The 111,514-nt window shown below is 71.7% G+C and carries 103 protein-coding genes and 1 tRNA gene (1 of these 104 cut by a window edge); 43 read left to right on the plus strand and 61 right to left on the minus strand.

The features are described 5' to 3' along the window. Positions 1–318 precede the first annotated feature (318 nt). Entirely contained in the window at positions 319–1,521 is a 1,203-nt protein-coding gene (locus ADL34_RS16940) for an amino acid deaminase/aldolase (protein ID WP_062672091.1), read from the plus strand. Between the two features lie 17 nt (positions 1,522–1,538). On the opposite strand, the gene ADL34_RS16945 is transcribed toward ADL34_RS16940, so the two are convergent. The 3 genes from ADL34_RS16945 to ADL34_RS16955 are packed head-to-tail and all read right to left on the minus strand — an operon-like array spanning position 1,539 to position 5,058. Then, positions 1,539–2,321, minus strand: coding sequence for a 3-oxoacyl-ACP reductase (locus tag ADL34_RS16945; RefSeq protein WP_062672093.1), 783 nt, complete (start codon positions 2,319–2,321; stop codon positions 1,539–1,541). Continuing rightward, positions 2,318–3,691 (minus strand): aldehyde dehydrogenase family protein, encoded by a 1,374-nt coding sequence (locus ADL34_RS16950; RefSeq protein ID WP_062672095.1) that lies wholly within the window; start codon positions 3,689–3,691, stop codon positions 2,318–2,320. Before ADL34_RS16950 ends, ADL34_RS16945 begins: the two co-directional genes overlap by 4 nt. An 8-nt stretch (positions 3,692–3,699) precedes the next feature. Beyond that, entirely contained in the window at positions 3,700–5,058 is a 1,359-nt protein-coding gene (locus ADL34_RS16955; protein ID WP_062672097.1) for a glutamine synthetase family protein, read from the minus strand. 86 nt (positions 5,059–5,144) lie between these two features. On the opposite strand from ADL34_RS16955, the gene ADL34_RS16960 reads away from it, so the two are divergent. The 3 genes from ADL34_RS16960 to ADL34_RS16970 all read left to right on the plus strand — a co-directional run bounded on the left by ADL34_RS16960 (position 5,145) and on the right by ADL34_RS16970 (position 8,231). Beyond that, on the plus strand, positions 5,145–5,891 hold the full coding sequence (locus ADL34_RS16960; RefSeq protein ID WP_062672099.1) for a FadR/GntR family transcriptional regulator: 747 nt from the start codon (positions 5,145–5,147) through the stop codon (positions 5,889–5,891). A 189-nt stretch (positions 5,892–6,080) separates the two neighbouring features. Further along, positions 6,081–7,526, plus strand: a complete 1,446-nt coding sequence (eat, locus tag ADL34_RS16965; RefSeq protein WP_062672104.1) for an ethanolamine permease — start codon at positions 6,081–6,083, stop codon at positions 7,524–7,526. Between the two features lie 33 nt (positions 7,527–7,559). Then, positions 7,560–8,231: a gamma-glutamyl-gamma-aminobutyrate hydrolase family protein gene (locus tag ADL34_RS16970; protein WP_199835588.1), complete on the plus strand. Its 672-nt coding sequence runs from the start codon at positions 7,560–7,562 to the stop codon at positions 8,229–8,231. Positions 8,232–8,365: 134 nt separating this feature from the next. On the opposite strand, the gene ADL34_RS16975 is transcribed toward ADL34_RS16970, so the two are convergent. After that, positions 8,366–9,289: a LysR family transcriptional regulator gene (locus tag ADL34_RS16975; protein WP_062672108.1), complete on the minus strand. Its 924-nt coding sequence runs from the start codon at positions 9,287–9,289 to the stop codon at positions 8,366–8,368. A 70-nt stretch (positions 9,290–9,359) separates the two neighbouring features. Between ADL34_RS16975 and ADL34_RS16980 the strand changes: the two genes are divergently transcribed. Then, a complete protein-coding gene (locus ADL34_RS16980; protein ID WP_062672111.1) occupies positions 9,360–10,487 on the plus strand; it encodes a TDT family transporter in 1,128 nt (375 codons plus the stop codon). On the opposite strand, the gene ADL34_RS16985 is transcribed toward ADL34_RS16980, so the two are convergent. The 4 genes from ADL34_RS16985 to ADL34_RS17000 all read right to left on the minus strand — a co-directional run bounded on the left by ADL34_RS16985 (position 10,399) and on the right by ADL34_RS17000 (position 15,114). Continuing rightward, entirely contained in the window at positions 10,399–11,118 is a 720-nt protein-coding gene (locus ADL34_RS16985) for a helical backbone metal receptor (RefSeq protein WP_062672113.1), read from the minus strand. The genes ADL34_RS16980 and ADL34_RS16985 overlap by 89 nt on opposite strands. Beyond that, the gene (locus tag ADL34_RS16990) at positions 11,118–11,687 is read right to left on the minus strand and encodes a helix-turn-helix domain-containing protein (RefSeq protein WP_062672114.1); all 570 of its coding nucleotides are present in this window, start codon (positions 11,685–11,687) and stop codon (positions 11,118–11,120) included. The genes ADL34_RS16985 and ADL34_RS16990 overlap by 1 nt, the downstream gene beginning before the upstream one ends. Positions 11,688–12,218: 531 nt before the next feature. Beyond that, on the minus strand, positions 12,219–14,045 hold the full coding sequence (locus ADL34_RS16995) for an ABC transporter permease/substrate binding protein (RefSeq protein WP_062672116.1): 1,827 nt from the start codon (positions 14,043–14,045) through the stop codon (positions 12,219–12,221). Next, entirely contained in the window at positions 14,038–15,114 is a 1,077-nt protein-coding gene (locus ADL34_RS17000) for a quaternary amine ABC transporter ATP-binding protein (RefSeq protein ID WP_062672118.1), read from the minus strand. The genes ADL34_RS16995 and ADL34_RS17000 overlap by 8 nt, the downstream gene beginning before the upstream one ends. Positions 15,115–15,307: 193 nt before the next feature. Here ADL34_RS17000 and ADL34_RS17005 point away from each other — a divergent pair, with 193 nt between their 5' ends. From ADL34_RS17005 to ADL34_RS17020, 4 genes are all read left to right on the plus strand, one after another. After that, on the plus strand, positions 15,308–16,228 hold the full coding sequence (locus ADL34_RS17005) for a 5'-3' exonuclease (protein ID WP_420718771.1): 921 nt from the start codon (positions 15,308–15,310) through the stop codon (positions 16,226–16,228). Between the two features lie 179 nt (positions 16,229–16,407). After that, entirely contained in the window at positions 16,408–17,253 is an 846-nt protein-coding gene (locus tag ADL34_RS17010) for a siderophore-interacting protein (protein ID WP_062672122.1), read from the plus strand. A 636-nt stretch (positions 17,254–17,889) separates the two neighbouring features. After that, positions 17,890–18,828, plus strand: coding sequence for a terpene synthase family protein (locus tag ADL34_RS17015; protein ID WP_159038931.1), 939 nt, complete (start codon positions 17,890–17,892; stop codon positions 18,826–18,828). A gap of 21 nt (positions 18,829–18,849) precedes the next feature. Next, the gene (locus tag ADL34_RS17020; RefSeq protein ID WP_079034374.1) at positions 18,850–19,794 is read left to right on the plus strand and encodes an RluA family pseudouridine synthase; all 945 of its coding nucleotides are present in this window, start codon (positions 18,850–18,852) and stop codon (positions 19,792–19,794) included. 17 nt (positions 19,795–19,811) lie between these two features. Here the strand turns inward: ADL34_RS17020 and ADL34_RS17025 are convergent, their stop codons facing one another. The 5 genes from ADL34_RS17025 to ADL34_RS17045 all read right to left on the minus strand — a co-directional run bounded on the left by ADL34_RS17025 (position 19,812) and on the right by ADL34_RS17045 (position 24,380). Further along, a complete protein-coding gene (locus tag ADL34_RS17025) occupies positions 19,812–21,242 on the minus strand; it encodes a cytochrome P450 (protein WP_062672127.1) in 1,431 nt (476 codons plus the stop codon). A gap of 136 nt (positions 21,243–21,378) precedes the next feature. Then, on the minus strand, positions 21,379–21,999 hold the full coding sequence (locus tag ADL34_RS17030; protein WP_062672129.1) for a GTP-binding protein: 621 nt from the start codon (positions 21,997–21,999) through the stop codon (positions 21,379–21,381). Further along, complete coding sequence (locus ADL34_RS17035) at positions 21,980–22,381, minus strand: DUF742 domain-containing protein (RefSeq protein WP_062672132.1); 402 nt, start codon at positions 22,379–22,381, stop codon at positions 21,980–21,982. The genes ADL34_RS17030 and ADL34_RS17035 overlap by 20 nt, the downstream gene beginning before the upstream one ends. Beyond that, the gene (locus ADL34_RS17040; RefSeq protein WP_062672133.1) at positions 22,378–22,785 is read right to left on the minus strand and encodes a roadblock/LC7 domain-containing protein; all 408 of its coding nucleotides are present in this window, start codon (positions 22,783–22,785) and stop codon (positions 22,378–22,380) included. The genes ADL34_RS17035 and ADL34_RS17040 overlap by 4 nt, the downstream gene beginning before the upstream one ends. Beyond that, complete coding sequence (locus tag ADL34_RS17045; RefSeq protein WP_079034375.1) at positions 22,782–24,380, minus strand: sensor histidine kinase; 1,599 nt, start codon at positions 24,378–24,380, stop codon at positions 22,782–22,784. Before ADL34_RS17045 ends, ADL34_RS17040 begins: the two co-directional genes overlap by 4 nt. Before the next feature lie 562 nt (positions 24,381–24,942). On the opposite strand from ADL34_RS17045, the gene helR reads away from it, so the two are divergent. After that, positions 24,943–27,126, plus strand: coding sequence for an RNA polymerase recycling motor ATPase HelR (gene helR, locus ADL34_RS17050; protein WP_062672137.1), 2,184 nt, complete (start codon positions 24,943–24,945; stop codon positions 27,124–27,126). A gap of 64 nt (positions 27,127–27,190) precedes the next feature. Here helR and ADL34_RS17055 read toward each other — a convergent pair whose 3' ends face one another. The 11 genes from ADL34_RS17055 to ADL34_RS17105 all read right to left on the minus strand — a co-directional run bounded on the left by ADL34_RS17055 (position 27,191) and on the right by ADL34_RS17105 (position 38,644). After that, on the minus strand, positions 27,191–30,043 hold the full coding sequence (locus ADL34_RS17055) for a DEAD/DEAH box helicase (protein WP_062672139.1): 2,853 nt from the start codon (positions 30,041–30,043) through the stop codon (positions 27,191–27,193). 130 nt (positions 30,044–30,173) lie between these two features. Beyond that, entirely contained in the window at positions 30,174–31,127 is a 954-nt protein-coding gene (tatC, locus tag ADL34_RS17060; protein ID WP_062672141.1) for a twin-arginine translocase subunit TatC, read from the minus strand. 47 nt (positions 31,128–31,174) lie between these two features. Beyond that, a complete protein-coding gene (gene tatA, locus ADL34_RS17065) occupies positions 31,175–31,468 on the minus strand; it encodes a Sec-independent protein translocase subunit TatA (RefSeq protein ID WP_062672143.1) in 294 nt (97 codons plus the stop codon). A gap of 257 nt (positions 31,469–31,725) precedes the next feature. Continuing rightward, a complete protein-coding gene (locus tag ADL34_RS17070) occupies positions 31,726–31,920 on the minus strand; it encodes a hypothetical protein (protein ID WP_062672145.1) in 195 nt (64 codons plus the stop codon). A gap of 19 nt (positions 31,921–31,939) precedes the next feature. Then, positions 31,940–32,230 carry a hypothetical protein gene (locus ADL34_RS17075; protein ID WP_079034376.1) on the minus strand — a complete coding sequence of 97 codons (291 nt, stop codon included), beginning with the start codon at positions 32,228–32,230 and terminating at the stop codon, positions 31,940–31,942. A 67-nt stretch (positions 32,231–32,297) separates the two neighbouring features. Then, positions 32,298–33,314 (minus strand): helix-turn-helix transcriptional regulator, encoded by a 1,017-nt coding sequence (locus ADL34_RS17080; protein WP_062672148.1) that lies wholly within the window; start codon positions 33,312–33,314, stop codon positions 32,298–32,300. Positions 33,315–33,333: 19 nt separating this feature from the next. After that, positions 33,334–34,287, minus strand: coding sequence for a helix-turn-helix transcriptional regulator (locus tag ADL34_RS17085; protein WP_062672150.1), 954 nt, complete (start codon positions 34,285–34,287; stop codon positions 33,334–33,336). A gap of 156 nt (positions 34,288–34,443) precedes the next feature. After that, complete coding sequence (locus ADL34_RS17090; protein ID WP_062672153.1) at positions 34,444–34,815, minus strand: FKBP-type peptidyl-prolyl cis-trans isomerase; 372 nt, start codon at positions 34,813–34,815, stop codon at positions 34,444–34,446. 65 nt (positions 34,816–34,880) lie between these two features. Then, entirely contained in the window at positions 34,881–35,882 is a 1,002-nt protein-coding gene (locus ADL34_RS17095) for an FKBP-type peptidyl-prolyl cis-trans isomerase (RefSeq protein ID WP_062672155.1), read from the minus strand. Between the two features lie 131 nt (positions 35,883–36,013). Beyond that, on the minus strand, positions 36,014–37,375 hold the full coding sequence (pafA, locus tag ADL34_RS17100; protein WP_062672158.1) for a Pup--protein ligase: 1,362 nt from the start codon (positions 37,373–37,375) through the stop codon (positions 36,014–36,016). A gap of 9 nt (positions 37,376–37,384) precedes the next feature. Then, positions 37,385–38,644 (minus strand): MFS transporter, encoded by a 1,260-nt coding sequence (locus ADL34_RS17105; protein ID WP_062672160.1) that lies wholly within the window; start codon positions 38,642–38,644, stop codon positions 37,385–37,387. A 100-nt stretch (positions 38,645–38,744) separates the two neighbouring features. Between ADL34_RS17105 and ADL34_RS17110 the strand changes: the two genes are divergently transcribed. Then, positions 38,745–39,761, plus strand: a complete 1,017-nt coding sequence (locus ADL34_RS17110) for a LacI family DNA-binding transcriptional regulator (RefSeq protein ID WP_062672162.1) — start codon at positions 38,745–38,747, stop codon at positions 39,759–39,761. A gap of 74 nt (positions 39,762–39,835) precedes the next feature. Here ADL34_RS17110 and prcA read toward each other — a convergent pair whose 3' ends face one another. The 6 genes from prcA to arc form a co-directional block, all read right to left on the minus strand. Then, on the minus strand, positions 39,836–40,600 hold the full coding sequence (gene prcA / locus ADL34_RS17115; RefSeq protein WP_062672164.1) for a proteasome subunit alpha: 765 nt from the start codon (positions 40,598–40,600) through the stop codon (positions 39,836–39,838). A 60-nt stretch (positions 40,601–40,660) separates the two neighbouring features. After that, on the minus strand, positions 40,661–41,506 hold the full coding sequence (prcB, locus tag ADL34_RS17120) for a proteasome subunit beta (RefSeq protein ID WP_062672166.1): 846 nt from the start codon (positions 41,504–41,506) through the stop codon (positions 40,661–40,663). Then, positions 41,458–42,060: an endonuclease VII domain-containing protein gene (locus ADL34_RS17125; protein WP_062672168.1), complete on the minus strand. Its 603-nt coding sequence runs from the start codon at positions 42,058–42,060 to the stop codon at positions 41,458–41,460. The genes prcB and ADL34_RS17125 overlap by 49 nt, the downstream gene beginning before the upstream one ends. Before the next feature lie 51 nt (positions 42,061–42,111). Then, a complete protein-coding gene (locus ADL34_RS17130; protein WP_062672178.1) occupies positions 42,112–42,330 on the minus strand; it encodes a ubiquitin-like protein Pup in 219 nt (72 codons plus the stop codon). A 199-nt stretch (positions 42,331–42,529) separates the two neighbouring features. Next, the gene (gene dop / locus ADL34_RS17135; protein WP_079034377.1) at positions 42,530–44,041 is read right to left on the minus strand and encodes a depupylase/deamidase Dop; all 1,512 of its coding nucleotides are present in this window, start codon (positions 44,039–44,041) and stop codon (positions 42,530–42,532) included. Between the two features lie 241 nt (positions 44,042–44,282). Further along, entirely contained in the window at positions 44,283–46,049 is a 1,767-nt protein-coding gene (arc, locus tag ADL34_RS17140) for a proteasome ATPase (RefSeq protein ID WP_062672172.1), read from the minus strand. A gap of 245 nt (positions 46,050–46,294) precedes the next feature. Between arc and ADL34_RS17145 the strand changes: the two genes are divergently transcribed. Then, positions 46,295–46,600: a ferredoxin gene (locus tag ADL34_RS17145; RefSeq protein ID WP_062672174.1), complete on the plus strand. Its 306-nt coding sequence runs from the start codon at positions 46,295–46,297 to the stop codon at positions 46,598–46,600. A gap of 57 nt (positions 46,601–46,657) precedes the next feature. Here the strand turns inward: ADL34_RS17145 and ADL34_RS17150 are convergent, their stop codons facing one another. The 3 genes from ADL34_RS17150 to ADL34_RS17160 all read right to left on the minus strand — a co-directional run bounded on the left by ADL34_RS17150 (position 46,658) and on the right by ADL34_RS17160 (position 49,847). Then, the gene (locus tag ADL34_RS17150; RefSeq protein WP_062672176.1) at positions 46,658–47,236 is read right to left on the minus strand and encodes a hypothetical protein; all 579 of its coding nucleotides are present in this window, start codon (positions 47,234–47,236) and stop codon (positions 46,658–46,660) included. A gap of 214 nt (positions 47,237–47,450) precedes the next feature. Beyond that, positions 47,451–48,353 (minus strand): tRNA (adenine-N1)-methyltransferase, encoded by a 903-nt coding sequence (locus tag ADL34_RS17155; RefSeq protein ID WP_062670901.1) that lies wholly within the window; start codon positions 48,351–48,353, stop codon positions 47,451–47,453. 51 nt (positions 48,354–48,404) lie between these two features. Beyond that, a complete protein-coding gene (locus ADL34_RS17160) occupies positions 48,405–49,847 on the minus strand; it encodes a site-2 protease family protein (RefSeq protein ID WP_062670899.1) in 1,443 nt (480 codons plus the stop codon). A 171-nt stretch (positions 49,848–50,018) separates the two neighbouring features. Between ADL34_RS17160 and ADL34_RS17165 the strand changes: the two genes are divergently transcribed. Together ADL34_RS17165 and ADL34_RS17170 are read left to right on the plus strand one after the other, a co-directional pair. After that, positions 50,019–51,038: a RecB family exonuclease gene (locus tag ADL34_RS17165; RefSeq protein WP_107115696.1), complete on the plus strand. Its 1,020-nt coding sequence runs from the start codon at positions 50,019–50,021 to the stop codon at positions 51,036–51,038. A 14-nt stretch (positions 51,039–51,052) separates the two neighbouring features. After that, the gene (locus tag ADL34_RS17170; protein ID WP_062670896.1) at positions 51,053–51,724 is read left to right on the plus strand and encodes a response regulator; all 672 of its coding nucleotides are present in this window, start codon (positions 51,053–51,055) and stop codon (positions 51,722–51,724) included. Positions 51,725–51,809: 85 nt separating this feature from the next. Here ADL34_RS17170 and ADL34_RS17175 read toward each other — a convergent pair whose 3' ends face one another. From ADL34_RS17175 to metH, 4 genes are all read right to left on the minus strand, one after another. Then, on the minus strand, positions 51,810–53,393 hold the full coding sequence (locus ADL34_RS17175; protein ID WP_062670894.1) for an ABC transporter substrate-binding protein: 1,584 nt from the start codon (positions 53,391–53,393) through the stop codon (positions 51,810–51,812). 91 nt (positions 53,394–53,484) lie between these two features. Then, a complete protein-coding gene (locus ADL34_RS17180) occupies positions 53,485–55,089 on the minus strand; it encodes an ABC transporter substrate-binding protein (RefSeq protein ID WP_062670892.1) in 1,605 nt (534 codons plus the stop codon). A 458-nt stretch (positions 55,090–55,547) separates the two neighbouring features. Further along, positions 55,548–56,243, minus strand: a complete 696-nt coding sequence (locus ADL34_RS17185; protein ID WP_062670890.1) for an HAD family hydrolase — start codon at positions 56,241–56,243, stop codon at positions 55,548–55,550. A gap of 146 nt (positions 56,244–56,389) precedes the next feature. After that, complete coding sequence (metH, locus tag ADL34_RS17190) at positions 56,390–59,911, minus strand: methionine synthase (protein ID WP_062670888.1); 3,522 nt, start codon at positions 59,909–59,911, stop codon at positions 56,390–56,392. Between the two features lie 296 nt (positions 59,912–60,207). On the opposite strand from metH, the gene ADL34_RS17195 reads away from it, so the two are divergent. From ADL34_RS17195 to ADL34_RS17220, 6 genes are all read left to right on the plus strand, one after another. After that, on the plus strand, positions 60,208–60,972 hold the full coding sequence (locus ADL34_RS17195; RefSeq protein ID WP_062670886.1) for an IclR family transcriptional regulator: 765 nt from the start codon (positions 60,208–60,210) through the stop codon (positions 60,970–60,972). A gap of 397 nt (positions 60,973–61,369) precedes the next feature. Next, entirely contained in the window at positions 61,370–62,164 is a 795-nt protein-coding gene (locus ADL34_RS17200) for an MIP/aquaporin family protein (RefSeq protein WP_062670884.1), read from the plus strand. Positions 62,165–62,259: 95 nt separating this feature from the next. Continuing rightward, the gene (gene glpK, locus ADL34_RS17205; RefSeq protein WP_062670882.1) at positions 62,260–63,804 is read left to right on the plus strand and encodes a glycerol kinase GlpK; all 1,545 of its coding nucleotides are present in this window, start codon (positions 62,260–62,262) and stop codon (positions 63,802–63,804) included. A 48-nt stretch (positions 63,805–63,852) separates the two neighbouring features. Further along, a complete protein-coding gene (locus ADL34_RS17210) occupies positions 63,853–65,469 on the plus strand; it encodes a glycerol-3-phosphate dehydrogenase/oxidase (RefSeq protein WP_062670880.1) in 1,617 nt (538 codons plus the stop codon). A gap of 271 nt (positions 65,470–65,740) precedes the next feature. Continuing rightward, positions 65,741–66,412 (plus strand): FadR/GntR family transcriptional regulator, encoded by a 672-nt coding sequence (locus ADL34_RS17215; protein WP_062670878.1) that lies wholly within the window; start codon positions 65,741–65,743, stop codon positions 66,410–66,412. 205 nt (positions 66,413–66,617) lie between these two features. Then, on the plus strand, positions 66,618–67,637 hold the full coding sequence (locus tag ADL34_RS17220; RefSeq protein ID WP_062670877.1) for a PAC2 family protein: 1,020 nt from the start codon (positions 66,618–66,620) through the stop codon (positions 67,635–67,637). 80 nt (positions 67,638–67,717) lie between these two features. Here the strand turns inward: ADL34_RS17220 and mshC are convergent, their stop codons facing one another. From mshC to ADL34_RS17240, 4 genes are all read right to left on the minus strand, one after another. Beyond that, positions 67,718–68,947, minus strand: coding sequence for a cysteine--1-D-myo-inosityl 2-amino-2-deoxy-alpha-D-glucopyranoside ligase (mshC, locus tag ADL34_RS17225; RefSeq protein WP_062670875.1), 1,230 nt, complete (start codon positions 68,945–68,947; stop codon positions 67,718–67,720). Between the two features lie 111 nt (positions 68,948–69,058). Further along, positions 69,059–69,877 carry an SCO1664 family protein gene (locus ADL34_RS17230; RefSeq protein WP_062670873.1) on the minus strand — a complete coding sequence of 273 codons (819 nt, stop codon included), beginning with the start codon at positions 69,875–69,877 and terminating at the stop codon, positions 69,059–69,061. Beyond that, positions 69,841–70,431 (minus strand): DUF3090 domain-containing protein, encoded by a 591-nt coding sequence (locus tag ADL34_RS17235; protein ID WP_062670871.1) that lies wholly within the window; start codon positions 70,429–70,431, stop codon positions 69,841–69,843. The genes ADL34_RS17230 and ADL34_RS17235 overlap by 37 nt, the downstream gene beginning before the upstream one ends. Before the next feature lie 99 nt (positions 70,432–70,530). Beyond that, entirely contained in the window at positions 70,531–71,217 is a 687-nt protein-coding gene (locus tag ADL34_RS17240) for a histidine phosphatase family protein (protein WP_062670869.1), read from the minus strand. Between the two features lie 62 nt (positions 71,218–71,279). On the opposite strand from ADL34_RS17240, the gene corA reads away from it, so the two are divergent. Then, positions 71,280–72,281, plus strand: coding sequence for a magnesium/cobalt transporter CorA (gene corA / locus ADL34_RS17245; protein ID WP_062670867.1), 1,002 nt, complete (start codon positions 71,280–71,282; stop codon positions 72,279–72,281). Between the two features lie 18 nt (positions 72,282–72,299). Here the strand turns inward: corA and ADL34_RS17250 are convergent, their stop codons facing one another. Next, a complete protein-coding gene (locus ADL34_RS17250) occupies positions 72,300–73,088 on the minus strand; it encodes a hypothetical protein (protein WP_062670866.1) in 789 nt (262 codons plus the stop codon). 244 nt (positions 73,089–73,332) lie between these two features. After that, positions 73,333–74,388, minus strand: a complete 1,056-nt coding sequence (locus tag ADL34_RS17255; RefSeq protein WP_062670864.1) for an LLM class F420-dependent oxidoreductase — start codon at positions 74,386–74,388, stop codon at positions 73,333–73,335. Positions 74,389–74,563: 175 nt separating this feature from the next. On the opposite strand from ADL34_RS17255, the gene ADL34_RS17260 reads away from it, so the two are divergent. Together ADL34_RS17260 and ADL34_RS17265 are read left to right on the plus strand one after the other, a co-directional pair. Then, positions 74,564–75,547: an aldo/keto reductase gene (locus ADL34_RS17260; RefSeq protein WP_062670863.1), complete on the plus strand. Its 984-nt coding sequence runs from the start codon at positions 74,564–74,566 to the stop codon at positions 75,545–75,547. Then, positions 75,544–77,715 carry a helix-hairpin-helix domain-containing protein gene (locus ADL34_RS17265; RefSeq protein WP_062670860.1) on the plus strand — a complete coding sequence of 724 codons (2,172 nt, stop codon included), beginning with the start codon at positions 75,544–75,546 and terminating at the stop codon, positions 77,713–77,715. Before ADL34_RS17260 ends, ADL34_RS17265 begins: the two co-directional genes overlap by 4 nt. 78 nt (positions 77,716–77,793) lie before the next feature. Here the strand turns inward: ADL34_RS17265 and ADL34_RS17270 are convergent, their stop codons facing one another. After that, complete coding sequence (locus tag ADL34_RS17270; protein WP_062670858.1) at positions 77,794–78,504, minus strand: hypothetical protein; 711 nt, start codon at positions 78,502–78,504, stop codon at positions 77,794–77,796. 47 nt (positions 78,505–78,551) lie between these two features. Here ADL34_RS17270 and ADL34_RS17275 point away from each other — a divergent pair, with 47 nt between their 5' ends. After that, positions 78,552–78,740 (plus strand): DUF5703 family protein, encoded by a 189-nt coding sequence (locus ADL34_RS17275; RefSeq protein ID WP_005485166.1) that lies wholly within the window; start codon positions 78,552–78,554, stop codon positions 78,738–78,740. A gap of 82 nt (positions 78,741–78,822) precedes the next feature. On the opposite strand, the gene ADL34_RS37110 is transcribed toward ADL34_RS17275, so the two are convergent. From ADL34_RS37110 to ADL34_RS17290, 3 genes are all read right to left on the minus strand, one after another. Beyond that, positions 78,823–79,668 carry a chaplin gene (locus ADL34_RS37110; RefSeq protein ID WP_062670856.1) on the minus strand — a complete coding sequence of 282 codons (846 nt, stop codon included), beginning with the start codon at positions 79,666–79,668 and terminating at the stop codon, positions 78,823–78,825. A gap of 144 nt (positions 79,669–79,812) precedes the next feature. Then, entirely contained in the window at positions 79,813–80,046 is a 234-nt protein-coding gene (gene chpH / locus ADL34_RS17285; protein ID WP_062670854.1) for a chaplin ChpH, read from the minus strand. A gap of 128 nt (positions 80,047–80,174) precedes the next feature. Next, a complete protein-coding gene (locus ADL34_RS17290; RefSeq protein WP_062670852.1) occupies positions 80,175–81,500 on the minus strand; it encodes a M20/M25/M40 family metallo-hydrolase in 1,326 nt (441 codons plus the stop codon). A gap of 188 nt (positions 81,501–81,688) precedes the next feature. Here ADL34_RS17290 and ADL34_RS17295 point away from each other — a divergent pair. Next, positions 81,689–81,773, plus strand: a tRNA-Leu gene (locus tag ADL34_RS17295). 88 nt (positions 81,774–81,861) lie between these two features. Further along, positions 81,862–82,272 (plus strand): YchJ family protein, encoded by a 411-nt coding sequence (locus ADL34_RS17300; RefSeq protein ID WP_062670928.1) that lies wholly within the window; start codon positions 81,862–81,864, stop codon positions 82,270–82,272. Between the two features lie 6 nt (positions 82,273–82,278). Here ADL34_RS17300 and ADL34_RS17305 read toward each other — a convergent pair whose 3' ends face one another. Further along, entirely contained in the window at positions 82,279–82,980 is a 702-nt protein-coding gene (locus ADL34_RS17305) for a FadR/GntR family transcriptional regulator (protein WP_062670850.1), read from the minus strand. Between the two features lie 134 nt (positions 82,981–83,114). Between ADL34_RS17305 and ADL34_RS17310 the strand changes: the two genes are divergently transcribed. The 3 genes from ADL34_RS17310 (at position 83,115) to ADL34_RS17320 (ending at position 86,443) form a co-directional block, all read left to right on the plus strand. Beyond that, positions 83,115–83,633: a gluconokinase gene (locus tag ADL34_RS17310; RefSeq protein WP_062670848.1), complete on the plus strand. Its 519-nt coding sequence runs from the start codon at positions 83,115–83,117 to the stop codon at positions 83,631–83,633. 37 nt (positions 83,634–83,670) lie between these two features. Then, complete coding sequence (locus ADL34_RS17315; protein WP_062670846.1) at positions 83,671–85,068, plus strand: GntP family permease; 1,398 nt, start codon at positions 83,671–83,673, stop codon at positions 85,066–85,068. A 268-nt stretch (positions 85,069–85,336) separates the two neighbouring features. Then, positions 85,337–86,443 carry a hypothetical protein gene (locus ADL34_RS17320; protein WP_159038932.1) on the plus strand — a complete coding sequence of 369 codons (1,107 nt, stop codon included), beginning with the start codon at positions 85,337–85,339 and terminating at the stop codon, positions 86,441–86,443. Here the strand turns inward: ADL34_RS17320 and ADL34_RS17325 are convergent. The 4 genes from ADL34_RS17325 to ADL34_RS17340 all read right to left on the minus strand — a co-directional run bounded on the left by ADL34_RS17325 (position 86,429) and on the right by ADL34_RS17340 (position 90,448). Beyond that, positions 86,429–87,052: a cytochrome b/b6 domain-containing protein gene (locus ADL34_RS17325; RefSeq protein ID WP_062670843.1), complete on the minus strand. Its 624-nt coding sequence runs from the start codon at positions 87,050–87,052 to the stop codon at positions 86,429–86,431. The genes ADL34_RS17320 and ADL34_RS17325 overlap by 15 nt on opposite strands. Next, a complete protein-coding gene (locus ADL34_RS17330) occupies positions 87,036–87,782 on the minus strand; it encodes a molybdopterin-dependent oxidoreductase (protein WP_062670841.1) in 747 nt (248 codons plus the stop codon). Before ADL34_RS17330 ends, ADL34_RS17325 begins: the two co-directional genes overlap by 17 nt. Positions 87,783–87,873: 91 nt before the next feature. Then, positions 87,874–89,421 (minus strand): APC family permease, encoded by a 1,548-nt coding sequence (locus tag ADL34_RS17335; protein ID WP_062670839.1) that lies wholly within the window; start codon positions 89,419–89,421, stop codon positions 87,874–87,876. Between the two features lie 76 nt (positions 89,422–89,497). Then, positions 89,498–90,448, minus strand: a complete 951-nt coding sequence (locus ADL34_RS17340) for a hypothetical protein (RefSeq protein WP_062670837.1) — start codon at positions 90,446–90,448, stop codon at positions 89,498–89,500. A gap of 309 nt (positions 90,449–90,757) precedes the next feature. Between ADL34_RS17340 and ADL34_RS17345 the strand changes: the two genes are divergently transcribed. Genes ADL34_RS17345 through ADL34_RS17360 form a run of 4 tightly spaced genes read left to right on the plus strand, consistent with a single transcriptional unit; the run spans position 90,758 to position 93,008 of the window. Continuing rightward, entirely contained in the window at positions 90,758–91,660 is a 903-nt protein-coding gene (locus ADL34_RS17345) for a DMT family transporter (RefSeq protein WP_062670836.1), read from the plus strand. Between the two features lie 58 nt (positions 91,661–91,718). Then, positions 91,719–92,234, plus strand: coding sequence for an NUDIX hydrolase (locus ADL34_RS17350; RefSeq protein WP_062670834.1), 516 nt, complete (start codon positions 91,719–91,721; stop codon positions 92,232–92,234). 55 nt (positions 92,235–92,289) lie between these two features. Next, the gene (locus ADL34_RS17355) at positions 92,290–92,682 is read left to right on the plus strand and encodes a YidH family protein (protein WP_062670832.1); all 393 of its coding nucleotides are present in this window, start codon (positions 92,290–92,292) and stop codon (positions 92,680–92,682) included. Further along, complete coding sequence (locus ADL34_RS17360; protein WP_062670830.1) at positions 92,679–93,008, plus strand: DUF202 domain-containing protein; 330 nt, start codon at positions 92,679–92,681, stop codon at positions 93,006–93,008. Before ADL34_RS17355 ends, ADL34_RS17360 begins: the two co-directional genes overlap by 4 nt. Positions 93,009–93,110: 102 nt before the next feature. Here the strand turns inward: ADL34_RS17360 and ADL34_RS17365 are convergent, their stop codons facing one another. Next, on the minus strand, positions 93,111–94,085 hold the full coding sequence (locus ADL34_RS17365) for an NADP-dependent oxidoreductase (protein WP_062670828.1): 975 nt from the start codon (positions 94,083–94,085) through the stop codon (positions 93,111–93,113). A gap of 121 nt (positions 94,086–94,206) precedes the next feature. Here ADL34_RS17365 and ADL34_RS17370 point away from each other — a divergent pair, with 121 nt between their 5' ends. The 3 genes from ADL34_RS17370 to ADL34_RS17380 all read left to right on the plus strand — a co-directional run bounded on the left by ADL34_RS17370 (position 94,207) and on the right by ADL34_RS17380 (position 96,923). Then, positions 94,207–94,503, plus strand: a complete 297-nt coding sequence (locus tag ADL34_RS17370) for a hypothetical protein (protein ID WP_062670826.1) — start codon at positions 94,207–94,209, stop codon at positions 94,501–94,503. Positions 94,504–94,668: 165 nt separating this feature from the next. Continuing rightward, positions 94,669–95,703 carry a phosphotransferase family protein gene (locus ADL34_RS17375; RefSeq protein ID WP_062670823.1) on the plus strand — a complete coding sequence of 345 codons (1,035 nt, stop codon included), beginning with the start codon at positions 94,669–94,671 and terminating at the stop codon, positions 95,701–95,703. 5 nt (positions 95,704–95,708) lie between these two features. Then, on the plus strand, positions 95,709–96,923 hold the full coding sequence (locus ADL34_RS17380) for an acyl-CoA dehydrogenase family protein (RefSeq protein WP_062670821.1): 1,215 nt from the start codon (positions 95,709–95,711) through the stop codon (positions 96,921–96,923). 54 nt (positions 96,924–96,977) lie between these two features. Here ADL34_RS17380 and ADL34_RS17385 read toward each other — a convergent pair whose 3' ends face one another. Genes ADL34_RS17385 through ADL34_RS17395 form a run of 3 tightly spaced genes read right to left on the minus strand, consistent with a single transcriptional unit; the run spans position 96,978 to position 100,044 of the window. Beyond that, the gene (locus tag ADL34_RS17385; RefSeq protein WP_062670819.1) at positions 96,978–97,571 is read right to left on the minus strand and encodes a TetR/AcrR family transcriptional regulator; all 594 of its coding nucleotides are present in this window, start codon (positions 97,569–97,571) and stop codon (positions 96,978–96,980) included. A gap of 38 nt (positions 97,572–97,609) precedes the next feature. Next, positions 97,610–99,274, minus strand: coding sequence for a class I adenylate-forming enzyme family protein (locus ADL34_RS17390; RefSeq protein ID WP_062670817.1), 1,665 nt, complete (start codon positions 99,272–99,274; stop codon positions 97,610–97,612). After that, positions 99,271–100,044 (minus strand): SDR family oxidoreductase, encoded by a 774-nt coding sequence (locus tag ADL34_RS17395; RefSeq protein ID WP_062670815.1) that lies wholly within the window; start codon positions 100,042–100,044, stop codon positions 99,271–99,273. The genes ADL34_RS17390 and ADL34_RS17395 overlap by 4 nt, the downstream gene beginning before the upstream one ends. 125 nt (positions 100,045–100,169) lie before the next feature. Here ADL34_RS17395 and ADL34_RS17400 point away from each other — a divergent pair, with 125 nt between their 5' ends. Next, positions 100,170–101,408 (plus strand): exo-beta-N-acetylmuramidase NamZ domain-containing protein, encoded by a 1,239-nt coding sequence (locus tag ADL34_RS17400; RefSeq protein WP_062670813.1) that lies wholly within the window; start codon positions 100,170–100,172, stop codon positions 101,406–101,408. A gap of 44 nt (positions 101,409–101,452) precedes the next feature. On the opposite strand, the gene ADL34_RS17405 is transcribed toward ADL34_RS17400, so the two are convergent. Next, positions 101,453–104,251 carry a penicillin acylase family protein gene (locus ADL34_RS17405; RefSeq protein ID WP_062670811.1) on the minus strand — a complete coding sequence of 933 codons (2,799 nt, stop codon included), beginning with the start codon at positions 104,249–104,251 and terminating at the stop codon, positions 101,453–101,455. A gap of 233 nt (positions 104,252–104,484) precedes the next feature. Here ADL34_RS17405 and ADL34_RS17410 point away from each other — a divergent pair, with 233 nt between their 5' ends. Both ADL34_RS17410 and ADL34_RS17415 read left to right on the plus strand, forming a co-directional pair. Further along, on the plus strand, positions 104,485–105,090 hold the full coding sequence (locus ADL34_RS17410) for a hypothetical protein (RefSeq protein WP_062670809.1): 606 nt from the start codon (positions 104,485–104,487) through the stop codon (positions 105,088–105,090). Positions 105,091–105,217: 127 nt separating this feature from the next. After that, entirely contained in the window at positions 105,218–105,946 is a 729-nt protein-coding gene (locus ADL34_RS17415) for a 3-keto-5-aminohexanoate cleavage protein (RefSeq protein WP_062670808.1), read from the plus strand. A gap of 7 nt (positions 105,947–105,953) precedes the next feature. Here the strand turns inward: ADL34_RS17415 and soxR are convergent, their stop codons facing one another. Continuing rightward, complete coding sequence (gene soxR / locus ADL34_RS17420; protein ID WP_062670806.1) at positions 105,954–106,445, minus strand: redox-sensitive transcriptional activator SoxR; 492 nt, start codon at positions 106,443–106,445, stop codon at positions 105,954–105,956. 119 nt (positions 106,446–106,564) lie between these two features. On the opposite strand from soxR, the gene ADL34_RS17425 reads away from it, so the two are divergent. Further along, a complete protein-coding gene (locus tag ADL34_RS17425; RefSeq protein WP_062670804.1) occupies positions 106,565–107,026 on the plus strand; it encodes a MaoC family dehydratase in 462 nt (153 codons plus the stop codon). A 36-nt stretch (positions 107,027–107,062) separates the two neighbouring features. Here the strand turns inward: ADL34_RS17425 and ADL34_RS17430 are convergent, their stop codons facing one another. The 3 genes from ADL34_RS17430 to ADL34_RS17440 all read right to left on the minus strand — a co-directional run bounded on the left by ADL34_RS17430 (position 107,063) and on the right by ADL34_RS17440 (position 109,296). Then, a complete protein-coding gene (locus tag ADL34_RS17430; RefSeq protein WP_062670802.1) occupies positions 107,063–107,686 on the minus strand; it encodes a TetR/AcrR family transcriptional regulator in 624 nt (207 codons plus the stop codon). Positions 107,687–107,772: 86 nt separating this feature from the next. Next, the gene (locus tag ADL34_RS17435; protein ID WP_062670800.1) at positions 107,773–108,021 is read right to left on the minus strand and encodes a YiaA/YiaB family inner membrane protein; all 249 of its coding nucleotides are present in this window, start codon (positions 108,019–108,021) and stop codon (positions 107,773–107,775) included. 123 nt (positions 108,022–108,144) lie between these two features. Continuing rightward, positions 108,145–109,296, minus strand: coding sequence for an acyl-CoA dehydrogenase family protein (locus ADL34_RS17440; protein ID WP_062670798.1), 1,152 nt, complete (start codon positions 109,294–109,296; stop codon positions 108,145–108,147). Positions 109,297–109,362: 66 nt separating this feature from the next. Here ADL34_RS17440 and ADL34_RS17445 point away from each other — a divergent pair, with 66 nt between their 5' ends. The 3 genes from ADL34_RS17445 to ADL34_RS17455 all read left to right on the plus strand — a co-directional run. Further along, on the plus strand, positions 109,363–110,004 hold the full coding sequence (locus ADL34_RS17445) for a TetR/AcrR family transcriptional regulator (RefSeq protein ID WP_062670796.1): 642 nt from the start codon (positions 109,363–109,365) through the stop codon (positions 110,002–110,004). A gap of 53 nt (positions 110,005–110,057) precedes the next feature. Then, on the plus strand, positions 110,058–110,768 hold the full coding sequence (locus ADL34_RS17450; RefSeq protein ID WP_062670794.1) for an ArsR/SmtB family transcription factor: 711 nt from the start codon (positions 110,058–110,060) through the stop codon (positions 110,766–110,768). Positions 110,769–110,857: 89 nt separating this feature from the next. Then, a protein-coding gene (locus tag ADL34_RS17455) for a DMT family transporter (RefSeq protein WP_062670792.1) crosses the window boundary here: on the plus strand, positions 110,858–111,514 show its 5' portion. The gene runs 294 nt beyond the window's last position; only the first 657 of its 951 coding nucleotides appear in the window; its start codon is at positions 110,858–110,860; the stop codon falls past the right edge of the window.

Here is a 111,514-nt window from a genome sequence, read left to right on the forward strand (position 1 = left end):
GTGGCGGGGCGCGGTGGGATGGGGGCGCGGCGCGCTTCCGTGCTCATGCACCCCCCGTTTCCTCGTGTCCGGGCCCGTCCTCGTCCACGGGCCGCCGTCCCCGGTGCCGGTGCGCCCGGTGGACCGTCCCGACCAGGCACGCATACCCGCACCCGGGGAGCGTCATCCCGGCGCGGCGCGCGACCGGTGGCGTTCCCCTTGCGTGCGCGTCACTCTACGGGTTGATGCCGGGCGAGAGGGAACCAGTCCGCGACCCCGTGTGCATCTGCCCGGAACGTCCCCCTACCCTGCGGTAATCCAGTCTGGCAGGCTTCGTTCATGACTGCGCGCGCCGCCGACCGGGCCCGTTACGACCGGGCCACCGCCCATCTCGACGCCCCTCTCGCGATCGTGGACCTGGACGCCTTCGACGCCAACGCGGACGACATGCTCCGCCGGGCCGGCGGCAAGCCGATCCGGGTCGCGAGCAAGTCCGTGCGCTGCCGGGCGCTGCTCGAACGCGTCCTCGCGAAGGAGGGCTTCGCGGGTGTCATGTCGTTCACCCTCGCCGAGTCCCTGTGGCTGGCGCGGTCCGGTTTCGACGACGTCCTGCTGGCCTATCCGTCCGCGGACCGGGCCCGCTTCGCCGAGCTCACGAGTGATCCCAAGCTGGCGGCGGCCGTCACGGTGATGATCGACGATCCGGCGCAGCTGCGGCTGATCGACGAGTCCCGCGCGGGCGGCCGTGAAGTGGTGCGGGTGTGCCTGGAGTTGGACACCTCGCTGCGGCTGTTCGGCGGCCGGATGCGGGTCGGTGCCCGCAGGTCGCCGCTGCACTCCCCCTCCCAGGTCGCCGACATGGCCCGTGCGGTGGCCCGCCGGCCGGGCTTCGAGGTGGTCGGGATCATGGCCTACGAGGGGCATGTCGCCGGCGTCGGGGACTCCGTGCCCGGGCGCCCGCTGCGTTCGCGTGCCGTGCGGCTGATGCAGGCCGCGGCCCGCCGGGAGCTGGCCGAGCGGCGGGCCGCGGTGGTACGGGCCGTCCGGGCCGTGGTGCCGGAGCTTGCGTTCGTCAACGGCGGCGGGACGGGCAGCGTGCAGTTCACGGCAGCCGAGGAGTGCGTCACCGAGATCGGCGCCGGTTCGGGGCTGTACGTGCCGCGGCTGTTCGACAACTACACGTCGTTCAGCGGACGTCCGGCCGCGCTGTTCGCGCAGCCGGTGGTGCGCCGGCCGGGCGTCGGCGTGGTGACCGTGCTCGGCGGCGGCTACCCCGCGTCGGGCGTGGCCGGCACGGACCGGCTGCCGGTGCCGTATCTGCCCGAGGGCCTGCGGTACGACCCGCAGGAGGGGCCCGGCGAGGTGCAGACCCCGCTGCTCGGCTCCCCGGCCGACGACCTGCTGATCGGCGACAAGGTGTGGTTCCGGCATGCCAAGGCCGGGGAGCTGTGCGAGCGGTTCGACGCGCTGCATCTCGTCCGGGGCGACACCGTGACGGAGACGGTGCCGACGTACCGGGGCGAGGGCCACACGTTCCTGTAGCCGGGCGGGGCGCGCGGCTACAGCGGCGTGACGTACGCCCCGGAGATCCCGCCGTCGACCAGGAAGTCGGTGGCGTTCACGAAGGACGAGTCGTCGCTGGCCAGGAACGCGACGGCGGCGGCGATCTCGTCGGCCTCGGCGAACCGGCCGACCGGGATGTGGACGAGGCGCCGGGCGGCCCGCTCGGGGTCCTTGGCGAACAGCTCCTGGAGCAGTGGGGTGTTGACCGGGCCCGGGCACAGGGCGTTGACCCGGATGCCGTCCCGGGCGAACTGCACGCCCAGCTCCCGGGACATGGCGAGGACGCCGCCCTTGGAGGCCGTGTAGGAGATCTGGGAGGTGGCGGCGCCCATCCGGGCGACGAAGGACGCCGTGTTGATGATGGAGCCCCTGCCCTGCCGCCGCATGTAGGGGAGGGCGGCCTTGCAGCACAGGTAGACGGAGGTCAGGTTGACCTCCTGGACCCTCTTCCACGCCTCCAGGCCGGTCTCCAGGATGGAGTCGTCGTCGGGCGGTGAGATGCCGGCGTTGTTGAAGGCGATGTCGACGCTGCCGTAGGTGTCGTACGCGGTCTTGAACAGCGCCTCGACCTGCTCGGCGTCGGTGACGTCGACCTTCACGAACGTCCCGCCGACCTCCTCGGCGGCGGCCTTGCCGCGCTGCTCGTCGACGTCGCCGCAGACGACGTGAGCCCCTTCGGAGGCGAGCCGGCGGGCGGCGGCGAGGCCGATGCCGCTGCCGGCTCCGGTGATGACGGCCGTACGGCCGACGAGGCGACGGCACACGATTGCTTCGGTCACTGTGCGGGGCCCTCCGTGCTGATGAAGACGTTCTTGGTCTCGGTGAAGGCGGTCAGGGCGTCCGGTCCCAGTTCACGGCCGATGCCTGACTGCTTGAATCCGCCGAACGGGGTCCAGTAGCGGACGCTGGAGTGGGAGTTGACGGACAGGTTCCCGGCGCGGACGGCCTGCGCGACGCGCAGGGCGCGGCCGACGTCGCGGGTCCAGAGGGAGCCGGACAGGCCGTAGGGGGTGCCGTTGGCGAGGCGGATCGCGTCCTGTTCGTCGGTGAAGGGCAGCAGGACGGCGACGGGTCCGAAGATCTCCTCGCAGGCGGCGGCCGAGTCGGGGCTCTCCCCGGTGAGGACCGTGGGCGGGAACCAGAAGCCCGGGCCCTCGGGCGCGCTGCCGCGCAGGGCCGGGGCGCCGTCCGGCACGAAGCCGCGCACGCGGTCGAGGTGCTGCCGGGAGATCAGCGGGCCCATCTGGGTCTTCTCGTCGGCCGGGTCGCCCACCACCACGGCGGCCAGCGCCTCGGCGAGATGGTCGCGGACCTCGTCGTAGACGGACTCCTGGACCAGGACGCGGGTGCGGGCGCAGCAGTCCTGACCGGAGTTGTCGAGGAAGGAGAAGGGGTCGACGGCCGTCTTCAGGTCCGCGTCGGCGAAGACGATGTTGGGGCTCTTGCCGCCGAGTTCGAGGGTGACGGGTGTGACCTGCTCGGCGCAGAGGGCCGCGACGCGCGTCCCGGTCCGGGTGGAGCCGGTGAAGACGATCTTGGCGACTCCGGGGTGCCGGACCAGGGCGTCTCCCGTGATGTCGCCGCGGCCGGGCAGGACCTGGAAGAGGTGCTCGGGGAGCCCTGCCTCCAGGGCGAGTTCGGCGAGGCGGAGCGCGGTGAGCGGGGTGGTCTCGGCGGGCTTGAGGATGACGGCGTTGCCGGCGGCGAGGGCCGGGGCGCTGCCCCAGGCGGCGATCGGCAGGGGGAAGTTCCAGGGCGCGATCACGCCGACGACGCCGAGCGGTTCGAGGATCGTGACGTTCAGGCCGCCGGGCACCGGGATCTGCCGGCCGGTGAGCCGCTCCACTCCCCCGGCCGCGTAGTCGAGCAGGTCACGGACGTTGCCGGCCTCCCAGCGGGCGTTGCCGATGAGGTGGCCGGCCTCGCGGACCTCCAGGCGGGCCAGCTCTTCCAGGTGCTCGTCGACGGTGACCGCGAAGCGGCGCAGCAGCCGGGCGCGGTCCGCGGGGGGCAGGGCGGCCCAGATGCGCTGTGCCCGGGTGGCGTGGGTGACGGCCGCGTCGACGTCGGCCGGGCTCGCCCCGGAGACGGCGGCGACGACCTCCTCGGTCGCGGGGTTCAGTACTTCCAGAAGGTGCTCGGAAGACAAGAAGGGCCTCACATGCGTTCGAAGGAGCGGCGCAGCTCCCAGTCGGTCACCGCGGCGTCGAAGGCGTCGAGTTCGACGCGCGCCATGTTGCGGTAGTGGGCGACGACCTCGTCGCCGAAGGCGGCCTTGGCGATCGGGCTGTTCTCCCAGAGTTCGGCGGCCTCGCGCAGCGTGGTGGGGACGTGCTCGTAGTCGGCGGTGTAGGCGTTGCCGGGGCAGGGCTCGGGCAGTTCCAGCTTCTGCTCGATGCCGTACAGGCCGGCGGCGACGAGTCCGGCGACGGCGAGGTGCGGGTTGACGTCGCCGCCGGGGAGCCGGTTCTCGAAGCGCAGCGAGCGGCCGTGGCCGACGACGCGCAGGGCGCAGGTGCGGTTGTCGCGGCCCCAGGCGACGGCGGTCGGCGCGAAGGAGCCCGCCGCGAACCGCTTGTAGGAGTTGATGTTGGGTGCGTACAGCAGCGAGAAGTCGCGCAGGGCGGCGAGCTGGCCGGCCAGGAAATGCCGCATGACCTCGGACATGCCGTCGGGCCCGGCCATGACGCTCTCGCCGTCGGTGTCGGCGAGCGAGAGGTGGATGTGGCAGGAGTTGCCCTCGCGCTCGTTGTACTTGGCCATGAAGGTGATCGAGACGCCCTCCTGGGCGGCGATCTCCTTGGTGCCCGTCTTGTAGACGGCGTGCTGGTCGCAGGTGACCAGGGCGTCGTCGTACCGGAAGACGATCTCGTGCTGGCCGGGGTTGCACTCGCCCTTCGCCGACTCCACGGTGAGCCCGGCGGCGGCCATCTCGTTGCGGATGCGGCGCAGCAGGGGCTCGATGCGGCCGGTGCCCAGCACCGAGTAGTCGATGTTGTACTGGTTGGCCGGGGTCAGGCCCCGGTAGCCGGCGTCCCAGGCCTGCTCGTAGGTGTCCTTGAAGACGATGAACTCCAGCTCGGTGCCGACGTTCGCCGTGTAGCCGTGCTCGGCGAGGCGGTCCAGCTGGCGGCGCAGGATCTGGCGGGGCGCGGCGGCCACGGGTGAGCCGTCCTCCCACGCGAGGTCGGCGATCAGCATGGCGGTGCCGGCGTTCCAGGGGACGCGGCGCAGGGTGCTGAGGTCGGGGTGCATGGCGAAGTCGCCGTAGCCGCGGTCCCAGGAGGACATGGCGTAGCCGTCGACGGTGTTCATCTCGGTGTCGACGGCGAGCAGGTAGTTGCAGCCCTCGGTGCCGTGGTGCAGGACCTCGTCGAGGAAGAAGCGGGCGGCGAACCGCTTGCCCTGGAGCCGGCCTTGCATGTCGGGGAAGGCCAGGACGACAGTGTCGATCTCACCGCCGGCGACGAGGGCGCGCAGCTCCTCGACGCTCAGCGGGGGTGTGCGGTCTGCCACGGGAGAGCCTCCGTTCGGCTACTTCGGTCAGCCGGGAGCCATAAGGTATTGCGCAGGACCATTGATTGGGAAGGGGGTCCGGTGACATGTCGCGGACGGACACGGGGCACGGGGCGCCCGGGGCCGCCGACCGGCTGACGTCGGTCCTGCGGCCGGTGCGGGCCGGGAACGGCTTCGAGGAGGCCCTTGAGCAGATTCTCCAGGTCGTCCGGCTGGGTCTGGTGCCGGGTGGTCAGCGGCTGCCGGCGGAGCGGGAGCTGGCCGAGCGGCTGGGGATCAGCCGGGTCACGCTGCGCGAGGTGCTGAAGGTCCTCCAGGACCAGGGCCTGGTCGAGTCGCGACGCGGCCGCTACGGCGGCACCTTCGTGCTGCCCCGCACCGAGACGCCCGGCGAGGAGGAGCTGCGGCGGCGGCTGAAGGACGTCGACGTGGAGGACGCGCTGCGCTTCCGTGAGGTCCTGGAGGTGGGCGCGGCCGGGCTGTGCGCCACGCACGGGCTGGACGAGAAGCAGGCGGACCGGCTGCGCGAGGCGCTGGCCCGTACGCACGACGCGCCGCTGGGCGAGTACCGGCGGCTGGACACGCTGCTGCATCTGACGCTGGCCGAGCTGTCCGGCTCGCCCACGCTGACCACGCAGTACGCGGCCGTCCGTGCGAGCGTCAACGAGCTGCTGGACTGCATCCCGCTGCTGGTGCGCAACCTGGAGCACTCGCAGCGTCAGCACACCGCGCTGGTGGAGGCCGTGATCGAGGGCGACGCCGAGGGGGCGCGGGAGATCATGCGCGAGCACTGCGCGGGCACGGCGGCGCTGCTGCGCGGCTTCCTCGGCTGAGCGGCGCGGAGACGGGGGGCGTGGCCGGGGGCGGCCGGGGAAGGTTTTACGGGCGATTAACGCACGGGGCTTGCCTTCCCCGGACGGCGACCGCAAAGGTATGCATCCATTCCATTGCGCCGGAGCCCGGTCGTCGACCCCACCGTGCCCGGAACAGCCCGTGCCCGTCGCCCCGTGGGGAGTGCGCACATGTCCCAGGAATCCACCGACACCCCGTCCGCCGCGGAGGCGGACGACTATCTCAGCCGCAGAGCGCTGCGCCGCGGCAGCGCCGGCTGGGTGCTGCTGACCGGACTCGGCGTCGCCTACGTCGTCTCCGGTGACTACTCCGGCTGGAACTTCGGCCTGGCCGAGGGCGGCTTCGGCGGTCTGGCGATCGCCATGGTGCTCATGGGCGCGATGTACGCGTGCATGGTGTTCGCGCTCGCCGAGCTCTCCTCGATCCTGCCGACGGCCGGCGGCGGCTACGGCTTCGCCCGCCGGGCGCTCGGCCCGTGGGGCGGCTTCCTCACCGGTACGGCCATCCTCATCGAGTACGTCCTGGCGCCCGCCGCCATCGTCATCTTCATCGGCGACTACGTCGAGTCGCTGGGCCTGTTCGGCCTGGAGTCGGGCTGGCCGCTGTACCTGGTGTGCTTCGCGATCTTCCTCGGCATCCATCTGTGGGGCGTCGGCGAGGCGCTGCGGTTCAGCTTCGTCGTCACCGGCATCGCGGTCGCGGCCCTGGTCGTGTTCGCCCTGTCGGCGCTGCCCGAGTTCTCCTTCGGCACGCTGGACGACATCCCGGTGGACACGTCCGCGGCCGGGTCGAGTTCCTGGCTGCCGTTCGGTCTGCTCGGGATCTGGGCGGCGTTCCCGTTCGGCATGTGGTTCTTCCTGGGCGTGGAGGGCGTGCCGCTGGCCGCGGAGGAGACGAAGGAGCCGGCCCGGACGCTGCCGCGGGCGATCCGCTGGTCGATGGGCGTGCTGGTGGTCCTGGCCGTGGTGACCTTCTTCGCGGCGGCCGGGGCGCGCGGCTCGTCCGCGATCCAGGACGCGGGCAACCCGCTGGTCGAGGCCCTCCAGCCGGACGGCGAGGCGACAGTGCTGAGCCGGATCGTCAACTACGCGGGCCTGGCCGGGCTGGTGGCGTCCTTCTTCTCCCTGATCTACGCGGGCTCCCGCCAGCTCTTCGCACTGTCCCGCGCGGGATACCTGCCCCGCTTCCTGTCCCTGACCAGCCGCCGCAAGGCGCCGTACCTGGGCCTGATCGTGCCCGGCAGCATCGGTTTCCTGCTGGCGGCGGCGTCCGGCAACGGCGCCCGGATGCTGAACATCGCCGTCTTCGGCGCGACGATCTCCTACGCGCTGATGTCGCTGTCGCACATCGTGCTGCGCCGCCGCGAGCCGGAGCTGCCGCGGCCGTACCGGACGCCGGGCGGGATCCTGACCTCCTCGGTGGCGCTGGTCCTCGCGTGCGCGGCCCTGGTGGCGACCTTCCTCGTGGACGTGACGGCCGCGTTCATCGCGCTCGCGGTGTACGCCGTGGCCGTGGCCTACTTCGGTCTGTACAGCCGCAAGCACCTGGTGGCGAAGGCGCCGGAGGAGGAGTTCGCGGCGCTGGCGGCGGCCGAGGCAGAGTTGACACGGGACTGAGCACAGCGGGAAGGAGCGGTCGTGAGCAGGCCGTTGATCGGGGTCAGCACCTATCTGGAGGCGGGGGCGCGCTGGGGCGTGTGGGAGCTGGAGGCGGCCCTGCTGCCGGTGGGCTACCCGCGGCTGGTGCAGCGGGCGGGCGGCCTGGCCGCGATGCTGCCGCCCGACGACCCGGAGCACGCGGCGGCCGCCGTGGCCCGCCTCGACGGGCTGGTCGTCGCGGGCGGCCCGGACGTCGACCCGGTCCGCTACGGCGCCGAGCGCGACCCCCGCACGGGGGCGCCGGCGCCGGACCGGGACGTCTGGGAGCTGGCCCTGATCGACGCTGCCCTGGCGGCTGGGGTCCCGCTGCTCGGGATCTGCCGGGGCATGCAGCTGCTGAACGTCGCCCTCGGCGGGACGCTCGTCCAGCACCTCGACGGGCACGCGGAGGTCGTGGGCGTCTTCGGCGGCCACCCCGTCAAGCCGGTGCCGGGCACGCTGTACGCCGCCGCGGTCCCGGAGGAGACGACGGTCCCCACCTACCACCACCAGGCCGTCGACCGCCTCGGCAGGAACCTGATCCCCTCGGCCCACGCGGCCGACGGCACGGTGGAGGCGGTGGAACTCCCGTCCCCCGCCTGGGTCCTGGGCGTCCAGTGGCACCCGGAGATGGGTGACGACGTACGGGTGATGCGGGCCCTGGTGGAGGCGGCGGGCGGCTGATGCGGGGCCCCGCCCTCTCACATGGCTGATGCGGGGCCCCGCACCCTCACAGCCGGAGCAGCCCCGGGCCCGCGTCACCGAGGGCCGGCCCCGTTCGGCGGCGAGCCGCACGTCGCCGGTCGGCCGGCGGAGCCTCAGCCCCGTGTCAGTGACAGCAGGTCCCGGGCCGGGCCCACCGGGCGGTGGCCCGTCGGCCAGACGGCTCGGAGGTCGCGGGCCAGGGAGACGCCGGAGAGGGGGATGCCGACCAGGCGGCGCATGGACAGTTCCTCCCCGACCGCGAGTTCACTGAGGACCGCGGGGCCGGCGCCGCTGACGGCGGCGGCCTTGACCGCCGTCGTGGAGGACAGTTCGATCAGTGGCCGGGCCAGGCCGCCCAGCGCCGCGTCCAGGACCTGCCGGGTGCCGGAGCCCTTCTCGCGCAGGATCAGCGGGGTCGCCGCCAGCTCCGCCCCGTCCAGCGGCCGTCGCCGCCGCGACCAGGCGTGTCCCGGCGCGGCCACCACGATCAGGTTGTCGTGGGCGATGACCACCGAGTCCAGCCCGGTCGGCACGGTCAGCCCCTCGACGAACCCCAGGTCCGCCTCGTCGGCCAGCAGCCGTTCCGCGACGGCCGCCGAGTTCCCGGCGTGCAGGGAGACCGCCGTGTCCGGCCGCTGGGCGCGCAGGGCGAGCAGCCACCCCGGCAGCAGGTACTCGGCGATGGTCATGCTCGCCGCGACCCTCAGCCGCGAGTCCCGCCGTACGCGCAGGGCCTGCGCCCCGGCGTCGAAGGCCTCGGCCGCCTCCACGACCCGCCGCGCCCAGTCCGTCACGAGCGCCCCGGCGTCGGTCAGCCGCGAGCCGCGCGGCGACCGGTCCACGAGCGCGACCCCCAACTGGCGTTCCATGGAGCGGATCCGGCTGCTCGCCGCCGGCTGCGTGATGCCCAGCTCCCGCGCCGCCCCGCCCAGGCTGCCCAGCCGCGCCACGGCCAGCAGCAGCTCCATCGCGCCCAGATCGGGGACGCGGTGCGCCACGGACCCGGCGCGGTACGTCTCCCCCGCCTGCTCGCTCATAAGGTCAGTTTATGTCGCCATAGGCAGAGACTCCCTGGTGGGCGACGGCGGACGCCCCGACGCTGGGACCATGGTCACCGCCGTCCGTCACCTCGGACCCCACTGGTACGCCGCCGTCATGGGCACCGCCGCCGTCGCCACCGCGGGCGCGGCGCTGCCCGTGCCCCGCGTCCCGGGCCTGCGCACCGTCTGCGCGGCCGTCTGGGCGCTGTCGCTGCTGCTGCTCCTCGTCCTCCTCGCGGCCCGCGCCCTGCACTGGGCCCACCACCGCGACCAGGCCCGCGCCCATCTCCTCGACCCGGCCGTGGCCCCGTTCTACGGCTGCCTGTCGATGGCCCTGCTCGCCGTCGGCGGCGGTGCCCTCACCGCCGGAAGCGCCTGGATCGGCGAGACGGCCGCGCTCGCCCTGGACGCCGTCCTGTTCACCGCCGGTACGGCGACCGGGCTGACGGCGGCCGTCGCCGTCCCCTACCTGATGGCCGTACGGCACCGGGCCGAGGCGGCGCAGGCGACGCCCGTGTGGCTGCTGCCGCTGGTCGCGCCGATGGTGGCGGCGGCGGCCGGCCCGCTCCTCGTGCCGCATCTGCCGCCGGGCCAGGCCCGTCAGACGCTGCTGCTGGGCTGCGTGGCGATGTTCGGGCTGAGCCTGCTCGCCACCTTGCTGATGCTGCCGCTGGTGTTCGCCCGGCTGATCACGGGCGGTCCGCTGCCGCTCGCGCTGACGCCGTCGCTGTTCCTGGTGCTGGGCCCGCTCGGGCAGTCGACGACCGCCGTCGGCGCGTTCGCGGACGCGGCCCCGGGCGCCCTGCCCGCCCCGTACGACGAGGGCTTCGGTGTGTTCGCCGTCCTCTACGGCGTGCCCGTGATGGGTTTCGCGCTGCTGTGGCTGGGGCTGGCCGCCGCGCACGTCGTCCGGGCCCGGCGGCACGGCATGGGCTTCGCGATGACCTGGTGGGCGTTCACCTTCCCGGTCGGCACCTGTGTGACGGGCGCGGCGGCCCTCGCCCGGCACACCGGACTGTTCGTCTACGACGGGCTCGCCGTGGGCCTGTACGCCCTGCTGGTCGCCGCCTGGGCCGTCGCCTTCGCGCACACCGCGCGCGGGCTGCTCAGTGGAACGCTGCTCGCAGCGCCCCGGACAGCACCCGTGGCGCCTCGGCCAGTGACGGTCCGTACCACGTCAGGTGCCGTCCGCTGACGAGGGCGCAGGGCAGCGGGACGAACGCCTCGGGTCCGTCGGCTGCGGTGAAGCGGTACGGCTCGTCGGGGAGGACGACGACGTCGGGGGCCGCCGCCCGCAGGTCGTCCAACGGGACGCGCGGGTAGCGGTCCGGGTCGCCGGCGTACAGGTGGTCGACGCCGAGGCGGGCGAGGACGTCCCCGGCGAAGGTGTCGCGGCCCAGCACCATCCAGGGCCGCCGCCACACCGGCACGACGGCCGTCACCCGGCGCGGGAGCCGGGGCGGGGACTTCCAGGCGGCCTCCGCCTCGTCCAGCCACCGCGGGCGGGTCCGCACCCCGCACGCGTCCAGCACCCGCGTCAGCTCGCGGAAGGACGCGGGCACGTCCCGCACCTCGGTCAGCAGGACGTGGACGCCCGCGGCGCGCAGCGCGTCGAGGTCGGCGGCGCGGTTCTCCTCCTCGTTGGCGACGACCAGGTCGGGCGCGAGGGCGGTGATCCGGTCGAGCGCAGGGTTCTTGGTGCCGCCGACCCGGGTGACGTCCAGCTCGTGGGGGTGGGTGCACCAGTCGGTGGCGCCGACGAGGACGCCGGGCGCCGACACGGCGACGGCCTCCGTCAGCGACGGCACCAGGGAGACGACGCGCATCAGCGGCGCGGCCGGTCCCGGACCGCCTCGATGTGCTCGGCCACCGCGACGACGACGATCCGGGTCTCCGGCACGGTCGCCCGCCAGCGGTGGCGCACCCCGCCGGTCAGGTACAGGGTGTCGCCGCGGCCCAGGCGGTAGGCGCGGCCCTCGGCCTCGATCTCCACGGCGCCGTCGGCGACGTACAGCAACTGGTCGTTGCGGTGCTGGAGTTCCCGTCCGGCGTCATGGTCGCCGGTGTACTCGGAGGCGTGCATCTGGTGGTGCCCGCGCACCAGGGACCGGGTCCGCGGCTCGGGTGCGAGATCGGTGGTGTCGGCGCGGACCACGTCGACGCTGCACGCCGGGTCGGCGGCGGCGAGGAGTTCCACGGCGGTCGTGCGCAGCGCGTCGGCGACCTTTTCCAGGGAGCTCTGGCTGGGCCGTGCGCGGTCGTTCTCGACCTGGCTCAGGAAGGGCACGGACAGGCCGCTGCGCTCGGCCACGACGGCGAGCGTCAGGTTCAGGGCACGACGGCGGCGGCGCACCGCTGCGCCCACCCGGAGGGGCTGTTCTTTGTGGTCGCCCATCGCTTCGGCTCCCTCCTTCGCTCGCCGGTCCGTCCACCTGGCGCCGGTCGTCCGGCGCGCACCTTCTGCTGGGTTCTCTGCACCCTACGCAGGTTCGGCAAACCGTTTCATGCGGCCGTCACATCGACGCCACATCGGGGGGAGCGCGACCCGCCGGATCGCGCCAGCACCACCGGCCGCCGGACCGGTCACGGACCCGGGCGCGCGCCCCGGCCCCCGCCCGGCGCACAGGTGCCGCTGCCTTGTTCAATGCGCCCGCCGCCCCGGGTGTTCCCGGGGCGCCGACAACCGACGGCCCAGCTCCCGGGGCCGGGCGATGCCGCGTGCCCGACGCCGAAGTCGGGCCGCCGCCCCGGCGGTTCACGGCCCCGGCCCGGCACGCGCGGTCGCCCTGCGTGGTTGGCCGGAACCTTTCCGTAGGGGCGGCACCGCTCCGGAGACGGAGAAACCCCGAGGGGTGGGCGCGCCGTACGGAGGGGAAGAACGTACGGCGTGACCCACCCCTCGGGGGCGGCGGTCGGGTCCGTCAGGTCACCCGGCCGCCTGGCTCTTGTGCTCCGAACCGGCGACCGGGGCCCACTTGTCGACCAGCCCGGGGTTGCGGTCCAGCCAGGCGCGCACGGCGTCCTGCTCCTTGCCCTTGCCGGCCTTGGTGATCTCCGACTCCAGGCCGGTGAGCTGCTTCTCCGTCATGGAGAAGTCCTTCAGCCACGCTCCGACCTCGGGGTTGTCGTCGGCGAAGCCCTTGCGGGCGAGGGTGTGCACGTCGTCGCCCGAGCCCCAGGCACCCTTGGGGTCCTCGAGCTTTTTCAGGTCGTAGTCGCTGTACGCCCAGTGCGGCGACCAGAGCGTGACGACGATGGGCTCCTTCTTGGCGTAGGCCCGCTTGAGCTCGGCGAGCATCGCGGGCGTGGAGCCGTCCACGACGTCGTACGAACCCTCCAGGCCGTACTCCTTGAGGACCTTGTCCTTGAGCAGGCCCATCATCCCGGCGCTCGGCTCGATGCCGACGATCTTGCCCTTGAAGTCGCCGGACTTGTTCTTCAGGTCCGCCAGCGACTTCACGTCCTTCATGTACGAGGGGACGGACAGCTCCAGCGAGGTCGGGCCGTACCAGGAGCCCAGGTCGTCGAGCTTGTCGCCGTACTTCTTCCAGTACTCCTCGTGCGTGACGGGCAGCCAGGAGTCGGTCTGGAAGTCGATCTGCCCGGTGGCGAGGCCGGTGTAGAGCGGACCGGCGGCGTACTGGGTGGTCGTGACGTCGAAGCCGCGCCGCTCCAGCAGCTCCTTCCACAGGAACGTGGAGGCGATGCCCTCGTCCCACGGGATGTAGCCGAGCTTGATCTTCTGGCCCTCGCCGATGTTCGTGGCGGACGCCTCGGCGGTGCCGGAGGACGGGCGGAAGGCGCCCATGCCGCCCGCGACGAGGGCCAGTACGGCGACGCCGGCGACCGCGACGACCGGGCGCGGCCGGTGGTTCCACACCATGCGGGTGCCGGCCGCGCGGGCCTTGGCGGCGCTGCGGCGGCCGAGCGGGGAGATCTGCGTGCCGAGCGCGCCGGTGATGCGGTCGAGGTAGATGGCGAGGACGACGATGCCGACGCCCGCCTCGAAGCCGAAGCCGATGTCGAGCTGGCCGATGGCCTCGTTGACCGCGCCGCCGAGGCCGCCGGTGCCGACCATGCCGGCGATGACGACCATCGACAGGCTCAGCATGATGACCTGGTTGATGCCCGCCATGATCGTGGGCAGGGCCAGCGGCAGCTGGACGCGCAGCAGGGTGTCGCGCGGTGTGGTGCCGAAGGCCTCGGCGGCCTCCACCAGCTCGCCGTCGACCTGGCGGATGCCCAGCTCGGTCATGCGGACGCCGGGGGCGAGCGCGAAGATCAGGGTGGCGATGACACCGGCGGCGGTGCCCAGCCCGAAGAACAGGATGGCCGGGATGAGCAGCACCATCGACGGCATCGTCTGGAGGAGGTCCAGGACGGGCCGCAGCACCGCGCTGACCGTCTTGGAGCGGGCCGCCCAGATGCCCAGCGGGACCGAGATCACCAGGGCGATGACGGTCGCGACCAGTACCAGGGCCAGCGTGGACATCGCCCGGTCCCACAGGTCGAGCGAGTCGATCAGGGCGAACCCGGCGAATGCGAGTACGCCCGCGACCAGGCCGCGCAGCCACCACGCCAGCACGGCGAGAATGCCCGCGAGCAGCAGGGGCTCGGGGGCGGTCAGGACAGTGTTCACACCGTCGTACATGCCTTCGACGACGGCCTTGACGGCGTCGAAGAGCCAGCCCATGTGGGCGACGAGCCAGTCGACACCGGAGTCGACCCAGTCGCCGAGACGCAGCCTAGGCACGAGCGGTCACCTTCCCCTCGGGGTTGTCGCAGGGCGAGGGATCGGCGCTCTCGTCGCCGAGGAAGCCGATGAGCCGGCGGCGCGGTACGACGCCGACGACCCGGCCGGCCTCGTCCACGACCGAGACGCGGTGCGTCAGCCGGGTGCTGATCGCGCACAGCTCGGCGAACGTCGTGTCGGGGGTCGCGGTCTCGCACGCGCACAGCGGGGCGTCCGCGGTGACGGCGGTGTCCATGAGCGCGCTCGCGGTGAGCACGCGGGAGCGGTCGACGTCCTGGATGAAGGAGGCCACGTAGTCGTTCGCGGGGCGCAGCAGGATGTCCTCGGCGGTGCCGGTCTGGACGATGCGGCCGTCGCGCATGACGGCGATGCGGTCGCCGAGCCGCATGGCCTCGTTGAGGTCGTGGGTGATGAAGACGATCGTCTTCTTCAGGGTCTTCTGGAGCTGGAGCAGCTGGTCCTGCATGTCACGGCGGATCAGCGGGTCGAGCGCGCTGAAGGACTCGTCCATGAGGAGCAGGTCGGCGTCGGTGGCGAGGGCGCGGGCGAGGCCCACGCGCTGCTGCATGCCGCCGGACAGCTCGTCGGGCCAGGACTTCTCCCAGCCGCCCAGACCGCACAGCTCCAGCGCCTCGGCGGCGCGCTTCTCCCGCTCGGCGCGGGGTACCCCCTGCACGGCCAGGCCGTAGGCGGCGTTCTCCAGGACGCTGCGGTGCGGGAAGAGAGCGAAGTGCTGGAACACCATGCTGATCTTGTGGGCGCGGACGTCGCGCAGCTCGCGGTCGCCGAGCGCCGTCAGGTCCTGCCCGTCGAAGCGGACGTGGCCCGCGGTCGGTTCCAGCAGCCCGTTCAGCATGCGCAGCAAGGTGGACTTGCCGGAGCCGGACAGGCCCATGACGACGAAGATCTGGCCGGGTTCGACGGTGAAGGAGGCGTCGATCACGGCGGCGGTGGTGCCGTCCGCGCGCAGCCCCTCCCGGTCGGCTCCTTCGCGGAGCCGTTCGACAGCCTCGTCCGGTCGTCTGCCGAACACCTTGTACAGATGGTCGGCCTCAAGCCTGGATGACACGGGTACCTCTCGTCTCGACGGCAGATGAACGCAGCGGCCTGCGCAACAGTTGCGCAGGGAGCGCTCCGGGGCCGCCCCTGCCCTGGTTCGGCGACCACAAACGCACAAGTGGCCCAGCACACAGAGCCGCCACGTTGCGTGCCCGGACACTCACGGACGGCCCGCTGTCGGTGCCGTGCGGCATGATGCGTGCGTGACCGGACGACTGATGCTCCTCGACACCGCCTCGCTGTACTTCCGCGCCTACTTCGGCGTCCCGGACTCCGTGAAGGCCCCCGACGGCACCCCGGTGAACGCCGTGCGCGGGCTGCTCGACTTCATCGACCGCCTCGTCAAGGACCACCGCCCGGACGAGCTGGTGGCCTGCATGGACGCCGACTGGCGGCCGCAGTGGCGGGTCGACCTGATCCCCTCCTACAAGGCGCACCGCGTCGCCGAGGAGCGCGAGGCGGGCCCCGACGAGGAGGAGGTCCCCGACACGCTGTCGCCGCAGGTGCCGGTGATCGAGGCGGTCCTGGACGCGCTCGGCATCGCGCGCGTCGGCGTCGCGGGGTACGAGGCGGACGACGTGATCGGCACGTTCACCGGCCGCGCGAAGGGCCCGGTCGACATCGTCACCGGCGACCGCGACCTGTACCAGCTGGTGGACGACGCGCGCGGCGTGCGCGTGCTGTACCCGCTGAAGGGCGTCGGCACCCTGCAGGTCACCGACGAGGCGTGGCTGCGGGAGAAGTACGGCGTCGACGGCCGGGGGTACGCGGACCTGGCGCTGCTGCGGGGCGACCCGAGCGACGGCCTGCCCGGCGTGCCCGGGATCGGCGAGAAGACGGCGGCGAAGCTGCTCCCGGAGTTCGGCGACCTGGCCGGGATCATGGCGGCGGTCGACGACCCGAAGGCGAGGCTGACCCCGTCGCAGCGCAGGCGGCTGGACGAGTCCCGGCCGTACGTGGAGGTCGCGCCGACGGTGGTGCGGGTCGCGGCCGACGTCCCGCTGCCGGACGTCGAGGTCGCCGTGCCGCGCGCCCCGCGCGACGCGGAGGCGCTGGAGGCACTGGGGGCGCGCTGGGGGCTCGGCGGCTCGTTGCAGCGGCTGCTCACGACGCTGGCCGGATGAGCCGGGCGACGGGCGACGGGCGAGGCCTGACCGTACGCATGGGACGGCCGCTACGGGGGCATTCGTCCCTCACTTCGCCGTTTCGCCGTCCGCGGTTGAACACCACGGCACGGATGCCCCATACACCCCGACCGAGGTGCTAACTTAGGTAAACCTAAGCTCACACGAGGGAGGCCGTCATGGCAGAACGCCCTGCCCGCAAGCCGCGGAAGGTCCGCTCCGCGCAGGTCGTCCGGACCGAACGGCTGACCCCGCACATGCAGCGCGTGGTGCTCGGAGGCGCCGGCCTCGCCGACTTCTCGGCGGACACCTGCACGGACCACTACGTCAAGATCCTCTTCTCCCCCGAGGGCGTCTCCTACCTCGAGCCCTTCGACCTGGAGCGCATCCGCGAGGACCTGCCGCGCGAGCAGTGGCCGGTCACCCGGACGTACACCGTGCGGTCCTGGGACCCCGAACACCATGAGCTGACGCTGGACTTCGTCATCCACGGCGACGAGGGCCTCGCGGGCCCCTGGGCGATGCGCGCCCAGCCCGGTGAGACGGTGCGGTTCATGGGCCCCGGCGGCGCGTACGCCCCCGCCCCGGACGCCGACTGGCATCTGCTCGCAGGCGACGAGAGCTCCCTGCCCGCCATCGCCCGCGCCCTGGAGTCGCTGCCCGACGGCGCCGCCGCCCACGCCTTCGTGGAGGTCGCCGGCCCCGAGGAGGAGCAGAAGATCGACTCGGACGTCGAGGTCGTCTGGCTGCACCGCGGCTCCCGCCCGGTCGGCGAGGCCCTGCTGGACGCCGTACGGTCCTTCGCCTTCCCCGAGGGCCGTGTGCACGCCTTCGTCCATGGCGAGGCCCACTTCGTGAAGGAACTGCGCCACCTGCTCCGCGTGGAGCGGAGCGTCCCGCGCGAGGACCTGTCGATCTCCGGCTACTGGCGCCTCGGCCACAACGAGGACGGCTGGCAGGCGTCGAAGCGGGACTGGAACGCCCGGATCGAGGCGGAACAGGAGGGTGCCGCGCCGGCGGCGTAGCCCGGCGGCGGCAGCGCGCACCTCGAACCGCGGACACGTCCCACGCGCCGGAGCGCACGCCCTGTTCGGCGGCCGGAAACCGTCGCATGGTGCGAAGCAGGGTTCCCGTGAGCCCCGGGAACAGCTCCACCAGTTTGAACAGTTGACGAAACGCACGGTGGCGAAGGAAGGTGGGGGTGATCCACGCCCGCGTCGCCGACGCCGCGGTCGTGGCGTGGTGACCACCGATCACCTGCACCGTCCGGCGGTCACCTCGGAGGTCTCGGCTGACGGCACCACCCTGCACGCGATCGACGATGCCCCGCAGGGCCGGTTCCGTCCGCGGGCCTCATCCGTGCACGAGTCAGCCACACCGCGGCAGCAGCGTAGGGAAGCACAGCGCGTAGTTCCTGGACTTGGTCGACTCCGCCACTCGGAGGGCGTCGTGAAGGGCACCGTCCCCGCCTGGTCGCCGTGGGCTCCGTCCCGCGACGGCGCCCGGGGGCCGTGGGCGAACCGCCCGCGCAGGGACCGACCTTGTCCGCGGACCCCTGATTCCGGGAGAGGCTCATGCCCCAGAACGTCGCCATAAACTTACCCATTCCGTCCCGGTTGAACCCCGGTCTGGCAGCCGCCAGGGAGCGACATCTGGAGTGGATGCGCCGCCATGGACTCGTGGTGGGCCACACCGCCGCCGGCCGCTATCTCTTCTCGGCGGTGGCGGACCTGGCCGCCTACAGCTACCCGGACGCCGTCGGCGAGGACCTCGACCTGGCCTTCGACACGATGGGCTGGTTCTTCCTGTTCGACGACCTCTTCGACGTACCCGAGGGATGCGAGGCCGACGAGGCCGTCGCCGTCTGCCAGCACCTCATCGCGCTCCTCAGCGGAGGCCCGCGGCCACGCCCCGACGGCGAGCCACCCCTGGTCACGGCCTTCGCGGACATCTGGCGCCGCACCGGGGCGGGCATGTCCGAGGAATGGCGGCAGCGGGCCGCGCACAACTGGGTCGACTACCTGGTGGGCAACCTGACCGAGGAGATCGACCGGCGCACCTGGGTGCCCCAGGACTTCGCCACCCGGATGCGGATAGGGCACCGCACCCTGGGCCTGATCCCCTCGCTCGACCTCGCCGAACGGGTCGGGCACTACGAGATCCCGCCGCTCATCTGGCACAGCAGCCACCTGGACGCGATGCGCCGGGCGGCCGTCGACGCCGTCAAGCTCATCAACGAGGTCATGTCCCTGGAGAACGACGACGCTCGCGGGGACCCGAACCTGGTGCACTGCCTGATGCGGCAGCGCGACTGCTCCCGGCAGGAGGCCATCCCGATGGCCGTCGCCCTCGTCCACTCCTCGGTCGCCCGGCTCCACGAACACGCCCGGACGATCCCGCTGTTCGCCTCCCGGCTGGGGCTCACGGGCGCCCAGTCCGAGAAGCTGCACCGCTATGCGACGGCCATGCTCACATGGATACGCGGCAGCTACGACTGGAGCCGGAGCAACGGCCGTTACTCCCCCCGCACGGCCGACGCCCTGAGCCCCGACGAGTCGGGTCAGCTCCACCCCACGAACCTCGCGCCGGTGTCGCGGTAGCGCCTCGTAGGCTGGGCGGCGATGAGACGCCGTACGCCGCCCCCGCCCTCTCCCCTGCCCCAGCTGCACGGGGTGGACCCGGTGCGCGTGCGGCTGCCCGCCGCGGGCGGGTGGGCGACCGTCCGGGACCATCTCGTGGAGCGCCTCGCCGCCGGGGAGGCCGTCATCGACGGCATGCTGGACGCGGGACGGATCGTGGACGCCGACGGACGCCCGGTCGCACGCGACACCGCGTACACCCCCGGGATGTACGTCTGGTTCCACCGGGAACTCGCCGACGAGGAGCGGGTGCCCTTCCCGATCGAGGTCGTCCATCGGGACGAGCACGTGGTGATCGCCGACAAGCCGCACTTCCTGGCCACGACGCCCCGCGGCAGCCACGTCGCCGAGACGGCGCTCGCCCGGCTGCGGCGGGACCTCGGGGTACCGGCGCTCAGCCCGGCGCACCGGCTGGACCGGCTGACGGCGGGGCTCGTGCTGTTCACGGTCCGGCCCGAGGAGCGCGGCGCCTACCAGTCGCTGTTCCGCGACCGGCAGGTGACGAAGGAGTACGAGGCGGTGGCCCCGTACGACCCCGGGCTGGACCTGCCCCGCACCGTGCGCAGCCGCATCGTGAAGGAGCGCGGGGTGCTTGCCGCCCAGGAAGTTGCGGGCGAGCCCAACGCGGTCAGCCGTGTCGAGCTGGTGGAGCACCGTGACGGGCGCGCCCGCTACCGTCTCCTCCCCCGCACCGGCCAGACCCATCAGCTGCGCGTGCACATGAACGCCCTCGGGGTGCCGATCCTGGGCGACCCGCTGTACCCGGTGGTGACCGGCCCGGTCGCGCCCGGCGACTTCCGGCGCCCGCTCCAGCTGCTGGCGCGGACGCTGGAGTTCACCGACCCGATCACCGGGCGCCGGCACCGGTTCGTCAGCTCGCGTGTCCTTCGGTCCTGGTCGTCGTACGACGACTGGGCCGCCGGCTGACCCGGCGTCCCGCGGGGTCATTCGCCCCGCCACCAGCGCAGGAAGCGCCCCAGCAGACCTGGGCGGGCGGCCGGCTCGGGGGGCGCGGCCGGTGCCGGCGCCGGGGCGGCGGCGGGCGCCGGGATCCTCGGCTGCCGTTCCGGGGTGCCGACCTGCCAGGTGCTGACACGGGGCGAGGCGAGCGGGTGCGCGGGCCGCGCCATCACGTCCTGCTGCGGCTTCGGCGCGAACTTCACCGGCAGCTCCACCAGATGCCGGTTCGAGATGGACGACCACCAGCGCAGCTCGTCCTCGGGGCAGGCGAGCTGCACGTCCGGCAGCCGGGTCAGAAGCGCGTCGACGCCGACGTCGGCGATGGCGCGGCCGATGTCCTGGCCCGGGCACTCGTGCGGGCCGCCGCCGAAGGCGAGATGGGACCGGTTGCCCTGCATGTGGGCGGAGAGGTCGGGCCGGACCCGGGGGTCGACGTTGCCCGGCGCGATCCCCATGATGAGGGCGTCGCCCTTGCTGATGTGCTCCCCGCCCAGCTCCGTGTCGTGCTTGGCGACGTACGGAAGGACGGTGCTGAACGGCGGCTCGTCCCAGAGGGACTGCTCGACCGCCTCGGGGACCGTCATCTGCCCGCCCTTGAGCTGCGCGCGGAACCGCGGGTCGGTGAGCACCACCCGCAGTACGTTGGCGATCAGGTTCGCGGTCGCCTCGTAGGCGGCGACCAGGATGATCCGCAGATGCTGGCTGACCTCGTCGTCGGTCAGCCGCGCCGGGTGGCCGATCAGATGGCTGGTGAAGTCGTCCGCGGGCTCGGCGCGCCGGCGGGCGGTCAGCCGCATGAGCACGTCCATCAGGTACGCGTTGCTGGCGATGGCCGTCTCGCTGCCCTTGGGCATGTCACGGGCGGCCTGCACGATCCGGTCGTTGTACTCGTCGGGCATGCCGAGGATCTCGCACATCACCATCATCGGCAGGTGCTCGGCGAACTGGCTGACCAGGTCGGCGCCCCCGGCCTCGCAGAACTGGTTCACCAGGTGCTGCGTGGCACGGTTGATGTACCGGCGGATCCCGCGGTGGTCGATGGTGGAGATGGCGCCGGTGACCGCGCCCCGCAGCCGCAGGTGCTCGTCGCCCTCGGCGTGGACGCAGATGGGCTGCCAGGCGAAGTGCGGCATCATCGGATGGTCGGGCTTGACCGTGCCGTCCTGCAGGGCCGACCACAGCCGGGTGTCGCGGCAGAACTGCGAGGGGCTGCGCACCATGTGCAGGTTCTCCGCGTGGCCGAGCACCACCCACACGGGCACGTCGTCGTGCAGCAGCACCGGGGCCACGGGCCCGTGTTCCGCGCGGAGCTTCTCGTACACGGCTCCCAGGTCCTCCGCCTCGGGCCCGTACAGCCGGCGCAGCCCGCCGGGGCCGATGCCGTGCGCGGGGCAGCCCGGGGGCGGGGTGGCCATGGGATCGTCCATACCGGTCGGGAAAAGGGATTCAGACGTCACGATGGGGGCTCCGAAACGAGGTTGTCCGGTTGCGGGAGGTATCGGGAGGGAGGGCCCGGTCGGCACCGGCGGCGCGGCTCGACCGGTGTGTGGCTCACACAGGCGTCTTCGCCGTCGCCAGCGCGTGCAGGAAGTGCATGAGGGTCATCAGGACGTCCCGGCTGGAGGCCCGCCGGCGGACGTCGCACTCGACGATGGGGATCTCCTCGGCCAGGTCGAGGGCCGTGCGCAGCTCGGAGACGGCGTAACGGGGGGCGTCCGGGAAGGTGTTGACGGCCACGACGAACGGCACGCCACGTTCCTCGAGCCGCCCTATGACGTCGAAGCTGACCTCCAGGCGGCGGGTGTCGGCCAGGACGACCGCGCCCAGCGCGCCTTCGAACAGCCCGTTCCACAGGAACCAGAAGCGTTCCTGGCCGGGGGTGCCGAACAGGTACAGCACGAGCTGTTCCGTGATGCTGATGCGGCCGAAGTCCATGGCGACGGTGGTCGCCGTCTTGGTGTCCGAGCCGTAGTTGTCGTCGACGCCGATACCGGCCTGCGTCATGGTCTCCTCGGTGGTCAGCGGTTTGATCTCGCTGACCGACCCGACCATGGTCGTCTTGCCGACGCCGAAGCCACCCACGATCACGATCTTGACCGCGGCCTCGGCCGTGTGCGGCAGTTGGTCCTCGGTCCGTGGACCAGGGACGACGTCAGAGCTTTTGAAGTCCATGCATCACCGCTTCGAGGATCGATCGGTCAGCGACGGCCTGGCGCACGATCGGAGCGCGGGCGGTCACCAGCCCGGCCGTGAGCATGTCGGTGAGGACGACCGTCATCATGCTGAACGGCAGGTTGAGATAGGCCGAGAGCTCGGCCACGGACAGGGGGGCCGTACACAGCCGGAGCAGTGCCGACTGTTCGGGAGTGGCCGAGGGCGGGGGGTCGGCGCGCGCCACGATCAGCGTGACGAGGTCGAGGTCCCCGTCCCGCTCGCCGCCGTCCGGGCCGGCCACGACGAACAGCCGTTCCGGGTTCTTCTGCTTCCCCGCGGGGGCGGGCGGTGGCGGTAAGTGCTCGTGGGGTTCTCGCCGCTGGCGTTTCGGAGGCGTCATACGGTCTGCCCGTTCCGCCGGGGCGGACTGGTGAGATGGGCGCCGATGCGGGCCACGAGGTCGGACATGCGGTTGCTCATCAGGCCGGGCTCGGCGAACGTGTCGGAGAGGACCGCGAGATAGGCGTTGGCGCCGGCGGCCATCAGATAGAAGTAGCCGCCGTTGATCTCGATCAGGACCATCTTCATCTTGCCGTCGCTCTTCGGGATCTCCTGCGCGACCGCGCTGGCCAGGCTCTGCAGGCCGGCGCAGGCCGCCGCGACCCGGTCTGCGGTGTCGGGTTCACCGCCGTAGCGGGCGATGCGCAGACCGTCGGCGGACAGCACGACGATCATCTGGATGCCTGGTACGCCGTCGTAGAGCTCCTTGAGCATCCAGTCGAAGTTGGCACGCTGCTGGATCACTTGAGGTCCCCCTCGTCATCGGCCTCGGGGCGGGCCGGTTGGGTTCGCGGTTGGAGTGTGAGCGGGTCCGGCTTGTCCTTGAGTCCGTTCCAGAACGCCTCGACCCAGGCGCCGGGCACGGGCTCGTCCTCCGCCGGCGCGGCGGGCTCGGGCTCGGGTGCGCGGGACGTCGACCAGATCGTCGGACGGCCCTCCCGTTCCGCCTGCTCGATGGCCGCCTGCTCGGCGATCCGCTTGCTGAGCGGGGTCTTCACCCGGCTGCGGCGCTGGGGCAGCCCGTTCGGGGTCCACTCCGTGACGACGGGGACGTCGTCCTCCATGGAGACCGCCGCGGGGATCTTGGGGCTGGTGGGGCGGCGCTTCTTGGGAGCGCGCTTGGGGCCTTCGAGCACGTCGGGGCCCTCCGCCTTGGGGGCGGCGCCGGCGCCGATGCCGTGGGCGAGACCGGGGGCCGGCTCGGTGGTCATCATGTCGCGCGGCACGACGAGGACGGCGCGGACACCGCCGTACGCCGACGAGCGCAGCGAGACCTGCATGTTGTACGCCGTGCACAGGCGTCCGACGACGGCCAGGCCGAGACGCGGGGACTCGCCGAGGTCCTGGAGGTCGGTGCCCTGCTTGGCCCGTTCGAGCATGCCCTCGACCCGGGCGCGGGCCTCCTCGCTGAGGCTGACGCCGGCGTCCTCGATCTCGATGGCGACGCCGGTCTGCACCTCGGTGGCGGTGACGTGCACCTTGGTCTGCGGCGGCGAGTAGCGCGTGGCGTTGTCGAGGAGTTCGGCGGCGGCGTGGATGACGGGCTCGACGGAGATGCCGGCGATGTTGACCTTGGCGATCGAGTCCAGGCTGATGCGCCGGTACTCGAGGATGCGCGACATGGCGCCGCGCAGCACGCTGTACAGCGGGACGGGGTCGGGCCACTGGCGCCCGGGACGGCCGCCGCCGAGCACGGAGATGGAGTCGGCGAGGCGGCCGATCAGCATGGTGCCGTGGTCGATGCGCAGGAGGTCGTCGAAGACCTCGGGGTTGCGCCCGTGGTCCTCCTCCATCTCCCGCAGTTCCACGGCCTGCTGGTGGACGATCGACTGGACGCGGCGGGCGATGCTGACGAAGGAGCGCTGCGCGGAGTCGCGGAGGGCTTCCTCATGGTCGACGAGGTCGATCATCTGGCGGACGAACTCGATCTGCACGGGGGGCAGTTCCGCGTACGACGGGTCGATCTCCGCCAGATCCCGCATCACCTCGTACGGTGAGGCGCCGCACCGCAGCCGGTGGATGGCGGCCGGCGTGATCTCCGTGGCGAGGCGGACCATCTCCTCCTCGTGGGCGGCGACCCGGCGTTCCAGATACGCGGTGTGACGGGCGTGCTCGACCTGTGCGTCCCGCAGGGCGCGGCCGCGGCGCACCGCCTCGGCCGCGCAGGCCAGTACGAGCATGAGGGCCACGACACCGCACACGCCGACGGCCGTCCGGGCCGGTTCCGCCACCACGGCGACGGCGGCTCCGGTGGCCGCGGCCATCGCTATGGCCGGCAGCAGAAGCACGCGCGCGTAAGGGAGTTCACGCCGACGGGGCGGGGATTGAACGCTCACCATGTGGGCCCTCTGAAAGAAATCGGGTGGGTGTACGGGGGGCTTGCAGGGGGGTACGTCATGGGTATGTCGGACTTTCCCGAGCTATAGGGAACAAGCGCACGAATACACCTCAACTCGGTGCGCTGCGGGCGAGCTTAGTCCGACCGGATCATCGCCGTGTCATATTCAGCAAGCGCCTGAAATGGCCCGTGCGACAGGAGTACCCTCGGCTCTTTTGCACGCTGGGGATGCATTCGAACACGGAACGTCATGCCGTGCGGACGTGCGAACGCCACTCACCGTGACGAGTGAGAGAGGCCGTTCCCGGGCGACGGAAGCGACCGAGAGGCAGGCGGGGCGGGCGAGGCCCGCCGGGCGGATGTGGCACGCGAGACGAACCGAACACGCGCCTGAGTCAAAAAGGGCGAGAAACACGAAAGGCAAGGAGTCACGCACTCCCTGCCACTCTCAACTTATAGCGCACAGGGGGCCTTGCGGCAAGGCCCCCTCGATGGCGCACAATCTCCGGTCTGACCAGGAGAGACCCCGTCCTGGCCCCTCGGCCTCTGATCGGAGACCCCGCTTGCACCCTCTGCGCACCACCGCGTTCGCCCTCGACGACCGTCGACGGGCCAAGGCCGACCCCGCCCTGATCGCCGACGACGACCGGCACTTCGCCGCCATCGCCCGCTGCCTCGAGGAGACGACGGCCGACCTCACCGAGCGGCTCGCCGCCGAACGCAGGGCGGAGGGCGGCCTGGGCAGGCAGGCCATGGACCGGGACACCGAGATCCACCGCCTCACCGCCCGGCTGCGCACCCTGCGCCGCTTCGGCCTGGACCTGTGCCTGGGCCGGATGGTCTTCGCGGACGACCCGCGGCCCGTGTACGTGGGACGGCTCGGCCTGACCGACAGCACGGGCCGCCGGCTGCTGGTCGACTGGCGCTCCCCCGCCGCCGAGCCCTTCTTCGGCGCCACCCACGCCCGCCCGATGGGCCTGGCCAGCCGCCGCCGCTACCGGTGGACCGACGGCCGGATCAGCGACTACTGGGACGAGGTGTTCACCCCGGAGGGCCTGTCGGGGCACGCCGCGCTCGACGACCAGTCCGCGTTCGTCGCGAGCCTCGCCGGGAACCGCTCGGCCCGGATGCGGGACGTGCTCGGCACCCTCCAGGCCGACCAGGACGCCATCATCCGTGCCGGGTCCCGGGGCGCGCTCGTCGTCGACGGCGGACCGGGCACCGGCAAGACCGTGGTCGCCCTGCACCGCTCGGCCTACCTCCTGCACGCCGACCCGCGCCTCGGGCACCGCAGGGGCGGCGTGCTGTTCGTCGGCCCGCACCGGCCCTACCTGGCGTACGTCTCCGACGTGCTCCCCAGCCTCGGCGAGGACGGCGTGCAGACCTGCGTACTGCGCGACCTCGTCGCCGAGGGCGCCACGGCCGGCGTGGAGACGGACCCGGGGGTGGCCCGGCTGAAGTCGTCCGCGGACCTGGTGCGGGCCATCGAGAAGGCCGTGCGCTTCTACGAGGAACCGCCCGCCGAGGGCATGACGGTGACGACCCCCTGGTCCGCGATCCGGCTGACCGCCGCCGACTGGGCGGCGGCGTTCGACGCGGCGGAGCCCGGCACCCCGCACAACGAGGCCCGCGACCAGGTCTGGGAGGAACTGCTCACCCTCCTCGCCGACCGGCACGAGGAGGACACCTCGGGCGACGACACGGAGATCCCCCCGCAGTTGCTGCGCCGAGCGCTGGAGCGGCACAGGGAGCTGCGCACGGCCTTCGACCGGGCCTGGCCGCTCCTGGAGGCCGCCGACCTGGTCGGCGACCTGTGGACGGTGCCCGCGTATCTGCGCCTGTGCGCCCCGTGGCTCGCCCCGGACGAGGTACGGCTGCTCCAGCGCGAGCGGCCGGACGCCTGGACGGTGTCCGACCTTCCGTTCCTGGACGCGGCCCGGCAGCGGCTCGGCGACCCGGAGGCGGCCCGGCGCCGGCAGCGGCACGCACGGACGCTGGCCGCGCAGCGTGAGCGGATGACGCGGGTCGTGGACAACCTCATCGACGCCGTCGCGGACTCGGGCGCCGACGGTGACGACGGCGAGGGCCTGGTACGGATGCTGCGCGGTCAGGACGCGCAGGTCAGCCTGGTCGACGAGACGGAGTTCGACGAACCCGACCCGGATCTGCTGGCCGGCCCGTTCGCGCACATCGTCATCGACGAGGCGCAGGAACTCACCGACGCCGAGTGGCAGATGCTGCTGCAACGCTGCCCGTCCCGGAGCTTCACCATCGTCGGTGACCGCGCCCAGGCCCGGCACGGCTTCCCCGAGTCCTGGCGGGAACGCCTGGAGCGGGTCGGTGTGGACCGGGTCGAGGAGGCGTCCCTGACCGTCAACTACCGCACCCCGCGGGAGATCATGGCGGAGGCGGAGCCGGTGATCCGGGCCGTGCTGCCGGACGCGAACGTGCCGACGTCCATCCGCAGCGCAGGGCTCCCCGTCGGGCACGGCCCCGTCTCGGACCTGGACGCGGTCGTGGACGCCTGGCTGGCGGGGAACGCCGACGGGATCGCCTGTGTCATCGGCGCCCCCGGCTTCCCGTCGACGGACCGGGTGCGGTCCCTTCCGCCGGAGCTGACGAAGGGGCTGGAGTTCGACCTCGTCGTGCTGGTCTCGCCCGAGCGTTTCGGCGAGGGCGTCGAGGCCGCCGTGGACCACTACGTGTCGATGACCCGGGCCACCCGGCAACTCGTCGTCCTGCGGTGACCGCGGGTGGCCGGCCCGGTCCGGGGGTCGTGCCCCGGACCGGCGCGGCCCCGGTCCCGTCCGCTCAGCCCACCGACGAGTAGGCGACGACGCCCCGGAGCAGCCCGTCCACGGCCTTGCGCGCGTTCTTGGCCACGGTCGAGCCCTCCACGGGGGAGGCCGCCGCGATCTGCCCGAGCACGTCGATCACCTGCTTGCACCAGCGCACGAAGTCCCCGGCCGGCATCTCCGCCTCCCGCAGCACCTCGTCCAGGCCCTTGCCGTTGGCCCACATGTAGGCGGCCCAGGCGAAGCCGAGGTCGGGTTCGCGCTGGCCGACGCCCTCGCTCTGGGTGATCCGGAAGTCCTCCTCCAGGGCGTCCAGGCGCCCCCAGATCCGGACCATCTCGCCGAGCGCGGCCTTTGCCTTCCCGGACGGCAGCTTGGGAGCCATCGCGTCGTCCCCGACGCGGGACTCGTACACCAGCGCCGAGACGCACGCGGCCAGTTCGGCCGGGTCCAAGCCCTCCCACACCCGCTCGCGCAGGCATTCGCTGGCCAGCAGGTCGAGTTCGCCGTACAGCCGGGCGAGCCGTCTGCCGTCGTCGGTGACCTCGTCACCCCGCAGGTAGTCCATCTCGGTGAGCAGGGCGACGATCCGGTCGAAGGTGCGCGCGATGGTGTTCGTGCGGCCCTCGATACGGCGTTCCAGCTGGGAGGTGTCGCGCAGCAGCCGGTGGTAGCGCTCGGCCCAGCGGGCGTGGTCCTCGCGGTCCTGGCAGCCGTGGCACGGGTGCGCGCGGATCGCCTTGCGCAGCCGGGCGATCTCCCGGTCGTCGGCGGCCTGCGAGCGCTGCTTGCGGTGGCGCTCCGGCGCGATGTGCCCCGCCTTGGTGCGCAGCGCGGACGCCAGGTCCCTGCGCGACTGCGGGGAGCGAGGGTTGAAGGACTTCGGGATGCGCATCCGCTCCAGCGCCTCCACGGGCACCGGGAAGTCGATGGACGCCAGCCGCTTGACCTGCCGTTCGGCGGTGAGGACCAGAGGGCGCGGACCGTCGTGGTGGTCGAAGCCGCGGTGCCCGTTGGACCGGCCGGCCGGCAGACCGGGGTCCAGCACGAGGGCGAGGCCCGCGTACTTGCCCGTCGGCACGTGGATGACGTCTCCCGGCTTGAGCCGCTCCAGGGCGACCGCGGACTCCGCGCGGCGCTGCGCCGCTCCCTGCCGGGCCAACTCGGTCTCGCGGTCCTTGAGTTCGCGGCGCAGCCGCGCGTACTCATCGAAGTCGCCGAGGTGGCAGGTCATGGACGCCTTGTAGCCGGAGAGCCCCTCCTCGTTGCGCTGCACCTGCCGGGAGATGCCGACGACCGACTTGTCGGCCTGGAACTGGGCGAACGACGTCTCCAGCAGCTCGCGCGAGCGGTGCCGGCCGAACTGCTCGACCAGGTTGACCGCCATGTTGTACGACGGCTTGAAGCTGGAGCGCAGCGGATAGGTGCGGGTGCCGGCGAGTCCCGCGAGGTGCTCGGGGCTCATGCCGCGCTGCCACAGCACCACGGCGTGCCCCTCGACATCGATGCCGCGGCGGCCCGCACGACCGGTGAGCTGGGTGTATTCACCGGGGGTGATGTCGGCGTGCTGCTCGCCGTTCCACTTGACGAGCTTCTCCAGGACCACCGAGCGGGCCGGCATGTTGATGCCGAGGGCGAGGGTCTCGGTGGCGAAGACGGCCTTGACGAGGCCGCGGACGAACAGCTCCTCGACGACCTCCTTGAACGTCGGGAGCATCCCGGCGTGGTGGGCGGCTATACCGCGCTCCAGGCCCTCCAGCCACTCGTAGTAGCCGAGGACGTGCAGGTCCTCGGTCGGGATGGCGGCGGTGCGCTCCTCGACCAGGGCGCGCACCCGCTCCCGGGCCTCGTCGTCGTTGAGCCGCAGCCCCGCGTACAGGCACTGCTGGACGGCGGCCTCGCAGGCGGCGCGGCTGAAGATGAACGTGATGGCGGGCAGCAGACCCTCGGCGTCGAGCCGTTCGATGACTTCGGGGCGGCCCGGGGTCCACACGCGGGAGCGCTGGCGGCGCTCGCGCTCGCGGTCGGCCTCCCGCATGGCACGGCCGCGTCTGCGGTCCTGGTAGGAGGGCCGGGTGGCCTCCATGCGCGCCAGCCGGGTCAGGTCGGGGTTGACGGCCTTGCGGTGGCCCTCGCCCTCCTCGAACAGGTCGTACATCCGGCGTCCGGCGAGGACGTGCTGGAACAGCGGCACGGGCCGGTGCTCGGAGACGATCACCTCGGTGTCGCCGCGGACGGTGTCGAGCCAGTCGCCGAACTCCTCGGCGTTGGAGACGGTCGCCGACAGCGAGACCAGGGTGACCGACTCGGGGAGGTGGATGATCACTTCCTCCCAGACGGCGCCGCGGAAGCGGTCGGAGAGGTAGTGCACCTCGTCCATGACGACGTAGCCGAGGCCGAGGAGGGTCTGCGACCCGGCGTACAGCATGTTCCGCAGGACCTCGGTCGTCATCACGACGATCGGGGCGTTGGAGTTGATGCTGTTGTCACCGGTGAGCAGACCGACCTTGTCGTCCCCGTAGCGGCGGCACAGGTCGGCGTACTTCTGGTTGGACAGCGCCTTGATGGGCGTCGTGTAGAAGCACTTCTTCCCCTGCAGCAGGGCGAGGTGCACGGCGAACTCGCCGACGATCGTCTTGCCCGAGCCGGTGGGCGCGGCCACCAGGACGCCCTTGCCCTCCTCCAGGGCCTGGCACGCCTCGATCTGGAAGGGGTCGAGGCCGAAGTCGTACATCTCGCGGAAGGAGGCGAGCGCGGTGGCCTGCTCGGCAGCGCGCCTGCGTGCTGCCGCGTACCGCTCGGCCGGTGAGAGATCCTCTGTCATCGTGCTTTCGAGCGTACCGGGCGCCACTGACAACGGGACGATCATTATCCGGATCAGCGGCCGGATCGGGATCAGCGCCCGGCGCCCCGGCGTCCGTCCGGCGCATGACCGCGGAGCGCGAGCGGCCGGGTACGCCCCGTGGGCGCCCCGGCCGTGTGCACGTGCCGTCCGGCGGTCAGGTCACGTCGTCGTAGCCGTTGATCCTGTCCCTCTCCGCGGTGGCCTGCTCCGGCAGGGCGCGGCTCGCCGTCACCGGCACGGCCTCGTCGATGTCTTCGGGAGTGAGGTCCAGGTCCGATGCCTCGTCGTCGCCGGGGCCTTCCGCCTCACGGCGAGCGCGGCGCTTGTCGTTGAGGAGTGCGATGGCCGTCGCGGCGAAGTACAGGATCCAGATCGGGCCCGCGAGCGCCAGCATGGAGATCGGGTCCGTGCTGGGCGTGGCGATCGCCGCGAAGAGCGTGATGCCCAGAACCATGCCGCGCCACCAGCCGGCCATCTTCTTGCCGGACAGCACGCCGCCGAAGTTCAGCATCACCAGCAGCAGCGGCAGCTCGAACGAGAGGCCGAAGACGACGATCATCCGCATGATCAGCTGCAGCAGGTCGTCGAGGGGGAGCTGATTGTCGCTGCCGATGATCGAGAACTCGAGCATCACCGACGCCATCTTGGGCAGCGACCAGTACGCGAAGTAGGCGCCCATGAGGAACAGGGGGAAGCCCGCCCCCACGAAGGCGAGACTGTACTTCTTCTCGTGCCGGTGCAGGCCCGGCGCGATGAATCCCCAGAGCTGGTAGAGCCACACGGGAGCGGCCAGCACCAGACCCGACGACAGGGACACCGTCAGAGCCAGCGTGAACGGACTCAGCAGGCCGTTCTGCACGATGCGTGCGCACTGGGTCTCATTGGGGTTCTTGGCCAGTTCGGCGAAGCTGTAGTCGCATCCCACCGCCTGGAGGATGGGATCCGTGAAGAACTGGATGGTGTCCTTGTAGAAGAAGGCTGCCACCACCGTCGTGACAAGGATCGCCAACAGGCTCTTGACGAGCCGGTTGCGGAGCTCGCGAAGGTGCTCCGCGAGCGGCATCCGCCCCTCGGGGTCCTTCTCCTGTTTGCGGGCAGACTTCAGCAACCCACGTTCCCATCTCGTGCGGCGGGCCGGAGGTCACCGGCCCTGCGTCAGCGCTGCGTGGTGTCCGTCGACTCGTTGACCGGGCGCGAGCTGTTCACGTCGCCGGGGGAAGCCTGGATGACGCGCTGGGCGGGGGGCTGCTGCTGGTCGCCGGTGGTGTTGTTCGGCGGGTCGGCGGGGGCGGCGGACTTGTCGTCGTCCTTCATCGCCTTGGCCTCGCTCTTGAGGATGCGGGCCGACTTGCCGAGGGAGCGGGCCATGTCCGGAAGCTTCTTCGCACCGAACAACAGGATGATGACGACGAGGATCAGGATGATCTCGGTGGGGCCGAGCCTACCCATAGCTGTATACCTTCTTCACCGAGGCGACATGGTCCGAATACCCGGCCGGTCGGACATACATCCGACCACCGTGCTGCCAGCGATCGTAACGCTCAGGGGTGAACGCAGGACAATCCCTGTGCATACTCCCAGTCGCGTGCCCGCGCCTCGCTCCCGGGCCGCAAGTGTGCAGCGTACCTGCCACCCACAGCCGCTCGACAGGGCGAAGGGGTGCAAAACGCACACGGTCCGGTACTCACACCGATTCCTTGAGCGCCCTACAGGGAGTCCGCTGCCCGGGCCACACCGGCCGACGCCCGCTCCAGGTCCTCCGCCGCCCTGTTGATACGGCGGGCCGACTCCGTCACCTGACGGCCCAGGCGCTGCGCCTCCACGAACACCCGCACGGCGAGCACACCGAGAACGGCGAGACCCACGAAACCCACAGCTACCGCGAACATCGGCCAGAACATGAGCCGAGCCTAGACCGTCCTAGGGGGTGTGCAGCCGCAGGGTGCTGACGCCGCCGCCCGTCAGCAGCTCGACGATCCGCTCCCCCGCCGGCTTGCGGACCCCGGCCCCGCACGCGGGGCACGTGAACGAGTAGAACGTCGTACGACTGCTGGCGCCGATGACGAGTCTGAGGGCCTGCGCGGCGAGTTCGAACCGGCCCCGGCAGTCCGGGCAGCCCGCCCGGAACAGCACCGGGGTCACGCTTCTCATCCCGGCAAAGGCGGATGCCACCGTCACTGCCCGCACCCCGGACGTCGCCGACTCGCTCAAAGTCCCGCTCCCGCCTGTCGCCTGCTGCCGTGCCGCCGGCCCGGCCGGCCGCCGGACCGCCTCGCCCTCACTGTCCGTCGTGCGCCGCGTGCGCCGCGCCGGCGCCCCGCATCTCCATCCCGTCGTACGCCGCCAGCGCCTCGCGGGCCGCCCGCCGGGCACTGTCGGCCAGCTCGGGCGGCGACACGATCCGCCCGTCCCGGCCGAGCCGCAGCGCCAGCCGCCGCAGGGACGTCGGGTCGGGCGTACGCAAGGTGATACGCAGCCCGCCGTCGGGAAGCTCATCGGCGCTGTCGTGCGGGTAGTACTCGGCGACCCAGCGGCCGCCCGGACCGACCTCGACCACGACCTCCGGGTCCTCCGCCGCGGGCTGCACCAGCCCCTCGGAGAGGTCCCGCAGCTCCACCTCCGGCGGCGCGGACGGCTCGTCGAGGATCTTGATCTCGGCCACCCGGTCCAGCCGGAAGGTGCGCCGCGCCTCGGAGCGCCGGCACCACGCCTCCACATAGGTGTGGCCCACGCTGACCAGCCGGATCGGGTCGATCTCCCGCTCGGTCACCTCGTCCCGGGCCGGCGAGTAGTACCGGATCCACAGCCGGCGCCGCTCGGAGATCGCCCGGTCGACGTCCGCGAAGACCCCGCCCTCCGACTCGAACGTCACCGACAGCCGGGCGCTGGACACGGCCGCCTCACCGGCCGCCGTCTCCACCTTCGCGGTGGCCCGCAGCAGCGCCTGCCGGTCGCTCTCGCGCAGCCCCGGCAGCGTGGCCACCGCGCGGGCCGCCACCAGCAGCGCGGTCGCCTCGTCGGCGGCCAGCCGCAGCGGCTCGGCGACGTCGTCGGGGTTGTGCCACCAGATACGCTCGCCGTCGGTGTCGATGTCGAGCAGATCACCGCCCCGGAAACTCGTACCGCACATGGGCAGCACGTCGAGGTCGGAGACCAGCTCGTCCTCGGAGATGCCGAACGCACGGGCGACGTCCTCGACGCGCGCGCCGGGCCGCTCTCTCAGATAGGTCACGAGGGAGAGCATCCGCCGCGTCTGGTCGATGGCGCTCGTGGGCCTGACCGGTTTGCCTGCCACTGTCTTGCTCCGCTCCCCCTCAGCCCTTGGCCACGGCACGCAGCCGGTCCACCACGTCGGCCCGCAGCTCGGCCGGCTCGACCACCACCACGTCCGGCCCGAACTCCACCAGCCAGGCATCCAGGCCGTGGCCGTACGGAATCTCCAACTCGTCCCAGCCGTCCCCGAGTTCCCGAACCGAGGTGGCCTTCGCCCGAAGGGGGTACCCGGCGCCCGTGCGCAGCCGGATCAGCGCGGACCGGTCGGCGATCTCCCCCGCCCAGCTCGCCACGGTCTCGCGCACGGTCACGACGTCCGGCACCTCTGCGGTGAACCGGCCGCCGCGGCTGCGCACCTTGCCGGTGATCCGGGACAGCCGGAACACCCGCTCGGCACCCCGGTCGCGGTCCCAGCCCGCCAGGTACCAGTGGCCACGCCAGCACTCCAGCGCCCACGGCTCCACATGCCGGGGCTCGGGGCGGGCGGCGGTGGCCTTGCGGTACTCGAACATGACCGGCCGCCGGTCCCGGCAGGCCAGCATCAGCGGCTCGAACGCCGCCTCGTGCACCGGGATACGGGGCTCCAGGGCGCTGTGCGGCTCGTACGGGTCGACGTCCTCCGGCAGACCGGCCGCGCGCAGCTTCTGCAGGGCACCGCTGGCCGCGCCCGCGAGCCGGGCCTGCTGCCACACCTTCGCGGCCAGCCCGAGCGCGGCGGCCTCCTCGGCGTCCAGGGTGATCGGCGGCAACCGGTTGCTGTCACGGCGGGCCAGGTAGCCGACCTCGCCGTCCAGGTTCTCCACGGTCTCGATGACCAGGCCGAGCTCGCGCAGATCATCCTTGTCGCGCTCGAACATCCGGTTGAAGGAGTCGTCGGAGCCCGCTTCCAGGTAGGCCTCGATGGACTCACGCAGCTCGCGCTTGCTCAGCGGCCGCCGCGTCCCGAGCAGACACAGCGCCAGATTCATGAGCCGCTCTGCCTTGGCAATGGCCATCGACGCCCTTCGCCTTCCCTATGGTGCTTACGACCGATGACCGTACCGCCCCGCGGGGGCCCGGCAAAAGCCGAGGGCCCATGCCCGGACAGGCATGGACCCCAGGTAGTCGGCTTCGGTCGCCCACCGATCACGGTCGGCGACCGGACGCGACGGTCAGACGCCGAGCAGGTCGACCACGAAGATCAGCGTCTCGCCGGGCTTGATCGCCGGCGTCGGGCTCTGGTTGCCGTAGGCCAGGTGCGTCGGGATCGTCAGCTGACGGCGGCCACCGACTTTCATGCCCTGCACGCCCTTGTCCCAGCCCTTGATGACCCGGCCACCACCCAGCGGGAAGCGGAACGGCGTGCCACGGTTCCAGCTGGCGTCGAACTCCTCGCCCGTGCTGAAGGCCACACCCACATAGTGGACGGTGACGGTCTGACCCGCCTCCGCGACCGGACCGTCGCCCTCCCAGATGTCCTTGATCTCGAGGTCCGCCGGGGGCTCGCCGCCCGGGAAGTCGATCTCGGGCTTGTCGATGCTCACGTCTTACGCTCCATGCTTTTCGTGGAAAGACAACGCGGTCAGTCTTTCATTCACCCGGGATGCGGTCACATCTTGGCGAGGATGTCGACGCTGAACACCAGCGTGGCGTTCTTCGCGATGCCGCTGCCCTGCGGCGGCTGGTCGCCGTACCCCAGCTCCGGCGGGATGGCGATGAGGACACGGCTGCCGACCTTCTTGCCGGCCAGCCCCTGCGACCAGCCCTTGACGACCTGCGCCAGCGGGAACGACACGAGCTGCTTCGCCGCGTACGACGAGTCGAACTCCTTGCCCGTGTCCCACTGCACACCCTTGTACTGCACCAGGACGGTGTTCTCCGCGGCGACCTCGTCGCCGTCACCCTCCAGGATGTAGTTCGACACGAGCTTCTTCGGCGGGTCCGTCTTCGGGACCTCGATGGAGGGCGCCTTGCCGTCGGTGTTGGTGCCCACCTTCGGCAGGTCCGCGTCGTCCTGGGCGACCTTCGTGCCCTTCGCGGAACTCGACGCGTTGAACGAGTCCTCGATGTCCACCACGAACACCAGGGTGTCGGTGCCCTTGATCCCCGCCTGCTCGTTGCCCTCCTTGCCGTAGCCCCAGGTGGGCGGCACGGCCATCTCGACCCGGCTGCCGACCTTCTTGCCCGTCAGCGCGTACCGCCAGCCGTCGATGATGCGGCCCTGCGACAGCTGGATCAGCAGCGGCGTCTTCCGGTCGTAGGAGTTGTCGAAGACCTTGGCCGTCGCCCAGATCTGCCCCAGGTAGTTCGCCTGCAGGTAGTCGTTCTCCGCGACCGTCTTGCCGTTGCCCGCGACGACCGTACGCACCGCCAGGTCCTTCGACGGCTCCCCCTCGCCCTTGGCGACCGTCGGCTTCTCACCGAACTTCGTGCCCGCGGTGATCGCCGGCAGCGGACCGTCCACGATCTTCGGCGACGGCGCGGCCGACTGCTCCGGCGCGGACGGCGACACGCTGTCACTCGCCTCGCCCCCCGAGTCCTTGTCGTCACCGCAAGCGGCGAGCGTGACCATTCCTGCGGGCACGGCGATGAGAAGTGAGCGTCGGCGCACGGTGGGGGCCTCATAATCAGTCGATCTTGTGGACAGGCGTGCGCGCAACTCTACGGCGTGAGAAGGGCGCCGTACGGGTAACGTACGGCGCCCGTGTTGCGTTCCGGCGGCCCGTCCGGACCACCGACGCCTCACATTCCGGCGATCAGCTTCTCCACCCGGTCGTCCACCGAACGGAACGGGTCCTTGCACAACACCGTGCGCTGCGCCTGGTCGTTCAGCTTCAGATGCACCCAGTCGACCGTGAAGTCCCGGCGCTGCTCCTGCGCCCGGCGGATGAAGTCACCGCGCAACCGCGCCCGAGTGGTCTGCGGAGGCACCGACTTGCCCTCGAAGATCTTCAAGTCGTTGCAGATCCGGGTCGCTTGCCCCTTCTTCTCCAGCAGGTAGTACAACCCGCGCCGCCGGTGGATGTCGTGGTACGCGAGGTCTATCTGCGCGACCCGCGGATGCGACATCGTCATGTTGTGCTTGGCCCGGTACCGCTCGATGAGCTTGTACTTCATGACCCAGTCGATCTCGGTGCCGATGCGGTCGAGATCCTCCGCCTCGATCGCGTCCAGCGTCCGGCCCCACAGCTCCAGGACCTGCTCGACCGTACCCGTGCGAATACCGCGGCGCTCGCAGAAGTCCACGGCCTTCTCGTAGTACTCGCGCTGCACCTCCAGCGCCGAGGCCTCCCGGCCACTGGCCAGACGCACCTTGCGCCGGCCCGTGATGTCATGACTGACCTCGCGGATCGCCCGGATCGGGTTCTCCAGGGTCAGGTCCCGCATCACCGTGCCCGCCTCGATCATGCGCAGCACCAGATCGGTCGCGCCGACCTTCAGCAGCATCGTCGTCTCGGACATGTTCGAGTCGCCCACGATGACATGCAGACGCCGGTAACGCTCCGCGTCCGCGTGCGGCTCGTCGCGCGTGTTGATGATCGGCCGGGAACGCGTCGTCGCCGACGACACGCCCTCCCAGATGTGCTCCGCCCGCTGACTCACGCAGTACACCGCACCACGCGGCGTCTGCAGCACCTTGCCCGCGCCGCACAGCAGCTGCCGGGTCACCAGGAACGGGATGAGGATGTCCGCGAGCCGGGAGAACTCGCCATGGCGTGCCACCAGATAGTTCTCATGGCAGCCGTACGAGTTTCCGGCCGAGTCCGTGTTGTTCTTGAAGAGGTAGACGTCGCCTGCGATTCCCTCCTCGTGCAGGCGTCGTTCCGCGTCTACCAGGAGTCCTTCGAGAATGCGCTCGCCGGCCTTGTCGTGGGTGACCAGCTCGGTCACGTTGTCACACTCGGGTGTCGCGTATTCCGGATGTGAGCCCACGTCGAGATAGAGGCGGGCGCCGTTTCGCAGAAAGACATTGCTGCTACGGCCCCATGACACGACACGGCGGAAGAGGTACCGCGCCACCTCGTCGGGAGACAGGCGGCGCTGTCCCCTGAACGTACACGTGACGCCGTACTCGTTCTCCAGCCCGAAAATGCGGCGGTCCATGACTGAACATTACGCCCGATCCCCTGAGCTGAAACGGGGTTCGACAGCACGGTTCGGATCATTTTCCGATGAAGCCGCAACGACCGCACCCCGTCCGGGAGCTGCGAGGACCCGCCCCGTGGCCACCAGAACCAGCAACGACACGGCCCCCGCCGCACCCGGCACCGCGAACCCCCACAGCGCCCCACCCGCCTCCACCACCGGCCCGGCCACACCCGTACCCACCGACGCACCCACCGTGAACGTCGTCACCAGCCACGAGAACGCCTCCGTCACCGTGCCCCGCGGAGCATGCCGGTCCACCAGCACGAACGCGCACGCGATCGCCGGCGCCAGGAACACCCCCGCCAGCACCGCCAGCGCCGTCATCGCCACCACACCCGGCATCAGCATCAACGGCAGATAACACACCGCCAGGAACGCCACCAGCGTCCGCAACCGCCGCGCCGGCTCACCGCCCCACTGCCGCGCCCCGTACGCCACACCGCCCAGCAGCGCGCCCAGCCCGAGACCCGCCATCAGCCAGCCGTACACCACATCCCCGCCGTGGTCGTCCGCGTACGACACCGCCGCCACCGCGATCGACCCCATCGCCATACCGACGAACAGGAACGCCCCCAGCAGCGCCAGCAGCCCCGGCGACCGCAGCGCCCCCAGCCAGTGCGCCTCACGCGGCTCCGAACGCCACGCACGCGACGGCGGCGACACCACCACCGACAGCGCGCCCAGCACCCCGATCACGTTCAGCAGCACCAGAGCGGCCTGCGCCGACCACAGCGACGCCCCCAGCGTCAGCAGCAGCGGACCGAGCGTGAACATCACCTCCTGCGCCACCGCGTCCATCGCGTACGCCGTGTGCACCTGCCCCTCCCCCGGCAGCACCGACGCCCACAGGGCCCGCAGACCACCCTCCAGCGGCGGAGTGAACAGCCCCGCCAGCACCACCGCCGCGTACGCCGCCCCCAGCGCCTCGATGCCCACGAAGGCGAACACCGCCGTCGCGACCGCCGACGCGACAGCGGCCGGCAGCTGCACCCGCGGCTGCCCGAACAGGTCCACCAGCCGCCCCAGCACCGGCTGACCCACCGCGTTGGCCACGCCGTACGCCGCCGCCAGCCCCCCCGCCAGGCTGTACGAGCCGCCCTCCGCGCGCACGAACAGCACGATGGCGAGCGCCGCCACCGCGTTCGGCAGCCGCCCCACCAGCGTGCCCACCAGCAGCCGGGCGGCGTGCCTCGCCCTCAGGACCTCCAGATAAGCCCCGGTCATCGGCCGCACCGCCCTCCACCCCGCAAGTTTTACGTATAACGTCCCTTGTCATACGTACCATGTGCGCTGTTCGCAGTCCAGACGAAAGAGCAGGCCCACCGTGGCAACAGGCAGCACCCGCCCCACCAGCCGGGACGTCGCCCAGGCCGCGGGAGTCTCCCAGGCAGCCGTCTCACTCGTCCTCGGCGACAAATGGCGCGGCCGCGTCTCCGCCACCACCGCCGAACGCGTCCGCGAAGCCGCCCGCCGCCTCGGCTACCGGCCCAACCTCGCCGCCCGCAACCTCCGCCTCGGCCGCACCCGCACCGTACTCCTCGTCGTCCCCGCCCTCACCACCGAATTCTTCGCCGGCGTCTACACCGGCGCCGCCCGCATCGCCGCACAACACGGCTTCGGCGTCGTCCTCTACCCCTCCCCCGAAGGCATCGGCCCCGCCCGCGACCCCTTCGCCTCCGCCCAAGCCGCCCTCGACGGCGTCATCGCCTCCTCCATGGCCGCCGACGCCCTCACCACCATCCGCGGCGACCAACTCCCCCTCGTCATGCTCGACAGCGACCCCACCGGCAGCCACGGCGCCGCCACCGTCAACCTCGACATCGCCGACGGCGTCCGCCAGATCACCGACCACCTCCTCGGCCTCGGCCACCGTCACTACCTGCACCTCGCCGCCGACATCCCCTCCTGGACCTTCGACGTCCGCGCCCGCGAACTCACCACCCGCCTCACCGCCACACCCGGCACCACCCTGCGCACCACACACGCCCCCATCGCCATCGACGCCGCCCGCACCGCCACCACCGACGCCCTCACCACGGCACACCCCCACCCCACCGCCATCATCTGCGACGACGACAAACTCGCCGCAGGCGCCTACAAAGCCATCCGCCGCCTCGGACTGCGCGTCCCCGACGACATCTCCGTCACCGGCCTCGACGACCTCGCCCTCGCCACCGCCATCGACCCCGAACTCACCACCGTCCGCCTCGACGCCGAACTCTTCGGCGAACGCGGCATGCAAGCCCTCCTCGCCGTCCTCGACGGCCGCACACCGCAACAGGGCGACATCCCCGTCCAACTCGTCGTCCGCGGCTCCACAGCACCCCCCAGACCCTCCTGACCCGCCCCCGGGAACGCCGAAGCCCCGGCCGCACAGCGACCGGGGCACACGAGCAGGGTGCGACGAAGAGCGGACTACTCCTCCGAACCGCCGGACGACTCCTCCGCGTCATCCGCGCTCTCCGCCTCCGTCGCCGCACCACCGGCCTCCAGCAACCGACCCAGCTGACGGCCCACGATCCGCTTGAACTTCCGCGACTGAGGACGCGTACGGTCCAGCACCGCCACCTCCAGCCGCTCCGTCGGAATCTCCCGCTGCGAACCGTTCGACTCCCGCGACAACGCCTGCACGGCCAGCTGCAACGCCTCCGCCAGACTCATCCCGTCCTGATGCCGCTGATCCAGATAGCTGCTGATCAACTCGGCGTTGCCACCGACCGCCACCGAACCGTGCTCATCCACGATCGAACCGTCATGCGGCAACCGATAGATCTGGTCACCCTCCGGAGTCTCACCGACCTCCGCGACCACCAGCTCCACCTCGTACGGCTTCTCCGCCGCCGAGGAGAAGATCGTGCCCAGCGTCTGCGCGTACACGTTCGCCAGACCCCGCGCCGTCACATCGTCACGGTCATAGGTGTAACCCCGCAGATCGGCATACCGCACCCCACCGATCCGCAGATTCTCGTACTCGTTGTACTTCCCGGCGGCCGCGAAACCGATCCGGTCATAGATCTCACTGAACTTGTGCAGCGCACGGGACGGGTTCTCACCGACGAACACAATGCCATCGGCATACTGCAGCACGACAAGGCTGCGACCACGCGCGATGCCCTTCCGGGCATACTCCGCCCGGTCCGCCATCGCCTGCTGGGGTGACACATAGAACGGCGTCGACACCGGTTATCCGTCCCTTTCTGTCGAAGTCACACGATCACCTGGAAACAACCGGCCACGCCGCTACAGCAGCGAAGCCCGCGGACCGTCGGGCTGCTCCAGACGCCGCTCCAGAATGGAACGCGCGATCTCGGAGGACTCCTCCTCGCCGAGCCGACGGAAACCATCCTCGGTGATCACCGTGACGATCGGATAGATCCGGCGCGCGACATCCGGACCACCCGTCGCCGAGTCGTCGTCAGCCGCGTCGTACAGGGCCTGCACCACCAGCGTCGTGGCCTCGGCCTCACTCAGATCCTCACGGAACAGCTTCTTCATCGCGCCCCGCGCGAAGATCGAACCCGAACCCGTGGCCGCGTAACCGTGCTCCTCCGAACGCCCGCCCGTGACGTCGTACGAGAAGATCCGGCCCCGCTCACGATCCACGTCGTACCCCGCGAACAGCGGCACCACGGCCAGACCCTGCATCGCCATGCCCAGATTCGACCGGATCATCGTCGACAGCCGGTTCGCCTTGCCCTCCAGCGACAGCTGCGCGCCCTCGACCTTCTCGAAGTGCTCCAGCTCCAGCTGGAACAGCTTCACCATCTCCACGGCCAGACCCGCCGTGCCGGCGATCCCCACCGCCGAGTACTCGTCGGCCGGGAACACCTTCTCGATGTCCCGCTGCGCGATGACATTGCCCATCGTGGCCCGCCGGTCACCGGCGAGGACCACACCGCCCGGGAACGTCACGGCGACGATCGTGGTGCCGTGCGGCGCCTCGATCACGCCCTGCGTGGGCGGCAGTTGACGCTTGCCGGGCAGCAGCTCGGGCTGGTGCTCGGCGAGAAAGTCCATGAACGAGGACGACCCAGGCGTCAGGAAGGCAGCTGGTAGACGCCCGGTGCTACGAGTGTTGGCTTCCACGCGATTCCTTCCACGTAAGCAGCAGCCCGCCTCATGACGTCGGGCCGATCCTTGAACTGCCCCAGCGCGGCATTGCAGCTGAAGCACAGTACGCCACGGACCCTACCCGTCTCATGGCAGTGATCCACATGCTCGGGCAAAGCCGCCAAACAGATGCAGCAGACGCCCCCTTGGGAGACGACCAGCCCCTCGCGCTCGGCCTCCGTGATCCCGTACGCACGTTTCAGATGGCCCTGACGGCCCTGGACGGCTCTGCAGGCCTTGCATCGTGTCGCCAGGCTGTCGGAAGCCGTGGCGTTGCGGTGCCACTCGCTGTGCGGCTTGACCTCGCCGCACTGCCTGCACAACTTGTGTCCGGCCGGTACGGCCACCTTCTCCCGGACGGACTTGCCGATGGCCTCGCGGCGGCGCCGGTAGCGCGCGGCGCTGTATTCCGCCACGCACTCCCGGCAGCGCACCTGAAGGCCGTCCCGCCGATTCCTGTCCCGCGCGAAGGCCGTGAGGGGCAGGTCCCGTTTGCAGCCCGTGCATTCCTTGACGTCCGGCCCTGTCACCCGACTCCCCCGCTTCCCTTCCTTTCGAAGGAAAAATCGACCTAGGACCCTTTACTCGCCACCCTTTTGCACGAAGCTTCGAACGAAATCCTCGGCATTTTCCTCAAGTACGTCGTCGATCTCGTCCAGAACCGAGTCGACGTCGTCGCTCAGCTTTTCCTGGCGCTCCTTGAGGTCTTCCGCGGCCTGTGTGTCCGCGGACTGCTCCTCGACCTCTTCGGTGGAGCGCGTGGCCTTCTGCTGTCCGCCGCCAGTGTCCTTGGTTGCCATATCCCTCACCCCGCTCAGTTCGCCCGACATGGTCGACAGGTCGGCTTTCCTGCCGATCGGTGATGATCAGACCCTACAAGCCGGGTCCGACATCGGCCCCGCAGTTTCCTCAACGTACGGGGGCCATCTCGATGATTCCCGGCCGCCGGGTGTTCCACCCTGCCGGGCCGGTGTGGAACCGGCCCGGCCCGTGTACCCCTCAGTGGCCCGACAGGATCCTGACCAGGTCTTCCGCGGTGCGGCAGCGGTCCAGGAGCTCCTTGACGTGATTTCGCGTTCCGCGAAGTGGTTCGAGGGTTGGGACGCGCTGGAGGGAGTCGCGTCCGGGGAGGTCGAAGATGACCGAGTCCCAGGAGGCCGCGGCGACGTCGTCGGCGTACTGCTCCAGGCAGCGGCCGCGGAAGTAGGCGCGGGTGTCCTCGGGGGGCGTGGTCTTGGCCTGCTGGACGGTCTCCTCGTCCAGCAGGCGCTTGATGCGGCCGCGCTCGGCGAGGCGGTTGTAGAGGCCCTTGTCGGGCCGTACGTCGGCGTACTGGAGGTCGAGGAGGTGGAGCTTGGCGGCGTCCCAGTCGAGGCCGTCGCGGCGCCGGTAGCCCTCCATGAGTTCGCGTTTGGCGACCCAGTCGAGTTCGCCGGCGAGGCTCATGGGGTTGTTCTCGAGCCGGTTGAGGGTGTCCTCCCAGCGGGTGAGGACGTCCTTGGTCTGTTCGTCGGCGTCGGCTCCGTAGCGTTCCTCGATGTATTTGCGGGACAGCTCGTAGTACTCCATCTGGAGCTGTACCGCGGTGAGGGTGCGGCCGCTGCGCAGGGTGATGAGGCGTTGCAGTGTGGGGTCGTGGGAGACCTGGTGGAGGGTGCGGACGGGCTGGTCCACGGCGAGGTCGACGGCGATGAAGCCGTCTTCGATCATGGACAGGACGAGAGCGGTGGTGCCGAGTTTGAGGTAGGTCGAGATCTCGGAGAGGTTGGCGTCGCCGATGATGACGTGGAGGCGGCGGTATTTCTCGGCGTCGGCGTGGGGCTCGTCGCGGGTGTTGATGATGGGCCGTTTGAGTGTCGTCTCGAGTCCGACTTCGACTTCGAAGTAGTCGGCGCGCTGGCTGATCTGGAAGCCGTGTTCGTGGCCGTCCTGGCCGATGCCGACGCGTCCGGCGCCGGTGACGACCTGGCGGGAGACGAAGAAGGGCGTGAGGTGGCGCACGATGTCCGAGAAGGGGGTTTCCCGCTTCATCAGGTAGTTCTCGTGTGTGCCGTAGGAGGCGCCCTTGTTGTCGGTGTTGTTCTTGTAGAGGTGGATGGGTTGGGCGCCGGGCAGCTGGGCGGCTCGTTCGGCGGCTTCGGCCATGATGCGTTCGCCGGCTTTGTCCCAGAGGACGGCGTCGCGGGGGTTGGTGACCTCGGGTGAGCTGTATTCGGGGTGTGCGTGGTCGACGTAGAGCCGTGCGCCGTTGGTGAGGATGACGTTGGCGAGGCCGATGTCCTCGTCGGTGAGCTGGCTGGAGTCGGCGGCTTCGCGGGCGAGGTCGAAGCCTCGCGCGTCGCGCAGCGGGTTCTCCTCCTCGAAGTCCCAGCGGGCCCGGCGGGCCCGGTGCATCGCCGCCGCGTAGGCGTTGACGATCTGGGATGAGGTGAGCATGGCATTGGCGTTGGGGTGGCCGGGGACGGAGATTCCGTACTCGGTCTCGATGCCCATTACTCGCCGTACGGTCATGCGGCCCTCCTTGCCCGGCGGCGCCCTCGGTCGTGGTCGCCGCGCAGATACCGCTGGCGCTCGGTGGCGTGTGCGGTGCCCGTCCCCGCACTGCGCGACTCTGCGGTATGGAAGAGCCTAGAACGCCTTTGCGCTGGTGGGGAGATCATTTGCGTCATTGCGTCGGTCGCGTTCGGTCCGGCGTGGCCGGAAAAGCAGGCGGCTGCGGGTTCCCGGTGGGAGCCCGCAGCCGCCCTGCCTTTTACAGGTACTGACCGGTGTTCGCCACCGTGTCGATGGAGCGTCCGGTGTCGGCGCCCTGCTTTCCGGTGATGAGGGTGCGGATGTAGACGATCCGTTCGCCCTTCTTTCCGGAGATGCGGGCCCAGTCGTCCGGGTTGGTGGTGTTGGGCAGGTCCTCGTTCTCCTTGAACTCGTCCACGCAGGCCTGGAGGAGGTGGGAGACGCGGAGGCCCTTCTGGTTGTGCTCGAGGAAGTCCTTGATCGCCATCTTCTTGGCGCGTCCGACGATGTTCTCGATCATGGCGCCGGAGTTGAAGTCCTTGAAGTAGAGGACTTCCTTGTCGCCGTTGGCGTAGGTGACTTCCAGGAAGCGGTTTTCCTCGGATTCGGCGTACATGTGCTCGACGGCGGTCTGGATCATGCTCTGGACCGTCATCGACTTGTCGCCGCTGTGCTCTCCGAGGTCTTCGGAGTGGAGGGGGAGGCGTTCGGTGAGGTACTTGCCGAAGATGTCCTTGGCGGCCTCGGCGTCGGGACGCTCGATTTTGATCTTCACGTCGAGCCGGCCGGGGCGCAGGATGGCGGGGTCGATCATGTCCTCGCGGTTGGAGGCGCCGATGACGACCACGTTCTGCAGGCCCTCGACGCCGTCGATCTCGGCGAGGAGCTGGGGGACGATGGTGTTCTCCACGTCCGAGCTGACGCCGGATCCGCGGGTGCGGAAGAGGGATTCCATCTCGTCGAAGAAGACGATGACGGGTGTGCCTTCGGATGCCTTTTCCCGGGCGCGCTGGAAGACGAGGCGGATCTGCCGCTCGGTCTCGCCGACGTACTTGTTGAGGAGCTCGGGTCCCTTGATGTTGAGGAAGAAACTCTTGCCGGCGGCCTGGCCGGTGACTTCGGCGACCTTCTTGGCCAGCGAGTTGGCGACGGCCTTGGCGATGAGTGTCTTTCCGCATCCGGGGGGTCCGTAGAGCAGGACGCCCTTGGGCGGGCGCAGTTCGTGCTCCTTGAACAGGTCCGGGTAGAGGTAGGGCAGTTCGACGGCGTCGCGGATGGCCTCGATCTGGCCGCCCAGGCCGCCGATCTGTTCGTATCCGATGTCGGGGACTTCTTCGAGGACGAGTTCTTCGACCTCGCTCTTGGGGACGATCTCGTAGACGTAGCCGGATCGGGGTTCGAGCAGGAGGGCGTCGCCGGGGCGGATGTTGACGCCGCGCAGGGGTTCGGCGAGGCGTACGACGCGCTCTTCGTCGGTGTGCCCGAGGACGAGTGCGCGTTCGCCGTCCTCGAGGATCTCCTTGAGGGTGACGATGTCGCCGACGCTCTCGAACTCCATGGCCTCGACCACGTTGAGCGCTTCGTTGAGCATGACTTCCTGGCCGCGCCGGAGGTCGTCGAGTTCGACGCTCGGGCTGACGTTCACGCGGAGTTTGCGGCCTCCGGTGAAGATGTCGGCGGTGCCGTCCTCGTTGGCCTGCAGGAAGACACCGAAGCCGGCCGGTGGCTGTGCGAGCCGGTCGACTTCTTCCTTGAGGGCCACGATCTGGTCGCGGGCCTCACGGAGCGTGTTCGCGAGTCGCTCGTTCTGGGCGGACACGCCGGCCAGATTGGTCTGCAGTTCGACGATCCGCTCTTCGAGGATCCTCGTGTGCCGCGGAGAGTCGGCGAGCTTGCGTCGCAGGACGGCGATCTCCTGCTCAAGGTAGGCGATCTGCCCGGCCGGGTCGTCGGACCCTCGTCCCGGGCGGATGCCGCGGTTCATGTCGTCGTCGTGGGCTGCCACGGTCCTCACCTCCTCCAAGGGGAGCTGGACGCTTCCAGACCCTACCTGGGTGGGTGTCGATTGAAACCCCTAGATCACAAAGACGGTCGGGGTGTGTCCGATCTTCACCCTTGCGCTCTCCCTCACGCCAGGGGAATACCCACCGAACATGATTGGAACCCAGGCGGGGGTAGTGTCGAGGTGTTCAACACCCGTCGGAGCTGGCCGGATTCCCGTGCGGCTCGGCGGGGGAAGCGGTGGGAGAGATGAGCGTGGAGCAGGCGGCCGGGGTCGAGGGTGAGCCGCTGGAGGTCTGGATCGATCAGGCGTTGTGCACCGGTGACGGTATCTGTGCCCAGTATGCGCCTGAGGTGTTCGAGCTGGACATCGATGGTCTGGCGTACGTGAAGGGCGCGGACGACGTGCTGTTGCAGGCGGAGGGGGCGACAACGCCCGTGCCGCTGCCGCTTCTCACGGATGTGGTGGACTCGGCGCGGGAGTGTCCGGGCGAGTGCATCCATGTACGTCGTGTTCTGGACAAGGTCGAGGTGTTCGGTCCGGACGCCGAGTGACCGTGCGTGTACGGCTCGTTATGGCTGTCTGATTCCTCACACGTTCTGTGGTGGGGGTCAGACGCTGTGTGTCCCGGCGGGTGTCGAGCGTACGAACGAGCCGTTCTTCCACTGCCACTTCGCGCTGTCGTTCACGTCGGGGCAGCAGCGGGGTACGTCCGGTGACGAGTAGCCGTAGAGGTGGGCGGCGATCGCGCCGTCACGCACGGCGATGTCACGGACGGTGATGCTGTCCTTGGGGTCGATGAGTGTGGCGACGATGCGGGGCGTGGTGGTGCCGGCGGCCTGGGTGAGGACGTAGACGCCGTCGGGCGGGGTGCCCATGGGTGAGTCGCAGTGGACGACGGCGACGGTTTCGGGGCGGTGGTCGCCGTCGAGGTCTCCGGTGGCCTTCTTGACGACGATGGCTTTGACCGGGCCGCAGGTGAGCGGGAAGTCGGCCTTGGCGGGGTCGGGGGGCGCGGCGGCCGCGGGGGCGTTCTTGGCGTCGTCGGCGGTGGGCTGGGCCGCGGTGGCCGAGTCGGGCTGGAGGACGCTGGAGAGCGCCACGACTCCGGCGAGCGCTGTGGCGGTGGCGACCCAGTGGATCGGCCGGGTGTGGGTGTGTGCCAGTTCCGGGACGGCGGTTTGCTGCACTAGGAGCGTCTCCTGTGAGGGCTGTGCCGGTGGGGGTGGCCAGCATCGTGCCACACGTCACAGTGCGGGGGAACGGCGGGGTGGGTACTCGGTTCGGTTCCTGTGGGGCCGGGTGGGTGGGGCGGCGAACGAAAGGGCGCTGGGGTGGAGTTCCCGGGTGGTGTGGGGAACTCCACCCCAGCGCCTTCGCGTTGCCGGTGGTGCGGGCCGTGGGTCAGCGGCCGGCGCCTCGGTCGGCGTTGGGGCCTTCGTAGTCCTCGCCGTAGGCGCCCTTGGCGGGGCGGCGGCGGCGCATGGGCGGCTCGACGCCGTCGGCGAGGCGGCGGGCGGTGAGCAGGAAGCCGGTGTGCCCGATCATGCGGTGGTCGGGGCGGACGGCGAGGCCTTCGATGTGCCAGTTGCGGATCATCGTCTCCCAGGCGGTCGGCTCGTTGAAGCAGCCGATCTCGCGGATGGACTCGACGGTCCGGGCGAGCTGGGTGGTGGTGGCGACGTAGCAGCAGACGATGCCGCCGGGGACGAGTGCCTTGGAGACGGCCTCGAGGCATTCCCAGGGGGCGAGCATGTCGAGGATGACGCGGTCGACGTCGGTGTCGCTGAGGTTGTCCTGGAGGTCGCCGACGGTGAGCTGCCAGGCGGGGTGGGGGCCGCCGAAGTAGCGCTCGACGTTCTGCTTGGCGATGTCGGCGAAGTCCTCGCGGCGCTCGTAGGAGTGCAGCATGCCGTGGTCGCCGATGGCGCGCAGGAGGAAGCTGCTGAGCGAGCCGGAGCCGACGCCGGCCTCGACGACGCGTGCGCCGGGGAAGATGTCGGCGAAGGCGAGGATCTGCCCCGCGTCCTTGGGGTAGACGACGGCCGCCCCGCGGGGCATGGACAGGACGTAGTCGGGGAGCAGGGGGCGCAGCGCGAGGTAGGCGACGTTACCGGTGGTGCGGACAACGCTGCCCTCGGGAGCGCCGATCAGCTCGTCGTGGGGGAAGGAACCCTTGTGGGTGTGGAAGTTCTTTCCCTCTTCGAGCGTGAACGTGTAGTGGCGGCCCTTGGGGTCGGTCAGCTGAACCTGGTCCCCGACCTTGAAGGGCCCGCGCCTGCGGGCGGCACCGGTCGGTTCGGACATGTGAACAGCCTACCGGCGTTTCGGGGGGCCGCCGACCACGGGTGGCGGGTGTCAGCTGGGGCGGGCCATGGCCTTGACGAAGGCGCGTTCCACGTCGGCGGCGGACAGGACGCCGTAGATCTCGCCGGTCTCCTCGACGACGAGGTATTCGGTGGCGGGGGTGGCGCGCAGCGCGTCGAGGAGTTCTTCTCCGGAGAGTTCGGCGGAGACGCGCATGCCTTCGGTGATGTCCTGGGCGAGGCCGTTGACGGCGACCCAGGGGCGGCGGTGTTCGGGGACGCCGACGATGGCGGCTTCGCGGACGAGGGAGAGGGGGGTGCCGTCGGTGTCGACGACGACGAGGGCGCGGGCGCCGGCGGCGTTGGCGCGGCGCAGGGCTTCGGAGAGGGGGGTGTCGGCCTCGACGGGGACGGCGCGTCGGGTGAGGGCGCGGGCGCGTAGTTCGGGGAGGTGTTCGCGCAGGCGGGCCATGCGCAGGCTGTTGCCGGCTCCGGTCCAGATGATCGCGGCGAGGATGGCGGCGAGCAGGGCGTCCATGACGGTGTCCATGCCGACGTTGTCGACGGCTTCGGAGCCGAGGGCGCCGGACTGGGTGAGCCAGGGGAGGCCGATGAGGACGGAGACGGCGAGGGCGCGGCCGACCCAGGCGGCGGCGACGGTGCCGCTCATGGGCTTTCCGGTGATCTTCCAGACGACGGCGCGGAGCATGCGGCCGCCGTCGAGGGGGAGGCCGGGGAGGAGGTTGAACACGGCGACGATGAGGTTGGAGATCATCAGGCCGGCGAGCAGGACGCCGGGGACGGTGCCGGGTTCGACGAGGCGCAGGGCGCCGTAGAAGACGCCGGAGAGGACGAGGGAGAGCAGGGGGCCGACGAAGGCGAGGACGAATTCGCGGCCGGGTGTCTCGGCTTCCTTCTCGATCTCGGAGACGCCGCCGAAGAACTGGAGCTGGATGCGGCGTACGGGCAGGTCGAAGCGCAGGGCGGCGACGGTGTGGGCGAGCTCGTGGACGAGGACGGAGGCGTAGAAGGCGACGGCGAAGAAGAGGGAGACGAGGTAGCGGGCGGCGCCGAGCTCGGGCAGGACGCGTTCGAGCTGCCCGCCGAAGACCCAGGTGATGAGGGCGGCGACGAGGAACCAGCTGGGGGCGACGTAGACGGGGACGCCGAAGGGGCGGCCCATGAGGAGTCCGCCTCGGGGGTCGCGGGGGCGCTGCGGCGGGCGCGGCTTGGTGTCGGCGGAGTGCGCGAAGGCGCGGTCGTCGTGCTGGGGGTGGGGGGCGTCGGGGTGTGTCTCGCGCGGTGGTTGTGGGGTGTTGTCGTCGCCGGCGTCGTCCTTGTGCCGCTGGTCGTCGGGGTCGGGTGGCGTGTCCTGGGGGCCGGGGCCGGTGGGTGCGTCGGGCCGTCCGGGGTCGGGGGCCGGCCGGTCCGTGCGGTGCTCGGTCGGCTCGTCGGTCCCGGAGCGCGGCTTCCCGCTCCCGCCGCTCTCGTCCACGGTGTCCCCTCGTTGGATTCGTCGTCCGCGCCTGCCGGGCGGAAGGTCTCGAGTCGATGGTATGCGGCCGTGCCGGTGGGGTCCGCCCCGGCACCCCGCTGCGCCGTTCCCCCGGCGGCCGCCGGTGCCGCGCTGGGTCACTGTCAGTGGTGGGCCGTAAGGTCTGTGGGCATGGAGACGAGCACGGAGGGCGCCGCGGCGGACGGCGGCGGCGAGGTCGCGGGGACGACGGCGCCGATGGGGGACGAGTACCCCGCGGGGGCGGCGGTTCACGCGGGGTCCGCGGAGACGGGTGGGGCGGTCCTGGCGGAGGGGGCCGCCGTGGTGCCGCTGGTGCGGGCTCCTTCGTCGCTGTCTCCGTCGCGGGCGAGTGATTTCATGCAGTGCCCGTTGCTGTACCGGTTCCGGGTGATCGACCGGTTGCCGGAGAAGCCGAGTGCGGCGGCGACGAAGGGGACGCTGGTGCACGCGGTGCTGGAGCGTCTCTTCGACGCGCCGGCGGCGGAGCGGACGGCGCCGCGCGCGAAGTCGCTGATCCCGGGGCAGTGGGACCGGCTGCGGGAGAGCCGTCCGGAGGTCGTGGAGCTGTTCGCGGACGATCCGGAGGGTGAGCGGCTGGCGGCCTGGATGGCCGAGGCGGAGCAGCTGGTGGAGCGCTGGTTCGGGCTGGAGGATCCGACGCGGCTGGAGCCGGCCGAGCGGGAGCTGTTCGTGGAGGCGGAGCTGGAGTCGGGGCTCCGGCTGCGGGGGATCATCGACCGGGTCGATGTGGCGCCCACGGGCGAGGTGCGGATCGTCGACTACAAGACGGGGAAGGCGCCCCGCCCGGAGTACGCGGAGGGCGCGCTGTTCCAGATGAAGTTCTACGCCCTGGTGGTGTGGCGGCTGAAGGGTGTGGTGCCGCGCCGGCTGCAGCTGGTGTATCTGGGCAGTGGTGATGTGCTGACGTACGACCCGGTGGTGGCGGATCTGGAGCGGGTGGAGCGCAAGCTGCTCGCGCTGTGGGAGGCGATCCGGCTGGCGACGGAGACGGGTGACTGGCGGCCGCGGCCGACGAAGCTGTGCGGCTGGTGCGATCACCGGGAGCACTGCCCGGAGTTCGGCGGCACTCCCCCGCCGTATCCGCTGGCGCCGGTGGCCGGGGCGGGCGAGTCCGGGGTGGACACGCAGGGCAGAATGGGGCCGGACTAGCGAAGGAGACTTACGTGGCCATCCGCGTCCTACTGGTCGACGACCAGCCCCTGCTGCGCACCGGGTTCCGGATGATTCTGGAGGCCGAGCAGGATCTCGCGGTCGTGGGCGAGGCCGGTGACGGTCTGCAGGCCCTCGATCAGGTGCGGGCCCTGCAGCCCGATGTGGTCCTGATGGACATCCGTATGCCCCGCATGGACGGGGTGGAGGCGACGCGGCAGATCACGGGGCCCGGGCGGGACGGTCCGGCGAAGGTGCTGGTGCTGACCACGTTCGATCTGGACGAGTACGTGGTGGAGGCGTTGCGGGCGGGGGCCAGTGGTTTTCTGCTGAAGGACGCTCCCGCGCATGAGCTGGTGCAGGCGATCCGGGTGGTCGCGGCGGGCGAGGCGATGCTCGCGCCGAGCATCACGCGCCGGCTGCTGGACAAGTACGCGACGCATCTGCCGTCGGGGGACGAGCCGGTGCCGGACACTCTGCACACGCTGACCGAGCGTGAGGTGGAGGTGCTGAAGCTGGTGGCACGCGGTCTGTCGAACGCGGAGATCGCGGCGGACCTGTTCGTCAGCGAGACGACGGTCAAGACGCATGTGGGGCATGTGCTGACGAAGCTGGGGTTGCGGGACCGGGTGCAGGCGGCGGTGTACGCGTACGAGAGCGGGCTGGTGCGTCCCGGCGCGCAGTAGGGCCTGCGCGGGCAGGCGGACAGCGGACACGGGCAGAGGGCGTCCCTTCGGTGGAAGGGACGCCCTCTGTGGTGGTCGGGCCGGCTCAGCCCTTCTTGAGCTCCCAGAAGCGGAAGACGGTGGAGGCGTCGAGGCAGTACTCCAGGCCGTACACGTTCTCGTGGACGATGGCGTACTGCTTGCCCTGCCAGACGGGGATGATGGGCAGTTCGTCGGCGACGATGTCCTGGAGCTGGCCGAAGGCTTCGTCGGTCGCGGCGCGGTCGCTCTCGGCGGCGGTGCTCGGGATGAGCGTGTTGGTGATGCGCTTGTTCGTGTAGTTGTTGCTGAGGACGTTGCCCTTGCCGAAGAAGGGCGCGGTGAAGTTGTCGGCGTCCGGGTAGTCCGGGACCCAGCCCTTGACGTAGACGCCGTACTTGCCCTTGGCGATGTCCTTCTCGTACTGGTCGAAGGCGACGGAGCGGACGTCGGCCTGGAAGAGGCCGCTGTCGTTGAGCTGCTTGGCGATGGCCTTCAGCTGCTGGTCGGTGGCCGGGCCGTAGCGGGACGGGGTGGACCACAGGGTGAGCTTCACCTGGCCGGTGATGCCTTCGCTGTTCAGGGCGGCGGCGGCCTTGGCCCGGGAAGGGCGGGCGCCGTAGGTGTCGAAGAAGGCGGTGTTGTGGCCGCCGATTCCGGCCGGGATGATCGAGTACAGCGGGGTGGCGGTGCCCTCGTGGACGTCCCGGATGAGGGCGTCGCGGTCGAGCAGGTAGGCGATGGCCTTGCGGACGCCGAGCTGTCCGGCGACGGGGTCGTCCATGTTGAAGACGAGGTGCTGGACCTCGGCGCTGCTGCCTTCGACGACCTCGACGCCGGAGGAGTCGGTGCCGGCCTTCTCGATGTCGGCGATGTCGCCGGCGCTGAGGCCGCGGTAGGCGATGTCGACGTCGTCGGCGAGCAGGGCCTGCTTGAGGCGCTGCTGGTCGCCGCGGAAGAACTTCAGGGTGACGCCGTTGTTCCTGACCTCGGCGGTGCCCTTGTAGTTCTCGTTGACGGTGAAGACGGCCTTGTCGTCGTTGAACTCTTCGAGCTTGTACGGGCCGGAGCCGACGGCCTTGCCGTCCTCGCGCAGCCCGGCGGCGTCGTAGGCGTCCTTGTCGACGATGGAGCCGGCGCCGGAGGCGATCTTGCTGGGGAAGGTCGCGTCGGGGGTGTTGAGGCGGAAGACGACGGTGCGCTCGTCGGGTGTCTCGACCTTGTCCAGGGTGGAGAACATGACGGCGGGGCCGTCGGGGTCGTCGATCTTCAGCATCCGGTCGAACGAGAACTTGACGTCCTCGGCGGTGAGTTCGTCACCGTTGCTGAATTTCAGGCCGTCCTTCAGCGTGCACTTGTAGACGGTGGCCCCGTTGTCGGAGAAGGAGCAGTCCTGGGCGGCCTCGGGCTGGGGTTCCGTGGCGCCCTTGGGGAAGCTGAGCAGCGACTGGAAGACATTGTTGAACAGCAGCCAGGAACCCGGGTCGTAGCCGGAGGCGGGGTCGGTGGCGAGGACGTCGTCCGACATCCCCACGACCACGGTGTTCCCGTTGTCGCCGGCGTCCCCGGTCTCCGTTCCGCAGCCGGTCAACAGGCCGGAGGCCAGCCCTGCCACGAGGGGCAGCACCGGCCAGTGGTTGCGCATGTTCACTTACGAGTGCCTTGTCGTCGGTTGTGAGAACCCGGGCCCGTGGAGGAACCGGGCGGTCCGGCGCCCCGGTGGGGGGCGCCGGACGGGTGCGTCAGCCGCTCACGCCGCGGCCGAGCTCCCAGAGCTGGAGGGTGGACGAGGAGTTGAGCACGTAGGCCGTGCCCGTGATGTCGTCGCCGGCGGCGACGTACTGCTTGCCCTGCCACAGCGGGATGAACGGCACGTCGTTGGCGACGATGTCCTGGATCTCGGTGAGGCTGCCGGTCGCGGCGATCCGGTCGGCGGCGCGCCGCGACTCGGGGATCAGGCTGTTGCGGACGCGGGCGTTGGCGTAGGGCGAGCCGAGGAAGTTGTCCTTGTCGAGGAAGGGGGCGACGTAGTTGTCGGGGTCGGGGAAGTCGGGGAACCAGCCCATGCCGTAGACCTCGTACTTGCCCTTCTTCTCGGCGGGGCGGAAGACGTCCCAGGGGGCGCCCTTGATGTCGACGTCGAACAGGCCGCTGTCGTTGAGCTGCGCCTTCAGCAGCTCGAACTCCTTCTTCGTGGCCGGACCGTAGTGGTCGGTGGTGTAGTGCAGCGTCAGCTCGACCGGGGTGGTGACGCCGGCCCGCTCCAGGAGGTTCCTGGCCTTGGCGGCGCTGGGCTCGCCGTACTTGTTGAAGAACGAGTTGGAGTGGCCGGTGATGCTGGCGGGGACCAGGGAGAACAGGGGCTCGGCCTGGCTGCCGTACACCTTGGAGACGAGTTCGCCGCGGTCGATCAGCTGGGCCATGGCCTGGCGGACGGCCTTGCTGCGTACGGCGTCGTCGTCGGTGTTGAAGGCGAGGTAGCGGATCTCGAGGCCGGCCATGTCGACGAGGTCGACGTCGTCGTCGGAGTCGGCGGCGAGCTTGTCGATCTGCTGGGGCGACATGGCGCGGGTCATGACGTCGATGTCACCGCGGTCGAGGGCGGCGCCCATCTCGTCGGCGCTGTCGAAGTTGCGCAGCTCGACCTTTTCGTTGTCCACCTTCAGGCTCCCCTTGTATTCGGGGTTCTTGGTGAACACGGCGGAGACGAGCTTGTCGTCCTTGACGTCGGCCTTGAAGGTGTACGGGCCGGAGCCGTCGACCTCGAAGCCGCTGCGCAGTTCCTTCTTGTCGTACACGTCCGGGTCGACGATGCCGGCGACCGGGGTGGACAGCTTGTACGGGAAGGTGGAGTCGGCGGTCTTGAGGTGGAAGACGACTTCGCGGTCGCCGCGCGTCTCGACGGTGTCGATGGTGGACAGCAGGGCGAAGACGCCGCTGTCGGCCTTCAGGGAGAGGGCGCGGTCGATGGAGTACTTCACGTCGGCCGCGGTGACGGTGTCGCCGTCGGCGAACTTGAGGTCCTTGCGCAGGGTGCAGGCGTAGCGTTCGTTGCCGCTGTCCGTGAAGCTGCAGCTCTCGGCGGCCTCGGGGACGGGTTCGCCCTCGCCACGGGGCTGGATCATCAGGGTCTGCACGGTCTGGCGCAGGATGTTCCACAGGCCGACGTCGTAGGCCCAGGCCGGGTCGAGCGGTGCGGGGCTCTCCTCCGAGGCAGTGAACACGTCCGTGGTGCCCACGACGATGCCGTCGCCGCCGCCGCTGCCGCTGTCGGTTCCGCCACAGGCGGCGAGAACCGGCGCGAGCAGGCCGATGACGACCGGCAGCACCAAAGTCTTACGGTTCATGCTCGGGTTTCTCCAGCTGTCTTCTCCGTGTATCCGGCATGCAGAGGGTGGTGCGGCGGATCACGGGGGTAAGGGCGATGTTCTCGCGATGAGATTAGTCCGCGCCCACAGGACGGTTGGAGGGGACCGGAGTTGAGGCTTCCTCACTCAGTGGAATCGGGTGCGGACGCACCGGAAGGCTGGGGCGGGAAGGATTGGCGCACCGGTCCATCAATCGGGACACAAGGGTGCGCTCAAAACCGTTGTTCGGGGGCGAGGGGCGCGGGGCGGGCACCTCGGCGCACCCCCGGGGAGTGGCGAACGTCACAGATTGGGCGCGGCGGGCGACCGCTGGAATTCGGCCGTCCGGCCCGATCGAATTTACTTGCGGAATTTCTCCGCCCGCAATGCGCCATCAAAGCAGCACGCTCGGTGAACGACGGGCACATTCGAGTTGTCATGCCAGTGACGACTCGTTGTCAGACTGTCATCAGGCCGCGCAGAAAAGCAAGATCGACGTGCTCGAGAGAGGGCACCACGGTGCGCCGGGCGGCCGGGGCGATGGGCGCGATCGAGGGGACGGCCACCACCTGGCAGCCGGCGGCCTCGGCGGCGGCGACGCCGGTCGCGGTGTCCTCGACGACCGCGCACCGGGCGGGGTCGGCGCCGAGACCGGCCGCGGCGAGCAGATAGGGGTCGGGGTGGGGCTTGGTGCGGCTCACCTCGTCACCGGCGACGGTCAGCGCGAAGTGCTGCGGGCCGAGCGTGGTGAGCACACGGTCGATGATGCGGCGGTGCGAGGCGGAGACCAGGGCCGTCGGGATGCGGTGCTCGGCCAGCTCGGCCAGCAGCCGGGCGGCTCCCGGCATCAGGGGCAGGGAGTGGTCGATACGGTCCTCGAAGCCCTGGTTGAGCAGCACGGTGAGCTCGTCCAGGCCGATGTCGGCGCCGGTGGCCTCGATGAGGAAGCCGGCGCTGCGGGTCATGGGCCCGCCGACCACGACATGGCGCCAGGTGTCGTCCAGGGTGTGCCCGAGGGAGCCGAAGACCTCGACCTCGACGTCCCACCAGAAGCCCTCGGAGTCGACCAGGGTGCCGTCCATGTCGAGGAGTACGGCCTGCAGGGCCGGGCCGTCGGCCGTACGGGTGGACAGCGCGGGGACGGTACTGGTCATCCACGTACCTCCTTCAAGGGACGACCAGGCCGGTTCCCACGGAGGGAACCGGCCTGCGGTGGACCGTCCAGTGTACGACGCCCGCCGGGGTATCGCCCGATGCGCCGCTGTGCCCCCCGGCACACCGCTCCCCCGGGCCCCGGGTGTCAGCGTGCGTTGAAGTACTTCGCCTCCGGGTGGTGGATGACGATGGCGTCCGTGGACTGCTCGGGGTGCAGCTGGAACTCCTCGGACAGGTGGACGCCGATCCGCTCGGGCCGGAGCAGGTCGGCGATCTTGGCGCGGTCCTCCAGGTCGGGGCAGGCACCGTAGCCGAGCGAGAAGCGGGCACCGCGGTACTTCAGGGAGAACATGTCCTCCATGGCGGCCGGGTCCTCGCCGGCGAAGCCGAGCTCGGCGCGCACGCGGGCGTGCCAGTACTCGGCGAGGGCCTCGGCGAGCTGGACGGACAGGCCGTGCAGCTCCAGATAGTCGCGGTAGGCGTTGGCCTCGAAGAGCCGGGCGGTCTCCTCGCCGATGCGGGAGCCGACGGTGACGACCTGGAAGCCGACGACGTCGGTCTCGCCGGACTCCTGGGGGCGGAAGAAGTCCGCGAGGCACAGGCGGCGGCCGCGGCGCTGGCGCGGGAAGGTGAAGCGGGTCCGTTCGTTGCCGTGCTCGTCGAGGACGATCAGGTCGTCGTCCTTGGACACGCAGGGGAAGTAGCCGTGGACGACGGCCGCCTCGAGGAGGTTGTCGGTCTGGAGCCGGTCGAGCAGGCCGCGCAGGCGTGGGCGGCCCTCGGTCTCGACGAGTTCCTGGTACGACGGGCCGTCCCCGGCGCGGGACTCCTTCAGGCCCCACTGGCCCTTGAACAGGGCGCCCTCGTCCAGCCAGGAGGCGTACTCCTTGAGCTGGATGCCCTTGCTGACGCGGGTGCCCCAGAACGGCGGGGTGGGGACGGGGTTGTCGGTGGCGACGTCGGAGCGGACGTGCCCGGCCTCGGGGCGCTCCTCGACGACGGTCTGCGCGGTGGCCCGCACCCGGCGCTGCCGGAGCTCGGGCAGCTTGGCGCCGGGCACGCCCCGCTTGACGCCGATGAGGGCGTCCATCAGGCGCAGCCCCTCGAAGGCGTCGCGGGCGTAGCGGACCTCGCCCTCGTAGACCTCGTGCAGGTCCTGTTCGACGTAGGCACGGGTCAGGGCGGCACCGCCGAGGATGACCGGGTAGTCGGCGGCGAGGCCGCGCTGGTTCAGCTCCTCGAGGTTCTCCTTCATGATCACGGTGGACTTCACCAGGAGCCCGGACATGCCGATGACGTCGGCGCGGTGCTCCTCGGCGGCTTCCAGGATCGCGGAGACGGGCTGCTTGATGCCCAGGTTGACCACGTTGTAGCCGTTGTTGGACAGGATGATGTCCACGAGGTTCTTGCCGATGTCGTGGACGTCGCCGCGCACGGTCGCCAGCACGATGGTGCCCTTGCCGGCCTCGTCGCCCTCGACCTTCTCCATGTGCGGTTCGAGGTGGGCGACGGCGGTCTTCATGACCTCGGCGGACTGCAGCACGAACGGCAGCTGCATCTGCCCGGAGCCGAACAGTTCGCCGACGACCTTCATGCCGTCCAGCAGGGTGTCGTTGACGATGTCGAGGGCCGGCCGGTCCTCGAGGGCCGCGTCGAGGTCGGCCTCCAGGCCGTTGCGCTCGCCGTCGATGATGCGCCGCTTGAGGCGCTCCTCCAGCGGCAGGGCGGCCAGTTCCTCGGCCTTGCCGGCCTTCAGGGACTTGGCGGTGGCGCCCTCGAACAGGGCCATGAGCTTCTGCAGCGGGTCGTAGCCCTCGGCGCGCCGGTCGTAGATCAGGTCGAGGGCGGTGCGGACCTCTTCCTCGTTGAAGCGGGCGATCGGCAGGATCTTGCTGGCGTGCACGATCGCCGAGTCCAGGCCGGCCTTCGCGCACTCGTCCAGGAACACCGAGTTCAGCAGGATGCGGGCGGCCGGGTTGAGGCCGAAGGAGATGTTCGACAGGCCCAGCGTGGTCTGTACGTCGGGGTGGCGGCGCTTGAGCTCGCGGATCGCCTCGATCGTGGCGAGTCCGTCCTTGCGGGACTCCTCCTGACCGGTGCAGATGGTGAAGGTCAGGGTGTCGATGAGGATGTCCGACTCGTGGATGCCCCAGTTCCCGGTGAGGTCGTCGATGAGCCGTTCGGCGATCTCGACCTTCTTCTCGGGGGTGCGGGCCTGCCCCTCCTCGTCGATGGTGAGCGCGATCAGGGCCGCCCCGTGCTCCCGGGCCAGCTTGGTGACACGGGCGAACCGCGACTCGGGGCCGTCGCCGTCCTCGTAGTTCACGGAGTTGATGACCGCGCGTCCGCCGAGCTTCTCCAGGCCGGCCTGGATGACGTCCACCTCGGTGGAGTCCAGCACGATCGGCAGGGTGGAGGCGGTGGCGAAACGCCCGGCCAGCTCGCGCATGTCGGCGACGCCGTCCCGGCCGACGTAGTCCACGCACAGGTCGAGCATGTGCGCGCCCTCGCGGATCTGCTCGCGCGCCATCTCCACGCAGTCGTCCCAGCGGGCCTCCAGCATGGCCTCGCGGAACTTCTTGGAGCCGTTGGCGTTGGTGCGCTCGCCGATGGCCAGGTAGGAGGTGTCCTGCCGGAAGGGCACGGTCTGGTAGAGCGAGGCGGCGCCGGGCTCGGGCCGCGGGTCGCGCCGGGTCGGTTCCAGGCCCCGGACCCGCTCGACGAGCTGCCGCAGGTGCTCCGGCGTGGTGCCGCAGCAGCCGCCGACCAGGGACAGCCCGTAGTCGCGGACGAAGGTCTCGTGGGCGTCCGCCAGCTCCGGCGCGGTCAGCGGGTAGGTGGCGCCGTCCTTGCCGAGGACGGGCAGGCCCGCGTTCGGCATGCAGGACAGCGGGATGCGGGAGTGCCGGGAGAGGTAGCGCAGGTGCTCGCTCATCTCGGCGGGTCCCGTGGCGCAGTTCATGCCGATCATGTCGATGCCGAGCGGCTCCAGGGCCGTCAGGGCGGCGCCGATCTCGGAGCCCAGCAGCATCGTGCCGGTCGTCTCGACGGTGACGGAGACGATGATCGGCAGGTCCAGGCCGGACCGCTCCCGGGCGCGCTGGGCGCCGATGACGGCGGCCTTGGTCTGGAGCAGGTCCTGGGTGGTCTCCACGATCAGCGCGTCGGCGCCGCCGGAGATCAGGCCCTCGGCGTTCTGCTGGAAGGCGTCGCGGATGGTGGTGTAGCCGATGTGGCCGAGTGTGGGGAGCTTGGTGCCGGGGCCGATGGAGCCCAGCACCCAGCGGTCGCGCCCGTCGCGGGCGGCGTAGGCGTCGGCGGTCTCCCGGGCGATACGGGCGCCGGCCTCGGACAGCTCGAACACGCGCTCTGGGATGTCGTACTCGGCCATCGCGGCGTGGTTCGCGCCGAAGGTGTTCGTCTCGACGCAGTCGACGCCCGCGTCGAAGTACGCCTCGTGGACGGAGCGGACGATGTCCGGGCGGGTGACGTTCAGGATCTCGTTGCAGCCCTCGAGATTCTGGAAGTCGTCCAGCGTGGGGTCCTGGGCCTGCAACATGGTGCCCATCGCTCCGTCGGCGACGACCACTCGGGTGGCGAGGGCCTGACGGAGGGCGGACACACGGGTCCGGCTGTCGGCGGAAGGGGTCGGTGGCAACGAGGCCATGAAAGGGCTCCCTGGAGTGCGACGGCTGTCGGCTTTGCGCCCGCAGGGCAGGTTCCGCGGCGGGCGCACCTCGCCAGCGTAGCCGGGAGCGCGGCGCGATGGTCGGGGCGTCCACGAGCCGGGACGAGGAGGGCCCCGGGGACGGCACCCGGTATACGTGTGACGCGGTCCGGACGGATGAAGTCCGACGGACCATTAGCGGTGGGTCGACATCGACCGGTAGTGTTCGACATTGCCGAACGACGGCAGAGACGTCGTGTAGGTCGACGGTCGAAGGGGACGGAGGCAGTACGGCGATGGCACGGAACATCCAGTCGCTCGAACGGGCGGCCGCGATGCTGCGGCTGCTCGCGGGCGGTGAGCGGCGCCTGGGCCTGTCGGACATCGCCTCCTCGCTGGGCCTCGCCAAGGGCACCGCCCACGGGATCCTGCGCACCCTCCAGCAGGAGGGGTTCGTCGAGCAGGACGAGGCGTCCGGGCGGTACCAGCTGGGGGCCGAGCTGCTGCGCCTGGGGACGACCTATCTGGACGTGCACGAGCTGCGGGCCCGCGCCCTGGTGTGGACGGACGACCTGGCCCGTTCCAGCGGCGAGAGCGTCTACCTGGGCGTGCTGCACCAGCAGGGCGTCCTGATCGTGCACCACGTCTTCCGCCCGGACGACAGCCGTCAGGTGCTGGAGATCGGCGCCATGCAGCCGCTGCACTCCACCGCGCTGGGCAAGGTGCTGTCGGCGTACGACCCGGTGGCGCACAGCGAGGCCATCGAGGCGGGCCGCAAGGCGTTCACCGAGCGCACGGTGTGCGAGCTGGACGACTTCGAGCAGCTCCTCGACCTGACGCGCGCGCGGGGGTACGCGGCCGACGTCGAGGAGACCTGGGAGGGCGTCGCGTCGATCGCCGCCCCCATCCACGACCGGCGCCGTATGCCGGTGGGCGCGGTCGGCATCACCGGTGCGGTGGAGCGGCTGTGCCGCGAGGGCGGAATCCGTCCGGAGCTGATCGCGGCGGTGCGGGACTGCGCCCGCGCGGTGTCGCGGGATCTGGGCGCCGGGCGCTTCTGAGCCGCCCGCCGGCCCGCCGGCGGGACCCCGCCCACGAGAGCTGACGACCGGGGCGCCGAGCGGCGTTCCGGCCTTTTCCTGTGCGTCCGCGGACGGGTTCACGCGGGCTGTGCGCACGCAGCGTGTCCCCTACGCGCCCGTACGCGCACGTGACGTCGTATCGACAAATCAACACGGCCGATAACGATCGAGCATTCGGGAACAGGACCCTTGACGCACCCCTGACCCCGGGGCAAGACTCCCGTCCATCGGTCGGCATTGTCGAACACCTACCGGCAATACGCGTTAGAGTGGGACAACGCCAGAGGCCGGCATCGCTCTCATCCCGAGAGCAACGCGAACCACCGGAGGGACCCGGGGTTCGGCTTCCCCTGGACGAAGGACAAAGGAGTCGCGGGTGTCCAGCTCCGACATCTTCATCGGCGAGACCATCGGTACCGCCATACTCATCCTGCTCGGCGGCGGCGTCTGCGCCGCTGTCACGCTGAAGGCCTCCAAGGCCCGTAACGCCGGCTGGCTCGCCATCACCTTCGGGTGGGGCTTCGCGGTGCTCACGGCGGTCTACACCTCGGCACCGCTCTCCGGCGCCCACCTCAACCCGGCCGTGACCGTCGGCATCGCGATCAAGGACAACGACTGGAGCAACGTCCCGACGTACTTCGCCGGACAGCTCCTCGGCGCCATGATCGGCGCCGCGCTGGTGTGGGCCGCCTACGCCGGCCAGTTCCACGCCCACCTCACCGACAAGGAGATCGTCGGCGGCCCGGGCGCGCAGGCCACGACCGCCAAGGCCGTCGAGGCGCAGGAGAAGGGCGCCGGTCCCGTCCTGGGCGTCTTCTCCACCGGTCCCGAGATCCGCAACGTCGTGCAGAACCTGATCACGGAGATCATCGGCACCGTGGTGCTGGTGCTGGCCGTCCTCACCCAGGGCCTCAACGACAGCGGCAAGGGCCTCGGCACCCTGGGCGCCCTGATCACCGCGCTCGTGGTCGTGTCCATCGGTCTGTCCCTCGGCGGCCCGACCGGATACGCGATCAACCCGGCTCGTGACCTCGGTCCGAGAATCGTCCACGCCCTTCTGCCCCTGCCCAACAAGGGGGGCTCCGACTGGGGCTACGCCTGGATCCCCGTCGCGGGACCGCTCATCGGCGGTGCCGTCGCGGCAGGCATCTACAACGTCGCGTTCGCCTAGGAACAGCGCTTCACCCGTCCGGGTGAGATGCACCGAAACTCTCGGCGCACGCCGTACGTAAAGCCCCATAACCACGGAACTTCCAGGAGCTAACTGTGACCGACGCCCACACCGCCGGCCCCTTCATCGCCGCGATCGACCAGGGCACGACCTCGTCCCGCTGCATCGTCTTCGACCGCGACGGCCGGATCGTCTCCGTCGACCAGAAGGAGCACGAGCAGATCTTCCCGAAGCCGGGCTGGGTCGAGCACGACGCCACCGAGATCTGGACCAACGTCCAGGAGGTCGTCGCCGGAGCCATCGAGAAGGCCGGCATCACCCGCGACGACATCAAGGCCATCGGCATCACCAACCAGCGCGAGACCACCGTGCTGTGGGACAAGAACACCGGTGAGCCCGTCCACAACGCCATCGTCTGGCAGGACACCCGCACCGACGCCCTGTGCCGCGAGCTCGGCCGCAACGTCGGGCAGGACCGCTTCCGCCGCGAGACCGGCCTGCCCCTCGCCTCCTACTTCGCCGGTCCCAAGGCCCGCTGGCTGCTGGACAACGTCGAGGGCCTCAAGGAGCGCGCCGAGGCCGGCGACATCCTCTTCGGCACCATGGACACCTGGGTCATCTGGAACCTGACCGGCGGTGTCGACGGCGGCAAGCACGTCACCGACGTCACCAACGCCTCCCGCACCATGCTGATGAACCTGCACACCATGGAGTGGGACGCGAAGATCGCCGAGTCCATCGGCGTCCCGCTGCAGATCCTGCCCGAGATCCGCTCCTCCGCCGAGGTGTACGGCGAGATCACCGGCGGCAAGCTGGGCGACCTGCTCGGCGGCATCCCGGTGGCCTCCGCGCTCGGCGACCAGCAGGCGGCCCTGTTCGGCCAGACCTGCTTCGCCGAGGGCGAGACCAAGTCGACGTACGGCACCGGCACCTTCATGGTGATGAACACCGGCGACAAGATCATCAACTCCTACGCCGGTCTGCTGACCACCGTCGGCTACAAGATCGGCGAGCAGGACACGGTGTACGCCCTGGAGGGCTCGATCGCCGTCACCGGTTCGCTGGTGCAGTGGATGCGCGACCAGATGGGCCTGATCTCCACAGCCGCCGAGATCGAGACGCTCGCGCTCTCCGTCGAGGACAACGGCGGCGCCTACTTCGTGCCGGCCTTCTCCGGCCTGTTCGCCCCGCAATGGCGCTCCGACGCCCGCGGTGTGATCGCCGGCCTCACCCGGTACGTCACCAAGGCGCACCTCGCCCGTGCCGTCCTGGAGGCCACCGCCTGGCAGACGCGGGAGATCGCCGACGCCATGGTCAAGGACTCCGGCGTCGAGCTCGTCACCCTCAAGGTCGACGGCGGCATGACCGCGAACAACCTGCTGATGCAGACCCTCTCCGACGTCCTGGACGCGCCCGTGGTGCGCCCGATGGTCGCCGAGACGACCTGCCTCGGCGCCGCCTACGCCGCCGGTCTCGCCGTCGGCTTCTGGAACAGCACCGACGACCTGCGCGCCAACTGGCGCCGGGCCGCCGAGTGGACCCCCCGCATGGACGCGGAGACCCGCGACCGTGAGTACAAGAACTGGCTCAAGGCCGTCGAGCGGACCATGGGCTGGCTCGAGGACGACGACGAGAGCTGACCCGCCTCTCGCCGGTCCTCGAACTCTGATGAGGAGCAAGAACCCGATATGACCAGTCAGACCACCCTGCAGTCCGTGCCTGCCCTCGGTACGCACCCGGCCTCCGGCTCCCACGCGAGCCGCGCCGAGACCCGGGAGCAGCTTTCCAAGGCGTCGTACGACCTCCTCGTGATCGGCGGCGGCATCCTGGGCATCTCCACCGCCTGGCACGCCGCGCAGTCCGGCCTCAGGGTGGCCTTGGTCGACGCCGGCGACTTCGCCGGCGCCACCTCCTCCGCCTCCTCCAAGCTCCTCCACGGCGGTCTGCGCTACCTGCAGACCGGCGCGGTGAAGCTGGTGGCGGAGAACCACTTCGAGCGCCGTGCGGTCTCCCGCCAGGTGGCCCCCCACCTGGCGAACCCGCTCACGTTCTACCTCCCCGTGTACAAGGGCGGGCCGCACGGCGCCGCGAAGCTCGGGGCGGGCGTGTTCGCCTACTCCGCGCTCTCCGCGTTCGGTGACGGCGTCGGCCACCTCCTGTCCCCCGCCAAGGCGGCGCAGGACGTGCCGGAGCTGCGCACCGAGAACCTGAAGGCCGTGGCCGTGTACGGCGACGACCAGATGAACGACGCGCGCATGGCGCTGATGACGGTCCGCGCGGCCGTCGAGTCGGGCGCGGTCGTGCTCAACCACGCCGAGGTCACCGGGCTGCGCTTCACGCAGGGCCGGGTGACCGGCGCCGACCTGCGGGACCGGCTGTCCGGTGACGAGTTCGGGGTGAACGCCCGGCTCGTGCTGAACGCCACCGGCCCCTGGGTCGACCACCTGCGCAGGATGGAGGACCCGAACGCGGCGCCGTCGATCCGGCTGTCCAAGGGCGCGCACCTGGTCCTGAAGCGGACCGCGCCCTGGAAGGCGGCGCTGGCGACCCCGATCGACAAGTACCGCATCACGTTCGCCCTGCCGTGGGAGGACATGCTGCTGCTGGGCACCACGGACGAGGCGTACGAGGGCGACCCCGCGGACGTCGCCGTCAACGACAAGGACATAGCCCAGATCCTGGACGAGGCGGCGTTCTCCATCCGCGACCAGCAGCTGGACCGCGACCTGATCACGTACGCCTTCGCGGGCCTGCGGGTGCTGCCCGGCGGCCCCGGTGACACGGCGAAGGCCAAGCGCGAGACGGTCGTGACCGAGGGACGCGGCGGGATGCTGTCCGTGGCGGGCGGCAAGTGGACGACGTTCCGGCACATCGGCCGGACCGTCATGAAGAAGCTGGAGGCGCTGCCGGGCGCACCGCTCGGCGACGACTTCGAGCCCGTCTCCGCGCTGCCGAAGAAGCTGCCGCTGCCGGGCATCGCGAACCCGCGCGCGGTCGCCCACCGGCTGCTGACCGACCGTCCGGCCCCGGGCCCGCGCATGGCGGCGGACACCGCCCGGCACCTGGCCACGCACTACGGCTCGCTGGCCTTCGACATCGCCCGTATCGCCAACGAGAACCCCGAGCTGGGCGAGCGGGTCCACCCGGACGCCCCGGAGATCTGGGCGCAGGTCGTGTACGCCCGGGACAACGAGTGGGCGGAGACGGCGGACGACGTGCTGCGCCGCCGGACGACGCTGACGATCCGGGGCCTGGCCACGGACGACGTCCGGGCGAAGGTGCAGGACGTGCTCGACAAGAAGTGACCGAAGAATCGACCTCGCGCGCGGCGGGCGGTTTTCGCCGGATGAGGCGTCCGCCGCGCGGGGTCCGGCCACTCCCCTGACCGCGCCGGACCGTACGAGGGCGGCCCCTTCCGCACCGGGGCCGGCCACCACCGGAGGGGCGGCTCCTCGCCGACGGGGCCGCCCCTTCGCGCTGCCCGGACTCCGTACGGCGGCTCGGCCGGCCGTACATAATGTGGGCCCGAGACATCGGAGGTCTCGTGGGCGTGGTGGACGGACGGGGAGGGCGGCCATGGCGGTCACCGACGAGGCGATCGAGAAGATCAAGGGGATGATCGTCTCGGGTGCGCTGCGCCCCGGCGACCGGCTCCCCAAGGAGAGCGAGCTGGCCGCCGCGCTCGGGTTGTCCCGCAACTCGCTGAGGGAGGCGGTACGGGCGCTTTCGCTGATGCGCATCCTGGACGTCCGGCAGGGCGACGGGACGTATGTGACCAGCCTGGACCCGCAGTTGCTGCTGGAGGCGCTGAGCTTCGTCGTCGACTTCCACCGCGACGACACCGTGCTCGAGTTCCTGGCGGTCCGCCGCATCCTGGAGCCGGCGGCCACGGCGATGGCGGCGGCCCGCATCGGCGAGCGGCAGCTCGACGCGCTGGCCGTGCGGCTGGACCGGCTCGGTGACGCCCCGTCGGTGGAGGAACTCGTGGCGAGCGACCTGGAGTTCCACCGGGGCATCGTCGTCGCCGCCGGCAACTCGGTGCTGTGTTCGCTGCTCGACGGTCTGTCGGGGCCGACGACACGGGCCCGGATCTGGCGGGGGCTGACCCAGGAGGACGCTGTCGCCCGGACGCTGCGCGAGCACCGGGCGATCCTGGCGGCGCTGCGGGACCGGGACGCGGAGGCCGCGCGGTCGTGGGCGACCGTGCACATCGCGAGCGTGGAGCAGTGGCTGCGCTCGACGCTGTGACCGGCGTCCCGCCGTCTGCCGGAACACGGCGGCCGGGGAACCGCGTTGTGCGGTACGGCGTGGACGTCGGATCTCTGCCGGGGTGTTCCCGGGTGGGGATCGGGGCAGTGATCGGGCATCCCCCCTGCGAGGGGGCTGCGGGCGCCCCCGCCGCACGCCGTAAGGTTGGTTCGTCAGGCGAGGGCACGTCGGAAGGAGGCGCTGGGTGATCGAGCTCGAGGGGGTTCCCGAGCTGATCGACCCGGTCATGGTGGCCGCGTTCGAGGGCTGGAACGATGCCGGCGACGCCGCCTCCACCGCGGTCGCGCATCTGGACGGGGAGTGGAAGGGCGAGGTGTTCGCGGCGCTGGACGCCGAGGACTACTACGACTTCCAGGTGAACCGGCCCACGGTGTGGATGGACGCCGGAGTGCGCAAGATCACGTGGCCGACGACCCGGCTGTCCGTGGTCCGGGTCGGCGGTGACAAGCCGCGCGACCTCGTGCTGGTCCGCGGTATCGAACCGTCCATGCGCTGGCGCTCGTTCTGCAACGAGCTCCTCGGTTTCGCGCACGAGCTGGGCGTGGAGCTGGTGGTGATTCTGGGCGCCCTGCTCGGGGACACCCCGCACACGCGTCCGGTCCCGATCAGCGGGACGACCTCCGACCCGGATCTGGCCCGCCGGATGGATCTGGAGGAGACCAAGTACGAGGGCCCGACGGGCATCGTCGGCATCCTGCAGGAGGCCTGCACGCACGCCGGGGTGCCGGCGGTGTCGCTGTGGGCGGCGGTGCCGCACTACGTGTCGCAGCCGCCCAACCCGAAGGCGACGCTGGCGCTGCTGAACCGCCTGGAGGACCTGATCGACGTGCGGATCCCCCTGGGCGAGCTGCCGGAGGACGCGCGCGCCTGGCAGGTCGGCGTGGACCAGTTGGCCGCGGAGGACAGCGAGGTCGCCGAGTACGTGCAGACGCTGGAGGAGGCCCGGGACACCGCGGAGCTCCCGGAGGCGTCGGGCGAGGCGATCGCCCGCGAGTTCGAGCGCTATCTGCGCCGCCGGGACGGCGGCGGGCCGACGGCCGGCGGGCACGCCACCGACGGCCAGGACGGCCCTTCGGGCCCGCCCTACCGGCGGGAGGGCCCCGGTGGCCGGACACGTCCGCCGAAGCCGCCGCGGTCCGGCGGCAAGGACACGGACTCGGGCGGCAAGGACACGGACGAGGACGGCGAGTCGTCGGAGGACTGAGGGGTCACGACGAGCACGGGAAGACCGAGGGCGGTGCGCTGTGCAGCGCACCGCCCTCGGTCGTGCTCGGTCCGGGCCGGCTACAGGGCCACGCCCATGAGCGCGTCGACGGCGCGGGAGACGACGCCGGGGGCTGCGGTGTCCGTGCCGCCGTGCTCCTCCTGGGCGGCGGCCCAGCGGTCCACGGCGGCGAGCGCGGTGGGCGCGTCCAGGTCGTCGGCGAGGGCGTCGCGGATCTCGTCGACGAGTGCCTCGGCGGGCGGTCCGTCGGGCCGGGAGACGGCGGCGCGCCAGCGCTCCAGGCGGGCGACGGCGTCTCGGAGCACATCGTCGGTCCACTCCCAGTCGGCCCGGTAGTGGTGCGCGAGCAGGGCGAGCCGGATCGCGGCCGGGTCGACGCCGTCACGGCGCAGCTGGGAGACGAAGACCAGGTTGCCCTTGGACTTGGACATCTTCTCGCCGTGCAGGGCGACCATGCCGGCGTGGACGTACGCCTTGGCCATGGGGAACTCGCCGGTCAGCACCTGGGCGTGGGAGGCGCCCATCTCGTGGTGCGGGAAGGCGAGGTCGGAGCCGCCGCCCTGGACGTCGAAGCCCATGCCGAGGTGGTCGAGGGCGATGGCGACGCACTCGATGTGCCAGCCGGGGCGGCCCCGGCCGAGGGAGCCGCCGTCCCAGCTGGGCTCGCCCGGGCGGGCGGCCATCCACAGCATCGGGTCGAGGGGGTTCTTCTTGCCCGGGCGGTCCGGGTCGCCGCCGCGCTCGGCGGACAGCAGCCGCATGGCGGCCGCGTCCAGGTGGGAGACCTGGCCGAAGTGCGGGTCGGACTCGACGGAGAAGTAGATGTCGCCTTCGAGCTCGTAGGCGGCGCCGGCCTCCCGGAGCCGTTCGACCAGCGGGACGATTCCCGGTATGGCCTCGACGGCGCCGATGTAGTGGCGCGGCGGCAGCATCCGCAGGGCCGTCATGTCCTCGCGGAAGAGGGCGGTCTCCTTCTCGGCGAGGGCCACCCAGTCGACGGAGTCGCGCTCGGCCCGCTCCAGGAGGGGGTCGTCGACGTCCGTGACGTTCTGGACGTAGTGGACCTGGCGCTTGGTGTCGAGCCACACGCGCTGCACGAGGTCGAACGCGTTGTAGGTCGCCGCGTGCCCCAGGTGGGTGGCGTCGTACGGGGTGATGCCGCAGACGTAGATACGGGCGACGGGACCGGGGTCGAGGGTGACGAGTCCGCCGGTCGCGGTGTCGTGGATCCTCAGGTCGCGGCCCTGACCAGGCAGGGCGGGGACCTCAGAAGCGGGCCAGGCATGCATGTCATGAGCCTAACCGGACTGGAGTTCCGTATACGAACCGGACCGGTCCGGATGGCCGGTAAGGCGTTCTTGCGCCTCGGCGGCCGGTGTGCTGCCGGCCGCCGCCAGGTCCTACACGGGTGGCCAGGGGATGGCCGGCCAGTCGCCGCCGGGCTGCGGATGCACACCGGTGCCGAGCAGGGCGGCGACCCGCGCGCGGGTGGCGTCCACCTCGGCGGGGGTGATCAGCTCCGCGAGGCGTGCCGCGAGCGCGCCGCCGTCCTTCAGGCCGTCGTCCAGGGTGCGCAGGACCCGCAGGGCGTCGTCCGTGAGGGGCTCCCCCGCCCAGCCCCACAGCAGGGTGCGCAGCTTGTCGTCGACGTGGAAGGTCACGCCGTGGTCGATGCCGTGGAGCCGGCCGTCGGCGGTGGGCAGCAGATGCCCGCCCTTGCGGTCGGCGTTGTTGATCACGGCGTCCAGGACGGCGAGCCGCCGCAGCCGTTCGTCGTCGGCGTGCACGAGGAGCGCGGTGCGGCCCTCGCCGACCTCGGCGAAGCCGATCGCCTTCCAGCCTGGCTCCGGTTCCTCCCCGTCCACGAGGGCGAGCAGGTCCGCCTCGGGGGCCACGTCGATCCAGAGCTGGACCATGCCCTCGCCGTACGGCCCGTCGCGCAGCACGGTGGGCGGTACGAGCCCCCAGCCGGTCGCCTCGGAGACCTCGTACGCGGCGACCTCGCGCTCGGCGAGGGTGCCGTCGGGGAAGTCCCACAGCGGCTGCTCGCCGGCGACCGGCTTGTACACGCAGGACGCCTCACGTCCGTCGTGGGCGACGGTGCACAGGAGCGCGGCGTTGGAGGCCTCGCGGATGCGGCCGCGCACGGTCAGCTCACCCTCGGTGAGCAGGTCCACGGGGGTCACGCTCCGCGGCGGTATCCGTTCTGGCGCGGACATACGTGTCCTTCCGGGTCGAGCGGGAGGCTGCACAGCGGACACGGCGGCCGCCCGGCGTTGACGACGTCCAGGGCGCGTTTGGCGAAGGCTCTCGCCTGGGCGCCGGTGAGCCGGACCCGCAGCATCGGGGGGCCGTTCTCCTCGTCCTGGAGGAGGCGCTCCTCGGCCTCGGCGAGGTCCTCCTCGGTCTCGGCGTCGAGCTCCACCAGGGCCTGCGCCTCGACGATCATGCGCTGTTCCTCGCCGTCCCAGGCCAGGGCCATGGTGCCGACGCGGAACTCCTCCTCGACGGGGGTCTCCAGCGGGTCGGTGTCGGCGATCTCGCTGGGGGCCACGGCGGGGACGGCAGCGCTGCCCCCGCTGCGCCGTACGACCTCGTCCAGCAGTTCGTCCATGCGCTCGGCGAGGGCGGCGACCTGTGTCTTCTCCAGGGCCACGCTGGTCACCCGGGGGCCGGCGGTGGCCTGGAGGAAGAACGTACGGCGTCCGGGCAGTCCGACCGTGCCGGCCACGAAACGGTCCGGGGGGTCGTAGAGGAACACCTGACGGGACACGTCCTGTCTCCATGGGGGTCGTGAGTACGGCGGTTCGGGGAAGTCACGGGTGGTGCGGGCGGCGCTGGGCCGACCGCTTCACCCTACTGCGCCGGACGATCACGGTGCGCCCGCGCCGCCCCCGACGGCGGCGTCACCGGCGGCGGGCTCCTCACGGGGGGCGAGGGACGCGAAGTCGCCGGTGTCCCCGAGGCGTACGAGGAACGGCCTCAGACGGGTGTAACGGATCGCGGTGATGGAACACGGTTCAACGGAGATCCTCTGGAAGAGGTCGAGATGAAGACCGAGTGCGTCCGCGACGAGCGACTTGATGATGTCGCCGTGCGAGCACATCACATAGACGGCGTCGGCGCCGTGGTCGCGCTCCACGCGCGCGTTCCACTCGCGGACGGCCTCGGCGGCGCGGGTCTGCATGGCCCGCATCGACTCGCCGCCGGGGAACGCCGCAGCGGAGGGGTGGGCCTGGACGACCTCCATCAGCGGCTCGTCCGCGAGGTCGGCGAGCTTGCGGCCGGACCAGTCGCCGTAGTGGCACTCCCCGATGCGTTCCTCAGTGTGCGCGGTGAGGCCGGGGCGGGCGTCCAGGAGGGGGCGGATCGTCTCCTGGCAGCGCTGCAGGGGGCTGCTGACGACCTCGGCGATCGGCAGGGCGGCGAGCCGGGCGGGCAGCGCGGCGGCCTGCCGGGTCCCGCGTTCGTCGAGGGCGACGCCGGGCGTCCAGCCGGCGAGCACCCCTTCGGTGTTGGCGGTGGAGCGTCCGTGGCGGACCAGGATCAGCGTGGGCATGCCGTCCAGCCTAGGCATACGGGCGGACGCACTCGGGACCGGATGACGGGAGAACACACTCTGTGATCGTCGACTGCGCCATCTACCGTGACGGGCGTCGCGCGGAAGGGCCCCCTCGGGACTTCTCCGACGCCCTCGACCTGTGCCGTCTGCAGGACGACGCCTTCGTGTGGATCGGCCTGCACGAGCCGACCGAGGACGAGTTCGACAAGGTCACCGAGGAGTTCGGGCTGCATCCGCTGGCCGTGGAGGACGCCCTGAAGGCGCACCAGCGGCCGAAGATGGAGGTGTACGACGACTCGCTGTTCGTGGTCCTCAAGCCGGTCGATTACGAGCCGAGGAGCGATGTCGTCACCGCGGGTGAGGTGATGCTGTTCATCGGCGACTCGTTCGTGGTGACGGTCCGGCACGGGGCGGAGACCCCGCTCGGGGCGGTCCGCACACGTCTGGAGCATGAGCCGGACATGCTGCGGCACGGTCCGACGGCGGTGCTGTACGCGGTCGCCGACGCCGTGGTCGACCACTATCTCGAGGTGGCCGAGGAGCTGAGCGTCGACCTGGAGGAGCTGGAGGCGGAGGTGTTCTCGCCCGCGGCGAGCGGCTCGCGGAACACCGCCTCGCGCGTGTACGCCTTCAAACGGCAGGTCCTGGAGTTCCGCAGGGCTACGGGGCCGTTGGCGCAGCCCCTGGCCCGGCTCGCCCAGACCGGGCCGGCCGGTGCGCGGGTGCCGTTCGTGCGCGACGAGGCGCAGCCGTTCTTCCGGGACGTGAGCGACCACCTCACGCGCGTGAACGAGTCCGTGGAGGGCCTGGACCGGCTGGTGTCGGACGTCCTGTCGGCACACCTGGCGCAGACGGGGGTGCGGCAGAACGACGACATGCGCAAGATCTCCTCGTGGGCGGCCATGGCCGCCCTCCCCACGCTGCTCGCGGGGATCTACGGCATGAACTTCGAGCACATGCCCGAGCTGACCTGGGAGTGGTCGTACCCGACGCTGCTCGTCGTCATGGCCGCCCTAGAACTCCTGCTGTACCGCACTTTCAAACGCCGGGGCTGGCTGTAGGGGGTGTCCGCCAGGCGGTCAGGCGAACTCGGGGGCCGAGGTGGCCGGGCCCCCGAGGGCGTCGCGGCGTTCCGGCATCGACAGGGAAACCATGCGCCGCCAGCCGGCGATCCGCTCCCAGGCGTACACCGCGTGGATGCCCGCGGCGAGGACGGCCGCCTTGGGGCGGGACCAGCCCAGGATGCGGCCCATGTGGTCCATGACCGCGAGGCTGACGTCCCGGTAGATGCGGATCTCGGCGAGCGCGCACTCGCGCAGGGTCCGCTGGATGGCCCGGCCGTGCCCCTGGGCGGCGTAGCGCAGGAGCTCCTCGTGGCAGTAGGCGAGGTGGTTGTCCTCGTCGCCGGAGATCATGCGCACCGCGCGGCCGATGTCGGGGTGGTCGGCGAAGTGCTTGCGCAGCAGGTCCATCTGCTCGGAGGCCCGCTGCTCGGTGACGCGGCTGTGCGCGAGGTAGGTGACGATGTCCTGCACGGTGAGCGGCTGGTCGCTCTTGAGTTTGTCGTGGGCGAGGCCGATGCCGTGCCGTTCGAGCAGCATCGTGTAGTCGGTCTCGGGTGGGACGGGCACCGGTTCGAGGCCGCGCTTCTTCAGCAGGGCGTTGAAGATCCGCCCGTGCTTGTCCTCGTCGGCGCCGTGCCGGGTGATCTTGGGGGCGAGGGCGCGTTCGCTCGGGGGGACGAGCGCGGCGATGCGCGCGTTCTCCCAGCCGCCCTGGGACTCGCCGCTGGCCGCGATGGAGCAGAACAGCTGGAACGACTCGTCGTTGTCGAGGATCTCCTGGAACAGACTCTTGGCCGAAAGCATCGTGGGGCACCTCTCTCAGGACGCCGCAGGAATCCCGCGAAGAACGAGTCAAATGCGGTGAGAGTGGTGCCGCAACAGCTGTGTCGGACAACTGGGCCGAAAGGATGACGCGCCGGGCACCACGGATGCGTAACCACCCGGGGCCCGCGCGCGTTGTTCCCCGTGACGGCCGTGGCGGGGAAGACCCCCGAGCCCCCACCACGGCCGTAGGAATGTCCGGGACCGGCGCCCCGAGGCCAGGGGGTCAGGCGAGGCCGGCGCGCTCCAGTGCCTCGACGCCGGCGCGCAGCGACCGCAGCCGCTCGTCGAGGGTGAAGCCTGCGGGCGCGAGGGACAGCGTGGTGACGCCGGCGGCGGCGTAGGCCTTCATCCGGTCGGCGATGCGGTCGACGGAGCCGAGCAGCGTGGTCCGGTCGATCAGCTCCTGCGGTACGGCGGCCGCGGCGCCCTGCTTGTCGCCGGAGAGGTACTTGGCCTGGATGTCGGCGGCTTCCTTCTCGTAGCCCATGCGCTGGGCGAGCTGGTTGTAGAAGTTCTGCTTGGCGCTGCCCATGCCGCCGACGTACAGCGCGGTGTAGGGGCGGAAGGTGTCGGCGAGGGACGCCACGTCCTTGTCGTCGCCGACGGCGAGCGGCAGCGTCGGGCAGACGTCGAAGCCGTCGAGGGTCTTGCCGGCCTTCTCGCGGCCCGCGCGCAGATGCCGGATGGTGGTGTCCTCCAGGTGGTCCGCGGAGGGGAAGATGAGCAGGGCGCCGTCGGCGATCTCGCCGGTCTGCTCCAGGTTCTTCGGGCCGATCGCGGCGATGTAGAGCGGGATGTGCTCGCGCTGCGGGTGCACGGTCAGCTTGATCGGCTTGCCGGGGCCGCCGGGCAGCGGCAGCGTCCAGTGCTCGCCCTCGTAGCTGAGGCGCTCGCGCGTCATGGCCCGGCGGACGATCTCGACGTACTCGCGGGTGCGGGCGAGCGGCTTGTCGAACTTGACGCCGTACCAGCCCTCGGAGACCTGCGGTCCGGAGACGCCGAGGCCGAGCCGGAAACGGCCGCCGGACAGGGAGTCCAGGGTCGCGGCGGTCATCGCGGTCATGGCGGGCTGGCGGGCCGGGATCTGGAAGATCGCGGAGCCGACGTCGATGCGCTCGGTCTGGGCGGCGACCCAGCTGAGCACGGTGGCCGCGTCCGAGCCGTACGCCTCGGCGGCCCAGCACACGGCGTACCCGAGCCGGTCGGCCTCCTGCGCGACGGCGAGATTGTCCGCGTCCATTCCGGCACCCCAGTAGCCGAGGTTGATCCCGAGCTGCATGGCCGACTCCTCTTACCGATCAGTAACGTCCTGTGTGGGCCAGACCTTAGCGCGGGGGGCCGGTCACGGGGAGGGCGGTGTGGCGGGGGTCGCCCCGTCGGCGGCGCCGGCCTCGCCGAAACTGGTCATCCACAGGCGCCCACAGGTCAGGTTCTGGCCAGTAATCTCGGCGTTCATGGAGCAGAGGCATCTCGGCCGCACCGGCCTGCGCGTGTCCCGGATCGGGCTCGGCACGCTCACCTGGGGAAGGGACACCGACGAGCACGACGCGGCGGACCTCCTGAAGACGTTCTGGGAGGCCGGCGGCACCCTCGTGGACACGGCCGACGTGTACGGCGACGGGGAGGCGGAGTATCTGCTGGGGCGGCTCATGGAGGGACTCGTTCCGCGCCGGGACCTGGTCATCTCGACGAAGGCGGGCAGCGTCCCCGACCCCGACCGCCGGTTCGACGGCTCGCGCGGCCATCTGCTCTCCGCGCTGGACGCCTCACTGGCCCGCCTCGGCACGGAGTACGTCGACGTCTGGCACATCCACGCCTACGACCCGCACACCCCGCTCGACGAGACGCTGCACGCCCTCGACCTGGCGGTGTCCAGCGGCCGCGCCCGGTACGTCGGCGTGTCCAACTTCTGCGGCTGGCAGCTCGCCAAGGCGGCCACCTGGCAGCTCGCGGCGCCGGGCACCCGGACCCGGCTGGCGAGCACACAGCTGGAGTACTCGCTGCTCCAGCGGGGCGTGGAGCGCGAGGTGCTGCCCGCCGCGCTGGACCTGGGGATCGGCCTGCTGCCGTCGTCGCCGCTGGGCCGGGGCGTGCTGACCGGCAAGTACCGCAACGGGACGCCGCCGGACTCGCGCGGCGGCTCCGAGCACCTGGCGCCGTTCGTCGCCCCGTACCTCGACGACACGGCGAGCCGCATCGTGGACGCCGTGCAGACGGCCGCCGACGGGCTGGCCGTCTCCCCGCTCCAGGTCGCCCTCGCGTGGGTCCGCGACCGGCCGGGCGTGACCGCCCCCGTCATAGGCGCGCGCACCGCGCAGCAGCTCACGGCCGCGTTGTCAGTGGAGGACCTTAGTCTTCCTGACGAGATCTGCCGGGCGCTCGACGACGTCTCCGCGCCCGTGCACCGCTATCCCGATCACGACTGGAGCACGCTGTGAGCACGGAGCCGCCCGAGAGCACGGAGGACGCCGAGCCGGTGACGCCGGCGGCCGGGGACGAGCCGGCCGGCACCGACGGGCCCGTCGACGGCCCCCCCGAGGAGACCGCCACCGCCCCCGCGGCCGAGGGCGACGCGGCGAAGCAGCTGTCCGAGGCCGAGGCCGAGCTCGCCGCCCAGCGCCTGGAGCGGGAGCGGATCGAGCGGCGCAAGGCCGAGAAGCAGGGGCCCGTGACCGCCGGGGCCAAGCTCAGTGGGAAGGCCGCGGACCTGCTCGCCGCGGTACGGGCCGTGGAGAGCGGCGCCAAGCCCGCCGCCACCGTCTTCAGCGAGCCGGAGCCGCCGCGCCGCCCCGCGCCCGAGCCGGTGTCCCGACCCGCGCCCGTCGCCGAGCCGGGCGCGCCCTCCGTGCCCGCGCCGGAGAGCGTCGAGGCGGTGCGGCGCGTGCTGACCGAGGGCGGCGCCCCCGAAACGCTCGCGCCGCAGGTGGCGGCGGCCCTCGGCGAGAGCGCCGCGCAGGCGCTGCCGGAGGACCCGTGGCAGCTGCTGCGGGTTCCCGGCGTACGGCCCGAGCAGGCGGACGGGTTCGCGCGGGCGCTGCTCGGCGCCGAGTGCGCGCCGGACGACGAGCGGCGCGGGCGCGCGGTCACCGGATGGCTGCTGGAACAGGCGGCGCTCGCCGGGCACACGGCGCTGGAGCTGCCGGCGCTGACGGCCGCGCTGGCCCGGCAGGGCGTGCCCGACCCGGACGCGGCCGTGCAGGACACCCTGGCCGAGGGTGAGGCCCTGGCGTTCCAGGACGCCCTGGACCAGCCCGGCGCCCCGGCCGCCGCGAGCGGCGGGGCGGGCGAGGAGGGCGGGGACGAGGAGCGGCCGGTGCGGGTCCTGGTCGGCCTGGAGCGGTACGCCCTGGCCGAGGAGAGCCTCGCCGACGGACTGGCCCGGCTGATCAACTCGGCGCCCAAGCAGGACGGTTCGGCCGAGGACTGGGAGCGCGCGGCGGGCGGTTCGGGCTCCGCCGCCGAGCTGATCCGCGCGGTCGCCGCGCACGGCCTCGTCCTGCACACCGGCGGGGAGGCGTCGCTGGCCGAGCCGGCGGCGCTGCTGCGTGCGGCGGAGGCGCTGGGGCTGCGGGCCTGGGCCGCCGCGCACACCCCGGCCGGCCGGGACCGCTTCGCGGCCCTGCCCGACGGGCCCGAGGCGGGGGCCGGGCGGACGGCGGCGACCGTCGCCGGTCTGCTCTCCGGCGCGGAGGGCCCCGGCCGGGACACGGACGGCGCCCTCGACCTGGACCTGCTGGTGGTGCTGGACGCACCGCTGCTGGACGTCGAGACGGCGGCCCTGCTGACCGAGTCGCTGCCCGACGGGGCCCGGCTGGTGCTCGCCGGCGATCCCGGAGTGCTGTGGTCGGCGGGCCCGGGCCGGGTGTTCGCCGACCTGCTGGCGGCGCGGGTCTGCCCCCAGATCGCCTCGCGGCGCCCGGACCCCGGACCGCTGGGCGAGCTGGTGTCCGGCATCGGCATCGGCGAGCTGATCCAGGTGGAGGCCCCCGGCAAGGAGGTCGTGATCGTGCCGGTCCGGGACGCGGGCGAGGCCGTGCACCGCACCGTGCAGCTCGTCGCGGACTCGGTGCCGCGGGCGATCGGCGTCCCGCCCGAGGAGACCCAGGTGATCACGCCGGGACACGGCGGCGCGGCCGGTACGCGCGCGCTCAACGCCGCCCTCAAGGCCCGTCTCAACCCCGGCCCGGGCCGTTTCGGCGGCTTCGACCCCGGGGACCGCGTCGCCTACTCCCCCGCGCCGGGCCGTACGGTGCCGGGGCAGGTCGTGGGGGCCGACGCGGAGGGGCTGCGGCTGACCTGCGCGGGAGAGGCCGTGCTCGTGCCGAGGGAGCGGGTCGAGCAGTCCGTGCGGCACGGCTGGGCGCTCACCGCTCACCAGGCTGCGGGCGGCCGCTGGCCGGCGGCGGTCGTGGTCCTGCCCGGCGACGCCGCCCAGGCGCTGAGCCGTCCCTGGGTCTACACGGCCTTCAGCCGCGCCGACCGCCATCTGTCCGTCGTCCACGGCGTGGAGCAGGCCCTGCCCCGGGCCGTCGCCGAGGTCCCGGCGAAGCCGCGCACGACCCGGCTGGCGGCGCTGCTGCGGCCGCAGGTGCCGACGCCGGCGTGATCCGACGGCTCGCTCACGACGACGGCGGCGGTCACGGAGGTGTCTCTCCGTGACCGCCGCCGTCGCGTGGGGTGCGCCTCAGCGCCGGTCCGCGTCCGCGTCCGCGTCGAGAGGCTCGATCTCGTCCTCGAGGTCGTCGTCGGCGTCCTCGTCGGGGTCCTCCGCCTCGTCGACGTCGTCCGGGTCGTCGTCGAAGACGGTGCTCACGTCGAAGCGGCAGATCACCCGCTGCGGGTCGGCGCCCTCGAAGGGGGCCTCCAGCCACTCGCCGGGGTCGGCCTGCTCGTCCGACGCGGTCACCCAGAGCGTCGAGTCGCCCTCCTCCAGACCGAACTCCTTGTGCCGGGACGCGATCTCGTCCGGCTCGAACTCGCCGAACAGCAGCCCCAGCGCTCCGTGCACGGTGCCCGAGGCGTCCCCGTCCGCGCCGTCGTCGTAGTCCGCCGCCTCGATGCGCTCGGCATGGGCCCTCAGCCGCTGTGGCTCCACCACGGAGTAGTCGCGCCGGATCAGCACGCTCACCGCGCTCGGCTCCTCGGGCCCCGTGTACGGGGGCAGTGCGTCCTCGGTGCCGGGGATCTCGAACGGGGTGACCTCGTCGTAGCGGTCGTAGAGCAGCTCGTCGTAGACCTCGGCGGCGGCTGCCAACTCGTTGAACGCCTCGTAGACGGCCGGGTCGTCCTCGCCCGACCGGCGTTCGACGGCGGCCAGGTGGCGGTCGAGCGCGGTCTTGACCGCCTCGGCGGCGGCGCGTACCTCGGCAGCGGTGGGCTGCACAGCATCAGACATAGTGCAGACGCTATCCGTACCGGGCCCCAGCCCGCACAATAGATGCGATGCCGGAATACGAATTTGTCGACGTGTACGTTCCGCGCGGGGTCTCCCGCAAGGACGCCACACGTCTGCTGACGGACCATGCCGAGTACGGACACTGGGAGTTGGACCGCCTGAGCCTGCTGCGCGACGGCAGCCGCCGGGTGCGGTTGCGGCGCCGGATCATCCGCCAGGTGCGGGCCACCTGGTGAGCTGAGCCACAGACCGGACGGACGGAACAGAAGCGGGCCCCGCGTGGACGGGGCCCGCTGCTTTCGTGCCGTCGGTCACGTCCTAGGCGGACTGACGGGCCTTGCGGTACAGCACCGCGCCCGCGAGCAGCGCGCCGGCGCCGACCGGCAGGACGAGGCCCATCGGGACGTCGCTGCCGGTCTGGGCGAGCTGGGCGTCGCCCTGGGGCTGGGTGACGAAGTGGGCGCCCGGCTCGTTGCCGTGCGAGCCGCCGCCCGGGGTGCTCGGCTCCTCGGGCGTACCGGGGGTGCCGGGCTCACCGGGGTTGCCGGGCTCACCAGGGTTGCCCGGCTCTCCCGGGTTGCCCGGCTCTCCCGGGTTGCCGGGCTCACCAGGGTTACCCGGCTCACCGGGATTCCCCGGGTTTCCAGGGTTGCCGGGGTTGCCCGGGTTTCCGGGATTCCCCGGGTTTCCAGGGTTACCCGGGTTTCCGGGGTTGCCCGGCTCCTCCGGCGAACCCGGCGGGTTCTGGTGCCCGCCGCCATTGGCGCAGTCGTTGCCCTCGGCCGCGTTGCCGATGCCGATGACGTCGACGGTGTTGCCGCACACGTTGACCGGAACGTGCACCGGCACCTGGACGCTGTTGCCCGAGCCGACGCCCGGCGAGTGACTGGCGTGCCCGTCCGCCTTGGCGCCCTTGCCGCCCTTGTTGGCGCAGCTGTTGCCCATCGCGGGGTTGAGGACGCCCACCACGTTGACGGTGTTGCCGCAGACGTTGACCGGCACGTGCACCGGCACCTGCACCGAGTTGCCCGACAGCACGCCGGGCGAGTGGGACGAGGAGCCGTGCGCACCCGAGCCGGTGGCGTGGGCGGCGCCGCCCGCGGCCGCGATGACCCCGGTCGCCGCCGCCACGGTCATCAGGCCCTTGCGGGTGACCTGTCGCATTGCTGAATACCTGCCTTCGACCTTGTTCCGAGAAGACACGTCGGGAGATCGGCCGACGTTCCGTAAAGGCCGGTCGGCCCCGGAGCGCATGGCACGCGCTCCGGGGCCGACGGCTCAGCCCTGGTCACAGGGCGAGGCACAACGTCACTTGTTGGTGCAGGTGTTGCCGAAGGCGGGGTTCAGCAGCCCGATCACGGAGACCGTGTTGCCGCAGACGTTCACGGGGATGTGAATCGGAGCCTGGATGACGTTGCCGGACACGAGGCCCGGGGAGTGCACCGCGGCACCCTGAGCACCCGAGTCGGCAACGGCCAGGCCCGCGCCCGCGAGAACCAGCCCACCGGTGGCAGCCGCAGCGGCGACGACCTTCTTGATCATTGTTCCTCCTTGTTGGCAATGCGATCTCACTTGCTGATCGCATCACCTGTAACGAGGAGCGGTTAATAGAGCTACGACCCTATGAGCGTGTTCACCCGTCCAGAGCACAGCCAGTACGCCTGGTCGAATTACGAGGCGTCGATGAACCGGTCGAGGACCCGCACGCCGAACCGCAGCCCGTCGACCGGCACGCGCTCGTCGACGCCGTGGAACATGCCCGCGAAGTCCAGCTCCGGGGGGAGCTTCAGCGGAGCGAAGCCGAAGCCGCGGATGCCGAGGTCGTCGAAGGACTTGGCGTCGGTGCCGCCGGACAGCATGTACGGAATGGCCTTGGCCGCCGGGTCCTCCGCGACCAGCGCCGACTGCATCGCGGCCACCAGGGCGCCGTCGAAGCCGGTCTCCACGGCCTTGTCGGCGTGCACGTCCTCGCGGCGGACGTTCGGTCCGAGGATGCGGTCGAGGTCGGCCAGAAACTCCTCCTCGTATCCGGGCAGGAAGCGGCCGTCGACGTGTGCGGTGGCCTCGCCGGGGATGACGTTGACCTTGTAGCCGGCGTTCAGCTGGGTCGGGTTGGCCGTGTTGCTGAGGGTGGCCCCGATGAGCTTGGCGATGCCGCCGAGCCTGGCGAGGGTGCCCTCCATGTTCTCGGGGTCGAGCTCGGTGCCGAGCGCGTCGCCCAGTTCGTCGAGGAAGGCGCGGGTGGTCTTGGTGACGCGGACGGGGAACGTGTGGCGGCCGAGGCGGGCGACGGCCTCCGACAGCTCGGTGATGGCGTTGTCCCGGTGGATCATCGAGCCGTGCCCGGCGGTGCCGGCCACGGTCAGCTTCATCCAGTGCATGCCCTTCTCGGCCGTCTGGATCAGGTAGAGCCGCCGCTCCTCGCTCACCGTGAACGAGAACCCGCCGACCTCGCTGATGGCCTCCGTGACGCCCTCGAAGAGGTCCGGGTGCTTGTCGACGAGGAACCGGGCGCCGTAGGTGCCGCCGGCCTCCTCGTCGGCGAGGAACGCGAGCACGATGTCCCGCGGGGGCCTGCGGCCGCTGCGCAGCCGGTCGCGGACGACCGCGAGGGTCATCGCGTCCATGTCCTTCATGTCGACGGCGCCGCGCCCCCACACGCAGCCGTCGGCGATCTCGCCGGAGAACGGGTGGTGGGTCCAGTCGTCGGCGTTGGCCGGGACGACGTCGGTGTGCCCGTGGATGAGCAGCGCGGGCCGGGAGGGGTCCTCGCCCTCGATGCGCGCCACGGTGGAGGCGCGTCCCGGGTGCGACTCGAAGATCTTCGGCTCGAGGCCCACCTCGGCGAGCTTCTCGGCGACGTACTCGGCCGCCGCGCGCTCGCCGGGGCCCGAGTGGTCCCCGTAGTTGCTGGTGTCGATGCGGATCAGCTCGCGGCAGAGGTCCACGACCTCGTCCTCGCCGGTGACGTTCCTGGTCGTGTCCGTGTCGCTCACGCTGCTTCCTCCCGCGGTGTCACTGCTGGTGGGTCCCCCTCATCCTCTCTCTCCGCCCGGCGGGGCCCAAGAGCGGCCACACGTCGTCACACGCCGTTCACGCCGTCCCGGGGGGTGATCGGGACCCTTCGAAAGCCTGGTAGTGTTTTCTCTGTCGCCGCGAGGGAGACCCGCGCGACAGACACCTTGTCCGGGTGGCGGAATGGCAGACGCGCTAGCTTGAGGTGCTAGTGCCCTTTATCGGGCGTGGGGGTTCAAGTCCCCCCTCGGACACAGATCGGACAGCCCCTCCTGGTGAGGGGCTGTTCGTCGTTGTGGGGTGCTTCCCCGTGCGCGGGCCGGCACCGGCACAATGGGGGCCATGTCCCGACGCACCGCCCGTTCCTCCTCCCTGTCCAGGTCCTCGGCCGGGTGCCCGTGCGGGCTGCCCGGCTCGTACGAGGCGTGCTGCGGGCGGTTCCACTCCGGGGCGGCGGCCGCGCCGACCGCCGAGGCGCTGATGCGGTCGCGGTACAGCGCGTTCGTGCGGGGCGAGGTGCCGTATCTGCTGCGCACCTGGCATCCGCGGACGCGTCCGGCGCAGTTGGACCTGGATCCGGGGACGCGGTGGACGGGGCTGGAGATCCTCGGGACGGGGGACGGCTCGGCCTTCCACTCCACGGGGACGGTCACCTTCCGGGCCTCGTTCCGCGGCGGGTCGCTGCACGAGCGCAGCCGGTTCGAGCGGGTGGACGGGGCCTGGGTGTACGTGGACGGGGAGTTCCTGGGCTGAGGCCCGTCACGGGGCCAGGATGTCGAGTTCCTGGAGGGCGCCGACCGTGATCTCGCGGGTGAGGTGCTCGGCGCGGACGGCGTCGCCCGCGCGGACCGCCTCGGCGACCTGGACGTGCAGGGTGACCGCCGCCGGGTCGGGGTCCTCGAACATGACCTCGTGATGGGTGCGGCCGGCCAGCACCTCCGCGACGACGTCGCCGAGCCGGGCGAACATCTCGTTGCCCGAGGCGTTGAGGATGACGCGGTGGAAGGCGACGTCGTGCAGGAGGTAGCCCTCCAGCTGGTGGCCGCGCGAGTGGGAGACCATGCCGAGGGCGCACTCGGTGAGTTCGGCGCACTGCTCGGCGGTGGCGTGCTTGGCGGCGAGGCCCGCCGCGACCGGTTCGACGGCCGAGCGCAGCACGGTGAGCGAGCGCAGCTGGTGCGGCCGGTCGGAACAGGCCAGCCGCCAGCGGATGACCTGTGGGTCGTAGACGTTCCACTCGGCCTTGGGGCGGACCGTGACGCCGACGCGGCGGCGGGACTCGACGAGGTGCATGGACTCCAGGACGCGTACCGCCTCGCGCATCACGGAGCGTGAGACGTCGAAGCGCTGGGCGAGTTCGTCCGTGCGCAGGACACTGCCCGGCGGATACTCGCCCGCGGTGATCGCGGGGCCGAGGGAGTCCAGAACTCGGCCGTGCAGCCCCCGGCCCGTAGTGCTCATGCACTCAGCGTACGGGCAGGATCACGGGAACAAAAAGTCAGACTTATATGTCACAGGCTCTTGATTCGTCGTACCTAATGGGTTTCAGTGTCCGTCGACATCACGTGTCGACGAGGACAGACAGTGAGGCAGCGATGAACACCCCCCATGTCGTCGTGGTCATGGGCGTCGCGGGCACCGGGAAGACCACCATCGGTCCCCTGCTCGCGGCCCGCCTCGGCGTTCCCTACGCCGAGGGCGACGACTTCCACTCCGAGGCCAACATTGCCAAGATGTCGGCCGGCACCCCGCTCGACGACGACGACAGGTGGCCGTGGCTCGACGCCATCGGCGCCTGGGCGCACCGCCGGGCCGGGCTCGGCGGAGTGGTCAGCTGCTCCGCGCTGAAGCGCTCGTACCGCGACCGGTTGCGGGCCGCCGCGCCGGGCGTCGTGTTCGTGCACCTCGCGGGTGACCGCGCGGTGATCGAGGACCGGATGTCGCACCGGCAGGGGCACTTCATGCCGACCGCGCTGCTCGACTCCCAGTTCGCCACCCTCCAGCCGCTCGCGGAGGACGAGGCGGGCGTCGCCGTGGACGTGGCCGGCACCCCCGAGGAGATCACCGAACGGGCCGTCACGGCCCTGACGGCGCTCCCCGAGCCGACCGTGTAACTCCCCTCCCCACCCCCGTACCTGCAAGGGAAACCCCGTGACCAGACTCAGCGTCGAGATGCTGGCAGCGGACCCCGTCGAGCCCATCACCTCGGCGGGACACGCTCAGCTCGGTGTCGCCGTCCTGGTGGGCATCGCCGTCATCGTGCTGCTCATCACCAAGTTCAAGCTCCACGCCTTCCTGTCCCTGACCCTCGGGTCGCTGGTGCTCGGCGCGATCGCCGGGGCACCGCTGGACAAGGTCATCGCCAGCTTCACCGCCGGCCTCGGCTCCACGGTCGCGGGCGTCGGCGTGCTGATCGCCCTGGGCGCCATCCTCGGCAAGATGCTCGCCGACTCCGGCGGCGCCGACCAGATCGTCGACACCATCCTCGCCAAGGCGGGCGGCCGCTCGATGCCGTGGGCGATGGTGCTGATCGCGTCCGTGATCGGACTGCCGCTGTTCTTCGAGGTCGGCGTGGTGCTGCTGATCCCGGTCGTGCTGATGGTCGCCAAGCGCGGCAACTACTCGCTGATGCGCATCGGCATCCCCGCGCTGGCCGGTCTGTCCGTGATGCACGGTCTGGTCCCGCCGCACCCCGGCCCGCTGGTCGCGATCGACGCGGTCGGTGCCAACCTGGGCGTGACTCTGGCGCTCGGCGTCCTGGTCGCGATACCGACCGTGATCATCGCGGGCCCCGTGTTCTCGAAGTTCGCCGCCCGCTGGGTGGACGTCCCGGTGCCGGAGCGGATGATCCCGCAGCGCGCCTCCGAGGACCTGAAGAAGCTTCCCGGCTTCGGCGCCACCCTGGCGACGATCCTGCTGCCGGTCGTCCTGATGCTGTCCAAGGCGCTGGTCGACATCGTCGTGGACGACCCGGAGAACACCGTCCAGCGGGTCTTCGACGTCGTCGGCTCCCCGCTGATCGCCCTGCTCGCCTCCGTGCTGGTCGGCATCTTCACGCTGCTGGCGCCGGCCGGGTTCGGCAAGGAGCGCGTCTCGCCGCTCGTCGAGAAGGGCCTCGCCCCGATCGCGGGCATCCTGCTGATCGTCGGCGCGGGCGGCGGCTTCAAGCAGACGCTGATCGACACCGGTGTGGGCCAGATGGTCCTGGACATCTCCAAGGACTGGTCGATCCCCGCGCTGCTGCTCGCCTGGCTGATCGCGGTGGCGATCCGGCTGGCCACGGGCTCGGCGACGGTCGCGACGGTCTCCGCGGCCGGTCTGGTCGCCCCGCTCGCGGCCGACATGTCGACCACGCACGCGGCCCTGCTCGTCCTGGCCATCGGCGCCGGCTCGCTGTTCTTCAGCCATGTCAACGACGCCGGGTTCTGGCTGGTGAAGGAGTACTTCGGGCTGAACGTCGGCCAGACCATCAAGACCTGGTCCGTCATGGAGACGATCATCTCCGTGGTGGCCGGCGGCTCGGTCCTGCTGCTGTCCCTCGTGTTGTAGGGGTACGGCGATGGCGGCTCACCCGCTCTTCGGCATCTCCGGGCGCACGGCCCCCGTGGCGGGCGTCGCGGACGTCGGGGAGCGGGTGGGCCCGCCGCATCTCGCGCGCGTGATCTTGTCCCGGATGCCCGGAAGATGCCCTGAAGGTGCCGCGCGACCGCCCTGCCGACGCCGTCACGACTTCCCCAGGAGCGCGAAGAGCCCGATGATGTGGTGATCCCCCGGAGGCAGCCGCGGCCGTCGGGGGCACGGACATCGGGGGGGTCTCATGGCGGTTTCCCTCGGGATGCGTATCTCGGGGCTGCTGTTCGTCGGCGCGGTGGCGGTGGCCGCCGCCGCCTTCACCGGCCTGGAGGGCACCGACCGTGCGGACGGCGGGGGCGGCGGACCGGCGGTGAGCGCGGACCCCTCCACCGGGCCGGTCACGGCCTCCCCCTCCCCCACCGCTCCCAAGCGCCCCGACGGGCACATCGGCGCCCCCGCGATCACCGGCGCTCCCGGTGCCGTCGCGGGCGGCGGGACACTGCGCCGTTCCGGCCCAGGACCCGCGCCGTCGGAGAGCCGCGAGCATGTCGTGGCGCCCGCCTGGCTGCCGCCAGGCCCCGGCTCACCGGACCTCGACGGCACGGCCGACCCGGCGGGCGTGTACGACCGGCTCCGGGACCCCGCCGCGTGCGGGACCGCGCTGGACGGCGTCCCCGGGGCGGCGGACGGCGACGAGTGGACGCTCCTGCGGGCCCTGTCCTCGGCCTGTCGGGCCGTGCAGGGCCAGGGCGGCGACTGGGAGCAGGCGGGCCGGGACCACGCGGCCCTGGCCGGCACGGCGCGGTCCTGCAAGGGGCGTGCCGCCTACGCGGTGCTGGGCGGGCTGCTCGACTTCCACCGGCGCAGTCCCACCGCCACCGTGCGGCTGCGGACGCCCGCGGGCGGTGCCCCGGCGTGCCGCTACCGGATCACTGGGGTGGACACGGGCGGTGACGGCACCGCGCGGCCCGCCGAAGTGATCGGCGTCGAGCTGGCGGACGCCTACTTCGACCCCGCCGAACTGCCGCAGGCCGCGACGGTGACGGTCGGGGGCCGGCAGGTGCCGGGCGTCCCGCTGCTGGGGCCGCGCTCCGGTGGCACCGTCGTCCTGTCCGTGGTGGTCCCGGCGCTCGGCCCGGGTCCGGTGGACGTGTCCGTGCGCTACGGCACCGACGAGGTGCGTCTGCCGCAGGCGTTCACGATCGCTCCGCCGGACGTGCTGCCCGACCCGGAGCCGGAACAGGAGCAGGACCCCGGAACCGGCCCCGGCCCCGGCACCGGCACCGGCACCGACCAGGACGAGGACGGGCCGGCCGGGGCCCTGTCCTTCACCTGGTCAGGGGCGCCATAGGGAGTGCTCCCGCTCGGCCCACTCCCGGCTGACGGTGCCCCTGCGGAGGCCGTGGCGGGCCTCCGGGTCGGCCAGGGCCATGCCGATGTGGCCGGCGAGGACGATGCCGAGGGTGAGCGCGAGCCAGTCGTGCACGAAGGTGGCGCTGGTGCGCCAGCGCAGAGGCGTGAGGTGGGTGAACCACATCAGCAGGCCGGTGCCGAGCATCACGAGCGTCGCCCCGGCGAACCAGGAGGCGTAGATCTTCTGCCCGGCGTTGAACTTGCCCGCGGGACGGGAGCCGGGGCGCCGGTCGCGGCGCAGGACGGCCCGCAGCCAGGTCCGGTCGTGCGGGCCGAAGCGGTTGAGGAGGCCCAGGTCGCGGCGGAAGGCGCCGGAGACCAGTCCGGCCAGGGCGGGCACGGGCAGGGCGAGGCCGGCCCACTCATGGACGCGGACCACGAGCTCGCGGCGGCCCACCAGCTCGGCGAACTGCGGGATGTAGAGGCAGGCCGCGGTCACCACGCACACGCCCATCAGCGCGGCGGTGGCGCGGTGCACGTGCCGGGCGGCCGGGGTGAAGCGGCGGACCTCCGTGGCCGGGCGGGGCACGTCAACTCGTGGGGTCATCGTCGCGTCCGTTCGATCGGCCGACCCAGGCGTCGACGTCGTAGCCCCGTTCCTCCCAGTAGCCCGGCCGCACGTCCCGGGTGACGGTGATGCCGGAGAGCCACTTGGCGGACTTGTAGAAGTACATGGGGGCGACGTAGAGGCGTGCGGGGCCGCCGTGGGCGTGGCCGAGGTCCTCGTCCTGCATGCGCAGGGCGACGAGGACGTCGGAGCGGCGTGCCTGGTCGAGGGTGAGGCTCTCGGAGTAGGCGCCGTCGAAGCAGGTGAAGCGCACGGCGCCCGCGCCGGGGCGCACGCCGGCGGCGTCGAGCAGCCGGGACAGCCGTACGCCCTCGAAGGGGGTGCCGGGGACCCGCCAGCCGGTGACGCACTGGACGTCGCGGACGAGCCGGGTCTGCGGGAGCGCCCGCAGGTCGGCCAGCGTGTAGGAGTGCGGGCGGTCGACGAGGCCGTCGACGGTGAGGCGGTAGTCGGTGGCGCTCTTGCGGGGGACGGAGGCGGTGACCGAGTAGTAGCGGAAGCCGCCGCCGTTGGGGAGCAGGTCGGTCAGGCCGGTGGGGTCCTTGTCGGACGCTCCGGCGAGGAAGGACTCCAGGCCGCGTTGCAGGGTGGGCGCGGTGACCACGCCGAGGGCGCCGAGACCGAGGGTGCCGAGGAGGACGCGGCGGCCGATGGGCCTGCCCCGCTCCTCTCCCTGGGGCTCGGGGGCGCCGGGCTGTTCGGGGTTCACCCCCTCATTCGAACACCCGCGGCCCCGGCGGTGCCAGGGATCGCGGGTGCTCGTCAGACTTCCGTCATGTGTGGGGTGCCGGGGCGACCGGTCACGGGGTCTCCTCGGCGGCCTTGTCGAGCTGGAACGCCTCGTTGCCCAGGCCGATGCGCGCGTGCCGTTCGGGGGCGCGCGAGCGCAGCAGCAGGCCCTGGACGACCCCGGCAGCCAGGGCGAGGACGATGACGGAGGGCAGGACCCAGCTCAGGGCGGAGCCCGGGCCGGCGCCGATCAGGACGTCGAAGTCCTTGACGGTGTAGACGACGATGAAGAGCAGCGCCAGGACGGACAGCGCGGAGGCGGCGAGCCGCCAGAACTGGGCCGCGGCGGCACCGCGCCGGACGAAGAAGGCGATCACGGAGACCGAGGCGGCGGCCATCAGGGCGGTGACGCCCAGCGCGCCGAGGCTGCCCATCCAGGTGAACAGGTGCAGGACGGGTGCGGTGGGGTCGCCGGCCGGCTTGTCGTCGGTGAGCGCGAAGGCGGCGACGGCGACGATCGAGACGCCGGTCTGCAGGAGAGAGCCGGTGCCAGGGGCGCCGCTGACGCCGCTGGTACGGCCGAAGGCGGCGGGCAGCAGGCCCTCGCGGCCCATGGCGAAGGCGTACCGGGCGACGACGTTGTGGAAGCTGAGCATGGCGGCGAACATGCCGGTCACGAACAGCACGTGCAGGACGTCGGTGAAGGTCTCGCCGATGAGGTCCTCGGTGAGGAAGAAGAGCATGCCGGCGCTCTGCTCCTGGGCGGTGCCGACGACGGCGGAGGGCCCGGTGGCGACGGTGTAGGCCCAGCAGCTGATGGTGTAGAACACCGCGATGCCGCCGATGGCCAGGAACATCACGCGGGGCACGAGGACGTGCGGGCGGCTGGTCTCCTCGGCGTAGACGGGTGCCTGTTCGAAGCCGAGGAAGGCGGCGACGCAGAAGCACAGGGCGGTGCCGATGCCCGCGCCGGTGAGGGTGTCGGGGTTGAAGGCGTGCAGCGACAGCCCCTCCTTCGCGGGACCGGAGATCGCGGCGACGTCGAAGATGACGACGAGGAGGACCTCGATGACCAGCAGGACGCCGAGCACGCGCGCGTTCAGGTCGATCTTCAGCCAGCCGAGCGCGCCGACGGCGAGCGCCGCGAGCAGGGCCGGTATCCACCAGGCGATCTCCAGGTCGAGGTAGGTGGCGAAGAGCCCGGAGACCTCGAAGCCGAAGATGCCGTAGATGCCGACCTGGAGGGCGTTGTAGGCGACGAGGGCGACCATCGCGGCGCCGGCGCCGGCGGTGCCGCCGAGGCCGCGGGAGATGTAGGCGTAGAAGGCGCCCGCGTTGTGGACGTGCCGGCTCATCTCGGCGTAGCCGACGCTGAAGAGGGCGAGGACCAGGCCGAGGATCACGAACAGCAGCGGCTGCCCGACCACACCCATCACCCCGAAGGTCGTGGGCATGACACCCGCGACGACCATGAGGGGCGCGGTCGCCGCGAGCACGGACAGCAGCAGGCCCGTGGTGCCCAGCCGGTCGGCGCGCAGGGCGCGGTCCTGCCCCTTGAACGTATTGATCCCGCCGTCGCCGGCGGTGGCGCTGCCTGTGCTGGGACTGCCCGTCGTCATCGAATGTCCGTCCTTCGTCGGGTCGGGTGGCGCTGGGTGTGTGGGCGCTGGGTACGTCCTGCGCGATCCGCCGCCCTCAGGCCGTGCCGAGCGCGGTGTCGCGGGCGGCGCGGAAGGCGGTGTACGGGTCGCGGTCCGGGTAGGACCACGGGGACGGGGTGGCGTGGTCGCCGATGCGGTGGAACAGGGCGGCGGCCTCGGCGCCCCGGCCCTCGCAGACCTTGGCGTGGGCGAGGAAGTTCAGGTCGATCAGCCGGCGGGGGTGGTCCTCCTGCTCCCACTCCAGCCACCAGTCGAAGGCGGAGCGCATCACCTGCCGGGCCCGGCGGCCGGCCCAGTGGCCGGAGGCGGCCGCGTCCCGGGGTTCGTGGCCCGCCGCCGCGAGGACGCGGAAGCGCTCGGTGTGGGCGACGACCGGCAGGACGGCGAGCGGCGAGTCGGCGGGGGCCCGCTGCGCGGCGTCGAGGGCGAAGTCGTACACCGCGTGCATCGGGTCGGCGCCGGCCGCGGAGCGCTGTTCGGCGAGCCGGGCGACCACCAGATGATGGGCGTGGTGGTGGTCGGCGTACCGGGCGCGGACCTCGGTGAAGCAGCGCCACAGGTCCGGCTCGGTGCCGAGAGCGCTCTCCAGCTCGAGCAGGCCCAGCCAGGGGGTGGGGTCGGCGGGCAGGAGCGCGGCGGCCCGGTGACAGGCGTCACGGGTGCGCGGCGGCTTCTCCTTGCCGCGCAGGGCGAGCCGCACCTGGGCGAGGGCGAGCAGGACGGAGGCGTCGCCGGAGTCGGGCTCGGCGAGCAGCCAGTCGCGGGTCCAGGCGGCGCAGTACGGCTCGGCGGCGAGCACGGTGACACGGTGGCCCCTGCGGTCCCAGTCGTCGCCCGTACGGGCGAGCAGGGAGCGGACCGTCTGCCAGCGCCCCTGGGAGAGGGCGGTGCGGGCGGCGGCGAGCTCGGCGTCGTCCAGTGCCGCGTCGAAGGTGTGGCCGGAGCGCTTGCGGCCGCGGGCGAGAGGGGGTGGGGGTGGGGACACCGGTTCTGGGTCCTGGGGGCACGTCGTGGGCTGTCATCAGGTGGTCACGCACAGCAAACCCCCCGCCAAGGGTTCTCGTCAAGAGTCAGCCCGGCGTTACGCGTGTCAACTTCCGTGACCCATGGGGCAGTTGTGGTTCGAGCGATGTCCGAAATGACACGAATTGTTGAGAGTGTGTGGCGTAGGTCATGGCGGCGGGGTACTCGGTGCCGCACACTCGTAGGACGCGCATGCCGGGCCTGAGGTCGTTACAGTCGGCCTTTACGCACCCCGTCCCCCTCTCCCGGCAGGATGATCGAGGTACGCAGCGTGTCGCTCCAGATCCTCATACTCGCCATCGCCGCCGCGTCCTGTCTGGGTTTCGGCTTCGTGCTCCAGCAGAACGTCGCGCAGCGGGCACCGCTCAACGACTACCTCTCCCCCCGGCTGCTGCTCGACCTGATGAAGGTCCCGCGCTGGCTCGGCGGCATCGGCCTCATGGTGGTCGGCATGGCCCTCGGCGCGATGGCCCTGGGCCAGGGCGAGGTCTCGCTGGTGGAACCGCTGCTGGCCACGAACCTGCTCTTCGCGCTGATGCTCTCGCGCCGCCAGACCAAGCAGTCCCTCGGCCGCCAGGGCTGGGCGGGCCTCGCGCTCCTCGCGGGCGGTGTGACGGCGTTCATCATGGCGGGGCAGCCCCACGGCGGCTCGGCCGGCGGCGACTCGTTCCGGCAGTGGCTGATCATCGGCGTCATGGTGGGGGCGGCCCTGCTGCTGACGGGGTACGCCAAGCGCTCACGGCTCAACGCCGGCCCGGCCCTGCTCGCCACGGCCGCCGGCCTCCTGTACGGCGTGCAGGACGCGCTGACCCGGATGACCGGGGAGCGCTTCGCGGACGGCGGCATCACCGCGGTCATGACCAGCTGGCAGCCGTACGCCATCGTCGCGCTCGGGCTGACCGGTCTGGTGCTCGTCCAGAGCGCCTTCGAGACGGCGTCGCTGCGCATGTCACTGCCCGCGCTGACCGCGGCCCAGCCGCTGGCGGGCATCCTGTGCGGGGTCGGCTTCCTCGGCGACCGGCTGCGCACCGACCCGGGCGCGCTGGCCTGGGAGTCCGCGGGTCTCGCGGGCATCGTCGTCGGCATCATCCTGCTCGGCACCCACCAGGCCATGCCGTGCGGCGCCCAGCAGACCAAGAGCACCGCGGCCGTGGTCCCGGCCCCGCTGAGCTGACCGGCGCACCCGCCGGTCCACCCACCCGCACCGGGGCCCTCCTGCTTGGATGGGCCCCATGAGTGCTGCTGACGAGATCCTCGACATCGTCGACGAGCGGGACCGGGTGGTCGGGCAGGCCCCACGCGGCGAGGCGTACGCCCGGGGGCTGCGGCACCGCTGCGTCTTCATCGAAGCCCGTGACGCCGACGGCCGGCTCTTCGTGCACCGGCGCACCCCCACCAAGCTGGTCTTCCCCTCGCACTACGACATGTTCGTCGGCGGCGTGGTCGGCGCGGGCGAGTCGTACGACGACGCGGCGCTGCGCGAGGCCGAGGAGGAACTCGGCGTGAGCGGTCTGCCGCGGCCGGTGTTCCTCTTCAAGTTCCTCTACGACGACGGCGCCGGGCAGACCTGGTGGTCGGCGGTGTACGAGGTGCGCTGCACGCTGCCGGTGGAGCCGCAGGTCGAGGAGGTCGCCTGGCACGGGTTCCTGACCGACGGGGAGCTGGAGCGCCGGCTCCCGGAGTGGCCGTGGGTGCCGGACGGAATGGCGGCGTACGAGCGGCTGCGGGCGCACCGGGCGGCCGGCTGACCGGCGGACGGCACCGGCCGGGCCCGTCCGTCCGCGCCCGGTTAGGGTCGTGCCTGTGATCGAGTTCGTGCGCAACGTCCGGCTGTGGTTCGCGCCGGAGCAGGTCCGGCGGGAGGGCGGCACGCCCGACTACCGGTTCTCGCTGGCCAACGAGCGCACCTTCCTCGCCTGGCTGCGGACCGCGCTCGCGCTGGTCGGCGGCGGCTTCGCGGTGGACCAGTTCCTGCCCGACCTGCGCTGGGGATGGCGCGTCGGGCTGGCGCTCGCGCTGCTGGCGGCCGGTGTGCTGTGCGCGCTGCGGGCCGTCAACCACTGGGTGCGCTGCGAGCGGGCGATGCGGCGGGGCGAGGACCTTCCGGTGTCCCGGTTCCCGGCGCTGCTGGGTCTTGTGGTCGCGCTGGTGGCCGTGGCGATGGTGTTCGTGGTGCTCGTCGGGTGGGAAGGGTGAGTGCCAGGCCGGCGGCCGGGGCCGTGCGGGACCCGGGGCTGCAGCCCGAGCGGACGCGGCTGGCGTGGCGGCGGACGACGCTGGCCGCCACGGTGGCCGCCGTCCTGGCCGCGAAGAGCGCGCTGCAGGGCGGGATCTCGGTGACCGGGGCGGTCGTCTGCGCCCTGTGCTGCGTGCTGTGGCTGGGATTCCTGGCGCTGGCCCATCGCAGGATCCAGCTGCTCGCCGCGTCGCCCGAGCCCCGGGCCCTTGCCCCGCGCCATGCGACGGCCACGGTGCTGGTGACGGTGGCCCTGGCCGTGTGCGGGGCGGGGCTGCTTCTGTAGGGGCCGTCGGCGGCTCGGTCGATCGGACGGCCGGCCGCGCTCGCGGGTGCCGCCGCGCCCACCCGTGCCGCCCCAGCGGCACGACTGCCCGCGGCTACGTCCTCAGTCCTCCTTCTCCCACAGGCCCGGCGGGGTCGGGTCCTCCGTCTGCCAGTCCACGGTCACCACGATCTTGCCGGGGGTGCCGCCCGCCTCGCTGAGGCGGTGGGCCTCGGGCGTCCGGTCCAGGGGGAGCGTACGTGCGACACGGACGGTCAGGACGCCCTGCTCTGCCAGCTCGGTGAGCCGTAGCAGGTCCTCGGGGTCGGGGCGGGTGAAGTGGTAGAGGCCGCCGAAGTCGACGACGTCCGGGTCGGCGATCGAGAGGAGGCGCCCCTCGGGGGCCAGCAGATTGGCGGAGACCTTCAGGGCGTCGCCGCCGACCGTGTCGAAGGCCGCGGTCACCCCTTCCGGCGCGAGACCGCGCACCCGCTCCGCCAGCCCTTCGCCGTACTCGACCGGCTCGCCGCCGAGTCCGCGCACGAAGTCGTGGTTGCGGGGGCTCGCCGTACCGATCACCCGGGCTCCGGCGTGCCGCGCGAGCTGGACGGCGAGGGAGCCGACGCCGCCGGACGCCCCGTGCACGAGGACGGTCTCGTCCCGTCTGACCTGGAGCGTCTTCGTCAGCCCCTGGTAGGCCGTCAGCCCCGCGAGGGGCAGCCCGGCCGCCTCCTCCCAGGTGAGGTTGCGGGGCTTGCGCGCGAGCGTCCGCACGGGCGCGGCGACGTACTCGGCGAAGGTGCCGCGCGCGAGGACGTCCTGGCGTACGTAGCCGATGACCTCGTCGCCGACGGCGAACTCCGGGACGGCCGGTCCGGGCTGGACGACGACGCCGCACACGTCCCAGCCCGGCACCACCGGGAAGACGGGCTCGATCAGCTGGTCGAGGTGGCCCTCGCGGCACTTCCAGTCCACGGGGTTCACCGCCGCCGCCCGCACCTTGACCAGCACGGAGTCGGCGCCGACCCGGGGGTCGTCGACCTCCCCGTAGGCGAGCACGTCGGGCCCGCCGTAGCGTGAGTAGCTGATGCCCTTCATGGGTCCGACCCTCCGGGGCGCCCGTACGCCGCGCAAGCGGAATGCCCCGATATGCTCCGTTCGCGTGGCAGCCTGGGCGCCGACGCATGATCGGATCCCGCTTCTCGCGAAGGTGAGCACGATGACCACCCAGCACCTCGAACACTCCGCCCACACGCATGTCCACGGCCCCGGCTGCGGGCACACCCCGGTGCCGCACGGCGACCACACCGACTACGCGCACGACGGGCACCTCCACCGCGAGCACGCGGGCCACTGGGACGAGTGCGTCAACGAGGCGCACGTCGCCCACGACGGCCACAGCCACCGGCACGGCGAGGGCTGCGGGCACGAGAGCGTCCTGCACGGCGACCACGTCGACTATCTGCACGACGGGCACCGGCACGCGGCACACGACGGGCACTGGGACGACCACTGAGACCGGCCGGCCCGGCAGCACCCGCCCCCGAACGGCTCCCCGGCGCCCCGCCGGGGAGCCGTCGGCCCATCGTGGAACCGATCACGTTCGGGCACCCCTCTGGACGGCATACCGACTGGTCGGCATCATAAGTCGGGTCACGTTCACGCGTCCCGAGGAGCACCGATGAGCCCCGACCATCCGCCCGGACTCGATCTCGACCGGCTGCGCGGCCTGCTCGAGCGCGAGCTGCCCGGTCTGGCGCAGGGTCCGCTGACCGGCCGGCTCATCGAGGGCGGACGGTCCAACCTCACCTACACGGTCTCGGACGGCACCTCCCGCTGGGTCGTGCGCCGCCCGCCGCTGGGCCACGTCCTCGCCACCGCGCACGACATGAAGCGCGAGCACCGCGTCATCAGCGCCCTGCACCCGACCAGCGTGCCGGTTCCCCGGCCGCTGCTGCTGTGCGAGGACGAGGAGGTGCTCGGGGCGCCGTTCTACGTGATGGAGTTCGTGGAAGGCACCCCGTACCGCACCGCGGGCCAGTTGGCCCCGCTCGGTCCCCAGCGCACCCGGGACGCGGTGCTGTCCCTGGTGGACACCCTCGTCGGGCTGCACGCGGTCGACCCCGCCTCGGTCGGCCTGGAGGACTTCGGCCGGCCCGAGGGCTTCCTGGACCGGCAGCTGCGCCGCTGGGGAAAGCAGCTGGACGCCTCCCGCAACCGCGACCTGGCCGGGATCGACGAGCTGCACGCGACACTGGGCCGCCGGCTGCCGGACTCCCCCGCGCCGACCGTGATCCACGGCGACTACCGCCTGGACAACGTCCTGATCGGTTCGGACGACCGGATCAAGGCCATTCTCGACTGGGAGATGTCCACCCTCGGCGACCCGCTGACCGACCTGGGCCTGCTGGTGATGTACAGCATGCCGCTCGGGACGCCCGACTCCCCGGTCTCCACGACCGCCGAGGCGGCCGGCCACCCCGCGCCCACCGAGCTGATCCAGCGGTACGCCGAGCGGTCGGGCCGGGACGTCTCCGCGGTGTCCTGGTACACGGCGTTCGCATGGTTCAAGCTCGCCGTGATCCTGGAGGGCATCCACTACCGCTACACCCTGGGCCAGACGGTCGGCCGCGGCTTCGACCGCATCGGCGACCTCGTCCCGGTCTTCATCCAGCACGGTCTGACCACGCTCCGCGACGGCATCCAGGAAGGCTGACGGACATGGACTTCGCGTTCGACGCGCGCACCGAGGAACTCCGCGCCAAACTGCTCGCCTTCATGGACGAGCACGTCTACCCGGCCGAGGCGGTGGCCGAGGAGCAGCGCGCCGCGCTGGCCTCGCCGTGGGACACCCCGGCCGTGGTGGAGGAGCTGAAGGCCGAGGCGCGCCGGCAGGGGTTGTGGAACCTCTTCCTGCCCGACGCCGCGCACGGCGCCGGTCTCACCAACCTGCAGTACGCGCCGCTCGCCGAGATCACCGGCCGCTCCCCGCACCTGGCGCCCACGGCGACGAACTGCGCCGCCCCGGACACCGGGAACATGGAGGTGCTGGCGCAGTTCGGCGACGAGCGGCAGAAGAAGCAGTGGCTGGAGCCGCTGCTCGCGGGCGAGATCCGCTCGGCGTTCGCGATGACCGAGCCGGAGGTGGCGTCCTCCGACGCCACCAACATCACCACGCGGATCGAGCGGGACGGCGACGAATACGTCGTCACCGGCCGCAAGTGGTACATCTCCGGCGCGATGAACCCCGACTGTGCGATCTTCATCGTGATGGGCAAGACGGACCCGGACGGCGCGGACATCCGCCGCCAGCAGTCCATGGTCCTGGTCCCCCGGGACACCCCGGGCGTCACGGTCCGGCGCGCCATGCGGGTGTTCGGCTACGAGGACCACTCCCACGGCGGCCACGCCGAGGTCGTCTTCGACCGCGCGCGCGTGCCCGTGGGCAATCTCGTCGGCGAGGAGGGCGGCGGCTTCGCCATCGCCCAGGCCCGGCTCGGCCCCGGCCGTATCCACCACTGCATGCGGCTGATCGGTATGGCCGAGCGGGCGATCGAGCTGATGTGCCGGCGCGCGGTGTCGCGTCAGGCGTTCGGCAAGGCGCTCGCCCAGCAGGGCGTGGTGCACAACTGGATCGCCGACGCCCGGGTGACCGTCGAGCAGCTGCGGCTGCTGGTGCTGAAGACGGCCTGGCTGATGGACACCGTCGGCAACAAGGGCGCGCACACCGAGATCCAGGCCATCAAGATCGCCACGCCGCGCGCGGTCGTCGACATCATCGACCGGGCGATCCAGCTGTACGGCGCGGGCGGCGTCAGCCAGGACTTCCCGCTCGCGGAGCTGTACGCCTCGGCGCGCACGCTGATGATCGCCGACGGGCCGGACGAGGTGCACCAGCGGTCGCTGGCCCGGCGGGAGCTGAAGAAGTACCTGTAGCGGCACGCGTGCGGGGCCCCGGTGGACTTCCACCGGGGCCCCGCACGGGCATGTTCAGGGGCGCAGCGCCCGCAGCAGCAGGTCGGCGAGGTGGTCGGCGACCTCCTGCGGGCTGAGCGGCCCGTCGGGCCGGTACCACGTGGACAGGTGGTGGACCGAGCCGAAGTGGTAGTCGACCACGAGGTCGGCCGGGGTCGCCGTGGAGAAGACGCCGGTGCGCTGCCCCTCCTCGATGAGCGCGCGGAAGCGTTCGTGGTAGCGCCGGCGCTCGGCGCGCACCAGTTTGTTCTTCTCGGGGCTCAGGTGGTGCATCGAGCGGAAGAAGATCGACGCGTCGTCGAGGTTCTCGATGGTGGTCACGACCACGTCGGCGGCCGCCCCGCGCAGCCGCTTCTCGACGGGCTCGTCGGCGTCCGCGAAGGCGTCCAGGCGCTCCTGCTGCACGCGCAGCACCCGCGCGTACACCTCGTGCAGGAGGTCGTCCTTGCTGCCGAAGTAGTGGTAGAGCGCCCCCTTGGTGACGCCGGCCGCCTCCACGATCTCCTGCACCGAGGTGCGGTCGTAGCCCCGCTCCGCGAAGAGCCGGGTGGCGGCGGCGAGCAGCCGCTGCGGGACGGGCGTACCGTCACCGTCCGTCGTCCTGGCCACTGTGCCGCCACCTGCCTTCCGAGATGTCCGCTTGCTGTCTATCCGTCACTGGTACGGGAACGCAGTTCCCGACGGAGGATCTTCCCACTCGCCGTCTTGGGCAAGTCGGGCAGGATCTCCACCTGGCGCGGATATTTGTAGGCCGCCAGTCTCTCCCTGCAGTGGGAGACGAGTTCGCCGGGGTCGGTGTCCGCTCCCGGACGGAGGCTGATGTACGCCTTGACGGTCTCGCCACGATAGCCGTCGGGCACCCCGACCACGGCGGCCTCCCGGACGGCGGGGTGGGTGTGCAGGACGTCCTCGACCTCACGCGGCCAGACCTTGAAGCCGGACGCGTTGATCATGTCCTTCTTGCGGTCGACGACGTAGAGCCAGCCGTCGGCGTCCATGAACCCGATGTCCCCGGTGCGCAGTTCGCCGTCCGGGAACGTCTCGGCGGTGGCGTCCGGCCGCCGCCAGTAGCCGGGGATCACCTGCGGCCCGCGGACGACGATCTCGCCCTGTTCGCCGAAGGGCACCTCCTCTCCCCGGTCGTCGACGATCCGGACGACCGTCTCGGGTCCCGGCAGGCCCACGGCGAGCGTCCCGGAGGCCGGGTCGACGGGGGCCTCCAGGCCGGGCGGCACGGACGCGCAGGGGGCGGTGCACTCGGTGAGGCCGTAGCCGTTGCGGATGTACGGCCCGAGGGCGGCCCGGAACCTCTCCACCAGGGCCGGCGGCAGCGGGGCGCCGCCGGAGGAGATCATGCGGAAGGAGGAGAAGTGGTCGCGGGTGACGTCGGGGTGTGCGGCCAGCGCCATGAAGGCCGTGGAGGGGCCGACGGTGTAGTGCGGCCTGTGTTCGGCGAACGCGTCGAGGACGACGCCCGCCTCGAAGCGGTACGCGAGGACGAGGGTGCCCCCGCTGACCAGGCAGGCGGCGAGCTGGCAGACCATGCCCGTGATGTGGAACAGCGGCGCGAGCGCGAAGTAGACGGGCGGGTCGGGCAGTTCGAGGCCGGTCCGCTGCCGCTCGGCGTTGTACAGGATGTTGCGGTGGGTGTTGGTGGCGCCCTTCGGGGTGCCGCTGGTGCCCGAGGTGTAGCTGATCAGCGCGATGTCCGACGGGTCCGGGTCCCGGCCCTCGGGCGCGGGGAGCCCGGCGCGGGCCACGGCCGTCAGGTCGTCGGTGCCGTCGGGCGCGGGGAGGCGGTCGAGACCGGTCACCCGGGGGTCGTCGCGGGTCTGGAGGTCCGCCTCGCAGGCGGTGAGCACGATCCGCACCGGCGAGCCGGCCGCCGTGTCGCGCAGGTACGCCTCCCAGGCCCGGCCGGAGCAGACGAGGGCGGCGACCTCGCCGTCCCGCAGGACGTGGCCGACCTCGCCCGACTTGTACATCGGGTTGACGGGGACGACGGTCGCGCCCGCCTTCCAGGCGCCGAGCAGGGCGAGCACGAAGTGCGGGGAGTTCTGGAGCAGGATCGCCACCCGGTCGCCGCGCTCCAGGCCGCGGGCGGCGAGGTGCCCGGCGACCGAGTCGCTGAGCTCGTCGACCTCACGGTGGGTCAGGCGCCCGTCGAAGTAGGCGAGGCACACCCGGTCGGGGGTCTCGGCGGCGGCCCGGCGCAGGGCGTGCACGAGGGAGTCGTCCGGCGCGACGGGGGCGCGCTGGGCCTCGCTGAGCAGGGCCAGCCAGGGCATGGCGGCGTAGCGCGAGGAGGTCATCGGGTCTCCTCCCAGCGCTGCTGGAGGTGGTTCATCCCGGCCAGCCAGCGGTCGGGGGCGGCCGCGCGCGCCTCGTGGTACCCGGCGACCTCGGGGTGCGGCAGGATCAGGAAGCGGTCCTCCTCCATGCCCTTGAACAGGGCGTCCGCCACGTCGTCGGGAGCGATGGCGGTGGGCTTGAGGACCAGGGCGCCGGCGCTGCCGGTGGCGTCCAGCATGTCGGTGCGCACGCCCTGCGGGCAGATGGCGTGGACCTTGACGCCGCGGTGCCGGTACGTCAGCGACAGGTATTCGGCGAAGGCGAGGGCGCCGTGCTTGGTGACGGCGTAGGGCGCGGCGCCGATCATGGTGAGCAGCCCGGCGGCGGAGACGGTGGAGACGAAGCGTCCGCCGCCGCGTTCCAGCCAGTCGGGCAGCAGGGCCTGGGCGGCCCGTACGTGGGCCATGACGTTGACGTCCCAGGACGTCGCCCACGCCTGTTCGTCGAGGGGTGCGCCGGGCTCCTCCCCGGCGAAGGCGACGCCCGCGTTCGCGCACCAGACGTCGATCCTGCCACCGAGGGCGTCGCGGGCCTCGGAGACGATCGAGGAGGCGTCCCCGGGGACGGCGAGGCCGCCGATCTCCTCCGCGACCGTCCGGGCCTTCGCGGCGTCCAGGTCGTTGACGGCGACCCGGGCCCCGGCGGCCGCGAACCGCCGGGCCAGCGCGGCCCCGATGCCCCCTCCGGCCCCGGTGACGACGACTGCGGCGTCCTGCACGGCTTGCACCATCGGTCTCCTTCGACTGCGGCTCCAGGCATGGTCAGACTAACCGGTCGGTATGTGCCAGGGAAGGGCTCGCGCCACCCGGCTCCGGCACCTTCCCTGCGCTCGGCGCGGGCAATACGGTGCACCCCATGCGCCTCTCCAGACGAGCTCTTCTCGCAGCGACCACGGCGGCGACAGCGGCCTCGGTCTCCTCCCCCGCCTCGGCGGCACCGCGTCCCGCCCGCCTGCGCACCGGCTTCGAACGGCTCGCGGCGGACGGCTACGCGCCGCTCGACGGGCAGAAGGTCGGAATCGTCACCAACCCCACCGGCGTGACCCGGGACGTCCGCCACATCGTGGACGTCATGCACGCCGACGACCGGGTGAACCTGACGGCCGTCTTCGGTCCCGAGCACGGCTTCCGCGGCACGGCGCAGGCGGGCGGCTCGGAGGGCCGCTACGACGACCCCGCCACCGGGCTGCCGGTGTACGACACCTACCTCAAGAGCGGCCGGCCGCTGGCCGACGTCTTCACCGCGTCCGGCGTCGACACGGTCGTCTTCGACATCCAGGACGCCGGCGCCCGCTTCTACACCTACATCTGGACCCTGTACGACTGCATGGAGGCGGCCCAGCTCGCCGGGAAACGTTTCGTCGTGCTGGACCGGCCCAACCCGGTGACCGGTCGGGCCGCTCTCGGGCCGGTGCTGCACGAGGAGTTCGCCACCTTCGTCGGCCGGAAGCCCATCGCACAGGCGCACGGCATGACGGTCGCCGAGCTGGCACTGCTGTTCAACGGGGAGTTCCTGGACACCCCCGTCCCGCTGGAGACCGTGCGGATGACGGGCTGGAAGCGCTCGGACCTCTACGACGCCTCGGGGCTGCCCTGGGTGCCGCCGAGCCCCAACATGCCGACCCCGGACACCGCGCTCGTGTACGCGGGCACCTGTCTGTTCGAAGGCACCAACCTGTCGGAGGGGCGCGGCACCACCCGCCCGTTCGAACTGCTCGGCGCGGAGGGCGTCGACGGGCGCTGGGCGGCGGCCGTCAACGGACTCGGGCTGCCCGGCGTGCGGTTCAGGGAGGCGTACTTCGCCCCCACCTTCTCCAAGTTCCAGGGACAGACCATCGGCGGCGTGCAGCTCCATGTGCACGACCGGACCGCGTTCGACCCGGTGCGCACCGGCATCGCGCTGCTGGTGACGGCGAAGCGGACCTGGAGCGGCTTCGCCTGGCGCGCGGACAACTGGATCGACAAGCTCACCGGGTCCACCCAGGTGCGCACGATGATCGACGCGGGCGCCGGCACCGACGAGGTGGTGGCGGGCTGGCGGCGGGAGCTGGCGGCGTTCCGCCGGGTCCGCGAGGAGTATCTGCTGTACCGGTGAGGCCCGGCGCGGGGGTCTCGGCCCCCGCGCCGGTCCCCCGCCGGTCACCGGTGCGAGGTGAACTCCACGACCTGCTGGTACGTCGGCCGGTTCTGCCAGCTGATCTTCCCGTGCTTGATGCCGCCCAGGGTGCGCTGGACGATCGCGTCGGCGCACCACTGGTCGCCCGCCGCGCACTGGTCGTCGCCGGGGTAGACCTGGGCCGCCGTGCGGCCGGCCGCCTCCTTCAGGGTGCTGATCAGCAGGTCCCGGCAGGCCGTGAGGCTGCCGCCGCCGCAGTAGACGCGGTCGAGCGGACCCCGGACCGGCTCACCGAGCACCGCCCGGATGTCCTTGTCGACATAGCTCCACCAGCCGTACTGGAAGGAGCTCCCGGCGTGCGATCCGGTGGGGCCGTGCCCGGCGGACGGGGCCTCGTCGACGGGCAGGTTGCGCTGCATCGCCGTGTACAGGGTGCTGCCGAGCCCGGGTTCGAACTCGGCCTTCACCAGCCGCGGCCACCACGCGTCGAGGATGCGGATCGCGTCGGCGTCGGCGTACTTCTTGGAGCCGGCCGAGGTCTCCGTGCGCCGGGCGCCCGCGGCCACCCACGCCTGGAGCTTGTTCACCGCGGCCGCCGCCGCGGCGTCGGTCACCGGCGTACTGGTGACGACCCGCAGCAGCCCCGGCAGCACGTCCTCGGCGCGCAGGTCGGCGAGGCCCGCGTCGGCCATCGCCTTCACCAGCGCGGCCCGGGTCACACCGCCCTTCGCGACCAGCGCGCGCACCCGGTCGTCCAGCAGGTCGCCCCGGTGGACGGAGCCGTCGCCCCAGGGCGCGGTGCTGTAGTCGGCGGCCTGCTTGTTGTTCCAGGAGATGTAGTAGTCCTGGTCGACGGAGTTGGGGTGCTCGGACGCCGGGGTGTACCGCGCGGTGTTCCCTGCCGGGTCCCAGTCCCGCCACTCGTGCGCCGGGCGCGCCCAGACCGGGAAGTCCGCGTCGACGCCGGCCGCGCGGACCGGGTTGTCGCCGCTGTTGTAGTAGGCGGTGTGCGCGGAGTCGGCGTAGAACCAGTTGAAGGTGAAGTTGATGTGCTGCGTGGCCCGCTGGAAGTCCGCCGGACCCTTGACGTAGTCGGGGTCGTTGAGCATCTGGAAGCCGATGATCGAGTCGACCTCGTGCAGATACGACGAGCGCAGGCTGGTGTAGGCGACCTTCTTGCCGCCCACGGTCGCGCGGTGCGTCACCGGGCCGTACGCCGTGCGCCACACCCGCATCGTGTACGAGCCGGCCGCGGTGCCGTCGGCGGTCGTCGGCTTCCAGGCGTTCTTCTGCTCCACCTTGTCCATCGCCGTGCAGGTGCCGCGGTACAGGTAGTGGTGGTCGTCCTGGCAGAGCTCGACGGCGTAGGTGTCGACGATGTCCTGGCCGGAGGTCGTGGCGCTCCACGCGTAGTCCTGGCCGCGGCCCAGCTCGACGTACATGCTCAGGCCCGCGAAGGAGGCGCCGCGCGCGCTGATGCCCGGGCCCTGGATCTCCTGGAGCAGCAACAGCTGGGGCGCGAAGTAGCCGGTCTGCGGCCCGAACACGGCGATCGGCCGGCCGCTCGCCGTGTGCTCGCCGCTCACGACGAGCGCGTTGGACATGCCCCGCCGGGCCGAGCCGAGGGTGGTGGCGGCGGCCGTCTCGGAGGCACCGTCCGCGGCGGCGCCGGCCGCGCTGCCGGTCCGGTCGTACACCAGCTGCTCGTCGGTCACAGAACCGGCGTCGGGCAGGGCCGTGCCCTGCGGGTCGTCGGGCCTGGTCGCGTACGGGAAGCTCTTGCCGTGGACGGTGACGGCGGCCTCGGGATCGTTGCGCTGCCGGAACGACTCCCACAGCCGGGTGCCCTCGACGACGCCGTACTTCTGCTGGGCGGCCAGCAGGGAGAGGGCGTTGTCGACCTCACCCCCGCCGCCCGAGCCGAACAGCGCGCCGATGACGGAGGCGAGCGCGACCAGGTCCGTCGGCTTGAAGTGCTCGATGGTGCCGGCGTTGGTGATCGAGTCCTTGTGGCCGGTGAGGACGTACTCGCCGGGGAAGTAGCGGCCGCTGTCGGAGGCGTCGATGTAGCTGTTGACGCCGTCGAGGTAGGCCGTGGCGTCGGCGAGGGCCTGCCGGCCGCGGTCGCCGCCCTTGGCGACGGCGCTGTCGATCTGTGCCTGCAGTTCGGCCTCGGTGTAGGGCGCGCTGCGCCAGAACTGCTGTTCAAGACCCTGGTTGGAGGGGGCTCCGCCGGCGAAGGAGGTCAACTGGCCGCGTCCGACGTGCCGGAAGACGTCCATCAGCCACAGCCGGTCCTGGGCGGCCGCGTAGCCCGCGCCGAACTCGGTGCCGTAGCGGGTGGTGCCCGTGATGTGCGGCACACCCGTCTTCTTGTCCCGGACGATCGTCACATCGGTGCGTCCGGCGGGCTTCAGGGTGGAGGCGACCTGGTCCGAGGGGACGCCGAAGGAGGCGTCGTTGAAGAAGGTGCCGAGGGTGGCGTCGGTGAGCTGCTGGTGCCCCTTGGCCAGGGCGGCGTAGGGCCCGAGCTGGTCGGACGCGTGCTCGGGCAGGACGCCGAAGGCCTGGTTGAGCAGGATCTGGGCCAGGGTCGCGTTGCCGTTCTGACCCGGCGGGAGGATGTCGGAGCAGTGCCCGCCGCAGTGGTCGGTCACGGCGGCCGGCTCGGCGGCGACGGCCGGCGAGCCGGTCACCGCCGGGGAAAGGGGTGACAAAAGTCCGGCAATCAACGTGCATACGGATGCGGCCTTCAGGAACCCGGGGAATCCGCCGGGAGTTCTCAGTGCGGCTGGGGCGTTGCGTGGGGTACGCCGTGGCATGGCAGCTCCTACCGACGAGGGTGGGCCGGGACGTTACCGGCGGTATCCCCGGGATGAGAGATGAACATGCGTCACGTTCGAGAGTCGCCAGGACTCGCTGTGGAGGTCGTCGGACACCGGATGGAGCCGAATCGCGTGTCGATACGTCTATTCGTCAACGCCGCGTGGGAAGGGGGCGCGGTGTCGCCGAAGTGACCGAAGTGCAGGTGCAGGTGTGACGGAGGTGCAGGGCGATGGCAGGTTTCCGGAGTCTGGCGAGACAGGTGCGCGATCCGCGGTGCGACTTGGCACTGCGGCGCTATTCACTGCGCAAGTGCCTGGAGCGGTTCGCTCCGTACGGGCACAGGGCGACCTGGGACCACTTGTGCTCCCGGGCGGGATTCGGTCCTGAGGACCGCTCTCCTGAGCCGGCGCGGCTCGTGGCCGCGTTGGAGGAGTTGGAGGAGGCGCGTTCGGTCTGGCTGGCCTACGAGGTCGCGTTCGCCGAGCGGCGCAAGAAGGAGAAGCACGACGGACTGCGCAGGCCGGGCAGCGTGGACGACTGGCACCGGCTGACCTGGGGCGGGTTCGGCGTCGCCTGGTGCGACGACCCCCGGGTGCATCCGCGGGAGCCGCTGGCCGACGTGCTGCGCAGGCTGATCTCCGCGCTGGAGCGCGCACCGGGCTCGACCTGCCCGGTGTGCGACGGGGACCGGCTGGTCTGGAAGTACGACCTGGCGCATGAACCGTCGTCGGGTCCGGTCTGCACGGACTGCGGCATCGTGGTGCCGCGTCCGGTGCTCACACCGGACGCGCTGGCGACGGCGCGCCGCGGACGCCGCCTGCTCGTGTCCGCGTAGGGGGAGTTCCCCTGCGGGGGACCTCAAGCACGTCGGGGGTGCGTCGGGGATGCCGCACCCCCTCCCCCGGGACGCGCTGCCGCGTCCTGGCGCTGGCGCTGTCGGTGCCGGCTGGCACCATCGGTCCATGGTCCAGGTCTGTCTGAACGGTTCGCGGGGAGCATGCGACGGTACGGCCGTACCGCTCACGCCGGCGGCGCTCGCGGAGTCGGCCGCCGGGGCGGTCGCCGCGGGGGCGACGGATGTGCACGTCCACCCCAAGTCCCCCTGCGGGCGGGACAGTCTGTCCGCGCGCGTCCTGGCCCCGGTGCTCACCGCGCTGCGGGACCGGGTGCGGGTGCCGGTGGGGGTGACGACCGGCGCCTGGGCCGAACCGGACCCGGCGGCGCGGGTGGCGCGCGTGCGCGGCTGGACGGTCCTCCCCGACCACGCCTCGGTCAACTGGCACGAGCCGGGCGCCGAGGAGGTGGCCGCCGCGCTGCTGGAGCGGGGCGTGGGCGTGGAGGCGGGCATCTGGTCCGGCACGAACGGCGCGGCCCGGTTCGCCGCGTCCCCCCTGGGCCCGAAGGTGCTGCGGGTGCTGGCCGAGGTGACCGACCCCGACCCGGACGGCGCGGTGACGACGGCCCGCGCGCTGCTCGCCGAGCTGGGGCCCGCCCACGGCCGCCCGGTGCTGCTGCACGGGGAGGACGGAGGGGCGTGGCCGGTGCTGCGGCTGGCCGGCCGGCTGGGGCTGGCGACCCGCATCGGCCTGGAGGACACGCTGTTCCTGCCGGACGGTGAACGGGCCGCCTCCAACGCCGACTTGGTGGGCGAGGCCCTGAAGTGGCTCGCGGGTGGCGCGCGCACGAGGTGACGTGCGGTCAGGAGTGCTCGGCGTCCTGCCGCTGCCTGTTCCCCCGCTGTTCCGCCAGCAGGCGCGAGCCCGTCAGGCGTTCACCGGTGATGTCGTCGGGGTTGGACAGGACGCAGCCGTCGAGGGAGAGACAGCCGCAGCCGATGCAGTCGGTCAGGTGGTCGCGCAGGCGGTTGAGCCGGCTGATGCGTTCGTCGAGCTCCGAGCGCCACGCCTCCGACAGCCGCGCCCAGTCCTCGCGGGTGGGCGTGCGCTCCTCGGGGAGTTCGGCGAGGGCCTCGCGGATCGTGGCCAGCGGGATGCCGACGCGCTGCGCGGCCCGCACGAAGGCGACCCGGCGCAGGGTGTCGCGGGAGTAGCGGCGCTGGTTCCCGGAGGTGCGGCGGCTGGTGATCAGGCCCTTGGACTCGTAGAAGTGCAGGGCGGACACCGCGGCGCCGCTGCGGGCGGACAGCTGGCCGACCGTGAGCTCGTGGATCTTCTCGGGAATCTGGGGCACGCCCCCAACCTACCCACCCGTGTCACTCCCCCGGTCCGTTGACAGTCCTCCCGCGGCCTAGCATGCTAAGCAGTTGCTTAGAGTGCCGTTCCGAGACATGTGACGCGAGAGGCCTGGACATGGCAGAGCCGAGGATCTTCACCGGCGCCGACGACCTGAAGGCGGCGGTGGGCGAGCAGCTGGGGTACACGGACTGGCTGGAGGTCGACCAGAAGCGGATCGACACGTTCGCCGAGGCCACCGGGGACCATCAGTGGATCCACGTGGACCCGGACAAGGCCGCGTCCGGCCCGTTCGGGACGACGATCGCCCACGGCTATCTCACCCTGTCGCTGCTGCCGCTGTTCGGCCCGCAGCTGATCGCGGTCGAGGGCGTGAAGATGGGTGTGAACTACGGCACCAACAAGGTGCGTTTCCCCGCCCCGGTCCCGGTCGGCTCGCGCCTGCGCGCCACCGCCGCCATCACGGACGTCACGGACGTGCCGGGCGGGGTGCAGGTCAGCGTCGCCTTCACCGTGGAGCGCGAGGGCGGGGACAAGCCGGTCTGCGTGGCCGAGTCCGTGTCCCGGTACTACCTCTAGCGGTCACAGCACTGGCGAAGACCCTCCGGCGAGGGGCTACTTCGCCCCGACCATCCGCAGCACGAGGTCGGCGTACAGCGCGCCGACCTCGTCCGGCGTCCAGGGGCCGGACACGTTGAACCAGCGGGCCACGTCGATGCACAGGGACAGCACGGCGAGGGTGGTGCCCTTGACGTCCAGGACGTCGAAGTCGCCGGCCGCCACGCCGTCCTCGATGATCCCGCGCACCTCGGCGTCGCACTGCCGGCGCAGCGCGAGGATCTCGGCGCGGGCGTCGGGGCCCAGCGAGTCGAGCTCGTACTGCACGACCCGGGCGGTGGTGCGCCCGCCGGCGTGCCAGCGGACGAAGGAGCCGACCGCGCCGGCGAGCCGCTCGGCCGGGGTGCCCTCGCCCCGGGCCGCCGTGCGCAGGATGTCCAGCGCCTTCTCGTGGCCGATGCGGCTGATCCGGTGGAGGAGCTCCTCCTTGGTCTTGTAGTGGATGTAGAGCGCGGCGGGGCTCATGCCCGCGCGGCCCGCGATGTCCCGGGTCGTCGTGGCGTGGTAGCCGCGCTCGGCGAAGGCCTCCACGGCGGCGATCAGCAGCCGCCGGGCCGCGTCGGGCGTGACCTCACCCCACGCCGACGTCTCGCCGCCGGCCGTGTCCTCCGCCGTACTCATCGCTCACTCGCCCCTCTCGCTGACCGAGGCTCCACCATACCGCCCCAGGTGAGCGGGCGCTTAGCGCGCGGTGCGGCCCCGGACTCTCAGTGCTTGGGGAAGGGCGGGTACGCGGGCGGCGCCGTCGCGTCCTGGCGGTCCCGGATCACCTTGGCGAGGGTGAACGCGGAGGTGACGAGGTACAGCACGGCGATCGCCAGGAAGGCCCGGACCCAGGCGTCGGCGTTCAGCTTGAAGATGCCGATCGCGGTCGCGGCCATGGCGACCGCGAAGGAGGCGACGGCCTGTCCGTAGAAGGCCGCGGTGTTCTGGGGCTTGCCCGATGCGTCACTCATGGGCCCATGCTCGGGCCACCGCGGCCGGTCCGGCATCCGTCGGGGTACTCAGCCCGTACTCAGAACGCCTCAGCCCGGTGCTCAGCACGCCCCAGTCGGTGCTCAGCACGCCCCAGTCGGTGCTCAGAACGCGGAGACCCCGGTGAGCGCCCGGCCGATGACCAGCTTCTGGATCTGGCTGGTGCCCTCGTAGAGGGTCATCACGCGGGCGTCGCGCAGCAGCTTGCCCACCGGGTACTCGTCGATGTAGCCGTAGCCGCCGAAGACCTGCAGGGCGTTGTTGGCGGCACGGACGGCGGCCTCGGAGGCGAACAGTTTGGCCTTGGAGGACTCCACGGCGAACGGCTGCCCGCGGTCGATCAGGTCGGCGACCCGCCAGGTCAGCAGCCGGGCCGCGTCCACGTCGACGGCGATGTCGCTGATCAGCTCCTGGACCAGCTGGTGCCCGGCGATGGGCTTGCCGAACTGCTCGCGCTCCCCCGCGTAGCCCACGGCGGCGTCGAGCGCGGCCTGGGCGATGCCCACACAGCCCGCGGCGACCGACATCCGGCCCTTGGCCAGCGCCGACATGGCGACGGAGAAGCCCTTGCCCTCCTCGCCCAGGCGGGCCGACGCGGGCACGCGCACCCCGTCGAGGACGAGCTCGGCGGTGGCCTGGCCGCGCAGGCCGAGCTTGCCGTGGACGGTGCGGCGGGTCAGGCCGGGCGTGTCCGTGGGGACCAGGAAGGCGGAGACGCCCTTGTGGCCGGGCGCGTCCGTGGAACGCGCGAAGAGCAGCACGACGTCGGCCCAGGTGCCGTTGGTGATGAACATCTTGCTGCCCGAGACGACGTAGTCGCCGCCGTCGCGTACGGCCCGGGTGGCGAGGCTGCCCGCGTCGGAGCCGGTGCCGGGCTCGGTGAGGCCGAAGCAGCCGACCAGTTCGCCCGCGGTGAGCCCGGGCAGCCAGCGCCGCTTCTGCTCCTCGCTGCCCCAGGCCGCGATCGTCTTGGCGACCAGGCCCAACGAGACGGAGACGATGCCGCGCACGGACGAGTCGCCCCGGCCGAGCTCCTCGGTGACCAGGCAGTACGCGAGATGGTCGCCGCCCGAGCCGCCGTACTCCTCGTCGACGGTCAGCCCCAGGAAGCCGACCTCGCCGAGCTTCTTGACGATCGCGCGGTCCACCTCCTCGGCGCGGTCCCAGGCGATGGCGTGCGGGGCGATCTCACGGGCGACGAAGTCCCGGGCCAGCCGGCGGACGGCGGCCTGCTCCTCGCTGAGCTCCAGGTTCATGCGGCGGACACCTCACCATTAAACTAACACTGCTAGTTTCCATCGGGCAGCCCTACTATGTGCGCCATGGCCCGACCGCGCAAGCCCCTCCTCAGCTACGACCGGATCGTCGCGACGGCCCGCGAACTCGTGGACACGGAGGGCCTGGCGGCGCTCTCCACCCGCCGGCTCGCCGCCGAACTGGGCGTCAGCGGCCCCTCCCTCTACAACCACTTCCGCACGAAGGACGAGATCCTGGAGGCGGTCGCCGACTCGGTGAGCGCCCAGGTCGACCTGTCGATGTTCGAGGACGGCCGCGACTGGCGGACCGCGCTGCACGACTGGGCCGTCTCCTACCGGGCGGCCTTGCGCGACCACCCCAACATCGTCCCGGTGCTGGCCCGCGGACCCGGCCGACGCCCGGCCGCGCTGCGGCTCGCGGACGCCGTCTACGGCGCGATGGTCGAGGCGGGCTGGCCCGCGTCGCAGGCCACCTCCATCGGCGCGCTGATGCGGTACTTCATCATGGGCTCGGCGCTCGGCTCCTTCGCGGGCGGCTTCGTGGACGACGCCAGCGCGTACGACCCCGCCGACTACCCCCACCTCGGCCAGGCCCACCTCCTCGCCGAGCAGCAGGAGAAGGTCGACGAGCGGGCCTTCGAGACGGGCCTCGCCGCCCTGCTGGACGGGCTGGCCCAGCAGTACGCGCGCCTGACCGGCCAGAGCTGAAGCTGGGAATTCTTCGGCGCGGACCGAAACGTCCGTGCCCCATCCTGGGAGGCATGACCTCCAGGGAACCCCAGGCACCTCGGCTCGCCCGGCTCGCGGCGCTCATCGCCGACGAGACACGGGCGGCCTGCCTGCTGGCGCTGCTCGACGGACGGGCCTGGACCGCCGGGGAGCTGGCCCGGCACGCGGGGGTCGCCCCCTCGACCCTGAGCGAGCACCTCGGCAAGCTCGTCGCGGGCGGGCTGCTCGCCGAGGAACGGCAGGGCAGGCACCGGTACGTACGGCTGGCCGACACGCGGACCGCGCAACTGGTGGAGGACCTGGTCGCCCAGGTGAGCCCGGGCGCCCGGCCCACGCCCCGGAGCCTGCGGGAGGCCGGCGCCCACTCGGCGATGGCCCGCGCCCGCACCTGCTACGACCATCTCGCCGGACGGCTCGGCATCGCGCTCACCGACGCGCTGACCGGGCGCGGGCTGCTGCGCCAGGACACCGGGTTCGCCCTCACCGACGCGGGACTCGGCTGGTTCGCCGCCGCCGGCATCCCGCTGGAGCGGACCGGGCGCCGCCCGCTGGCCCGCGCCTGCCTCGACTGGACCGAACGCCGGCCGCACCTCGCCGGGGTCGCGGGCGCCGCCCTGTGCCGGCACGCGCTGGAGACCGGGTGGTGCGTACGGATCGGCTCGGAGCGGGCCGTGAAGGTGACCGCCGCCGGTGAGCGGGCGTTCCTCGACCTGCTCGGCGTCGAGGCCGGCTCGCTCCGCTGAGGGCCGCCGTCCGAAAACCACTTTCGCCGCTCGCCGTTCCCGGTCCACGATCCACCGGTCCCCACCCGCCCCCTCCCGACGTTCGGAGCATGATGACCTCCTCCCCCGCCTCTCCGTCCCGCCGTGCCGGGCTGCTCGCCGCGGGCGCCGCCACCGTCACCGTCGTGCTGTGGGCCTCGGCGTTCGTGTCGATCCGCCGCGCGGGCGAGGAGTACTCCCCGGGCGCGCTGGCGCTCGGACGGCTGCTCGTCGGCGCCGCGGTGCTGGGCGCCCTCTGCCTGATCCGGCGCGAGGGGCCGCCGCCCCGGGCGGCCTGGCCCGGGATCGCCATATCGGGCCTCCTCTGGTTCGGCCTCTACAGCGTGGTGCTGAGCTGGGGCGAGCAGGAGGTCGACGCCGGCACGGCGGCCCTCGTGGTGAACGTCGGGCCCCTCCTCATCGCCCTGCTGGGCGCGCGGCTGCTGGGAGACCCGATGCCGCCGCGGCTGCTGGCCGGAATGGCGGTCTCCTTCGCCGGCGCGGTGACCGTGGGCGTGTCGATGTCGGGCGGGGGCGGCTCCTCGATGCTGGGCGTGGGCCTGTGCCTGCTGGCCGCCGTCGCGTACGCGGGCGGGGTCGTGGCGCAGAAGCCGACGCTGGGCCACGCCAGCGCGCTCCAGGTGACGACGTACGGATGCCTGGTGGGGGCCGTGCTGTGCCTGCCGTTCGCCGGCCGGCTGGTCACGGACGTGGCGCACGCATCGCTG

The organism is Streptomyces sp. NRRL WC-3605 (genome assembly GCF_001509795.1).
Classification (GTDB): Bacteria; Actinomycetota; Actinomycetes; order Streptomycetales; family Streptomycetaceae; genus Streptomyces; species Streptomyces viridochromogenes.

What these genes read in the sequence shown, in the direction of transcription:
- ADL34_RS16940 (WP_062672091.1), top strand. Translation starts at nt 319, where the DNA reads ATGACTGCGCGCGCCGCCGACCGGGCCCGTTACGACCGGGCCACCGCC.
- ADL34_RS16960 (WP_062672099.1), top strand. Translation starts at nt 5,145, where the DNA reads ATGTCGCGGACGGACACGGGGCACGGGGCGCCCGGGGCCGCCGACCGG.
- eat (WP_062672104.1), top strand. Translation starts at nt 6,081, where the DNA reads ATGTCCCAGGAATCCACCGACACCCCGTCCGCCGCGGAGGCGGACGAC.
- ADL34_RS16975 (WP_062672108.1), bottom strand. Translation starts at nt 9,289, where the DNA reads ATGAGCGAGCAGGCGGGGGAGACGTACCGCGCCGGGTCCGTGGCGCAC.
- ADL34_RS16980 (WP_062672111.1), top strand. Translation starts at nt 9,360, where the DNA reads ATGGTCACCGCCGTCCGTCACCTCGGACCCCACTGGTACGCCGCCGTC.
- ADL34_RS16985 (WP_062672113.1), bottom strand. Translation starts at nt 11,118, where the DNA reads ATGCGCGTCGTCTCCCTGGTGCCGTCGCTGACGGAGGCCGTCGCCGTG.
- ADL34_RS16990 (WP_062672114.1), bottom strand. Translation starts at nt 11,687, where the DNA reads ATGGGCGACCACAAAGAACAGCCCCTCCGGGTGGGCGCAGCGGTGCGC.
- ADL34_RS17010 (WP_062672122.1), top strand. Translation starts at nt 16,408, where the DNA reads ATGGCAGAACGCCCTGCCCGCAAGCCGCGGAAGGTCCGCTCCGCGCAG.
- ADL34_RS17015 (WP_159038931.1), top strand. Translation starts at nt 17,890, where the DNA reads ATGCGCCGCCATGGACTCGTGGTGGGCCACACCGCCGCCGGCCGCTAT.
- ADL34_RS17020 (WP_079034374.1), top strand. Translation starts at nt 18,850, where the DNA reads ATGAGACGCCGTACGCCGCCCCCGCCCTCTCCCCTGCCCCAGCTGCAC.
- ADL34_RS17025 (WP_062672127.1), bottom strand. Translation starts at nt 21,242, where the DNA reads ATGGCCACCCCGCCCCCGGGCTGCCCCGCGCACGGCATCGGCCCCGGC.
- ADL34_RS17030 (WP_062672129.1), bottom strand. Translation starts at nt 21,999, where the DNA reads ATGGACTTCAAAAGCTCTGACGTCGTCCCTGGTCCACGGACCGAGGAC.
- ADL34_RS17035 (WP_062672132.1), bottom strand. Translation starts at nt 22,381, where the DNA reads ATGACGCCTCCGAAACGCCAGCGGCGAGAACCCCACGAGCACTTACCG.
- ADL34_RS17045 (WP_079034375.1), bottom strand. Translation starts at nt 24,380, where the DNA reads ATGGTGAGCGTTCAATCCCCGCCCCGTCGGCGTGAACTCCCTTACGCG.
- ADL34_RS17055 (WP_062672139.1), bottom strand. Translation starts at nt 30,043, where the DNA reads ATGATCGTCCCGTTGTCAGTGGCGCCCGGTACGCTCGAAAGCACGATG.
- tatA (WP_062672143.1), bottom strand. Translation starts at nt 31,468, where the DNA reads ATGGGTAGGCTCGGCCCCACCGAGATCATCCTGATCCTCGTCGTCATC.
- ADL34_RS17070 (WP_062672145.1), bottom strand. Translation starts at nt 31,920, where the DNA reads ATGTTCTGGCCGATGTTCGCGGTAGCTGTGGGTTTCGTGGGTCTCGCC.
- ADL34_RS17085 (WP_062672150.1), bottom strand. Translation starts at nt 34,287, where the DNA reads ATGGCCATTGCCAAGGCAGAGCGGCTCATGAATCTGGCGCTGTGTCTG.
- pafA (WP_062672158.1), bottom strand. Translation starts at nt 37,375, where the DNA reads ATGGACCGCCGCATTTTCGGGCTGGAGAACGAGTACGGCGTCACGTGT.
- ADL34_RS17105 (WP_062672160.1), bottom strand. Translation starts at nt 38,644, where the DNA reads ATGACCGGGGCTTATCTGGAGGTCCTGAGGGCGAGGCACGCCGCCCGG.
- ADL34_RS17130 (WP_062672178.1), bottom strand. Translation starts at nt 42,330, where the DNA reads ATGGCAACCAAGGACACTGGCGGCGGACAGCAGAAGGCCACGCGCTCC.
- dop (WP_079034377.1), bottom strand. Translation starts at nt 44,041, where the DNA reads ATGACCGTACGGCGAGTAATGGGCATCGAGACCGAGTACGGAATCTCC.
- ADL34_RS17145 (WP_062672174.1), top strand. Translation starts at nt 46,295, where the DNA reads ATGAGCGTGGAGCAGGCGGCCGGGGTCGAGGGTGAGCCGCTGGAGGTC.
- ADL34_RS17155 (WP_062670901.1), bottom strand. Translation starts at nt 48,353, where the DNA reads ATGTCCGAACCGACCGGTGCCGCCCGCAGGCGCGGGCCCTTCAAGGTC.
- ADL34_RS17165 (WP_107115696.1), top strand. Translation starts at nt 50,019, where the DNA reads ATGGAGACGAGCACGGAGGGCGCCGCGGCGGACGGCGGCGGCGAGGTC.
- ADL34_RS17180 (WP_062670892.1), bottom strand. Translation starts at nt 55,089, where the DNA reads ATGAACCGTAAGACTTTGGTGCTGCCGGTCGTCATCGGCCTGCTCGCG.
- ADL34_RS17185 (WP_062670890.1), bottom strand. Translation starts at nt 56,243, where the DNA reads ATGACCAGTACCGTCCCCGCGCTGTCCACCCGTACGGCCGACGGCCCG.
- metH (WP_062670888.1), bottom strand. Translation starts at nt 59,911, where the DNA reads ATGGCCTCGTTGCCACCGACCCCTTCCGCCGACAGCCGGACCCGTGTG.
- ADL34_RS17195 (WP_062670886.1), top strand. Translation starts at nt 60,208, where the DNA reads ATGGCACGGAACATCCAGTCGCTCGAACGGGCGGCCGCGATGCTGCGG.
- ADL34_RS17210 (WP_062670880.1), top strand. Translation starts at nt 63,853, where the DNA reads ATGACCAGTCAGACCACCCTGCAGTCCGTGCCTGCCCTCGGTACGCAC.
- ADL34_RS17215 (WP_062670878.1), top strand. Translation starts at nt 65,741, where the DNA reads ATGGCGGTCACCGACGAGGCGATCGAGAAGATCAAGGGGATGATCGTC.
- mshC (WP_062670875.1), bottom strand. Translation starts at nt 68,947, where the DNA reads ATGCATGCCTGGCCCGCTTCTGAGGTCCCCGCCCTGCCTGGTCAGGGC.
- ADL34_RS17230 (WP_062670873.1), bottom strand. Translation starts at nt 69,877, where the DNA reads ATGTCCGCGCCAGAACGGATACCGCCGCGGAGCGTGACCCCCGTGGAC.
- ADL34_RS17240 (WP_062670869.1), bottom strand. Translation starts at nt 71,217, where the DNA reads ATGCCCACGCTGATCCTGGTCCGCCACGGACGCTCCACCGCCAACACC.
- ADL34_RS17250 (WP_062670866.1), bottom strand. Translation starts at nt 73,088, where the DNA reads ATGCTTTCGGCCAAGAGTCTGTTCCAGGAGATCCTCGACAACGACGAG.
- ADL34_RS17255 (WP_062670864.1), bottom strand. Translation starts at nt 74,388, where the DNA reads ATGCAGCTCGGGATCAACCTCGGCTACTGGGGTGCCGGAATGGACGCG.
- ADL34_RS17260 (WP_062670863.1), top strand. Translation starts at nt 74,564, where the DNA reads ATGGAGCAGAGGCATCTCGGCCGCACCGGCCTGCGCGTGTCCCGGATC.
- ADL34_RS17270 (WP_062670858.1), bottom strand. Translation starts at nt 78,504, where the DNA reads ATGTCTGATGCTGTGCAGCCCACCGCTGCCGAGGTACGCGCCGCCGCC.
- ADL34_RS17275 (WP_005485166.1), top strand. Translation starts at nt 78,552, where the DNA reads ATGCCGGAATACGAATTTGTCGACGTGTACGTTCCGCGCGGGGTCTCC.
- ADL34_RS37110 (WP_062670856.1), bottom strand. Translation starts at nt 79,668, where the DNA reads ATGCGACAGGTCACCCGCAAGGGCCTGATGACCGTGGCGGCGGCGACC.
- chpH (WP_062670854.1), bottom strand. Translation starts at nt 80,046, where the DNA reads ATGATCAAGAAGGTCGTCGCCGCTGCGGCTGCCACCGGTGGGCTGGTT.
- ADL34_RS17300 (WP_062670928.1), top strand. Translation starts at nt 81,862, where the DNA reads ATGTCCCGACGCACCGCCCGTTCCTCCTCCCTGTCCAGGTCCTCGGCC.
- ADL34_RS17305 (WP_062670850.1), bottom strand. Translation starts at nt 82,980, where the DNA reads ATGAGCACTACGGGCCGGGGGCTGCACGGCCGAGTTCTGGACTCCCTC.
- ADL34_RS17310 (WP_062670848.1), top strand. Translation starts at nt 83,115, where the DNA reads ATGAACACCCCCCATGTCGTCGTGGTCATGGGCGTCGCGGGCACCGGG.
- ADL34_RS17320 (WP_159038932.1), top strand. Translation starts at nt 85,337, where the DNA reads ATGGCGGTTTCCCTCGGGATGCGTATCTCGGGGCTGCTGTTCGTCGGC.
- ADL34_RS17325 (WP_062670843.1), bottom strand. Translation starts at nt 87,052, where the DNA reads ATGACCCCACGAGTTGACGTGCCCCGCCCGGCCACGGAGGTCCGCCGC.
- ADL34_RS17335 (WP_062670839.1), bottom strand. Translation starts at nt 89,421, where the DNA reads ATGACGACGGGCAGTCCCAGCACAGGCAGCGCCACCGCCGGCGACGGC.
- ADL34_RS17350 (WP_062670834.1), top strand. Translation starts at nt 91,719, where the DNA reads ATGAGTGCTGCTGACGAGATCCTCGACATCGTCGACGAGCGGGACCGG.
- ADL34_RS17365 (WP_062670828.1), bottom strand. Translation starts at nt 94,085, where the DNA reads ATGAAGGGCATCAGCTACTCACGCTACGGCGGGCCCGACGTGCTCGCC.
- ADL34_RS17370 (WP_062670826.1), top strand. Translation starts at nt 94,207, where the DNA reads ATGACCACCCAGCACCTCGAACACTCCGCCCACACGCATGTCCACGGC.
- ADL34_RS17375 (WP_062670823.1), top strand. Translation starts at nt 94,669, where the DNA reads ATGAGCCCCGACCATCCGCCCGGACTCGATCTCGACCGGCTGCGCGGC.
- ADL34_RS17380 (WP_062670821.1), top strand. Translation starts at nt 95,709, where the DNA reads ATGGACTTCGCGTTCGACGCGCGCACCGAGGAACTCCGCGCCAAACTG.
- ADL34_RS17390 (WP_062670817.1), bottom strand. Translation starts at nt 99,274, where the DNA reads ATGACCTCCTCGCGCTACGCCGCCATGCCCTGGCTGGCCCTGCTCAGC.
- ADL34_RS17395 (WP_062670815.1), bottom strand. Translation starts at nt 100,044, where the DNA reads ATGGTGCAAGCCGTGCAGGACGCCGCAGTCGTCGTCACCGGGGCCGGA.
- ADL34_RS17400 (WP_062670813.1), top strand. Translation starts at nt 100,170, where the DNA reads ATGCGCCTCTCCAGACGAGCTCTTCTCGCAGCGACCACGGCGGCGACA.
- ADL34_RS17405 (WP_062670811.1), bottom strand. Translation starts at nt 104,251, where the DNA reads ATGCCACGGCGTACCCCACGCAACGCCCCAGCCGCACTGAGAACTCCC.
- ADL34_RS17410 (WP_062670809.1), top strand. Translation starts at nt 104,485, where the DNA reads ATGGCAGGTTTCCGGAGTCTGGCGAGACAGGTGCGCGATCCGCGGTGC.
- ADL34_RS17415 (WP_062670808.1), top strand. Translation starts at nt 105,218, where the DNA reads ATGGTCCAGGTCTGTCTGAACGGTTCGCGGGGAGCATGCGACGGTACG.
- ADL34_RS17425 (WP_062670804.1), top strand. Translation starts at nt 106,565, where the DNA reads ATGGCAGAGCCGAGGATCTTCACCGGCGCCGACGACCTGAAGGCGGCG.
- ADL34_RS17430 (WP_062670802.1), bottom strand. Translation starts at nt 107,686, where the DNA reads ATGAGTACGGCGGAGGACACGGCCGGCGGCGAGACGTCGGCGTGGGGT.
- ADL34_RS17435 (WP_062670800.1), bottom strand. Translation starts at nt 108,021, where the DNA reads ATGAGTGACGCATCGGGCAAGCCCCAGAACACCGCGGCCTTCTACGGA.
- ADL34_RS17440 (WP_062670798.1), bottom strand. Translation starts at nt 109,296, where the DNA reads ATGAACCTGGAGCTCAGCGAGGAGCAGGCCGCCGTCCGCCGGCTGGCC.
- ADL34_RS17445 (WP_062670796.1), top strand. Translation starts at nt 109,363, where the DNA reads ATGGCCCGACCGCGCAAGCCCCTCCTCAGCTACGACCGGATCGTCGCG.
- ADL34_RS17450 (WP_062670794.1), top strand. Translation starts at nt 110,058, where the DNA reads ATGACCTCCAGGGAACCCCAGGCACCTCGGCTCGCCCGGCTCGCGGCG.